Origin of the sequence: Peristeroidobacter soli (genome assembly GCF_004138485.1) — a bacterium.
Taxonomy (GTDB): domain Bacteria; phylum Pseudomonadota; class Gammaproteobacteria; order Steroidobacterales; family Steroidobacteraceae; genus Steroidobacter; species Steroidobacter soli.
In genome coordinates, this window is the sequence record NZ_RYEV01000003.1 from 855,297 (window position 1) to 970,639 (window position 115,343).

Below are 115,343 nucleotides of genomic sequence, written 5' to 3' on the forward strand. Positions count from 1 at the left end.
AGCCGCTGCGAGTGCATCCAGGGAATGAGTCAGATCCGGGGTGACGGAGGCGGGATGAGCCAGCAGCGCGACGCGCTTGCCTTGTAACTCACGACGCAGCGACGGCTCTTCGAGCAGCCGATCGATACCGAACTTCATGCTTCAATCTCCGGCCAGCCGCAGGGCAAAGCCATCGCGATGGTGAAAGTCGGGCTTGCCCGCCGGATGCGCGAGCGCCCAATAACAGATCCGGCCCTGATCGTTCTTCATGACCGCCGAAACGGCCAGCCGCAGCTCACGACCTTTGATCTCGCTGGCGGTCAGTCCGGGAATGGCGCCGAGATGAATGTCCACGTCGGCTTCGAGCCAGTCGCCATGACGGCGCACGATCACGCGCGGCGACGGCATCGGGTTGATCGGGGTCACGCCCTGGCGATAGTTCTCGAATCGATACACGGCCCACTGGCTCGAGGGCGAGAAGTTGAATTCGAAATAGCTGTCGCTGTCGGTGAAACCGATGAACGCTTCCAGGCAGGTGTGTTGCCACAGCAGGTCCTGGAACTTGCTGGCGGCCTGCGCGGGCAGCTGCAGGCGATCGATGTCGCCGCGAATCCGGTAGTCCAGCACCAGCAGATCGGTCGTGAGCGAGTCCACTTCGACGGTGATGTCGGTGACCACGTCGTCCGGCGTCGAGGGGTGGCACAGCAGGGCAGTGGGATTCATGCGGCTATTCTATGCCACTCCTCCACGTCGCGGGTGCCGGGGCCAGTTCGCGATTGCCGCAATGGGGGCTTACGGGCATCCTCCGCGCCATGCATTCACAACAGCAGCCGGCTGATGGGCAGGATGCCCGAATAGCGGGGACGCAGGGAGGCGCAGCACCGGCCGGGCAAGCAGCTGTCGACGACAAGGCACGCGTAGGCTGGGGATTCATCACGCTCCACGCGTTGGCCTACACAGGGACGTGGCTGGCGTTGCTGACGCCGGTGCTCGTGACCATTGCCTTGAAGGTGCGGCATCTCGCGCCGGAAACCGCCGCGTCGAGTTTGTCTCTGGTGCTCGGGCTGGGCGCGTTCTTCGCGCTGGTCGGCAATCCTTTGTTCGGTCGATTGAGCGATCGCACCACATCGCGTTTCGGCATGCGCCGGCCGTGGTTGATCGGCGGCGTGATTTGCGGCGCGCTGGCGCTGTTGTTGATTGCGACGGCACAGAGCATTGCGATGGTGCTCGTCGGTTGGTGTCTGGCGCAGCTCGCATTCAATGCGGTGCTGGCCGCCATCATCGCGGTCCTGCCCGATCAGGTTCCCGTCGCACAGCGCGGAACAGTCGCGGGCGTGATGGGTGTTTGTTTGCCGCTGGGACAGGTGAGCGGTACGTATCTGGTGCAGTCGGTGGCCACCTCGACGCTACATACATTCATGCTGCCGGCGTCGATCTGCGTCGTGCTCGTGCTGGTGTTCGCACTGACGTTGCGCGATCGGCATCTGGCGCCGGGCGAAGTCGAGTCGCTGGGCTGGCGCGATGTGATCGCGATCTATTGGGTGAATCCTCGCCACTATCCGGACTTCGGCTGGACCTGGCTGAGTCGTCTGTTCTTCGTGCTGGGCAGCGCGTTTCTCAACACGTATCAACCGTTTTATCTGATCGACAAGCTCGGTCATACCGAAGGGCAGCTGCCCACGCTCATCTTTCGAGGCATCCTGGCGCAGACCGTCGCCATCGTGGCGGTGAGCATTCTCGGCGGACGGCTGTCGGATGCGATCGGTCGTCGCAAGGTATTCGTGGCGATCGGTGGGGTGGTGTATGCAATGGGATTGTGGGTGATCGCGGTCGCGCCCGACTATCCGACGTTCCTGCTCGGCATGACCATCACCGGCATCGGTCACGGCATTTATTTCGCGGTCGATCTGGCATTGGTCACGGATGTGTTGCCGAATCGCTGGCGTGATGCCGCCAAGGATCTGGGCATCTTCAACGTCGCGAATGCTTTGCCTCAGGCGATCGCGCCCGCCGTCGCGCCGGTGATCCTTGCGCTTACAGGTGGGAATTACACGTGGTTGTTCGCGGTCGCCGGCGCGATCACGTTGCTGGCGTCGATCAGCATCCTGCCCGTCAAAAGCGTTCGCTGAGCGTTGCCCGTTGGCGGCTTGGTTCTCACATCGCGATCGCACGCCGGATCCGTTGGGTTTGCGGATGGTCCGGCCCGAGCTGCGATTCCATCGTGGCGAGTGACTGCTGGATCAGGTCCTTGCCTTCGGGCTTGCCGGCGGCGACTTGCGCTTCTCCCAGTCGGGCACGGGCTTCGGCGAGCTCCCAGCTCTGTTCCCACATGACTCGCTCGCGGAGCTTCACGGCTTCTTCGAGCACAGGCGCGGCCTCGGTGGCATGGCCGTTCTGGATCAGCAGTTCGCCTTGAGCGACCAATGCCTGGCCGAGCGCCAACTGCGCGGCGGGGCCGCCGGCGCGGAGTTTGGTGATTACGTCGGCGAGTTCGGCGGAGGCGGCAGCGAACGGCTGTTGTTTGGTAGCGAGGCGGGCCTTGGCCAGCCGCGCCCGCTGCGTGAATAGATGGTCGTCGCCAAACTGCTTGCGTGCCAGAGCCAGTGCTTCATCGGCAATCTGGTTTGCATCTTTCGGACGTCCGGCCGCTGCGTGTGCCTCGGCAAGAAACGTCCGATTCTGCACATGAAGCGCACTGCCGGTCGCGGTGAACTTCTCGGCCATGCGGGCCGCTTCTTCCAGAATGGGAATGGCCTGATCGGGCCGACCGAGCGCTGTCTGCAACGAACCGTACTGCCCCATCGAAGCAGCGACCGCCGCGGAATCGCCCGACAACGCCCGCTGACCCTCGAACGCGTGTTTCAATTCGCGCTCGGCATCCGCAACGCGGCCGACACGATACGACAGCGTGCCCACATTCGCTCGCATCACCAATGCGGGGACATCTTCACCGGTGCCGAGCGCATCGTGAATGGCGAGCGCCTTCCGATAGGCAGACGTCGCCTCCTGCAGTCGATTGGCATTCATCAGCGCGATGCCCAGCGAGTTATAGAGAATCGCCGTCTCGCTGTGATTCTCTCCGGAAAGCGCAACGCGCTCGGCGATCGCCTGCTCGTTGGTCGCGATGGAACCGGACAGATCGCCTCGAGCGCGCAGCACGCGTGCTTTGATGGTGAGCCATTCCAGATGTTGCTCGGCGTAGCGCTTGCGATCGGTGTTCCAGAATTGCTCAGCGGACTGAAGCAATTCATCGGCGCGCTGCAAATTGCCGCGCGCCAGTTCGGCGTGCGCCAGTTTCTGTTTCACGAGCGCGACGGTCTCGGGATTCGCCTCCGGGCCGGCTTGTTTCAAATAGCCTTCGAGCAGGGGCACCTGTCCGGCGACATCTTCGAGTGCGCCATACAAATCGGCGAGCGTCTCGACCACTTTGCCGGCGAGGTGAGGATCGTCGCGGTACTCCTGCAACACCCGCTCGGCGCTACGGTCGAGCATGGTCTTCGCTGTGGTGGTGCCGGAGCCGTCCGCAGTGACTGAGTTGCGAAACATGCGCGTCAAATACATGCGCACCGCTTCTTCACGCGCTGCGGCTCGACGAGCGATATCGCGTTCGACTGCAATACGCGCTGCCTGCTCGCGGGCCTCGCGAGCTTGCCAGAGCGCGACACTGGCGCCAGCGAGAATGGCGATGAGTACGGCGGCGGCCGCGGCGGTGCCCGCGCGATTGCGGCTGACGAATTTGCTGAAGCGGTACCACGCGCTGTCGGGCCGAGCCTGGATGGGACGACCGTGCAAGTGGTGGTCGATATCCAGGGCGAAGGCATCGGCACTCGCATAACGTTGGGTCGGAGCCTTCTTGAGCGCACGATTCAGAATCGCGTCGATATCGCCCCGCAAGCGGCGGCCGCGCTGATGATCCTGAGCGGTCTCGCTCGCGAGGGATGCGTCGACCTCGGTGATGGCGCGTTCGAGCTGCTGGCCGTTGCCGGTGTGTTTGGGTGAGTAGGGCAGTGCGCCGGTCAGCAATTGATAGCTCACGACCCCCAACGAATAAACGTCGGTGGCTGTGCTGATGGACTCGCTCTTGATCTGCTCGGGCGCTGCGTATTCAGGAGTGAAGGCGCGCACGGCGAATTGGGTTTGTTCGCCGGGCTGGTTTTCCAGGAGCTTGGCGACGCCGAAGTCCAGCAGTCGCACCGAGCCAGCGGCGGTCACGAGAATATTGCTGGGCTTGAGGTCGCGATGGACGACCAACCGCGCATGCGCGTGAGCGACAGCACGGGCCACTTGCAGAATCAGCTGCAGAATCTGTTCGACGCTGAGCGAATGCTCGGCGCAGTAGCGATCGATGGTTACGCCTTCCACATATTCCATCGCCATGAACGGCCGGCCGAGATCGTCGACGCCGGCGTCGTAGAGTCGCGCGATGTTGGGATGCTCGAGCGTCGCGAGAATGTCCCGCTCGCGGGACATGCGTTCGGCGAGCCCCCCGATCCAGGTGACGTGCGGCAGCTTGAGCGCGACGTTTCGTTTGAACGTGCCATCGGCGCGCTCGGCGAGCCACACACTGCCCATGCCACCACGGCCCAGTTCGCGAACCAGGCGATAAGCGCCGATGTGATTTCCTGGTGAGGGCGAGCTGAGCGGAGAAGTATTGATGCCGGTCAAGCTGGTGAACTGCGGCAGGTCGCGCAGGAATGCATCGCTGTCGCGGTTCGCATGCTTGGCGAGCAGTTCGCGAAGTGCGGGTTTGAGCCGTTCGTAATCTCCGCAGAGTGCATCGAGCCAGGGGTTGCGCTCGCCCGGTGGCAGGTCGAGTGCGGTATCGAGCAGCTCGAACATCTGTTTCCAGTCTTCGGGCCCGATGCGTTGCATGGCGCTACTGTGCCAGAGTCGTCGCCAGGAACAAGCGCGCCTTTTCCCAGTCGCGGGCCACGGATCGCACGCTGCGATCGAGGGCGTCGGCGACTTCTTCCTCGGTCATGCCGGCGAAGTAACGCATCTCCACGACCTTGACCAGTCGCGGATCGATCTTCGCCAGCTCCTGGAGCGCTTCGTGAATCTGCAAAACCTCTCGCTCGCGCGGATCTTCGATATGGGCGGCGGCTACGTCGATGTCGACATGAATCGCGTCACCGCCGCGGCGGTCGGCCGAACGACGACGCACGAAGTCCACGACGATGGACCGCATGACCTGCGCGGCGTAACCCATGAAATGACCGCGATCGTTGGCTTCGATGGCACCGGCTTTGAACAGGCGCAGATAGGATTCGTGGACCAGCGCGGTCGTGTCGAGCAGGGTGAACTGGCCGCTGCGGCGCAGCCTGGCGTGGGCCAGTTGACGAAGATCGTTATAAAGCAGATCGAACAGCTGCTCGACGGCGCCAGCATCGCCGCGCCGAGAGGCATCGAGCAGTAGAGTAACTTGTGACATGAACGTCAATCGGCCGCTGATGGGCAGAATTTAGCACACGGCGTTGTCGCTGCCGGTCCGCCGGCTGCTGGGCGGCCAAGCCTTCGTTACATAAACGCCGTCCCGCAGGCCACGCATGCCATGCATGTGCTCGCTGCGTTCAGGCATCAGGGGTCTATCGCACGCGGCTGTTCAGCTCTTCGCGGCCGCCTCAGCCTTGGCTTCGAGCGTCGACCAGCGTTCGAACTTCTCCGACATCTCGCGTTCCAGGTCTTCCGCCAGCTTGCGATCGGCCTTCAGCTGATCCGGGCCTTGCTTGTGATAATCGGCCGAGCTCATGCGCGCCGTCAGTTCCTGTTGCCGCTGTTCGATCGCTTCAATCTCCGCGGGCAGCTGTGCGAGCTCGCGCGTTTCCTTGTAGCTGAGCTTCACCGGTGCCGGCGCGCGAGCGGCCGGTTTGTTTTCTTGTTTGGGCTTGGACGAAGCAGCAGGCGACAGCGGTGCAGGGCGCTGTGCGAGCCAGTCGCTGTAACCGCCGACATATTCCTGCCATCGGCCGTTGCCTTGGGCGACCAGAGTCTGCGTGACCACGTTGTCGAGGAACGTTCGGTCGTGGCTCACCAGCAAGAGCGTGCCGGGATAGGTTTGCAAGGTATCTTCCAGCAGCTCCAGCGAATCGATGTCGAGGTCGTTGGTGGGCTCGTCCATCACCAGCACGTTCGCGGGCCGGGCGAACAGACGTGCCAGCAACAATCGATTGCGCTCGCCGCCGGACAGCGCTTTCACCGGCGAATTGGCCCGCTGCGAGGAGAACAGGAAATCGCCGAGATACGTCATCACGTGCTTGCGCTCGGTGCCGATCTCGACCCAGTCCGATCCCGGGCTGATGGTCTCGACGACGGATTTCTCCGGGTCGAGCTGTTCGCGCAATTGATCGAAGTACGCGACGGAAATATTGGTGCCGAGACGCACGTTGCCGCTGTCCGGCTCGAGCTTGCCGAGGATGAGCTTGATGAGCGTCGACTTGCCCGCGCCGTTCGGGCCGATCAGGCCGAGCCGGTCGCCGCGCATGATGCGCATGGAAAGATCGCGAACGATCGGGCGCTCGCCGAAGGACTTCTCGACATCGGTCAACTCAGCGACCAGCTTGCCGGAGCGCTCACCCGAGTCGAGCGAGAGTTTGACGCTGCCCATTTGCTCGCGGCGCGCGGCGCGCTGGTCGCGCAACGATTCGAGCCGGCGCACGCGACCTTCATTGCGGGTGCGGCGGGCTTCGACGCCTTTGCGAATCCAGACTTCTTCCTGGGCCCAGAACTTGTCGAACTTGCGATTCATCACTTCTTCGGCGGCGAGCTGCTCGCTCTTGCGCGTCTCGTACGCGGCGAAGTTGCCCGGATAGGAGCGCAGCAGGCCCCGGTCGAGTTCGATGATGCGGGTGACGACGCGATCCAGGAACGAGCGGTCGTGAGTGACGACGATGGACGCCGGTCCCTTGATCAGCAGTTCTTCCAGCGCGGTGATGCCGTCGATGTCCAGATGGTTGGTGGGCTCGTCGAGCAGCAGCAGGTCCGGTTCCAAAGCCAGTGCCAATGCCAGCGCCGCGCGCTTGCGCTCGCCGCCCGAGGTCGTTTCGGGGGCGCGCTCGGCGGCGACGCCGAGGCGCTGTAAGAATTCACTGAGGCGTGCTTCCAGGCGCCAGCGTTCGCGCTCGTCGTGGATATCTTCGAGCTGGCCGCGCAGGACCAGACTGTCACGCACGGTTTCGGCCGGCGGCAACAAGGGTTCCTGCTCGACCAGCACGACCTTGAGCCCGTCCAGCCGCGACACCTCGCCGTCATCCAAAGGCGCCAGGCCCGTGATGACTTTCAGTAACGAGGATTTGCCGGTGCCGTTGCGGCCGATCAGGCCGACGCGCTCGCGCTCGTCGATGGCGAAATTGGCCCTGTCCAGCAGGGGATGCAGGCCATAGGCGAGTTCGGCATTGCGCAGCGTGAGCAGGGGCATCGGCGGGTCGGGCGTGGGCGTCGGGGCCCGAATGATACCGGCGAAGCCAATTGCGGGGCTGGAAATCGTCGCCGCGGCCCTACAATAGGCGCATGCGTATCGCCAAACCGATGTTGATGATCACGACCCCGGTCGGCCTGGTCCTGGGCCTGTACGAGGGCTGGCGGCTGGCGGGCGGGTTGGTGTTCATCATGGCCGCGCTGATGCTGGTCATTGCCGCCGCTTTCGGGTCGGTGATCTACACGATCCGCAAAGAGCGGGCCGAGGAAGAACGGAAGAAGGCGGAGGCGGCGCAAGCGCCCGCGCCACCCGGGTCGTAGTTTTCTACTTCACGCGCCGTTCGATCACCAGACTCTGGATGGCGCGGCCGAAATAACCGCGCTCGTCGCCCAGCTTCGCGAACGCCAGGCCGGCGCCGTGATCGCCCAGCCAGGTCTGCGCATCCAGCAGAATCCATTCGCCCACCGGCATGCGGGCCAGACTGATGGTCAGGTCGGCGTTGATGAAGGTCCACTCCTTGAAGTCGAGCACCGACGAGACGCCGTTACAGAAGTCGCCGGTCATGGCGGCGCGCATCAGCGGCGTGATGGCCTCGCCTTCGATGATCTGTCGATGCGCTCTGAACCACAGCGCGCCGGGCCCCAACTCGCCAAACGAGCCGCGCACCGAACGTAACGTCACGCCCGCGGCGAACTGTTCATGCGAACTGAAACGAATTTTGGCATCGCGACCCTCCTCGGGGCCGGGCAGCGTCACGGGCTCGTCGATCACATGATCGGGCAGTTCCATGTCCGCCCGGCGAATCTTCAGCACCGTGGCGCGCACACACACCACACCCTCGTGCGACAAAGTCACATTGCACACCTGGATCTTGCGACCCTCGCGCTGCACGTCGATTTTGATTTCCAGCGGCGCGACCGGAATGGGGCGTAACAAGTCGAACGTCATGCGCGCGACGTGCATGGGCTCACGCATCGGCATGCGCTCGACGGCCCAGGCAATCAGCGAGGCGGGCGCGCCGCCGTGCTGCATGCCGGGATCCCAAGGGCCGGCGGAGCAGGGTTGGGCGTGTGCGATTGAACCTTCGATTCGGTAGACGTAACTCATAACGGCATCTGTCGGAGCGCGGCGGCGGTGGCCGCGTCGGCGGGGAAGAACGATTCCAGCGCCAATTCTGACAGAGTTACGTCGATCGGAGTGCCGAAGACGGTGGTGGTACTGATGAAACTCAGCACGCCCAGCGGAGTCGCCAGTCGCATCGGTACGACAAACGCGTTGGCGAGCTCGCCCTTGCCGCGAGTTGGATGCTCCGGCGCGGGATAGTCGGACAGTTCTTCCAACAAGGAGGTCAGCACCGGGTCGGCGGATACTTCGATCTGCCGGCGCAGGCGCGCGAAGATATGCGCACGCCATTGCCCGAGATTCACGATTCGTGGCGCCAGTCCCTCGGGATGCAGGCTCGCTCGCAGCACATTCATCGGTGGTGTCAGCAATTCCGCTTTGATGCCGCTCAACATCGGTGCGACGGCGCGATTGGCCGCGAGCAAAGTCCAATGTCGGTCGACCGCGATGGCCGGATAGGGCTCGTGACCCTTGAGCACCAATTCCATCGCGTCGCGCGCGGCCTGCAATGACGGGTCATCCAGTTTGCGCTCGGTGAACATGGGCGCGAACCCCGCTGCGATAAGTAAAGTATTGCGTTCCCGCAGCGGCACTTCGAGCAACTCGGAGAGCTTCAACAGCATCTCCCGGCTGGGGCGCGAGCGGCCGGTCTCCAGAAAGCTCAGATGTTTGGAAGAGATCTCGGCTTCGACGGCGAAGTCGAGCTGGCTCAGGCGCCGTCGCTGGCGCCATTCGCGCAGCAGGTCGCCGATGGGTCGGAGGGCGGTTGCGTTCATGGCAGGGACGATAGCTCAGGCCTCGGGCGAGGCTCCATTACCTGTCGGGTAATCGACCAGGCGCCGGCGCGCGGCCATGCTGGAGCCGTCGTAAACATGAGGAGTCGAGACATGAGCTACATCCAAACATCCACTTTCCTGCGTCGTGTACTGGTGCTGGATGCGGTCGGCTGCGCCGGCCTGGGAGTGCTGTTGGTTGCATTTGGCAACGGGTTGTCCGGTGTGCTGGGTCTGCCGGTCGAGTTGTTGCAGCAGGCGAGTGTCGTGTTATTGCCCTTTGCTTTGGTGCTGGCGTTGCTGAGCACGCGGGCCCGGTTGCCGCGAGCGGCGGTGTGGGCGGTGATCGTGGCCAATGCCATCTGGGCGATCGACAGCATCGTGCTGCTGTTCACCGGCTGGGTGCAGCCGAGCTTGCTGGGGCACCTGTTCGTAGCCGGGCAGGCCGCGTTCGTCGCGGTGGCGGTGGAGCTGGAATATATCGGCCTGCGCAAGTCGCCCGCGGCCACGCCCCTGCATGCTTGAACCCACGCTGAATGGGCGCGCTGAACGAAAGATGCATCTAACCGGCCCGTGGCTGCGATATGCTTCAAAGGTCGCAGCACGGGTGACGCTTTCGCATGAAACAACAACGAGTTTTCGCTGCCGCCCTTGCGGCGGTCGTGCTCGCCACGGCCGCCTCGATGCCTGCCGCGCAGGCCGCGCAACCCGGTTTCTATATCGGCGGCTTCTACGGCCAGAGCGACAAGGACAGCGACATCCAGGATTACCGCACGTACGCCGCCACCCGGATCTACCCGAGTCCGGTGGTCCAGCTCACCGTGGAACAGCTGACGGACTCGCTGGACACCAAGGATTCGGCGTTTGGCTTCTTCGCCGGCTATCGATTCAACACGCACTTCGCCGTCGAGGGCGGCTACATGGACCTGGGCAGCGTGAAATATCGGGGCAGGGCTCGCGGCAACATCACGGGCGTTCCCACCGATGCCACGCTCAACTTCGACAGCTCGAGCGCCGGGCTCAACGTGTCGGCGCTGGGCATCTGGCCGCTGAGCTATCGCTGGGAAGTCTATGGCCGCGCCGGCGCGCTGTTCTCCAGCAACGATTTCAGCATCTATTACGACGACGTCGAACAGAGCCCCAGGACCGACCGGTTCTCCGATAACGACGTGGATTTTTTCGCCGGCGTCGGCACCAGCTTCAACTTCCTCGAGATCTACGATGTGCGTCTGGAGTACCAGCACATCCTCGACGCGGGCGACAAGAATACGGACGAAGCCAACGCCAACGTGATCACGATCGGCATCACGGTGGTGTTCTGACGATCTCGATGGGTCGGTGCACGCCGATCTCCGCGCACAACTGCTCCGGATGACGTAGTCGCCAGATCGCCAGGTCCGCCCGCGATCCCACGGCAAGCGTGCCTCGATCCTGTGCCAGGCCCAAGGCCTTTGCGGCGTTGATGGTCACGCCCCGCAGCGCTTCTGCCGCCGTCAAACGAAACATCACGCATGCCATGTTCATCGCCGTCAGCAAGGATGCGATGGGTGACGTGCCGGGATTGCAGTCCGTCGAGACTGCCATGGGAATATTCAGTTCGCGCAGGCGCTCGATGGGCGGCGGTTTGGTCTCGCGCAAATAATAAAACGCGCCGGGCAGCAGTCCCGCGACGACGCCGCGCTCGGCCATGCGTTGCAAGGAGCGCTCGCTCGCATGTTCGAGATGATCGGCTGAGAGCGCGCCGTACTCGGCGGCGATCTCGCCGCCATTCGCGTCGCTCAATTGGTCCGCGTGCAAGCGTGCGGGCAACCCGAGCTCGCGCGCACGATCGAAGATGCGACGCGTCTGTTCCTGAGTGAACGCGATGCGCTCACAGAAAACATCGACCGCATCGGCGAGCTTCGCCGCGGCGACGGCCGGGAGCATGTCGTCGCACACATGGCGAACGTAGTCTTCCTGACGGCCCGCGAACTCCGGCGGCAAAGCATGCGCGCCGAGAAAGGTCTTGATCACGCTGAGGCCGGTGATCTCACCGATGCGCTGCGCGACCCGAAGCATCTTCAGCTCGTTGTCCAGATCCAGGCCATAGCCGGATTTGATTTCGAGCGTCGTGACGCCCTCGGCCGCGAGCGCCAGGGCGCGGGGCAGCGATTGATCGAGCAACTGATCTTCGCTGGCGGCGCGGGTGGCTTGCATCGTCGAGACGATGCCGCCGCCGGCGCGGGCAATCTCTTCATACGTGGCGCCCTGCAATCGGGCGGCGAACTCGTTGCTACGATCGCCGCCGTAAACCAGATGGGTGTGGCACTCGATCAGCCCGGGCGTGATCCACAGGCCGTCGGCCAGGGTGACGCTGGCGGCCGACCATTGCAGGGTGTCGAGTTGCTGGCGGGTGCCGATCCAGGCGATGCGGCCCTGCTTGATGGCGAGCGCGGCGTTTCGCACTTCGCCCAGCTCGTGCGGGCCGTGTCGGTCGTTGTATGCAGGCGCGCCCGGCATCGTGGCCAGGTTTGCACCCAACCACACCCGATCCCAGGCCGATGGACTCGCGGTCGACGCTTTCATGCCCTGCGAAGTCTTATACTCCTCGCATGTCCATGCAATCCCGCTATCGCTTCACCTGTGCGTGGCTGCCCGACGGTTGGCATCGCAATGTGGTGATCTCGGTCGACCCCGGCGGGGATATCGTCGATGTCGCCGCGGACGACACCGTCACGGCCGCCAGAATGATCAACGGCGCGGCGATCGCCGGCATGCCCAATATCCACAGTCACGCGTTTCAGCGCGCGATGGCCGGTCTGGTCGAGCAGCGCGGCGGCGAGGGCGACAGTTTCTGGACCTGGCGCGAGACCATGTACGACGTGGCCAGCCGCATTTCGCCGGAGTGTCTCAATGGCGTGGCGGCGCAGTTGTATGCAGACATGGTCAAGGCCGGTTACACCTCGGTGTGCGAGTTCCACTACCTGCACAGTCACGGCGAGGCGTCGAACCGTTCGCCCGAGCAGCGGCTGGCCATGAGTCAGGCGTTGATGGACGCGGCCACCACGGCTGGCATCGGGCTCACGCTGTTGCCGACGCTGTATCAAACATCCGACTTTGGTGGGGCACCGCCGAGCGAACGGCAGCGGCAGTTCTCCATGCAGACGCGCGAGTACCTGGATCTGCTCGACGCGCTCCGACAATCGTCGCAACGTTCGCCGCAGCTCGAAGTGGGCATGGCGTTGCACAGTCTACGCGCCGTGCCGCCCGAGTCGCTGCGAATGGTGCTCGACTCGCAGCGGGACGGGCAGCCGATTCACATCCACATCGCCGAGCAGGAACGCGAAGTGCAGGCGTGCCTGGAGCGCACCGGCAAACGGCCCGTCGAATGGTTGCTCGAGAATGCGCCGGTCGATCGCCATTGGTGCTTGATCCACGCGACGCATGCCACGGCTGAAGAGCTGCAAGGTGTCGCGAAGGCGGGCGCGGTGATCGGGTTGTGTCCCACCACCGAAGCAAACCTCGGCGACGGTATCTTCCCGATGGAAACATTGCTGGCGGCGGGCGGGGCGTTCGCCATCGGCTCGGACAGTCACATTTCGTTGTCGCCCATCGAGGAGTTGCGCTGGCTCGAATATCAGGCGCGGCTGGCCCGTCGCCAGCGTGGCGTGCTCACCGACGGCACGCTGTCCGGTGGCTCGCTGTTGTGGCAGAAGGCATGCATGGCCGGTGCGCGTGTTTCGGGCCGGCCGATCGGCGAGCTCGCGGCCGGCAGGCGGGCTGACGTTGTGGTGTTGGATATCAACTCGCCGTTGTTCGCGGCACGCAGCGACAGTTCGATCATCGATACGTTTGTTTTCTCCGGCACCAGCGAATCGGTGCGGGACGTCATGGTGGGCGGACGCTGGCTGGTTCAGGACCGCCGCCATTTCGCCGAGACGGCGGTATCCGCCGGCTACAGGCGCGCCCTGCAAAAGATGTTCAAGAAGGATCGAGTGTGACCATGAATGTTTATGACTTTCACCAGGGCTCGGTGCCGCTGCTGATCAGCATTCCGCATGCGGGCACCCATGTGCCGGAAGCGATCGCGCAACGCTTCACGCTGGCGGGCGGTCACCTGGCCGATACCGATTGGCACGTTCATCATCTTTATGACTTCGCGCGCGATCTGGGCGCGTCGATCCTGAAGGCGAACTACTCGCGCTACGTCGTGGACCTGAATCGCTCGCCGGATTCGTCGTCGCTGTACGTCGGCAAGCCAACCTCGCCGGTGTGCCCGCTGCTGACGTTCAATGACGAGCCCATTTACGCGCCGGGTCGCGAGGTCACCGCAACCGAAATCGATGCGCGGGTCGAGCAATACTGGCAGCCGTATCATCGGCGCCTGATCGAGGAGTTGCAGGTCATCCGTCAGCGCCATGGTCATGCGTTGCTTTGGGATGCGCATTCGATTGCGAGCGAAGTGCCCTCGTTGTTCATCGGTGTGTTGCCCGAATTCAACTTCGGCACGCGTGACGATGCGAGCTGTCCGCGCGCGGTCGCGGATCAGCTGCTCGATCTGGTGACAGCCGATGGCAAGTTCGGCGCCGTGCTGAACGGCCGCTTCAAGGGCGGTTACATCACGATGAAGTATGGTCGGCCGCAGGAAGGCGTGTATGCCGTGCAGCTGGAGCTGTCCCGACGCGTATACATGGATGAGGCTGCCGGTACCGGCTGGAATCCCGAGCGGGCGACATCAGCGCAGACCCTGATTTCCCAGCTGCTGACGCGCTTTCTGAAGGCGCGCGCCTAACAAGCGTTCGATTCGACGGCGATGGCCGAGGCCTGCACGGCCGCGATGACCTCGGCGGGCAGGAAGGGCTTGCCGATGAAACCCAGCGGCCGCAGCCCGGCGACCTTTTTACGCACCTCGTCGTCGATGTTTGCACTGATGAACAAACATCGAATGCCGTGCTCTTCATACAACTGATGCGCGACGTCGATGCCGCTCTCGCCGTGCGCCAGCCGAAGATCCATGATGGCGATGTTGGGAGGCTGACGCGCAGCCGCGGCCATCGCGCTGGGGCCGTCGTGCGCGACCTCGCTGACCCGGTGCCCCGCCTCTTCCACCAGGTCCTGCAGGTGAATGGCGATCAGCACCTGATCTTCGACGATCAGGACTTCGAGTCCCATGTCGCTGCGGGCTGCTGTGGGAGTGGGAATGTGATGTGAGCGGCGTAGCCGTCGGTGTGCTCGACGCTGAGTTGTCCGCTCAGTTGCCGCACCAGCATGCTGATGAGGCGGGTTCCCAATCCGGTGGAGGGCTTCGCGGCGCTGGCCGGGTCGCCGGCGACCAGGCCCGGGCCGTTGTCGGCGATGGTGAGTCGTGCCTGGCCGGGCTCGATCCGGCGCAGACTGACCTTGATGATGGCGGAGCGGTCGTTCGGTCGACCATGCTTCAAGGCGTTCATCACCAGCTCGTTGACGATCAGCGCCAGCGAGACCCCGTGCTCGGTCGGCAGTCGCATCGGCTCGATGGCGGGGCGCAGATCGGCATGTCGTTCGTCGCCGATGCCGGCGCGTGCCAGCTCGGCGCACAGGCCGCTGAGATAAGTCTGCATGTCGATGGTGAGCGGATCGGTGTCCTGATACAGGCGCTCGTGAATCGACGCAATGGCGGTGACGCGGGCGATGGCCTTGGCGAACAGTTCCTTCGCGCCGGCCTCGCGGAATTCGCCGCCTTGCAGGCTGAGCATGCTGAGCACCAGCTGCAGGCTGTTCTTCACGCGATGATTCACTTCACGCAGCAGCAGCTCACGTTCCGCGAGCGAACGGCGCAACTCGGCTTCGACTCGATGTAGACGCAGCAGCGCGCGAGCGACCGCTTCGAGTTCTTCGGGCTCCATCGGCTCGACCAGGAAACTGTCCGCGCCGGCCGAGAGTGAATTGACTCGATCGAGCACGGCGATGTTGGTGGCCGAGACCTGCAGTACCATGATGCCCGCGGTGTCCGGATCGGATTTCAGCTGTCGGCAAACATCGATGCCGCTCATGTCGGGCAGGTTCACATCCAGCACTACCAGCTGCGGCGAGGCGCTGCGCGCCAGTCGCAAGGCTTCCTTGCCGGTGCCGGCTTCGAGCACTTGAAAACCGGCGCGGTTGAGAATGCGCGTGGTCGCGTACCGGCCCGGCTCGTTGTCGTCGACGTTGAGGATGATCTCAGGCTTGGCTGGCATGATGAACTTCTCCCGGGCTGCTGGCGCGCCGGATCGCGGCCGCGACGGACTCGCGTGACAACTCGCTCTTCAACAACAGGCCGCTGGCGGCGGCGGCCTGTTCCTCGCCGATGTCGTCGGGTCGCTGCGAGGTGAACAGAATGACCGGAATGGGCCGGGTCTCCTCGATGGCCTTGAGCATCTTCAACACTTCCAGGCCGTGCACGTCGGGCATGGCCAGATCGAGGAAGATCAAGTCGGGGCGCGACTGGCGCGCGAGACGCAGCCCGTCGTAGCCGCCGTTCGCTTCGACCACTTCGAAGCTGCTGCTCGGCAGGAACTGGCGGAGCGCATAGCGCTCGATCTCGCTGTCATCGACGATCAATACCCGCTGCGCACTGCGTGTCACGGGCAGCTCGGGCGTTCCGATCGGTGTCGTTGCTGCCAGTCGTACTGGAATTGCCAGCGAGAACACCGAGCCTTTGCCCAGCTCGCTGGCAATGTCGATGCTGCCGCCGAGCAGACCCGCCAGCTTTTGCGACAGGGGCAGACCGAGGCCGGTGCCCTTGACGCTTTTCTGCAGCGGATTCTCGACCTGCGTGAATTCGTCGAAGATATGCCGATGATGGGTCGCGGCGATGCCGATACCGGTGTCAGCAACAGAGAACACGATCATGTCGGTGTCGGCTGCCAGTCTCGCCGTGACGCGCACCGAGCCGATCTCGGTGAACTTCAGCGCATTGGAAATGAGATTGCGCAGGATCTGCGAGACCTTGCCCTGATCGGTGTGCAGCTCGGGCAGCGCGCCGATCTCCTCGAAGCTGAGCGAGACCGTGTCCTTGATGCTGAGCGGCTTGAACATGCCACGCAGCGCGCCGAACAGATCGGTGACGTTGAACGACTCGACGCGCAGCTGCAATTTGCCGGACTCGACTTTGCGCAGGTCGAGCAGATCGTCGACCATGGTCGAGAGTTGTTCGGCGGCCTGACGGATGTAGGTGACTTGTTTCTCCTGCTCGGCGCTCAGCTCGCCGTCGAGCCGATGCAACAGGATTCTGGACAGCGCCAGGATGGAATTCACCGGCGTGCGGAATTCATGACTGACCGCCGACAGGAAGCGCGTCTTGGTTTCGTCGGCGAGACGCAGGTGCGCGGCGCGCTCTTCCAGCTCGGCATACAGCGCCATCACGCCCCGATTCGTGTCCTCGAGCTCCGCGTTGAGCCGCGCCAGTTCTTCCTTGCGCAGACGCAGTTCTTCCAGGCTGCGCAGCAGCTCGCGATTCTGCTGTTGCATCTCGGCGGTAGGATCGGCCGCGCCATAGGCGGACAGCTGATCCGCGATGGTCGCGACGCGCGTCGGCGTGAAGCTTTCGATCCGGCGCGGCAGAAACTTGCCGAGGGTAATGGTCGTGCCCCGGCCCTTGCCGGAATAAACGTCGAACGTATCCATCAAACGACGCGCGGCGACCAGGCCCAGCTTCAATTCGCCACTGCCCGAATCGGTGATCGCATCGTCCAGGTTGGCGATGCCCGGACCGTGATCGCTGATGATGACCTGTAGCAACGGAGTGGCCGGCATGCTGGCGCCATGCGGCGGAGCTTCGGTCACCATGAACTCGATGGTGCCGCCGCCGGCGTGGCGCATGGCGTTGCGCGCCAGCTCGGACACGGCCGTCGCGATGCGCACCTGATCCTGGGAATCGAAACCGAGCAGGGCACTGACCTGCCGCGCGCGCTGCCGGGCTGCGACGATGTCGCGGTCTTGCGCGAGATCCAGACGTAGCAAAGAGCGGTTCATGGGGGTGTGCGTCGAATGACAACAATCAGGGAATCGTCGCGACCGCGCCGGCAGTCCCGATATAACACGCCGGCGATCAATGCCGCGTGATGTTGTATCAGTCCCGGATAGCGGTCGGCTTGCCAGTTCGCGGTGAGGCCGTCGGAATGCAGTACCAGCACGGTGTCGGGCTGGCACGAGTATGTCAGTTCGCGGGGGCGGGAGATCACGTGACCGACGATGCCGTTGTCGGTGGCGATGCGCTTGGTCTCGGTGCCGTTGATCATCGCGGCCGCGACGTTACCGACGCCGAGGCTGGTGATCCGGCCCGCATCCCAATCGACTTCCAGCAATGTGACCGCGGCACCCCGGGTCGGGCGAAGACCGTCGTGCAGACTCTGCATGAGGCGCGACACAGGTCGATGTTTCTCCGCCTCGAAGATACGACACGCCTCGGTGGCGGCCTGTTCCGCGCCGAGGCCATGACCGAGGCCATCGATGCCGGCGACCAGGACTCCTTCGACGCGCTCGTGATGACACCAGCAATCGCCGCACGCGACCTCGCCCGGTTTCGGTACCACCAGCGCACCGATCTGCGTGGGGCTGGGCGGCGGTTCGCGTGAGTCGGGCCACAGCTGAGCCAGCACGGCGGTGCCTCGCCCGAGACGGGAATAAATCTCGAAGCGTTGTGACAGGCGTTCCATCGCGCCCAGGCCGGTGCCGGGACTGCCGCTGGTGGAATAACCGTCGCGCAGGCATCTGGAAACATCTTCCATGCCGGGGCCCTTGTCGAGGCCGAGCAGCTCCAGTCCGATGCGGTTGTCACGCGAGATCTTCTGCGCGATCAGCTCGCCGCCGCCGCCATGCTTCACCAGATTGGTGCCGATCTCGGTGGCGACCAGCGCGGCTCGGCCGGCATCCTCCACATCGAAACCCAAGCTGGCGGCAAGTGTGCCGATGCCGCGTCGGGCGGACGCGACGGCACTCGGATCGCCGATCGAAAACTGTTGCATTTATTTCCAACGAGTAATGGTCACGCGAGTGCCTACGCCGGGCTGCGACCAGATATCGAATTCGTGGGAAAGCTTCCGTGCTCCATTCAGTCCCAGACCCAGGCCGTTGCCAGTGGTGTAACCGTCGGTCAAGGCCAGATCGAGGTTGGTGATCCCCGGACCTCGGTCCTCGAAAGTGAGGCGCACTCCCGCGCGCTTCGGGCCCTGGTTCAGGCGCTCGATGCGGCATTCGCCGCCGCCGCCGTAAGTCAGCGTATTGCGCGCCAGTTCGCTCGCGGCAGTGATGACTTTGGTTTGATCGACCAGGCTGAAGCCGAGATCCATGGCGAGAGTGCGCACGGCTTGACGGACCTTGACCACGTCTTCGCCGGAACGCACGGGCAACGTGGTTGGTTCAATCGACATGGCTGCTTTCATCGCTCCGGTCGAGCACGTTGCGCAGCAAGGCCAGGCCGGCATCGACGTTCAGAGCGGTGCGGATGCCGGGCAGCGACAATCCGAGCTCGACCAGCGTGATGGCCACCGCGGGCTGCATGCCCACGACGACCGTCTGCGCATCCAAGATGCGGGACATCCCGGCGATGTTGCCCAGCATGCGGCCGATGAACGAGTCGACCATTTCCAATGCGGAAATGTCGATGAGCACGCCGCGCGCCTTGGTGGCGACGATCTTGTTGGTGAGATCGTCCTGCAAGGTCATCGCCAGCTCATCGTGCATGTCGACCTGGACGGTGACCAGCAGGCAATCGCCCAGACGCAGAATCGGGACGCGATCCACGGCGTTATCCTCGCGCAGCGGACGATGAAATGACGCTCAGACCGCGACGTTTCAACGCCAGGGCGAAGGCGTCGGACAGGCTGGCCTTGGTCGCGACCGCCGAGAGGTCGATGCCGAGGTGCACGATGGTCTGGGCGATCTGAGGACGGATGCCGCTGATGATGCAGTCCGCGCCCATCAGCTGCGCGGCCGACACGGTCTTGAGCAAGTGTTGAGCGACCAGCGTATCGACGGTCGGCACGCCGGTGATGTCGATGACCGCGATGCTCGAACCGGTGGCGACCAGTCGTTCCAGCAGGGTTTCCATCACGACCTGGGTGCGCTCGCTGTCCAGCGTGCCGATCAGCGGCAAGGCCAGGATGCCGGGCCACAGCTCGACCACCGGAGTGGACAGCTCGATCAGCTCCTCCTGTTGACGAGCGATCACCGATTCACGCGCCTGTTGATACACCTCGGTGGTGTACAGACCCATGGAGTCGAGCAGCAGGGTCGTTTCCCACGAGGCGTCGGCCAGCACCTCCGGCTCATCGAGCAGGTTGGCACGCAGGCGGGCGAAGATGGGCTGCTTCAGCGAGAACACGAACGTCGCCACCTGCGACGGTGAGAAACCCTGGGTGGCACGGCTGCGGGACAGCTCGGCGAGGAAATCGCGAATGTCGGCCCACTGCGCGCTGCGGGTGTCGAACTGCACGCCTTTCTGGATGTTGTTCACCAGCAGGGTCAGGAAGCGTTGCGATTCGTCGCGCAACTGCGATTCCTGTAAACGGCCGGCGCGCCACGTGCCCGCTTCCAATTGTAGTTTGACCCACTCGGTGAGAATTTCTTGTTGATACTGCTCGACCATGGCCGGCAGTCGACTTGCCAGTCGGTTCATCCGCGACTCCTGTTGGTGGCCTTCGGCGAAGACCAGGAACGTTAGGGGCTGTGAGGAATGGCTCGCTCAGGGAGCCTTTGAAGTGCAATCTCGAGGACGCAGGGGCGCCCCCCCGCTACCGACGCCCTGACGGTCCGTTACGCGCGACGGCGCAGGACGGTTCCCAGTTCTTTGAAATTTTTTCTAGAGCGCCCGGGCGGACGCTCAGGCGCTGGCGACTTTGAGCAGATCGGTCTCGACGTCGTTCAGGCCGAGCGGCCGGCCGTTGAGGAATTCGCGGCATTTACTGGCGGGCGCGGGCTCGGCGAACAGATAGCCTTGCGCGTACCGGCAGCCGAGCTTGCGAAGCATCTCCAGCTGCGACCAGCCTTCCACGCCCTCGGCGATCACCTTGATCTTCAGGTGCTGGGCCATCGCGATGATGGCGCCGACGATGGCGTGATCGTTGGAATCGGTGCCCAGATCGCGAATGAAGCTGCGATCGATCTTGAGGTAATCGACCCGCCAGCGCTTCAAATAGCTGAGCGAGGAATAGCCGGTGCCGAAGTCGTCGATGGCGACACGCACGCCGAGCGCACGCAGGTCGTTGATGGCGTCGACGCCGTCTTCACTGCCATTCGAGCCGTGACGCGACTCGACCTGATCGAACATCGCACCCTCGGTCAGCTCGATCTGGAGCATGGCCGGGCTGATGGAATTAACTTGTGTCAATTCAGCAATGCGCTGACGCAGGTCGCAACGTGACAACTGGCCCGGTGAGATGTTGATCGCCACCGGTACCAGCACTGAGTTGCCGGCCTTGCGCCACTGGACCATGTCGTCGATGACGCGCTGGATCACGAAGTCGCCGAGCCCGGCGATCAGCCCGGTCTCCTCGGCGACCGGAATGAACCGGGTCGGCGAGACATAGCCGTCGATCGGATGTTTCCAGCGCACCAGCGCTTCCAGCGTCACGACCCGGCGGGTCTCGATGTCGATCAGCGGCTGGTAGTGCACGTCGAGCTGGGTTTGCGATTCCAGCGCGGCGCGCAGGCTCGCTTCGATGGCGACGCGTTCCTTCAACTGCCGGTCCATGACCGGACTGAACACCTGGAAGTTGTTCCGGCCGCGATCCTTCGCTTGATACATCGCCGTGTCCGAATGGCGCAGGAGGGCTCCCACATCTTCGCCGTCGCGCGGGAACATGCTCACGCCGACGCTGGCCGTCGTGACGAGCGGCTTGCCATCGATTTCCAACGGCACCGCCAGTGCGCTGGTGATGCGTGATGCGGTTTCCTGAACCTGGTTGCTGCTGCGGACGATGTTGAGCACGACCACGAATTCGTCACCGCCCATGCGTACCACGATGTCCTCGTTGCGCACAGCGTCTTTGATTCTTTGCGAGACCGATTGCAGCAGCTTGTCGCCGGTTTCGTGACCGTGCGTGTCGTTGACGTGCTTGAAGCGGTCGAGGTCGATGAACAGCACGGCCAGCGCCGCTTTCTTGCGGCGGGCCTCTTCGATGGCTGCGGGCAGATGCGCCGAGAGGAACAGGCGATTGGGCAGGCCGGTCAGCTGATCGTGATGCGCGAGCCGATCGAGCCGCTGCTGTTTCTCCAGCAACTGCGCTTCGATCTTGCGGCGGACCATGCCGCCGTGCTCCACCTGCTCGATGAATTGCTGATGTCGCGACTCCGCTTCGACGACACGTACGTCCAGCTTACGGATGCGCAGTTGCAGGAAGATTGCCCAGGCGACGGCGCAGAGTGCGGTGATGGCACAAACGGCAAGGTAGAACATTGCGACAGGCGTTCAACTTCGACGCCGCAGTGTCGCGAAATGCCGTCATCGGCCGCCGGATGTGGCGCACACTTTTGGGCCGCCCGAGCCGGGGACGGCCAAAACTTCGACGCAGGACCGGTTTATGACTTAACAGTTGTTACGCGTGTTACGCAGCGGGCGCGGTGCGCAGCTGCAAATCGTTGGCGGCCTGACTGAAGGCGCGGATGAACATGGTGAAGGCGTACACCGCGCCGGACACGGTCTGAGTCTGATCGTCGGCGGCTTCGTGCGTCTCGAGCAGTTCCAGGAAGCTGCGCCACAGGCTGCTGCCTTCGCCCGGCTGGCCGTGACGCAGATAGGTCGAAGCGTTGCGAACGTTCTCGTCGTGGCTGGCCTGCACTTGATCCAGTTGCACACGCGCGCCGAGACGCGAACCTTCCAACACGTACAGGATGCCGAACACTTCCGAAGGCGTCGGCGCGGTACGGCGGAGGGCGAGCGGTTGCACATCGGAATGAAGGTTGTGCAGATCGGCAAGGATGGCTGCGCGACGCGACCGCTGCGGCCAGTCCGGCAACAGTTGTTCGACGCTCGCGTTCTCCAGCAGCTGTTCGATCGCGATCAGCGTCGCCGCGTTGGCCTGCAGGAAACGCCGGTAGTGCGTGACATCGGCCAGGTTGAATCCAGCCGCGATCCGGTCGAGATCACGGTGCAAATGATCGGTCGCGCCGCGTAGCGAATTGCGACGATTCAATTTGCGGCCGGCCGTCACTGGGCCGCCCGCGGGCGATTCTTCAATTTGCATGTCGAGCTTCAGTCCTGACCGTCGAGCACGCTACGAATGCGCGCTGCCAAGTCATCGAAAGCGAAAGGTTTGGTGATGAGTTCCACGCCCGGGTCGAGTCTTCCATGATGCACGATCACGTCGCGGGCATAGCCGGTCGCAAACAGCACCTTCAAGTGCGGATGGAGTACCACGGCCTGCTGTGCCAGTTGCTGGCCGTTCATGCCTCCCGGCAGCACTACGTCACTGAACAACAAGTCGATGTCGCCGGCGGGCGTCTGACGCAGTACGTTGAGTGCGTTGACGCCGTCGCGCGCTTCGAGCACATCGTAGCCAAGCTCCCGCACGGTCTCGACGGTAAAAGCGCGTACATCGGGATCGTCTTCTACCACCAGAATGGTCTCGCGCTCGGCGGCGAGCGACGATTCACATTGACTGTCGTCCTCGGGCACTTGCGCATCCGGTCGAGCGGCGGGCAGATAGATGCGAATCGAGGTGCCGGCGCCGTCCGTCGAGGCGATACGTACCTGTCCGCCCGACTGGCGCACGAATCCATAAACCTGTGATAACCCGAGGCCGGTACCCTGACCGACACTCTTGGTCGTGAAGAACGGCTCGAACGCCCGTGCCAGCACTTCGGGCGGCATGCCGGTGCCGGTATCGCGAACGTTGATGACGACGTATTCGCCCCGCGGCAGATTCTCCGCCGTGGTGTGCGGCGCGTTACGCGTGTCCAGATTGAATGTTTCTATGCTGAGCTTGCCGCCGTGGGGCATGGCGTCGCGCGCATTGACCGCCAGATTCAACAGCGCGATCTCGAGTTGATTGCCGTCGATCTCGACGTGCCGCAAGTCGGGCGCCATCGCGGTCTCGACCAGGATCAATTCACCGAGGGTCCGCTGCATCATCTCGGACATGCCGGCGACCAGCCGATTGACCGCGACCGGGCGCGGATTCAACGGCTGTTTGCGTGAGAAGGCGAGCAGATGCTGAGTGAGATTGGTCGCGCGCTGTGCGCCGGCCATCGCGTGATCCGCCGCCCGGCGCAAACGGTCCAGATTCGGCGGCAGCTTGCGTTGCAACGTTTCGATGTTACCGACCACGACCTGCAACAGATTGTTGAAGTCATGCGCCAGACCGCCGGTGAGCTGACCGACGGCTTCCATCTTTTGCGCCTGACGCAGGGCTTCCTGCGCTTCTTCCAGCTGAGCTTGCCCGGCCTTGTCTTCGGTGATGTCCCGACCGACCGCGTAGATGCAGCCGTGACCGAGCGCCGTCGACCATGAGACCCAGCGGGTCTCGCCGTCGCGGCACAGAAACCTGCATTCGAACGGGCGCTGATTTTCCAGCGCGGCTTGCGCCACGGACTGCCGGACTGCGGACGCGTCGTCGGGATGGGCGAACTTCGACAGATGCTCGCCGACCACTTCGCTGGTTCCATGGCCGAGCGAGGCTTGCCACGCGGGATTCACTTCGATGAGCGCGCCGACCGGCGTCATCACGGCCATCAGATCTTTAGACAATTGCCACAAGTGATCGCGCTCGGCGGTCTTGTGCGCGACGCGCAGAGTCAATGTTTGGTTCAGATCGTGGAGCGCGGTCTCGGCCTGCTTGCGCTCGGTGATATCGTTGACGATACCGATCAGGCGGGTGCAGCAGCCGCTGTCGTGGAACGAGCGACCCGAGAGTGAAACCCAGCGTTCCTGCGCGTCACCCGCCCGGACGATGCGAAACTCGGTGGCGATGTTGCTTGCGGTAGCGGCACGCAAGGTCTCGTTGAAGATCGATTCGATGCGCAGCCGATCGCCGCTGTGGCAGCTCTTGAGAAACGCTTCCCGATCGGGCACTGCCTGGGGCACGAGCCCGAACAGCTCGCGACAACGCGCGTCCACATCGAACGTGCCGGTGGCGGGATCGAATTCCCAGCGGCCGAGGCCCGCGGTTGCGATGGCAAGCTGCGCGCTGGTCTCGCTGATACGCAGCGCCTGTTCGGCCCGCACGCGGTCCTGACGTTCGCGCGCTTCAGCGACGGCGCGATCGACCGCCGCCGGCAGACGACTCAAGCCGCGCTTCATCACATAGTCAGTCGCGCCCCGGCGCAAGGCATTGATGGCGAACTCTTCGCCGACCACGCCGGACACGAAAATAAATGGCATCTCGGGGCAGCGCTCGCGCACGATGTCGAGTGCCGCGAGCCCATCGAAGTCGGGCAGGGAATAATCCGCGAGCACCACGTCGTAAGCGCCGCTGCCGATCTCGCGCATGAAGTCGTCGCGCGTGGCGACACGGCAGACCGTGCTCTCAGTCCCGGCTTTCGACAGGTGAGTGATGGCGAGCTCGGCATCGATCTCGCTGTCCTCGAGCAACAGAATGCGAGTCGGCGAGTACAGGCGGGAAGCGAGCTCGGCGGCCATGGCTATCTCTTCTCGATGCCGGACATGGCAGCCATGCGCGGCGGGGTTTCGTTCAGGACACCCCAGAACATGCCCAGATCCTGGATGGCTTCGAAGAAGGCATTGAAGTCCACCGGTTTGACCACGAACGCGTTGACGCCCAGCTCATAGCTGCGCACCAGATCGCTCTCCTCGCGCGAGGAGGTGAGCATGACGACCGGCACCGAGCGGGTAGCGACGTTCGACTTGATCTTGGCCAGCACTTCCAGGCCGTCGACCTTGGGCAGCTTCAGATCCAGCAGCACCACGGCCGGGTCGCCGGGCGGACGATCCTTGTACTGTCCGCGACAGTATAAGTAGTCGAGTGCTTCCGCGCCGTCGCGGGCCACGACGATGTCGTTGGCCAACTGGCACTTGGCCAGCGCGGCCAGAGTCAACTCGATATCTTTCAGGTTGTCTTCGACCAATAGGATGGGTCGCAGATCAGCCATCGACGCTTGCTCCTTTATGAGGTATGCCAAAGCGGAATTCCGCGCCTTCATCGACGGCACCGCGCGCTTCGATCCAGCCGCCGTGACGCTCGATGATCCGGTGGGTCAATGCCAGGCCAATGCCCGTACCGGCAAAATCCTCCATGCGATGCAGCCGCTGGAACACGCCGAACAGCTTGTGGGCATACGCCATGTCGAAGCCGACGCCATTGTCGCGCACTGTGTAAACGCACTCCGACGCAAGTTGTTCACCGCGGATCTCGACGATCGCGGGTGAGCGGTCCCGGCTGTACTTGAGCGCGTTGTCCACCAGGTTGTACAGCGCCTGGCGCAGCAGGGCGGCGTCGCCGGTCGTGGGCGGCAGCGGCTGGATGCGCCATTCGATCTGCCGGCCGCGCACGTCGGGTTCGACCGACCGGACGATCTCCTGCACGACTTTCTGCATGTCCACCGGCAACACCGACAGCGCCGTGCGACCGAGCTGCGAGAAGCTCAGCAGGTCGTCGACCAGTTGGCCGGCCGAGGCCGCGGCCTCATTGATGCTGTCCAGGTAATGCAGCGATTGCGCGCTCAGCGATTGCTCACGATCTCGCAGCAGCTGGGTGTAGCCGACGATGTGCCGGAACGGTGCGCGCAAGTCGTGACTGACGGAATAGGAGAACGACTCCAGTTCCCGGTTCGACCGCTGCAGCTGGCTGGTGAGCTCGGCGCGCTCCTCGGCACGGCGAAGCACGAAGTTGATGATGGCGCTCCGGAAATCCAGCGCGCCATCGATCTCAGCCTGCGACCACGGCAGGGCGCGGCCTTTGACCAGTTCTTTCCAGCTGGTGAACGAATTGCGCGGATGCAGTCGTTCATTCTCGATCTGCTTCGCTTCGCCCGGATCGCCGGCCCACAACACCGTGCGCTCGACTTCGGGGCGGAACCAGAAGATGTAACTGGGATGCAATTGTGAGATCGAGATTGCCAGCACCCCGCTCGCCACGTCGACGATGTCGGCAAACTCCGGCCACTGCTGTCCCAACCGGTCGGTGACGAAGGAGTCGGCGCCTTCACTCTGAAGTTTCTCCGTGAGCGCGCGCAGCCGGTCAGGCGCGGGCGTGACTCCGGCGGTAAACAGCAAATCGTCATGCAGGACCGCCGCGCCCGCCGCGCCGGCGATTTTCAGCCAGGTATTGGCGTGAGTGCCGAGGCCGCTTTGGAATGAATCGCTGGCCGCGATCTTGGTCAGCAGCTCACTTTCCACGCGCTTCAGATCGATACGTTTGGCGGCGTACGCGCCACGTTCACGCGCGCCGATATGCTGAGACAACACTTGGCCCAACAGATCGCACGCCGTTCGAGCCTGTGCGTTCACCCGACGGGGCGAGGCGTTGTGACAGGACACCAGGCCCCACAGTTTTCCATCCACCAGCACCGAGATGGACATCGACGCGAGCGTGCCCATGTTTCGCATGTATTGGAGATGCACCGGCGAGACGCTGCGCAGGGCGGCGAAACTCAAGTCCAGCGGCGCGCCGCCCGGATCGAGCGGCGGCTCGATCGGCACTGGTGTGTAGTTCGCATCGGGAATGACGCGCAGCCGGTTCAGGCGATACAGCTCGCGCGCCTGAGTTGGAATGTCCGACGCGGGAAAGCGCAGCCCGGCGTAGGAGGGCAGCACGCCGTCGCCATCCTCGGCCAGCACTTCGCCATTCCATTGCTCGTCGAAACGATAGATCAGAATTCGATTGAAGCCGCTGATCTGCCGGAACTCGCGCGCGGCGGCCGAGCACAGCTCGGCGATGTTTTCATGAACGGGCAGGTCTTCCATGAAGCGGCCGACGCGCGGGTAGTACGCTTCGAGCGTCTCGCCTTCGCTGGCGGGCGGTTGCTCGAATTCCAGAATGATTCCCTGCGCGGTCTGATGGCCGAGCACCTGCAGGCGCTGACCGTTGATGTCCAGGGTTCTTAGATAACTGCTGTCCGGATTGGCCAGCCAGGCGTTGATCTGGCGCTCGGCCGTTTCACCGACCAGCTCGCTCAGCGACAGGCCGAGCACGGCCGAGCTGCGGCCTGTGCCAAGCAACGCCCGTGCATTGGCGCTGGCTTGCACGATCCGCCGGCTGCTGGGATCTACAACCACAAGCGACCCGTGCGGCTGAATGCTGCCCGGAATCCGGATAGGTTCTTGCGCGCATAGGTCGAGGTTGAGATCGGATGTTGAGACCGCTGACACCATCCGCCGCTCGTCGAGCTTGATTTTCTGCGCGATCCAATGCGTGGCAGCGGAAAAAAGTTCCGATCCCTGGCGATGCCCGATTTCCTGCCGGTTATTTTCAGGCGGGGCGGCGAAATTGTAAAAACGGCGTGAGCGTGCCGACCTGGTTGTACAGAATCTGCGCTCGTGCGTTGGTGTTTTCTGTATGCCAGTAGACACGCGTGCTGCCTTTCTCATCGGCCGCTTTGTAAACAGCCTCGATCAGCGCGCGTCCGACATGACGACCACGGCCTTGCGGATCGACGAACAGGTCTTCGAGATAACAATAGCCGAGCGGCGACCAGGTCGAGAGATGGAAGTGATAATGAACGAAGCCGACCATGCGGCCGCCGTCATCCAGTCCGGCGAAGCCCCACAGCTCGCGACCTTCCATCAGCCGGCGCCAGGTGAGGTCGGTGGTGGATTGCGGCAGGGTCTGTTGATAGAACTGGAGGTAACCGGCCCACAACTCGCCCCAGCGGGCGCGATCGTCGGATTGCAGAGGCCGTACGCGAGCAGCTGACGTCATATCGATCCCCCTACTTCCATCATGGAATGGAAGTATACGGGACCGGTTCGCCGGCGATTATCCTCGGCGGCGGTTCTGCTCGTCGATTTCCTTTTCCGCGCTCAACCAGTCGTCGAGCTCGTTGCCCGGGCTGAAGCCGCGACGCTCGGCTCGCCAATAAGCGGCTTCAGCAATCCTCGCTTCGCGACTTTCGGAGAACGATGGAATGTCACGCTGTTCGAGTTTGCTCGCGGTGATCTGCACGTCGTGACCTTCACCAACCACGCCGTCGGCGGCGGGATTGTCGACGGCTTCGGCATCGGGCAGCTTCGGCTCCTCATTGGTCACAGTCGTCACCGGTGGCAAAGTGCGCGTCGATGCTTTCTTGGATCGCGGGGTCGTACCTGAGGAGCGGCTCGCCATGTGGATCTCCGATTGGCGGTTATGTTCAGTGCTCGATTCAAATTGTCCGCGGCCGCCAAAGTTCCGGAACCTGCATGGGTGAGGGGCGATGCGCTCATTCTTCCGACTACACCAAAGAAAACGGCGGTGACCCGAGAGTCACCGCCGCATTTCCTGCGATCACGAATCGGTCACCTATCAGTGACGAGCGCGACTCGCGTGGCCCCGCGCAGTCTTGGTGCGACTGCCGGCGCGAGCTTGCCGACTCTTCGCCGCTGATGTGCGCGTGGACTTCGAACGCGATGCGCGCTTGCGTGGCGTCGGTGCCTCTTCGGCTTCGATGCCCATCTGCTCCATCAGCTGCATCTTGCGTTGCGCGAGCTGGCTGCCGACTTCCTTCAGGTCGAGCTCGGTCTCCTTAAGCGCGGGGAACATCTCCTTCTCCTCTTCCTTGACGTGGTGCTTGATGTATTCGCTCAGCACCTTCACCAGCGGCTTGAATTCCGGATCCTCGGGCGTGCCGGCTTCGATCTTGGCGATCAGTTCCTTGGCGGAACCGTGCTCGATCTCGGCCTCGTACACTTTCTCGTCGTCTTCCTCGCCGAACGCTTCCTTGGCCTGCGGATAAAGAATCTCTTCCTCGATCTGCGCGTGCACCGTCAGCATCTGACAGATGCGTGTGGCGAGCTCGGACTGCTCGCTTTCGTCCGCGTCCTCGAACTCCTCGAACAACGCTTCCACTGCGCGATGATCTTGCTTGAGCAACGCGATCGCATCCCGCGGCGCGTCTGTTGAACGGGTCTGATGATTAGCTCGTGCCATTTGCTTGCTCCTATAAGCGGGCTCGCTGAAGCAATGACTTGCCAATCGGTGAAGTTCCTGAGCAGCAACCGTGAAAGCGGAGCAAGGACGGAAATCGCTCGCGAGCCCGCGAGCGATGTATCAAATGTTAGTTCTCCGGCAGCTCGGCGAGGCGCTCGAGCATGCGAGGGTCGCCCGCGACGTGCACTTTTTCGGCGGGCCCGAGCCACGCGAGTGCTTCGTTGAGCGTGGCCGCGTCGTGCACTTTCTGTTCGGCGGTGAGTCGATGCGGATCTGGATGGCCGCGCGATTCGGCGGGGCGTGGCAAGTTGCCCGTGATGTGCGCGTAACGAGCCTGACGATCGGTAGCCAGCAACCGCAACCCCTCGCGCGCCGGCTCCTTGGCTTGAGCGAGCAATTCGTCGCGACGCTTGATGACAGGCGGCGCCTGTTTCTCTTCCGGTGTGCGCAGCAGGCCCAGCGAATACATCACGCGACCGGCGAGCACGCTGCCGCTCATCTTCGACAACGGGATGGCCAGCAACAGACCGGCCAGCGTGGGCGTCAGCCAGGCCAGCAATGTAGGTGATATCAGATAAGCGACGATGCAGGTGAGTACGCCGATCACCACGTGCACCCAATGAATGCGCGCCGACTCGCTCCAGGCCGTCGAGTCGCTGCGTCGACGTTGTGCATTCCAACCGGAGTCGCGGCCGGTCAAGATTTCGATGACGTGCTGGGTCTGCACCAGCATCATGATGGGGGCGTACAGGGCGGACAGCAGGGTCTCGAACACCGTGCTGACGATGACGCCGAGGAAGCCGCCGCAGCCCTTGCGGATCTTGCTGTTGAACAACGACCGCAACATGCCCAGCACCTTGGGAATGAACAGCACGGCCATGGTGAAGACGAACAGCTGCATCATGCGGGGCGCGTCGAACTTCGGCCAGTCGGGGAACAGCTGGAAACTGCGGCTGAAATATTCGGGACGGATCAGGGTCGCCTGCAGGGTCAGCGCGAAGCCCACCATCAGCAGCAGCAGCCACAGCGGCGAGGACAGATAGCTCATGATGCCGATGAAGAAATGACCGCGGCTGATGGTCGACAGCCCGTCGGAGCCGATGATCTTGGAGTGCTGCAGGTTGCCCTGCGCCCAGCGGCGGTCGCGGACCGCCACGTCGATCAACGACGGCGGGCTTTCCTCCCACGAGCCGTCGAGGTCCGGCGCCATGCGAACTTTCCAGCCGGCCCGGCGCATCAACGCCGCTTCGACGAAGTCGTGCGACATCACGTGACCGCCGAACGGCTTGCGGCCCGGCAGCTGCGGCATGCCGCAGGCTTCGGCGAACGCCTGGACGCGAATGATGGCGTTGTGGCCCCAGTAGTTGCCTTCGTTGCCCGACCAGGTCGCGACACCGCGCGCGATGACGCCGCCGTACACGCGACCGGCGAACTGCTGGATGCGAGAAAACAGACTGTAATGACCTTGCAACATCGGCACGGTCTGCAGGATGCCGAGGTGCGCGTCGCCCTGCATGCGACGAACCAGCTCGACCAGCGTCTCCGCCGACATCAGGCTGTCGGCGTCCAGCACGATCATATAGTCGTAACGCCCGCCCCAGCGCTTGACGAACTCCTCGACGTTGCCGGCTTTGCGACCGGTGTTGTGCCAGCGGCGCCGATACCAGACCGGCATGACGTTGCGCAGCTCGCGCCGCAGCCGGTCGACGGCAATCGATTCATTGATCCACGGATCGACCTGCGTCGAGTCCGAGATGATCACGATCTCGAAGTGTTGCGCGGCCCCGGCTTGCGCCAGTGCCTCGGCCATCGCCTGCAGCGCCGAGGTCGTATGGGTCGGGTCCTCGTTATAGATGGGCATCAGCAGCGCGGTGCGCGAGCCGGCCAGGTTCGCCTGGGTCTTGGGAATATGGATGGGCACCAGCAGGCCGGCGATAGCCGACGCCGCTGAGAAGGCAATCCAGGCGAACGTGACGGTGAAAAAGAAAACCATCACGCCTTGCAGGATGGTCATCTTCGAGAATTCGACGATGCCCAGCATTTCGAACAGGGCGTAGCCGGTGAGCCCGAGCGTGCCAAGAATCACGATGGCGCGTGCAAATATTGCCCGGATCGGTGCCGGCCCGAGCGCCCGCACCACCTGCGGCGAGCGCCGCAAGTCCTGCACGGGCATATCGATCGGCCGTTCGAACGGCATGCCGCCGCGAACTACGTCGCGGCCTTCGGTGGGAGTCGTTGGAGATTTCAGCTGGCCGTCCATCGATAAAGCCAGGTTTCGGTAATGGGACGATTGGCGCGCAACAGCCGCAATCGCAATTCGACCAGATTGGCGCCGGCCGGATCCAGCTCGAAGCTGGCGCGGACGCCCTTGGTCAGCGGATTCTGTTGCAACGTCGGGTGCGACAGTTTGCCCGCTGAGGCGCCCACATCGAGCTTGAGGTCCTCGATGTTACGCCCGGCGCCGGCGAAGTCGATCACGAAGATCCGGCGCTTGCCGTCGATCGTCGGACCGCTGCGCGTGGCGGTGGCGCGCCCCAGCGAAGGGGTGATGCGCGGCGTGGCATTCCAGCGAACGCGATATGACGCATGCCATGGTTTGCCCGCTGGCAATACGTAGTGGGGACGGAAGAACGCCACGACGTTGTCGTTGGTCTCGTTCTCGGTCGGGATCTCCACCAGATCCACCGAGCCTTTGCCCCAGTCGGACGTCGGTTCGATCCAGGCACTCGGCCGCAGCTCGTATTTGGCTTCGAAGTCGCGATAGTCGCTGACCCGGCGGGAGCGCTGTATCAGACCGAATGCGCGCGGCGCTTCGGCGGTGAACGCCGACACTTGCAGCTCGGTCGGATTGCGCAACGGCCGCCACAGACGTTCGCCCGACGCAGTGACCACTTGCAGACCGTCGGAGTCATGCACTTCGTCGCGGAAGTCGTCGATGCGGGTGCGCTCGGATTCATCGAACAGAAACATTGATGTGAGTGGCGCTAGACCGATGTTGTCGAGGTCAACGCGCGGCACCAGCGTTACGTCCACGTCCATGACGGTTTCGGTGCCGGGCTGGATCGAGAACCGATAGGCGCCGGTGGTGGACGGGCTGTCGAGCAAGGCGTGCACGACGATACCGGAGGAATTTGCGCCCGGACGTTCAATCCAGAACTGGGTGAAGGCGGGAAACTCCTCGCCAGCCGGATGCGCCGTACGAATCGCCAGGCCGCGGGCCGACAGACCGTACTGGCCGCCACGAGGCACGGCGCGAAAATAGGAGGCGCCTTGGAACACCATGAATTCATCCCACACCGAGCGGGAATTGAGCAGCGTGCGCACGCGAAAGCCCGACAGCGGCAAGGTTTGATTGGCGAGCTGCTTCTCGACATGCGGCCCGAGCCAGAACAGGTCCGGCGTACCGGTCAGATCCCGGGCCATGCCGCTTTCGACTGCCGACACCTTCACCGGTGTTTGAAACAAAAAACCCGCCGGCAGCAGCTCCACCCGGAACGGCACCTGCTCGTTCCGCCACAGCGCCAGGTCCGGCCGGAACCGGATGTCGCGATATTGATCGTAGCTGAGCTGCTGAAGCGCCGGATTGCCTTCCAGCCGGCGCGGCACATACGCGGCCGCGGCGGTTCGTTTCGCCAGATCGACCACGGTGGCCGGTGTGAATTTATAGCTGGCGGTGCGCGTCGTGTCGGCCGCGGGCTTTACCGAAGCGGCGCCGGCCACGCACGAGAAAGTGATCGCGAGCATCAACAGCCAATAGCGGCGCATGACTTTCTGCGACGGCAGCAGCGGAGCTCGTGTGCGCGGGAGGGGCGGGACGCCGGGGCCCCGAGAATTTGCTGACTCGCCTGAATTCATCCGACTCGATCGTTCCTGGTTCAAAGGCCGCGGCGCGAGCAGCGTTCACATACGTTCATGTCTACGCGCTTCCCGATGCCACGGTTCCAGATTTCATCACTGTCGCGGAACCGCGTCGCTTCGCCGCGTATTAGACGCAGCGATGTTCGCTCGTGGCTTTACCACAACATCGACACTCTACCAGCCTACCCGTTCGTACCGCATTCTTATCGGAGACCAGCATGACCGACGCGTCGCGAGCCCCGGATCGTGGCCATTCCAACCATTGGGCATTAGTTCTGGCGGCGGGCGAAGGCAGCCGGTTGCGCGCGTTGACGACCCAGCCTTGCGGCACGCCGGTGCCCAAACAGTACTGCTCCCTGAGTGGTGGCCAGTCGCTGGTGGAAGACGCCGTGACGCGTGCCCGATCTTTGGTCGCGCCGGAGCGGATCTGCGCCATCGTTGCCCAACAGCACCATCGCTGGTGGTCGAACGTGCCGGCGCTCACCTCGCTGCCGCAGCCGAATCTGATCGTGCAGCCGAGCAATCGCGGCACGGCCATCGGCATCCTCTACTCGCTGATCCATATTTTAAGCCAGGACGCGGACGCGCAGGTGCTGTTGTTACCTTCGGATCACTACGTGGCCCAGGAATCCGTCCTGCAACGGTCGCTGGCGGCAGCCATGGAACATGTCTCGCGCTGTCCTGATCGACCGGTGCTGCTGGGACTGCACCCCGATGAGCCGGATAGCGAGCTGGGCTACATCGTGCCGGGCGCGGCCGACGAATTCGGTGGCCGGACTGTGGCGCGCTTCATGGAAAAACCCGAGCTGACTGTGGCAGCCCAGATCGTGCGCGCCGGCGGCCTGTGGAACACCTTTATTATTGCGGCGTCGGCCCGTGCGCTGCTGAATCTGTTCCTGCCGCGCTTCGCGCCGACCGTCATGGAGATGCAAGTCATCGTCGGCAGCGCGCTCCAGCATCGCTCGGCGGGCGGCTGGCCGGCCATCGTCGATATGTATACGCGTCTGCCGGACCTGGACTTCTCACGCGACCTGCTGGAAGGCCGTGAGTCGTCACTGTGCGTGCTGCCCGTGCCGGCGTGTGGCTGGAGCGATCTGGGCACGCCGCATCGAGTCGGCGAGACGGTGCGCAGGCTGACCGGCGAACGGGGCGCTTGGCAGGCCGATGTTTCCGGCTATATCAATCTCGCCGCCCGGCACGCGCACTTCGAGCGCTCCTTGTCCGGCGCAATGGTCTGATTTCAGTCCTGCGATCCGCAAGGAGGGCAGGCAGGCGCGCGAGGGAGCTGCTGTGAGCAAAGACATTTCGTGGCAGTTCGGCCCGCGGCTCGGCGTTGATGGGACCCTGTTCCGCTTTTGGGCGCCCGGTGCGCGACGGGTCGATCTGCTGATGGATGCCAGGGATGGCACGCCGTCGCGACAACAGTTTGCGGCGGCCGGCGACGGCTGGTTCGAAACATTGGCTCGCGGCTTCGGCGCGGGTGGCCGCTATCGATTGCGCATCGACGATGAGCTCGATGTGCCCGATCCCGCTTCCCGATTCCAGCCCGACGGGGTCACTGGCCCCGGCGAAGTTCTGGACCCCCATTCGTATCAGTGGCGTGACCTGCGTTGGCAGGGCCGGCCGTGGCACGAAGCCGTCCTGTACGAATTGCACGTGGGCACTTTCACACGCGAGGGCACCTACGCCGCCGCGATCGCGCGCCTGGACGACCTCGCCAAGGCCGGCATCACCGCCATCGAATTGTTGCCGCTGAATACTTTTCCCGGACGGCGCGGCTGGGGCTACGACGGCGTGTTGTTATATGCGCCGCAGCCGGGTTACGGTCGGCCGGAAGACTTGAAACGTTTCGTGCAGGCCGCGCACGAGCGGGGGCTGATGGTGTTGCTCGACGTGGTCTACAACCACTTCGGGCCGGAAGGCAATTATCTGCACCGTTATGCCGAGGATTTTTTCACTTCGGCGCAGCACACGCCGTGGGGCAGCGCCATCAATTTCTCACATCCCGTCGTGCGCCAGTTCTTCATCCAGAATGCGTTGTACTGGCTGAGCGAATATCGCTTTGACGGTCTGCGGGTCGACGCCGTGCATGCCATGTTCGATCAAGGCGACACTCATTTCATCGACGAGCTGGTGGATAGCGTGCAAAGCGGTCCTGGCAGCGAGCGCTATGTGCATGTCGTGTTGGAAAATCATCACAACGAGGCGCGGCGACTGGGGCGCAAAGGCCGCACCATGGTGGCGCAGTGGAATGACGATTTTCATCATCCGCTGCACGTGCTGATGACCGGCGAGCGCGATGGCTACTATCGCAATCATGCCGAGCGCACTCTCGAGCAGCTCGGTCGCGTGCTCGCCGAAGGCTTTGCTTATCAGGGCGAGGTTTATCAGACGGACGGTCACGCTCGCGGCGAGCGCAGCGCCTCGCTGCCGCCGACCGCATTCGTGAGCTTCATCCAGAATCACGACCAGATCGGCAATCGTGCCTTTGGTGAACGACTGACGCAGCTCGCGCCCCGCGAAAAACTGCGCGCCGGCCTGGCGGTTCTGTTGCTGGCTCCGCAGATCCCCATGCTGTTCATGGGCGAGGAATATGGCGCCGCCCAGCCGTTTCTGTACTTCTGCGATTATCAGGGTGACCTGGCGACAGCCATTCGCGACGGCCGGCGCAATGAGTTCGCCGCGTTCGGCGTGTTCGCGGATGAGCAGCGGCGCGAACAGATTCCCGATCCGAATGCCGAGGACACTTTCCTGACCAGTCAGCTCGACGCGGAAGACATTGCTCATGCGCCTCATCGCGAATGGCTGGCGTATACGCAGGAGCTGCTGAGTGTGCGTGCCGCGAAGTTGGTGCGGCTGATTCCCGAGATCGTTCCCGGGACCGCGCGCTACACAACCGACGATCACTTGCTCACGGTCACGTGGCCCATGAGTCGCGGTCGCGCGTTGGTGATGCAGGCGAACTTCGGTGACACGCCGAAGCCGGTGCCTCGTGCCACGAACCTCTGGTATTCCACCGCGGGTTCGTCCTTGCGTGATGAAGCGCTTGCCGGTTGGGAAGTCAGGGTGTCGCTGGGAGCGTCATGAACGCGCTGGTGGCCACCGGGCGGGGTGCGAGATTCAAAGTCCCTCGCGCCACCTATCGACTCCAGTTCAATCATCGGTTCACGTTCAACGACGCGGCCCGCATCGTTCCGTATCTCGCGCGGCTCGGCATCAGCCACGTTTACGCATCGCCGATTCTCAAGGCGCGTCCAGGCAGCATGCACGGCTATGACGTGGTCGATCACTCGCAGCTCAATCCGGAGCTGGGCACGCGTGAAGATTTCGACCGGTTCGTGCAGCAGCTGCACGAGCAGGGCCTGGGGTTGATCGTCGACATCGTGCCCAATCACCTGGGCGTGATGGGCAACGATAATGTCTGGTGGCTGGACGTGCTGGAGAACGGGCCGGCCGCGCGCTGCGCCTTTCACTTCGACATCGATTGGCGGCCAAACCGCGGCTCGATGCGCGATCGCATCCTCGTGCCGGTGCTGGGCGACTCCTATGGCGTGGTATTGGAGCGCGGTGAATTGCAGCTCGAGTTCGACGCGGCGGCCGGCAGCTTTTCGCTGCGTTATCACGATCATCGGTTGCCGATCGATCCGCGCGAGTATTCGAGAATCTTCTCGCAGCCGATCGCAGAAACATTGCTGCCGAAAGATGACGCGCATCGCGGCGACTTCGAGAGCCTGCTCACCAGTTTCAGCAATCTGCCGCCGCGCGCCGATACCTCGGCGGATGCGGTGGCCGTGCGTTATCGCGATAAGGAAGCCCACAAGCGACGCCTCGCGCGCTTGATCGAACGCAGCCCCGAGGTTCTGCGTCATATCAACGAGAGTGTGACCAGGATCAACGGTACGACGGCAGAGGCCGAGAGCTTCGATGCGCTCGACGCGCTGCTGGAGGCGCAGGCCTATCGTCTGTCGTACTGGCGCGTTGCCGTCGACGAGATCAATTACCGTCGGTTCTTCGATGTGAACGATCTGGCGGCGCTGCGCATGAACGAGCGCAGCGTTTTTGATGTGACTCATCGGCTGATTTTCGAGCTGATCGATGCCGGCAGTATCGACGGCCTGCGCATCGATCACTCCGACGGCCTGTACGATCCCGAAGAATATTTCCTGTGGCTGCAGGAACGCTTCGGCGGTGGGCCGGGGCAGCGGTCGTTGTATGTCGTGACCGAGAAGATCCTGGCCGCGCATGAGCGTCTGCCCGAGTCGTGGCTGGTTCATGGCACGACCGGCTATGACTACGCGGCGTTGCAGACGACCTGGCTGGTCAGCGGCGATGAAGAGTCGCGCATGACTCGACGCTATCGCGCCTTCACCGAGAATGAGGCGTCGTTCGAGACACTGGCGTATGAGAGCAAGCGATTGGTGATGCGTTCATCGCTGGCCGCCGAAGTCGAAGTGCTCGCGACCCAGCTGGATCGCATCGCTCATCTGGATCGCCACACGGCGGATTTCACGCGGGCGGCATTGCGCGAGGCGATTCGGGAAGTGATCGCCTGCTTTCCGGTGTATCGCACTTATATATCTCCGCGCGGCATCGGCGACGAGGATCGCCGGATCGTTCATTGGGCGACGGGCCTCGCGCGCCGGCGTAGTACCGGTGCCGAGTTGAGTGTGTTCGACTTTCTTCGCGATGTGTTGTTGGGCACGGCCGCGGACGGTCGCATGCCGTCGCATCGTCAGGCCATGCTGGAGTTCGCGATGAAGTTTCAGCAGGTCACTGCGCCCGTGACCGCCAAAGGCGTCGAGGACACGGCGTTCTATCGTTTCAATCGCCTGATCTGCTTGAATGAGGTCGGCGGCGATCCCAGTCGTTTCGGCGTGTCGTCGACGGCGTTGCATCAGGCCAATCTGGAGCGCGCCCGGCTGTGGCCGCACTCGATGCTGGCGACTTCGACTCACGACACCAAACGAAGCGAAGACGTGCGCGCCCGTATCGCCGTGCTGAGCGAGCTGCCGGATCTGTGGAAACAGCATCTGTCGCGCTGGTCTCAGCTGAATCGGAACAAGCGCCGTCAGCTCGACGATGCGCCGGCGCCGGATCGCGAAGACGAGTATCTGCTGTATCAGACGCTGGCCGGACTGTGGTCGCCGGGGTTGCCGACCGATCAACTGATCGAGCGCTTGCAGGCGTACATGATGAAGGCGGGGCGCGAGGCGAAGCGTTCGACGTCATGGATCAATCCGAATGCCGATTATGAAGCGGCGGTGAGCGATTTCATCGTGCAGCTGTTGAGCAATCCGGACCGCAACGCCTTTCTGCGCGACCTCGCATCGTTCGTCGTGCCGGTGACCTTCTTCGGGCGAATCAATTCGCTGGTGACGACGGTGTTGAAGATCACCTCGCCGGGGGTACCCGACTTCTATCAGGGCACCGAGCTGCCAACGTTCACGCTTGTCGATCCTGACAATCGCGCGCCCGTGGATTTCACCGCGGCGGCTGCGCAATTGGAGTCGGTCTCGAATGTTTCGGATGTGCGCGCGATGCTCGAGGACTCCGACGGCGCGCGGGCCAAGCTGTATGTAACGTCGAAGCTCTTACAGCTACGCGCCTCCGACGCGGCGCTGTTCGCCTTGGGCGCCTATCAGCCGTTGCAGGTGGAGGGGGAGAAGAAAGAGCACGTATTTGCTTTCGCGCGTACCCATGAAGGGCGCAGCTGCGTGGTCATCGTGCCGCGTTGGTCGGCCCGTCTGACGGCAGGCGAGACGCGTCTGCCTCTGGGGAATGTCTGGGGTGATACCAGAGTTCTGATCGGCGCAGCAGCAAATGCCGAACTGCGCGACGTGCTGACGGCTCAGGTGTCGCGAACAAGCGGTGACGACTCCGCGGTGCGTGTCGCGGATGTTTTATCTACATTCCCATTTGCAGTGCTGACTTCCGCGACAGCTCCTCACGGCACCTGACGCGCGCGTAACGCGCGGAGTCGGGCCAGAATAAAAATGGGGCGATCGGGTCTGTTTATATATACAGTCGCGAAGCGCCTGCGTATGCTCCGCTCACTCGCCTCGAGCCCAACCCACCGCGGAGGATCTCATGTCTGATACAGCCACGTTGTCCGAGCTGATCGAGCACGAGCGCGTCGAGCTCATGCAAATCCATGCCATGGTCCGATGTTTGAACGATGTCCTGCTATACGCGGACGATGATGATTCGCCCATGCACGCGGACGTGGCGCTGGTCATCGGGCGTCTGTTGAATGATTCGGTGGTACGCCTGGAGGGTGTCCGCGCGCGCGTCGCGCAGATGGAACAGGTGGTAATGCCGCCCAACCAAGTGCGCGACTGTCCGCAACTCGATGACGTGTTCCCATGGCGAACGACTCCTTCGGAACCTTGGCTGATGGTGCGCGATTGCTTGGATATTGCGCGCACAGGAGACACTTCATGCAAGCCGAGTTCGAGAAATTGGGTGAGCTGATCAAGGATATCCGCGTTGCCATGGTGACCACCGTGGGGCCGGATGGAACGTTGCACACGCGGCCGCTGGCTTCGTTGGCCTACGAGAACGACGGTCAGCTCTGGTTCTACACGGCCATCGATTCGGCGAAGGTCGATGAAGTCATGCACGATGTGCGCGCCAGCGTGGCGTTCGCGGATACAGGCAAGGATGCTTATGTTGCCGTGTCGGGCACGGCGGACATCGTCAACGATCGCCGCCGTATCCACGATTTGTGGACGGCATTCGCGAAGCCCTGGTTTCCCGACGGACCGGACTCGCCGAAACTGGCGCTGCTACGTGTGCATGCGGAGCGAGCCGAGTATTGGACGTCGCCCGGCAAGACGGCGTATTTATTCGGCGTCGCCAAGGCGGCAGTGACCGGCAAACGCACGCCCCTCGGCGATAATCGCAAGTTGACTATGTAACGTCAGCTGCGTTCCGGCTTGACGTGGCGGCTGAGCTCTGGAATTTGACCAAGTGCGCGGTGACCAGTTGGGTCACGGACCGGTCGTCCGCGGCAGGCGCCGCGCTTGCCTTTTACAGCGCCTTTTCGCTGGCCCCGCTGCTAATCATTCTGCTCAGTGTCGCTGGCTGGATCGTCGGGACGGAGGTCGCTTACGGCCAACTCAGAGATACGTTGACCCAACTGTTCGGGCACGCCACGGCGGGCGTCCTGCTGGAGGCGATGAAACAGTCCCAGGAGTCCGAAGGCATCGCCGCGGCCGCGATCAGCATCGTCAGTTTGATCGTGGGCGCGACGACGGTGTTCGCGGCGCTGGAGGAAGCGCTCGACACCATCTGGAACGCGCAGTCGCTCGCGCCCAAAGGCGTCTGGGGCTGGGTGAAAGTCCGGATCCTGTCGTTCGGCGTGATTCTGGCGGTGGGATTTCTGCTGCTGGTGTCCTTGTCGGTCACGTCCGCCCTTGCGTCGTTGCGCGTTCTCATCGCCGCCCGCTTCGCCGAGCTCGTCGTTCTGGCGGCAGTGCTCGATTTCGCGATCTCACTGACGCTGGTGGCGGGGCTGATCGCCCTGATCTACCGATATCTGCCATCGAAACGGTTGCCCTGGCGCCCCGTGCTGATCGGCGCGGTGGTGACGGCGCTGCTGTTTCATCTCGGTCGATGGATGATCGGGTTGTACCTCGCGAAGTCGACGCAGCCGTCGGCTTTCGGTGCGGCAGCATCGTTCGCCGCGATGCTGCTCTGGTTGTATTACTCCGCGCAGATCTTTCTGTTGGGCGCGGAGTTCACTGCTTGTGCCGGCGGTGTGAAGGAAAATGCGGTCAAGGCAGATCGCGCGTGATCGTTTCCTTGTCATCGAGGTTGATGTTGACGGCATTGCGGAACCGCAGGTCCTCATCGGTCGTGGGGTCTTCGTCATTGCCGTCACACGTGACTGCCAGGGTGTAATCACCCGCCGGCAGATAGCGCAGCGCGTAGAAGAAGGTGCCGCCGCTGGACGCGGTGAAGACGGGCGCGGTGGCGAACGGTTCGACGCCGGAGCCATCGATGTCGTCGGGAGTGACGTCCCGCCCTTGGAATAAATAAACCGCGCCGCGCGCCAGCGTGGTGCCGGTCGGGCAGGTGACGCTCACATTACCTTCGATGCGGCTCATCTCATTCGTGTCCACGGCGCGCAGCATCGGCGTGAGGTTGTACTCCCGATTATCCTCGTCGTAGCTGAGCGACTTGCGCAGATCGAGCAGGAGCGTGAACGAGTCGTTGCTGTTCGAGTTGTTGTCGATGCTGAAGCTCAACGGCGCGTAGTCGCCCTCGGCTATGTTCAACTGGTACTGCGTGCCGGCTGCGTTGGTGACGAAGGCATCGTCGGCATGGTCCGCGTCGAACAGCAGACGCACGCCGGTGTAGCTGCCGTCTCCGAGATCCTCGCTGGTGAACAGGCGGAGCACGCCGGTGTCGTCGGCGAGATTGATCAGGTCCAGTTGTTCGCTGCTGTTGAACTCCAGGGTCTTGGTGCCGCCGCCGCTGGTGGAGAACTCCACCCCGCGGATGTAAGCGACCACCTGGTCGATGTTCGGATCGGCCGGCAGCTCGGTGGCCAGGTCAGTGGTGACCTGGCCCTGACAGCCGGCGAGCAGAGCCAACACGCCCACAGCGCTCAGACGGATCAAGCCGCCGCGACCCAGGCTGAACCGCCACCAAGCTGAACGTTGCATAAAAGCCATGAAGCGCACCATCGAGTCCATTGTTCGCAAGCATCCCTGATTCTGATGCAGGAGTCCCGCTTTTGGTCACGGACGGACGCAACAAAGTTCCCGTCCCTGTCGTTCGCCCACAACGGCCACCGCCCAAGGTGATTGTGGCTTACCGAAGGTCCCTCGGCCAGGCGGCCCGGCTGCCCGAAAGGACACATCACAGCCAATGCACCCGCCAATACTCTGCGCCACGGACCTGTGGAGGCTGAGGAATCGTGGAACGGGGTGTCGTCGTCGGCGGGTTGATGATCTGCGGCAGTTTTCTGCTCGCGGCGATGCTCAACCGTTCCGCCATGGAAGAGCGGCCCGCCCCCGCCCCTGTGGTACCGATCGAAGCGGTCGTTCCGGTGGCGCCGCCCGCCGTTCAGCCCGCCGGTGCTGCCAGCATCGCCGACTGCGCCGATGTGAACACGCGCGCCGATGCGAATGAAGCGGCCGTTGCGGCCGAACCTCCCACTTCTGACCTTATGGTCAATGGGCGCGAAGCCTGTCCGCGCTGAGAATCGATTCGAGCCTTGCGCCTTCATCGGTTTGAAGCCGCGGCTGGCTGGATGCCACCGCATTAGCGCGCGATCCGTTCTCCTCCCGCTCGGACGCACGTCGCAGCCAGTCGCGGCTTCTCCTGACTTTGTTTGCTTCCTGCCCTCGAGGCCCTCCATCCTTGGAAGCCGCCAGTCAAAACAATTCGGCGAACGCGACCAGTCCCGCCAACTTTGCAGTTCGCGGCGGCAGTCGACGCTCGCGGCGACTGCCTCTCGCGCAATTGTTGTTCGTGGTGGCCAGCATCGTGTTGCTGGTGGCCGCGGGCTCCTATGTGTTTCGCTTCGTCAGCGCGACGGCATTTCATAAGGAGCGCGCCTTCCGGGTGCTGGACGAATTCGGCAGCCAGCTGGACAACCTGCAGCGCACGCTCGCCAATCAATTGCGATTGTTGCCGACGGAGCTGGTCAGTCAGCAATGCCTCCTGGAATTTGCCGGTCAGTCGCCGTCGAGCCGGTCATGCGGCGATCGACGTGACAGTTATCAGCGCCGCCTGGCGCTGCAGGGACCCAAGGTCGGCATCGCCAACGTCGACAAGAATCTGTTCGCTCGCGCCTGTGGCCAGACCAATCGTCATGGCATGACCTTGCAGATCCACGAGCCGGGCGTGCCTTTCACAGCCTTCTCGTGCGCCATCGAATTGCCGTCGCGTAGCGAGGGGCGGGTTCTCACCGCATCGTTCCAGGGCTCGGTGGGCGAGACGGTGGAATCGTTCGTCTCGCAGACGTTCTTCGATGAAGTGCTGGTCGCATTGGGCGATGGCACGGTCATCGCAACGGTGCCCCGTCAGGTCGAAGCGGCGTCGCCGACTCTGCCGTTGCATACGGTGAAGATGCGACGGCTGGGTGTGACAAACGTCGCCACACTATTGCGTTCCAGTGACACTGCCACTGATAACAAAGCCGCCACGCTGCCGACGCAACCGGACGTACTGACGACCACGATCGCGGGCGACAACTACCGCGCGTTCGTACGCGCCGTTCAGCCTCGTATTGGCATCTATCAGGAGCAGGAGGAGGGCAAGCCGGCGCTGCGTGAGGAACGGTTGTATCTGGTCGGCTTGCAGCGTGAGGACCTGCGCGCTGAACTGGCGAGCTCGATGGAGCCGGGCGGGCGCTTTCTGCTCACCATTCTGACCTTGCTGGCTTTCCTGGTCTGGCCGTTGGCGAATCTGCGCTCCAAATCGCCGGACGACACGATCGCGTGGAGTGAGGCGGTGGCGTGCCTCGCGTCGGTGGTGCTGATTCCGGCAGTGCTGGCCATCGCGGCGGTGTGGGTCTGGAGTTATCAAAGTCTGTTGTCGTGGGTCGATGCCGGAGCGTCCAGATATGCACAGCAGATCGACACGACGTTGAATCGTGAGCTGCAGGAAGGGCGCGTGCTGCTCGATCAGTATCGAGCGCTGTACCGGCCGTCGCGGCCCTCCGGTCCGGTCGCCATTCCGATCCGCTCGCAAGAGAATGGCTTTGTGACAGGTCGCGTCGGCGCTTGTAACAAGCAGCAGGATCGGACCTGTGTGATCGATGTTCCCAAGGATGGCGCCGGTGAGTGGCGCAGCTGGACGACGTTTTCCTCGGTGTTTGCGACTGACAGCCGCGGCATTCGCGAGGGCGATCGCTACACCGTGTACGACCCGCCGATGGTGAAGTCGGACGCGAGCTACGACAACCGCGAGTACTTCCGGGCGCTGCAGAGACACGAAGGCTGGGCGTTCTCGGACCCGGGCACCGGCAAGAAAGACTCCTTCGTCGCGCAACGTTTGTTCAGCGGCAGCGACGGCGCCCGAGTTCTGCAGATCGCCATGTCTCGGTCGGAAGGCGCCGAATGCAGCGACGGCTTCTGCGGCATCGTGACGGGCAGTGCCAGCTTTCATAGTTTGTCGGCGTCGGTGTCGCCGCCGTTGTTGAGCTTCGCGGTCATCGACCGAAACAACGGCTTGGTGCTGTTCCATAGCAATGACAGTCGCAGTCTGGCCGAAAATCTTTTCGTCGAGACCGAGCGCAATCCGGAGCTGCTGGCGCTGACGGAAGTGGGGCAGAGCGGGTTCTTCAGCGGTCACTATGTCGGCGCGGGACATCGTTTCTACCATTTGCCCATGAAGGACACGCCGTGGAGCGTGGTGGTCTTCTATTCGCTCAAGGAAGTGGGCGACTTGCCCTGGCATGCGGTGTTCACCGCGCTTGCCGCTTACACCGGCGCGCTGCTCGTGTTGTTCTCGGCTTCCGGGTTGCTCGTAGGGTTATGGGCGAAGCGGAGTCGCAAGAGCGTGCTGAGCATCGCCGCGGGCTTTTGGATGCGTGGCGGTTCGAGTTGCAGCTACGCGCGCTGGGGCGTTGCGTTATTCGGCGCAGGGCTTTGTTTGGTGACGATCTACGAGATCTGGGCTGATGGGCCGGTGAGCCTGATCACTCGAGTCATGTGGGTCTTGCTGGCGGTGGCGAGTGGCGCGGTCCTGTTACAGCATCGCTTTGGCGTTCACAGCGTGTGTATCACGTTGTGGCTGCTGCTGGTCTCGGCGCTACCGGCGGGATGGATGGCGCTGGGTTATCACGATGTCCAGGTGCAGGGGCTGCTGCGCGATGGCTTGCTGGGTGCCGCTCGCGATGTGCAAAAACGCAGTGCGGTCATCGCCAGCGATCTGCAGCGCTGGTTGTCGTCCAACGACGATCGGGAGAATGATTTCCCGCCGGTTGCGAAGCTGGCGAGGCCCTCCAATGTCATGCCCGTGCCGGGGTATGCATCGGGCAGCTGCAAAGGCGAGCCCGCCCGGGGCCAGGAGAATACCTGGGCACTCTGTGTTTTCGATGAGCCGCCGCTCGCCACGCTGATCACCCGGCGGGATCTGGATTTCTGGCGTCGTGAGACCTGGGATGCGTCGGTGCGGGCGCAGACTCAGCAGCGTCGTATCCGGTTGCTCGGGCGCATGAATGGTTGGAATCCGGTGTGTCATTCGAGGGACACAGCGGAGCAATGTGTGTTCCGCACGACCAACGGACAGAGCTTCACGATCCGCGCCGAGGCGGCGCCTGGGCGGGACACGGCGCATGATGACGACGATCGCCGCTTCGAAGGCGTCGCCGGCTCGCTCAGTAGCGTGCTTGCATTGCTGGCTGCGGTGTTCGTGACGTGGATGCTGTCGTTCTTCATCTCGCGTCGCCTGCTGGGAACCGGCCTGCACAAGGAACTCTGTCGAGCGACTGTGCCTGCGAGCGCGCATCACGGAGTGCTGTTCTATTCGCGGAAGATGTCCAGCGAGGAAGTGGACCGGCTGCTGACAGCGTTGCGGTCGGGCGAGGCGGAAGTCACTCGCATCAATGTCGCGGCGAAATCGTTTCATACCGCACTGACGCCTGACCGCGCCATCGAAGGTCGCGTGTTGCTGACGAATCTGGACATCGCGCTCGCCGATGCCGCTCGGCGACGGGACCTGCTGGATGTGCTGGAACGGCTGGTCGATGACTCACACGTGCAGCTATTGATTCTCTGCCGCCGCTCACCCATCGAGCAGCTCTATCATCCCGAGCGCTATCCAGAAGCCGGGCCACAGCATGCCTTGGCGGTGGAGGAATCGCTGCGCTGGGACAATGTGTTGCAGAAGTTCGAATGTCGGGACCTCGAGAACACGGATGTGCCACGTTCGCACCCGCATCTGGCGACGGTCGATCATCATCGGACCTGGAAGCTGTGCAGCCGGACCGAACGTTTGCTGTTATATGAATTGGCGCGGGGGCGACTGGCCAATCCGCGCAATACGACGGTGATCGAAGCGCTGCTGGCACGCGGACTGTTGCAGCTCGATCCCTGGCCGAAGATCGCGGATGAGAGCTTCGAGAAGTTCGTGCGCACCGCCGAGACCACCGAAGAAGTGGCGCAGTGGCAGGATGCGAACCAGGACGTCGGCAAGCGCTGGCGCTCGATTTTTACCGGCATTCTGCTGGCGGCGCTGTTGCTGGCGGTGCTGTGGTTCAGCTGGTCGGGCGGCGACAAGTTCAAAGTCGTGTATGCCATCCTGGCCGGTGCGGTCGCGTTCCTCAGTCAGATCGGTCAAGCCTTCAACTTCGTTCGCGGCGGCTCGGGAACGCGCGCCGGCGGCTGAGGCTGCTACCATTCGCCGCCTGTGCATGGTCGGGGCGGCGTGTGATCGGAACGAACCGGGCGTTGTTGGCTATATTGGCGCTGGCGCTTGCACCAGTGATGAGCGGATGCGAGCGCAAGCCCCCGGAACTGGCCCTCTCCGGGCCGGCCCAGGGAACGACGTACTCGATCAAAGTGGCGTCCGCACCCGACGGCATCGATGCCCACGCGTTGCGAGTCGCGACCGATCAGATCCTCGATAGCATCGATCGCAGCATGTCGGGCTATCGCGATGACTCGGAGATCTCCCGCTTCAATGCGTCGACCTCGACCGACTGGTTCGAGGTCTCCGGCGATCTCGCCAAGGTGGTCGATTTCGCGCTCCAGGTCAGCCGGGAATCGGGCGGCATGTTCGACATCACGGTCGGGCCGCTGGTCGCCGCGTGGGGTTTCGGCAAGGCGGGTGAGCCCATCGATCTGCCCGATGAAGCGCAGCTCGCCGAACTGCGCTCGCAGGTCGGGTATCAAAAGCTGGAGGCGCGCTTGAGTCCGCCCGCGCTTCGGAAGTCGGATGCCAGGGTGCGGGTCGATCTCAACGGCATCGCGCCGGGTTACACCGTCGATCTGATCGCCGAGCGCTTCCGGAGCATGCATCTGAACGATTTCATGATCGATCTGGGGGGCGAGGTGCGGGCGCAGGGCCGGAATGCCCGGGGGGAGCCCTGGCGAATCGCGGTGGAGCGCCCCATCGATGCGGAACCTGAGCCCTACGCCATCGTAGCCCTGGCGGATGCGTCGGTGACAACGTCGGGCGAGTATCGTCACTATTACGATCGTGACGGGCATCGCTATTCGCATACCATCGATCCGCGCACCGGCCGGCCAGTCGAACACACGCTCGCTTCGGTCGTCGTCATCGGCCCGACCACGATGCACGTCGACGCCTGGGCCAAGGTGTTCAACGTGCTCGGCACCGCAGCCGGGCGCAAGGTGGCGCTCGAGCGGGCGATGCCTGTGATGTTCATAGAAGCGCGCGGCACCGGGTTGTATTCGGTGACCACGCCCCAGTTCGATCCCTACGTGTCAGACAGGAAATAAATCATGAAGTGGATGATTCCGACCAGCCTGGCCATGACGGCGATGTTTGGCGCGACCAGCGCCGGCGCGCAGGTCTCTGGAGCACAGATCGATGCCGCCGCCGGTAAGGTGGAGGCCAAGGTCATCACCTGGCGACGGGATATTCATCAGCATCCCGAGCTGAGCAATCGCGAGACGCGCACGTCGAAGCTGGTCGCGGATCATTTGAAGAAGCTGGGCTTGCCGGTGCGCACGGGCATTGCCCGCACGGGTGTCACGGCGGTGTTGAAAGGCGGCAAGCCGGGGCCGGTGATTGCGTTACGCGCCGACATGGATGCTTTGCCGGTGTCGGAGCAGGTCGATGTGCCGTTCAAGTCGACGGTGACGACCGAATATCTGGGCAAGAAAGTCGGTGTCATGCACGCCTGCGGTCATGACTCGCATGTCGCGAATCTGATGGGCGTGGCCGAGATGCTGGCGGGCATGAAACAGGATCTGCCCGGCACGGTGCTGTTCATTTTCCAGCCGGCCGAAGAGGGCGCGCCTGAGGGTGAAGAAGGCGGCGCCGGGTTGATGATCAAAGAAGGCGTGTTCAACGAAGTGAAGCCCGAGGCCGTGTTTGGCCTGCATGTCACGTCGACCCTCAACACCGGCGTCATCGGTTATCGCTCCGGCCCGTTCATGGCGGCGTCGGATGCGTTCCGTATCGAAGTGCAGGGTCGGCAGTCGCACGGCTCGCGCCCATGGTCGGGCGTCGATCCGATCGTCGCGGCGTCGCAGATCGTCGTGGGACTGCAGACCATCGTCAGCCGTCAGATCGATATCACTCAGCTGCCGGCGGTCGTGACCATCGGCAAGTTCGACGGCGGCGTTCGTCACAACATCATCCCGGACAGCGTCGACATGCGCGGCACGCTGCGCACGTTCGACAAGGACATGCGCGCCGACATCATGAAGCGCATCGATAAGACGGCGACCAGCATTGCCGCGTCCAGTGGCGCACAGGCGAAGGTCACCTTCAGCCCGGGCAACAACCCCGTCGTCATGAACAATCCTCAGCTCACGCAGCGGGCGTTGCCGTCACTCAAGCGGGTTGCCGGTGACGACAAAGTTGTGACGCTGCCGTTGATCACCGGCTCGGAAGATTTCGCGTACTATGCGGACTTGATTCCCAGCCTGTTCTTCTACGTCGGCGTAACCCCTCCGGGCCAGGATGCGAACGCCGCGCCGAGCAATCATTCACCGTTGTTCTATATCGACGAACCCAGCATCGCATTCGCGACCCGCGCGCTGGCGTCAGTGGCCGTCGATTATTTGCAGGGGACGAAGTAATCGCGCCTAGCCCTGAACCGCAATAGCTCGTCGCAGCCCATCCAATGAGTGTTAACAGGCCCTAGCTCAGGCCCTCCAGCGCCACTTCCATCGTAGCGCCGATCCCTTCATGGATGACGAGATCGGCGAGCCGGTCCACCGGCGTCGGATCCCGATTGACGATGACCAGTTTCGCGCCGTTGTTTTTGGCGCGAACGGGAAAGTCGGCGGCGGGGAACACCGACAGCGACGAGCCCAGGACCAGAAACAAATCGCAGGCGAGGGTTTCTTCCTGGGCGCGGCGCATGGGCAGCTCGGGCATCTGCTGGCCGAAGGAAATGGTGGCGGTTTTGATGATGCCGCCGCAGCGCTTGCAGGGCGCGACGGTGTTGGTCTCCCGGAACTCACGTTCCAGTTCGTCGAGCTCGACGCGGGTGTGGCACTTGAGGCATTTCGCGTAAGTCGAGTTGCCGTGCAGTTCGATGACCTTTTCTTCCGGCACACCGGATGTCTGATGCAGGTTGTCGACGTTCTGGGTGACGACCACGCTCGCCCGGCCCGAGTGAATCAATTCCGCCACGGCTGCATGCCCACGATTCGGCCTCGCGCCGACCCAACCGTCGGCATTGCTGAAGCGACGGCGCCAGGCCTGGCGACGGGTATGTTCCGAGGCGACGAAGTCCTGATAGTAGATGGGCTGGATCTTGCTCCACACGCCGCCGGGGCTGCGGAAATCGGGAATACCGGATTCGGTGCTGATGCCGGCACCGCTGAAGACGAGGACGCGCCGGCTGGCGCGGAGCAGATCGTTGAGTTCGCTCATAAGTCAGCGGTGGACGGAGGACGACGGTTGAGAGGTGGGAGGAAGGGGTTCCTCTTTATACTCTCACGCGCCGCCCGTTCCGCCTACCGCCAACGCACCTGAGCAAGTTGTGCTTGCTCAGGCATATATAAACGGCTGAGCGCTGGGCTCCGTTCCGCGCGATCAGTTGTGAGCCAGCTGCAATTCGCCGTTGAGCACCGGAATTTGCGTGCCCGGATCGCGGTCCATACGCACGGTATCTTCCTTGTCGCCGAGCCGGTAGCGCACGTCATAGCCGACGATCTTTTCCTTGCTGTCGTACACGGTCTCACAACGCTTTTCCGTGGTTGTGTATGTGTTGCCGTTCTGCATGCGTTGCTGGACTTTGTTTCCAGCATAGCCGCCGGCCGCGGCACCAGCGGCGGTCGCGATCTTCTGGCCTCGGCCATCGCCGACCTGATTGCCCAGCACGCCACCCACCACCGCGCCGATCACGGTGCCAGCGATGCGCTTCTCGTCCTTCACGGGCGCCTGATGTGTAACGACGTGATCATTGCAAACTTCCCGCGGCGTGCGGGTCGTTTCCTTCACGGTGTCGACTTTCAGCACCTGGGCGAATTTGGGGCTGCGATCGAAGATATCCAGATTGGCAACTGCCGCACCGGCCGTCACGACCGCCGCACCGATCACCAGACCCGTCACCAACGACTTGTTCATGCAAAGCTCCTGTCAAGCCCGCGCCGACGATTACGCGCAGGGTGTAGGACAAAGATTAAACGAAATGGGCCCGGGGTCGGTTCCCGTCGCCAGACAGCGTCAGTGAGGCCCGCACAGCAAAAGAAAAAGGCGCCGGAAAGTCTTCGCGGCGCCCAGGAAAAGGGATGTCTCGAATTCGAATTCAGTTCGCGACGCGCGCCTCGCGCTGCTGCTGCATCTCGCTCTTGAGTGTCTTTTCCAGCCAGTCGTTCATGGTAATCATGGTGTTGTGCGCCGACTGCGCATGCATGCCGACGATCACGCCCGTCGTCTCATCGATCAACGGCGCGCCGGGAGAAATGTCGCGAGAATCCAGGTCGTGCGTGAAGCCGCCGGTGCTGGCATTCACGATACCGTTCGCGCGGCGCTCATACACCGTGCCGCGAGCCTTGCGCTTGATGCTGTCCGCGTCGATGTCGTTCTTGTAGCCGATCATCACCACGGAAGCGGCGGAGCCCGAGAAGCGGCCGAGCGGCATGGTGCGCTGGGCATAGCGCGACGGCTGGCTCAAACGCACGACCGCGAAGTCCTTGCTGACCTGGCCAGCGGCGCCGGCTTCATCCCACTGGGATTTCACATACGAAACCGGAATGCGTTCGCGCACCTGGCCGACCGAATCGATGCTGTTGTAAGTGCAGTCGGAAGGCTCGGCGCCGGTGGCGCTCTTCTGAAACATGTGAGCGACGGTGACGCCGATGTCGAATGCGCCGACCAGAAACGCCGTCGACGTGCGCTGCTTGCCGTCGACCATGCAGGAGATCACGCCGACCCCGCTGAACGACGCGTAATCCTTCGATGTCACTTCCGTCCGGCGCAAGGACTCGTGCTGATTGGACTGGTCGTGCGCGGTGGAAAAGCGGAAAAAATGCTGATTCTCGGCCGGCGACGACAGATCCGGCGCGCATTGGCTGCCTTTGCCGCACAGAGCCGCATCCGCGTGCGCGCGCTGATTGCCCATCAATGCCAGCGCCGCCAATGCACCCGTCACCAGAGCGAGTTTCGATGCGCCCTTCCGTGTGTTGCTGGCAGAGGGCAGAGAGGCAAGTTTCACGCGCATGGTCACCACCGTGGCTTGGTTGCTGGAGAAGGTCGCATGCCTCGGCGGGGTCAAGCTTTAGGGCGGGCCCTGAAGCACCTGATCGCCATGGCCTGTCCGTTGTCTGCGGACGGGGACAGTGATCCCTCAACTATCCTTGCGACCGAGCCTAGGGCGATGAGTTCGACGCAGGCGTGACGCGGCTCAAATTCCTGCGTCGGAAATTGAGAACTGTCCCAAAGAACGGCGACAAAAAAGGGCCGGGCGAAGGGCCCGGCCTGAGTGCTCGCCAACTGAACGGACCGAGTCTTACTGGCTCGTCAGACGGAAGGTGATGGCGACCTGAGTCCAGGCGCTGATCGGATTGGTGCCGTTGGTCGCGGCTACGAAGCGCCACTTACGGACTGCCTGCATCGCAGCTTCGTCGAGTCGCGCAAAGCCACTGCTGGTAGCGATCGCGACCTCTTTCGGACGACCCTTCTCATCGACCAGCACCTTCAAGCGCACCGTGCCTTCCTCACCCGCGCGTCGCGAAGCGGGCGGATAGGCCGGTTCGACCCGATTGCTCGTCTTGAGATCCTGCGCCGGCGCCGCCGCCGTGGTCGCGGCGATCGCATTCTCGGACGGCGCGGTGTTCTCCACCGGGGCCACCACAGGCTCGTCGAACTGAACCTCGGGCATCGGCGTCTCGGTCGGCATGGCCTGATCGATTTCCGGCTTCACAACAGGCGCCGGCGGCTCAGGCTCGGACTTGGTCTGCTCGGGAATGAATACGGCTTCGAGCGGCGCTGCGAATTGCGGCACCTTCACCACGCCCATGGTGGCGGCGAGACCGTAAATGATGAGGATGTGAATGCCGATAACGGCCATCGCCGGGCCGCCACGAGAAAGCAAGCTCTCGTTGCTCGGGGTATCGGGTGCGTACATTCTGACCTCCACTTTCTACACAGGCCTGGCCTGCGCTCCTGCTTATAAACGGGCGGAATGACGCAAAGGGTTCAACAATTTTGTGGCGGCACTGTCGCGAGTTGGCGGCAACCCGAAAAAGTTCCGTACACTTGGCGTCATGACCTCCCCAATTTCCAACACCGTGCGCGGCCTGCTCGCTGACAGCGAAAAGCGTCTGGCCGCCGCGCGCGAAGAAAATCCTGAAAGCTGGCGCGCGATTCTCGAGGAAGGGCGCGTCGCCGAGTCGTTGCCGCGAGTCTGGACGTGCAGCGAGTTCGTCGCGACCAGTTGCCTGCGTTCGCCGGCGCTGTTGGCCGATCTGATTAGTGACGGACATCTGTTTACGCGCGCGCCCGACGACTGGTTGGCGCAAGAAGCGGAAGCGCGCGTGCGCGGTGAGACAGAGGCCGATTTGATGGAAGCGCTGCGCCGCTTTCGCCGCCGACAGATGGTCCGGATCGCATGGCGCGATATCGCGGGCTGGGCAACGCTCGATGAAACCCTCCGCGATCTGTCCACGCTCGCCGATGTTTGTATCGATCTGGTCTACCGTCGCATGTACACCGCGCTGGTCACGAGGTACGGCACGCCGCGGGGCGCTGAGAGTGGCGAAGCGCAACCGCTGATGATTCTGGGCATGGGCAAACTCGGGGGCGGCGAGTTGAATTACTCGTCCGACATCGATCTGATCCTGCTGTATCCGGAGGACGGCGAGACCGACGGCGCGCGTCCCATCGACAACGCGGAGTTCTTTCTGCGTCTCGGCCAGAAGATCGTCCAGCAGTTGGCGACGCCGACGGTCGATGGTTTCGTGTTTCGAGTGGATCTGCGTTTGCGACCATTCGGCGATAGCGGCCGCCTGGCGCTGAGCTTCGCGTCATTCGAGCACTACCTGCAGCAGCACGGTCGCGACTGGGAACGTTACGCGTATGTCAAAGCACGCGCGCTGACGGCGACGGATCAGTTCCCCTCCCTTTATGACGAGGTGCTGCGGCCGTTTGTTTATCGTCGCTATCTCGACTTCAGCGTGTTCGAGTCGCTGCGTGACATGAAGGCGATGATTGCGCGCGAAGTCGAGCGGCGCGAGTTGAAGGACAACGTCAAGCTCGGTCCCGGCGGCATTCGCGAAATCGAATTCATCGTGCAGGCGTTCCAGCTGATCCGCGGCGGCAGCGATCGGCGGCTGCAAGGCAAGGAGCTGCGGTTGATCTTGCCGCAGCTGATCGGTCAGCGACTGCTGCGCGAAGATGCGGTTCGCGATCTGGAAGCTGCGTATGCCTACCTGCGCGTGCTGGAGAATCGGCTGCAACAGTGGAATGACGAGCAGACGCATCAGCTGCCTGAAGATCCCGTCGCTCGCGAGCGGCTGGCATTCTCGATGAATGTTGGCAGTTGGGATCAGCTGGCAGCTCAAACCAACGCGCATCGGCAACGGGTCGAACGGTCCTTCACGCAGACCGTGTTCGGTCCGCAGGAGCGCACCGATGGCATCGCTTCCGCCACATCCAGCTTCGATCTGGAAGCCGACGAAGACGAGCGGGCGCGAATGCTCGTCAGTTGTGGAGTCGCGGATCCCGCCCCGATCAATGTTCGGTTCGAAGAGCTGCGCGCAAGCACCTACTACCGTCGGCTCGATGAAACCGGGCGTCGTCGGTTGCGCGATCTGTTGGCGCGTATTCTGCCGATGCTCGCATCCGATGCCGCGCCGACCACGACGCTCGCCCGAATTCTGCGCATCTTCGAGATGATTGGTGGGCGGACCGTGTATCTGGCTTTGCTGACCGAGAATGCCGCCGCTCTGCGTCGTCTCGTTGAGCTGTGCGCGCGTAGTCAGTTCCTTGCGGATCAGATCGCCGCGCAGCCGCTGTTGTTGGACGAGTTGATCGATGAGCGCTTCATCGAAGAAGCGCCGTCGCGGGCGCAGTTCGCTGCCGATCTCGCATCGTCGCGCGGCCGCATGCAGCACGAAGATCCGGAGCGGCAGGTCGAGATTCTGCGCCAGTTCCAAAGCGCGGCGATGTTCCGCGTGGCCGTGGCCGACCTCACTGCCGGCTTGCCACTGATGAAGGTCAGCGATCGCTTGACCGATATCGCCGAGCTCATCGTGCAGGAAACGTTGTCGCTGGCGTGGGCGCAGATCACCGAGAAGCACGGTGTGCCTCGTTACGTCGACAAGAGCGGCGAATCGCACATGGCCCACATGATCGTGGTGGCTTACGGCAAGCTCGGCGGTCTGGAGCTGGGCTACGGCTCCGATCTGGATCTGGTGTTCCTGCACGACTCGATCGGCGAGTCGCAACGAACCGATGGCGAGCAGTCCGTCGAGAACACGGTGTTCTTCCAACGGCTCGGACAACGACTCGTGCACTTGTTGACCGTGCATTCGGCCTCCGGCCGGCTGTATGAGGTCGATACTCGTCTGCGACCGGGGGGCAACAAAGGCATGTTGGTGCAATCGTTGGCCGCGTTTCGCGAGTACGAATTCCAGGAAGCGTGGACCTGGGAGCATCAATCGTTACTGCGCGCCCGCGCGATCGCCGGCGATCCGCAGGTCTGTGAGCAGTTCGAGCAGGCGCGCATCGAGGTGCTTCGTAACGCGGTCCGCCGCGACGGCTTGAAGCACGAAGTGCGCAAGATGCGCGAGCGCATGCGGGAGAACCTGTCCAAGGCGCGGCCCGGGCAGATCGATCTGAAGCAGGATGCCGGCGGTGTCGCCGACCTGGAGTTCCTGGTGCAGTTCTGGATGCTCGAATGGGCGGACCGCTATCCGGAGATCGTCACGTTTTCGGACAACATCCGGCAGCTCGAAAGCCTGGGCTCGGGCAACCTGGTGCCTCAGTCACGCGTGGACTTCCTGGTCGACACCTATCGCAAGTACCGCCAGCGCATGCACCGGCTGGCCCTGGATGGGGTCAAGAACGTGGTCAGCGACTCGGAATTCGCAGCCGAACGTCGGGGCGTCGTGGAAGTTTGGCAAGAGGTCATGCGCGAGGCGGGCGATCTGCGATAATCCGCCTCCCGAAGAAGCTGCCGATGCCGTTATGACGACTGAACCTGCCGCCAAGCTGATCCAGCCCAACGCCCAGAACCAGTACACCGTGACCGCGGCCGACCTGCCCTTGTCGTGTCCGATGCCCGGCATGCACCTGTGGAACTCGCATCCCAAGGTGTTCCTGCCCATCGAGAAGACGGGCTGGGCCAAGTGTCCCTACTGCAGCGCTGAATACACGCTGAGCCGCTGAGTCCGAGCGGTAATACCTCACGCTCCGGCGTGAGTCGATTCGGTACCATCGCCGGATGACAAAAACACTGGACACGACGCCGGCGGCCGATGGCTTCCACATGCCGGCCGAATTCGAGGCCCACGACGGTTGCTGGATGCTCTGGCCGGAGCGGCCGAGCAACTGGCGGCTCGGCGCCAAGCCGGCCCAAAAGGCCTTTGCCGCCGTTGCCACCGCAATCGCCACTGGCGAACCCGTTACGGTCGGCGTCTCCCGCGGGCAGTACCTCCAGGCTCGTGCGATGCTTCCCGATGCGATCCGCGTCGTGGAGATGTCCAGCGACGACGCCTGGATGCGCGATGTCGGCCCGACCTTCGTGGTCAACAAACGGCGCGAGCTGCGCGGCGTGGACTGGGTGTTCAACGCCTGGGGCGGCATCAGCGGCGGTTTGTATTTCCCTTGGGATCAGGACGACCTGGTCGCCCGCAAGGTCTGCGAGCTCGAAGGCGCCGATCGATATCGCGCCCCGTTCGTACTGGAAGGCGGCGCCATCCATGTCGACGGCGAAGGCACGCTGATCACCACCGAAGAGTGTCTGCTCAGCCCGCATCGCAATCCGCATCTGGACAAGGGGCAGCTGGAAATCCTGCTGCACGAATACCTGGGTATCACCAGCGTCATCTGGCTGGGCAAAGGCGTCATCGACGATGAGACCACCGGGCACGTCGACAACCTGTGTTGTTTCGCGCGACCGGGCGAAGTGATTCTCACGTGGACCGACAACAAGCGCGATCCGCAGTATCAGGTGTCGCAGGATGCCTATGAGCGTCTGATGGAATCCCGGGATGCACAAGGTCGCAAGTTGAAAGTGCACAAGCTGATTCAACCGGGGCCGCTGAAACGCACGCATGCGGAATCTCTGGATGTCGATGTGGCGGATGCAGGCACGGCTTCGCGCAAGATCGGGGAACGGTTGGCGGGCTCGTACGTCAACTTCTACATGGGCAACTCCACCATCGTGATGCCGTTGCTGGATCCAAAGCAGGACGGTGCCGCTACGCGCACGTTGCAGAAGATTTTCCCGGAGCGCCGGATCATCGGCGTGCAAGCGCGCGAGATTTTGCTAGGCGGCGGCAACATTCATTGCATTACTCAGCAGGTGCCGGCGCGTAAGCCGGTGCGCGGTAACCCCCCGAAGAGGAAGTGAGCAATGCCGGCTCCACGCATCAGTAAGGCGGCCTTCCAACGAAACCTGCCGACACTGCGCGATGAGCTGCTCGACCTGCAACTCAAACTGCACACGGCGAAGTCGTGTGCGGTCGCCGTCATCATCGCCGGCACCCCTGCCGCGGGCCGCAGCGAAACCGTCAACGAGCTGCTCGAATGGCTCGATCCCAAACATATCGGCGTGCATGCGCTCGGTTCTCCGTCCGCCGAGGATCGCAAGTTTCCGGCGCTGTGGCGCTTCTGGCAGAAGCTGCCGGCGCGCGGACGGATGACGTTCTTTTTCGCCGGCTGGTACGGCGAATATCTCACCGGCGTCGTCAAGGACCGCAAGTCCAAGCAGCGCGACAAGCGTTCGGTCGAGCGGATTCTTCAGCTCGAGAAGATGCTGGTGCGCGACGGGGTCCGCGTCGTGAAGATTTATCTGCACACCGATCATGAGACTCAGCAGAAACGTCTCAAACAGCTGCGTGCCAGCAAACTCACGAGCTGGCGCGTCACCAAGGAAGATCGTTGGCAGGCGAAGCACTTCGATCAAGTGAATCGGGTGGTGCGCTCCTGCTTGAACGCAACCGACCACGAGGCCGCGCCGTGGCATCGGGTGGACGGCACCGATCAGGAATATCGTTTGCTGAGCGTCGGCAGGATTCTGCGCGACCAGATTGCGGCTGGCTTGCAGGCCGCGGAACAGAAGCGTCGCGACTGGCCCGCTACTAAACCGGGCAAAGTGAAGCCGCTGACAGTGCCGCCGACCCAGCACCCGCTCGATGACGATGAGTACGAACGGCAGCTCGAAACATTGCAGGGACGGTTGGCCCGGCTCGTGCGCAAGTCGCGCTTCTGCGAGCACGGCATGGTGCTGGCGTTCGAAGGCATGGACGCGGCGGGGAAGGGCGGCGCCATTCGCCGCATCACGCATGCGCTGGATGCGCGTCAGTATCAAGTTGTGCCGGTGTCGGCGCCGACGCCGGAGGAGTTGTCGTATCCCTATCTGTGGCGCTTCTGGCGTCACATTCCCGCGCTCGGCTCGATCACGATCTACGATCGCTCCTGGTACGGGCGCGTGCTGGTGGAGCGTGTGCGCGATCTCACCCCCGATGCGGATTGGAAACGCGCCTATGCCGAGATCGTCGAATTCGAACGGCAGCTGACGGAGCACGGCTTGTTGGTGGCGAAGTTCTGGCTGTCGGTCAGCAAGGATGAGCAACTGAAACGATTCAAGGCGCGCGATGACGACCCGTTGAAACGGTTCAAGGTGGATCGCGAAGATTGGGCGAACCGGCGCTACTACGATGCCTATCAAACCGCCGCTACCGAGATGATCCGCCGCACGGACGCGAAGGATGCGAAATGGCACGTCGTCGCGGCGGACGATAAGAAACAGGCGCGGTTGACGGTGCTGAAGGCGGTTTGCGAGACGCTCGAGCGCTGAGGGGTCTCGGCCGGCTGTCTCATCCTGGAGGGAGTTGTTCGGACTGTCAGCGAGGACTCCTCGGTGCTGAATCAGGACAGCGGCGCTTCGCAAGGTTCCGCGAGTCCTGCGCTGGCATTCAAAGCGATTGTCGAATTGTAGATCCAACGGCTCGCCACCGGCGATGTGGAATTACCACTCGCTGCGGGGATGCAATTGTCGGCGGAGATCTGCAAGGGAAGAGGACGGTGCTTGAGTATTTGTTGTCGCCAGTGCAGCGGGTGGTGTCGGAGGCGGCGTCGGAGCGGTAGATCAGGGAAATACTGGGCGTCACTATGAGATTCGTACTCCTGTTAGTAGCTACCTTGGCCTCGGGCGGCTGTGCTACAGGCGATCCATTGCCCGCAGCCTGCTTGCCAGAGCACGTTGCACCCGGCCTCAGTGTCGTTGACGGGGAGGAGCGTAGGGCGCTTCTCGACGAACTTTCTATCGCTATCGATGTGGCTTCGGTAACTAAATTCGACCGCAGAAACAGTAAGCAGTACGTTGCCCGATCCGCGGATAGAGCGATTGTTTGTGAACTCAGCACCTGCTTGCCCGCTTGGTGGAGATTCGAACGTGTCGATGGCACTTGGACATATCGAAGCCATGACCCGGCGATATGCCTCGTACGCTGAGCTTTCAGTCGGATCGAGCGGTTGCTTGCGAGCGTGGCTCGTGGTCTGCATGGTAAATGCATACATCGAAGCCATTGCGGCTTGGCAAATGCATGAATGAGCAATTGACGCAGGTAGAAGGTGCTTTGAGCTCCACTTATCAGAAGGTGTTGGCGCGGTTGGCAAGGCCTGATTGGCTGAGCATCTGGGCGGTCGGACACGGCGGCCTACGGCGGAGATCTGGCGTTGAGTTGACGAGGAGGGGGTGGGATCACCCGTCTTGGTGAACGCCCAACACGAAAACAACGTCTGGCGAATGCTCCACGGCGATGTCCTCGCTGACGCCGAGGTCGAGGCGCCAGCCGGACTCGAATAAATAGTCACCGCCGACGGTCAGCACGACGGCGTCGCTGAAGAAATCCAGATCACTGTCGTATGCCGCGGTGTGCGCGTCGAATTGCGCCTTGAACGACAGCCCGCGCCAGGTGCGCACGCTCACGCCGGCCATGCCGCTCCACACGACGCTGCGCTGTTGATCGGGGAGCAGATCGCCCTCGCCGAGATAGGTGACGCCTGCCTGTCCGAACATGGTCCAGCGGCTGTTGAGTGGTGAATGTCGGCCCGCCAGCACCAAGGAAACATCCGTTGCGCCGCTGCCGGTCAGTTTGTCCGCGTCGCCGGTGGGAAGTTTGATATCCAGCCAGGCAGTGAGCGTCGAGCTTGCTGCGGAGTGGAGTTCATAGCCGAGGGCGGCCTGAAGATCCCCGAGGCCACTGGACGACGATGTAATGTCCAGCTGTCGCGTCCCCGTGCGGGTGTAGGCGATGGCAATCTGATCGTCCGGCAACGCTGAGCGTGCGCCGTCCGGCAGGCCGAAGGTGTTGTGCCAGCTGTCGATGAAACTATCGAGAGTGCCGCCGCCGGTATAACGATAAGGAACCTGCAGCCGCCAGCCGACGCGATCCGTGAGTTTGCCTTCCAGGATGGCGCGAGCTTCGCGAGTTTCGGCGTCGACGAGCAGCGCCTCGTCGCCGTGCGATTGCATGATCGCGGTGCTGCCCCAGTACAGATCGAGGCCGCCGGAGAATTCGTCCGCGATGCGTGACGGCAGGGTCGTCGGTAGCCCAAAGCCTGCCAGCAGAGGGTTTTGATCTCGAACCACGAAAGGCGTGCCGGCGGCAGGCTCGTCAGCGGCGGCAGGGGGGATGCTGCCGGCGGAAGTCACCAGCAGCGCGCTGAGGATCGGTAGCCTCACGAGTCGTTAGAACCAGATCGACACGAACGCCTGAATCACGTTCGCGCCGAACTCGTACAACGGCTCGCTGCCAGCGGGCGCGTAGCCCGGGTCGGTGGGCAGCAACTTCGAGACGCGGGCGTCGCGGAAGTCGTCGTATTTGAACTCGATGCGGTCGTAGAACAGATTCACCGAGCCCTTCTTCACGAAGCGCCAGCCGGTCTGCGCGAACTCGTAGCTGGCGCCGATGCGGAAGGCCATGCTGTTGAACGTCGACAGCTCCTTGTCGCGCGCCATGAAGTTCTGCTGGTTCACGCGACCGAACAGATCGGAATAGAACTCGGCGTTGTCCTGCTGGTAGTAACGAACGCGAGCTTCCAGCGTCCATTGCTGTTTGATGGGATGGATATAGCCGAGCTCGAAGGTATCGGCCCGGATCCGCCAGGTGTCGGTGAAGAAACGATAGCCGCCGTAAACCACTGCGCGATACGGCAGGAAGTAACGGCCATTCAACGCCACCGCGTTGCTGGTCCGAGTGCGCGGATAGATTTCCTGCGCCAGGATGAAGCGGCGGTTGTCGTTCGGATCGATGTAGCGATACGAGCGATACGGATTGTTCAGGAAGCCTTCGTCCGTGATCACTTCGAGGTTCATCGCGGCGATGAACGACTTGGTCAGGATCTGCGACACGCCGACGCGATAGCTCCAGCGATCGATGTCCCGCTCGAAGCTGGGATCGGTGGAGTTGCGCACCTTATCGGCGCCGCGCGAAAAGCCCATGCTGATCGTGGTCAGGTCGCCGAACAGATCCTGGCTCAGGCCGAAGCTCGCGGTCTGGGCTTCGTAGTCGTTCTCTTCGCTGTTGGTGTAGCTGAGGTTGTACGTGGTCTTGCCGCGCAGGTACTCGAAGCCGAGCGAGTACTGATCTCGCTCTTCCTTGTACTGGCTGGCGCCGCTCACCTCGACGTCGATGGACGCACTGGTGATCATGTCCTGGTAGTAATTGGCGGTGACGGCGTACTTCTCCGCCATCTTCTTGCGTACCAGCACCGACGGACCTTGAATGGTCACGCCGCCGCCTTCGTAACGATGATAGAGCGCGTCGGCGCGATCGTCGGGCAGCACGCCGGCCGAGCTCACCAGCGGCAGCGCCAGCGCGGCGCCCGCCACCATCGACCAGAGAATGCGTGCTTTGTTACGGGCCAGGCTCATGCGAGTTCTCAGTTACAGCCGCAGCCACCGCCGCCGCCGCCGAGCGCGCCACGCGCGCCCTCACGAGCCTCGAACACGTGGTCCATGTAAGCAGAGGAGACGGGATTGGGATTCGCGGCCATGAGCGGATCGGCCAGCTGCTGACGCTCGTAAGGCTTCACCCACGGCTCGATGTTGCCGCAGGCGGAAAGGCCGGAGACCAGCGCCACGGCTGCCGCTACCTTGACCGCGATTCCTTTAATCACGTCAAACCCTCTCGAACTATCCAACCGACTGCCCAGTCCCAACCTCGTCAACTTCGCTCAACGGAGCATTTCAATCAGTTGCACGTCGGCCAGCTCAGGGAGGTCGAGTAATCGACGCTTCCCTATTCTTTCAGCAGGGCGCGGATCTGATTCAGATACTCGCTTTCGTCGCCGGGCTTGTAGCCCTTGTGCAGATAGCGGATGTTGCCCTTGCGATCGATGAACACCGTGCTCGGCATGGCGCTCACGTCGTACAGTTTGCTCACCTTGCTGTCGCGATCGAACAGCACCGGGAACGACACCGGCGTATCTTTCAACCAGCGTTCAGCATCCGCGGTGTTCGCTTCGACGTTCACGCCCACCATGGTGAAGCCGAGCGAACTGTAGCGCTTGTGCATCTGTTCGAGAAGCGGCATTTCCGTGCGGCACGGACCGCACCAGCTCGCCCAGAAATTCAACATCACCACTTTGCCCTTGAGCGACTCGAGCGACACGTTGTCGCCAGCTCGCGACGGCAGGGTGAACGTCGGCGCCACCGTGGTGCTCGCGCTCACCAGCGAGGAAACAACCAGCGCGCAGCACAGCCCAGCGGCGCGAATCCATTTGCTCATCGACATGAGAGACGACCCTCTATGCATGGAAACCCAGCAGGTATCGTCGCTCAGAAGAAAATCGACAATCCGAGATGTGCCTCTAGATTATTGACGATCTTCTTCTCGCCCAGCAGGTCGGTATCGAACACGTGATCGCGCACGTCGAAGTGCACGGCAATCCAGTCGGCCGGCAACACGCGATAGCCGAAGCCGCCGTTCACCGTGAAGCGATCGTCGCCCGCGAACGTAGTGCTGCCGATGCCGGCAATCAGATAAAACGCGGTGTTATAGGCGCGGTTCTTACCGATGAAGATTTCGCCCGGCAGCGCGTTCCAGCCCAGCGACAGGGCGTAGTAGGAATAGTCCCGATCGTCGTCGGACAGCAGATCGGCGGAGCCCGACAGATTCTCGTAGCTGGTGCGGCCGGCGCGTGACTGGCCGTACGTGCCTTCGATGAAGAAGTCTTCGGTGAGGTGATAGGCGAGGCGCGCGCCGTACACGACGTTGCTCTCGAAATCCTCGATGCTCAGGATGCCGACGTAGGCGCCCAGCTCGAAATCTTCCGTGTCGATGCGCGGACGCCTGATCTCGCGACGCTCGACTTGCGGATCGATGATGGGCTTCTGATCCGGCTCGCCGGTCACCGGCACGGAGCTTGCGGCCGGCGCGATGGCTTCAGGCTGGTCGTCGCCGCGCCCGCCGAGCATGGAGCAGCCCGGCAGCACCGTGACGGCGAGCAGGCTCAGAAAAAGAATGCGAAACCGAGATACTTCCATTCGTCCACTTCCTCGTTGTCGTTGCGGCTGGTGAACACGATGTTGTGTCGATATTCCGAGCGCAACATGAAACGACGGGTCAGGTAAAACTGCAGGCCGCCACCGACGTAGCCGATCTGATCGTCACGGTCGATGGAGTCCACCAGATTCGATTTGGGATCGGTGTAGATGATGCCGGTGCCGAGCGTGAAATAGGGCGACAGGCGCCATTCGGGCGCGAACACGTGCAGCAGGCCGACGGTGGCGCTGTAGCCGTTCGAGAACTCGCCCAGGATATGGTTGAACGTCAACTCGATGGACAGGTTGTCGCTGAACGCGTAACCGCCGAACACCGAGATGAGGCTGGCGCCCGCGAAGTCGCCGCCACTGATGCCGCCTTGCCAGCGGCGGCTCATGTAGTTTTCGCGCGCCGGTTCCTGCAGGTCGAGCGGCTCGCCGGTGGGCTCCAGCGTGGCGATCATCTGATCGCGCGACGCCCAGCCCACGACGCCCTGATCGGTGCGCAGCTCGAACCAGTCGGTACGGCGCTTGACCAGCACCACTTCACGACCGCGCTCGACCACATGGAAGATCGGATAGCCGCGCCCCGGGCCGGAGCGCAGCTCGATGAACGGATCCGCGATGAGGATCTTGTGACCCTCGTCCTTTTTGTCTTCAGCCCGAGCCTCTGATTGGACGCCCGCCGCGATGAACAGGACTAGCAACCACAGACAGCGAAGCGGCGTGAGCGACCGAGACATCAATTCTCCGGGGCGGTGAACGGGTCGTTGAAGTACTGCGCGCCGATGTCCAACCATTCGGACAGCAAGCGTAACTCACTTGGTGACATAAAGTCCCTATGGTCGACCGTGACCACGGTGCGGCCCTCCATTGTATTGAAGAAGCGCGCCGAGGCCGCCGCCCCGTTCGAGCTCATGGACGCCGGCACGTTACGGAAGGCCACGCAGGTAGTGACGTTGGTCACCGGGTCGGTCTGGAACTCCAGGCATTCATCTTCCAGCTGAGTCCCGTTCAAGATCTGGCCGCGGTCGCCGAACAGCAACTCCCGATAGGACTTGAACTGCAGCGGCTGCTCTTCGGAGGGGCCGTCGGTCAGGTCCAGATCGCCGGCCGGGACCTGGGCGGCATTGGCCGCGCTCACGGGCGAATGACAGCTGGTGCACTTGTGATTGATCGGCTGCATGGTCAGCGGATCCAGGTCGTTGCCCGGCACGCCGTCCACATCGACGAAGCGGTCCAGGCCCCACAACGGATGAATGTGGCGCTCGTAATGAATGGTGATGCGGCACAGGGTCGTCAGGTTGGAGCGGCACGAGGGCTGCACCGGTGCCACCGCGCCGGCCGGCAATGAATTCGCACAAGCGAAACGGGCCGTCGTATCGGCCGCATTCGTCAGCACGTTGTTGATGCCGGCGGCATAGCAGGCGTCGACCTGATTGGTCGCGGGCGCTGCCGGCAGCCAGTAATCCTTGAACGCCAGGTCGACGCTCATCGCACAGGCGCCGGCGCACATGACGCGGCTACGCGTCTCCGCCATGGTCTCGCCGACGATGTTGGCGAACAAAGCCGCATTGGTGCCGGGGAACGCGACGCCCGCGCTCGGTGCGCCGGGGTTCGCCGAATTCGTCATGCCCGGGCGGCCATGCGCCGTGGGCACCGTCGGATTGCCGTTGTGGCAGCCGTTACATGTCAGCTGTTCACCGGGCTGCAGTTGCAGCCAGTTGGTATGGCGGCCACCGATGGCGCCACCGAGACGGCGGCCGTTTGCGTCCAGCACGCTGATGGAGATCGCGACGTTGGCGGGCACTTTCACTTTCACCGAGCCGTCCGGTTCGACCGGTGCGTAACCCAGGATCTCGCGCATGCCGAGCGCACGGTTCGGGCCGAACGCGGTGTTCGAGAAATTGCGAGTGTCGTTGTCCGGAATGGACACGGCCTTCTCGACTCGCAGGAAGCGAGCGGGGCGCGTCGCATAACCGGCATTGGCGGGATTGCGGACCGTGGCGATGCCACCGGGCGCGGTATCGACGCCGTCGATGTCATACACGCTGCGAATGTTCAGCACGCCGACGCCTTCGTTCTGCAGCTGTTGGGGATAGTCGATGCCGGCGATTCGATCCGGAATGACAGTCGGCAACGCGCGCTGCGAGCCCGAGACCACTTCGGTGTAGATGAATCCTTCCTGCGGAACGACGATGGGCCGCTGGGTATTGTCGCGAACGTCGTAGGTGTAGATGCCATACAGCGGCGGCGCTTCCACCGCGTTCGGATTCTGCAAACGCTCGCTGGTGCAGGGGACGATACGAGCGTTCTCCACCAGGCGACACTGCGACCAGCTCACCAGCAGGCGACCCGTTCCGTCATACAACGGTTGGGCCGTGCGATAGCGACCGCCGGGCGAGGGGCCGGGAATCGTGCGCACGTCGGTCGGCAGCGCGCGCGTCTGCGCCGGGCCGGTCATGCCGATGTTCGAGGCCGAGGCGGCGCGAGTGTTGTCGACGTATGTATCGGTGTCGATGAGCAGCAGGTCGCCGCCTTCACCGGTGCCCTGAAAGGGGCGGACCAGCGACAGCGTGCGGCCGTCCTGCATGGGCTTGGCATTCAGGAACTGAATGGTGCTCAACGTCGTGGCCGGCGGCGGATTGGGCGTGCCGGTCTGATGGCTGTTCGCGCCATACAGCAGTTGCAGATCCGAGCCGTCGGGATTGATGGAGTACAGATCGAACTGGTTGTCATCGATGTGATGCTCCCAGCGCGTGAACACGACGCGGCCGTTCGGCAGCACCTCCGGATCCAGGTCGTGGCTCTGGTTGAACGAGATCTGATGGATGTTGGTGCCGTCCGCATTCATCACGTGCAGCACGAAGGCCGGCTCGTTGTCGTTCTCGTCCTGAGCGGCGAACTGCGGCTTGTTCTCATCGAGCAGGATGGCGCGCGAGGTCGCCTGGCGGGTCGAGCTGAACACGATGCGCCCGTCCGGCAGGTAGTGCGGCATGATGTCGTGGCCGGTCTCTTCCACGATGTCCGAAGTGATCACGCGACGCAGCTGGCGGCTCGCCACGTCGTATTCCCAGATGTTCCAGGTCGGCTGATCTTCCTCGTCGGCGTTTTCGATGAAGCGCGCGCGCATGGAGAAGACGACCTTGCTGCCGTCGTAGTTCACGGCCACGTCGCGGATGTCGCCGAGCCCCTGGGTCTGGGCCGAGGTGAGATTCACTTCCGGTGCGGAGGTCGAAGCACGGTCGCGCATGAACAGATCGGCCCCGATCTCGAAGCGCAGCAGCTCGCGTGCGTCGGCGTTGGCCAGCTCGTCGTCTTCCGGATCGGGCACCGGGCGCTTCACATAGAACACCGGGAAATCCAGCGTCACCGGATCCTGGCTCTGGCCGCTGCCGATGGTCACATCGGTGCCGCCGCTGCCGCCGTCGCAACCGCCCAGCAGGAACGCGATCGCGCTCATCAGCAGTACCGCTGCGCCTTTCTTGGGCACGGCGACCCGATTCGACGCGTCTGGCTGCGCCTGATGACTCATGGAAGCGTTACTCCGGGGTTCTCGCAATCGATTCACAACGTTGTCTGCCAGGGGTCCGCCAAGGTCATTCGAGTGTGGAGCGCTTCGTTTTCGGGGGCGCCATCTTCGACTCGACATATTTCGCGATCCGTTAAGCGAGTCACAAGCGGGCGCGATATTCCCTGAATCCATGCCGTGCCCCGCCTGACTTCGGGGCATTGCGTGAAGCGCCTCACATTCCGGTCGGGTCCGCGTCGGTTCAATGACGGGGACGACGACCGAAGCACGCATCGTGGCGGCGAGACTACACGCGCGCGCGAAGCCATCGACACTGTCTCCTGGGCGCGACGTATGGCGATTGAGACAGTTAACCAGCTGAAAAAGCGACCGTATAGTCCGCCGCAATGTCGGGGTACAACCGACCTTTGTATCGATACCGCGGGTGGGCCCTTAAGAGATCGCCGGAGTCTGCCGAGAGTAGATCGTCCGGCTGTGGGAATGAGCTGCATGAGCAACATGAAACGAACGAATGGAACGTCGCCGCTCGCCAAAGCAGCCGCGCTGGCGGTCGCTGTGGCTGCTTTGGCGTCGGGGCAACAGGCGAACGCCGGTCCTCGCGAGCAGGCCCATCGCATGTATCAGCGGCTCACGGGCACCGCGCCTTCGGAGCTGTTGCTCAACGATCTGGAAACGCAGGTCACCAACCGGGGACTCGCCGGCGCGGCCGCGTACATGATGGATCCGACGCTGGCGCACTCGAAGAACTTCTATACCGTCACGTTGAAGAACTTCGCGACGCCCTGGACCAATCGCGATCAATCGATCTTCGCGCCGCTCAACGATTACACCGCGACCGTCATCGGCCTGGTGAAGGACGATGAGGATTTCCGTACGGTGCTGTTCGATGACGTGGTCTATATCGGCAACGGCGCCGGCGTCCCGGCGTACTCGCCGACCAGCAACGCGCACTACGAAGCGCTGGAAAGTAACAACGTCGATCTGCGCGGCCTGACCCGCACGACGCAGTCCTCGCTGAACGGTCTGCCGCCGGCGGCGACCGCGGGCATCATCACTTCGCGCGCAGCTTCCGAAGCGTTCTTCATCGACGGCACCAATCGCGCGATGTTCCGTTTCACGCTGATCAATCACATGTGCCGGGACATGGAGCAGATCCATGACACTTCCCGTCCGCCCGATCGGATTCGTCAGGATGTGTCGCGCAGCCCCGGCGGCGACAGCAGCGTGTTCAACAACAACTGCATCGGCTGTCACTCGGTCATGGACTCGATGGCGCAGGCCTTCGCGTATTACGACTTCGACGAGACCGCGGGCCGCCTGGTGTACACCCAGGGCCAGGTGCAACCGAAGTACCTGATCAATTCGGACAACTTCAAGCCCGGCTATGTCACGCCCGACGATGCCTGGGAGAACCGGATGCGTCTGGACGGCAAGAACGACTTTCATGTGCTGGGCTGGGACCCGAACCTGCCGAATCGCGGCAACGGCGCGAAGAGCCTGGGACAGGAGTTCGCGTATAGCACCGCGTTCGCGGAGTGCCAGACCGAGAAAGTGTTCCGCAAGCTCTGCTTCCGCGGTCCCACGACCACTGAGCTCGCGTCAGGCGGCGTCGTCGACGGCATCGTCGCCACCTTCAAGAACAGCGGCGGCAGCCTGCGAAGCGTGTTCGCGCAGGTGGCTGCGCAGTGTGCTGGCCAGTGAGGCGCGGTGATCCCATGAGCATCAACAGCATCAAGAAACCCATGCGCGCTCACCAAATCAACATCGCTGCCCGAGTGGCCCGAGTCGCAGCGTTGGCTGCGCTCGGCGTACTGACACTCGCCGGTTGCAGCGGCGGCTCGAGCACCGAGCAGAATCCGGTCCCGGATCGTCCCACCGCGGGCGCCGACTATGTCGGCCCTGGCGCGGCGAATGACGATATCCAGGCCTTCCGTAACGAGTTCTGGACCAACATTCGCGGCGCCGATCGCTGCGGCGGCTGTCACAACGCCACGGGTCAATCGCCTTCGTTTGCTCGCTCGGACGATGTGAACCAGGCCTATCAGCAGGCCACCGGCATCGTGAATCGCGAGAATCCTTCACTGTCGACGCTGGTCACGAAAGTGGCCGGCGGCCACAACTGCTGGCGCGGCGATCCGGCCGCCTGCGCGAGCGATCTGACTCGTTGGATCACGGCGTGGGTCGGCGCGACGGGCTCCGGCGGCAAGCAGATCACATTGATCGAGCCGCAGCCGGTCGACGCGGCCGCTGGCAAGCGCCTGGATGCGAGCACGATTCCGACCGAGTTCAGGGGCGTCTACGACCTGCTCGATGAGCATTGCTCGGGCTGCCATCAGCCGGACTCCGCGACGGCGCAATCGCCGTTCTTCGCGGCCGGCGATCGCGCTTCGTTCAACCCGGCGGGCGCGGTGTTCCTGCAAGCCTATCAAGCGGCGATTCCGAAGATGAATCTGAACTCGCCGGAATTGTCCCGCTTCGTGGTGCGCCTGGGCCAGGAAAAGCACAACTGCTGGACCGCCGACTGCTCGGCGGACGCGCAGGTCATGCTTGCCCGCATTCGTACGCTGGCGAACGCGACGCCCGACCCGGTGCTCGATCCGTCGCTCATGCTCAGCAAGGCGCTGACGCTGTACGACGGCACGGTCGCGAGCGGCGGCAATCGCTATGAATCGAACATGATCGCTTTGTATGAATTCAAAACCGGCAGCGGCAACATCGCGTACGACACCAGCGGCGTCGCGCCCGCCGCCGATCTCGAGCTCTCGGTACCGGGCGTCGATTGGGTCGGCGGTTGGGGTATCAACATCCGCAGCGGCCGGGCCAAGACCTTCGGCGCGCCGAGCCGCAAGTTCAACGATCTGATCAAGGCGACGGGCGAGTACTCCATCGAAGCGTGGGTCGTGCCCGGTAACGTCACGCAGGAAGACGCGCGCATCGTCAGCTACTCCGGCAGCGCGACCGTGCGCAACTTTACGATGGGTCAGAACCTGTACAACTACGAGTTCGCCGCGCGCAGTTCCGAGACCGATGCGAACGGCATGCCGAAGCTGATCACCGATGACGACGCGGAACGTTTGCAGGCGTCGTTGCAGCACGTCGTCATGACGTTCGATCCGGTCAACGGTCGTCGCATCTATGTCAACGGCGAATTCACCGGCGACCTGGACAGCGCGGGCGGCGGAACGCTGGAAGCCTGGGACAATACTTTCGCGCTGTACCTCGGTAACGAAGCCAGCGGCGATCGCCAGTGGCAGGGCGTGCTGCGCCTGGTCGCTGTTTACAACCGCGCGCTGAACCTGCAGCAGATCAAGCAGAACTTCGAAGCGGGCGTCGGCCAGAAGTTCTTCCTGCTGTTCGGCGTGTCGCATATCGTCAATGTGCCGAAGTCGTACATCATGTTCGAAGTCACGCAGTACGACAGCTTCGGCTATCTGTTCACCAATCCGAAGTTCATCAGCCTGGATCCGACGGCGATGCCCGGCAACATCACTCTGGACAGCATGCGTATCGGCGTGAACGGCGCCGAAGCGCCGGTGGGTCAGGCGTATCGATTGTTGAATACGACCATCAACGATCAGCTGTACTCGGCCGCGACCGGTCAGCTGCTGTCCTCGGTGGGCACGATCATTCCGCTGGAGCAGGGGCCGGAATTCGACCAGTTCTTCCTGTGCTTCGACCAGCTGGGCTCCAGTCGGCATGTTTGCTCGGCGTACAGCCCGGGGCTGCAGCCGGCGAAGGTGGGCAGCTCGGGCACGTCCGACATCGGCGTGAAGCTGTTCGATGCCATCAACGCGAGCATGGCATCGATCACCGGCGTCGATCCCAACAACGCCGATATCAAGCGCTCATATAACAACGTGCGTCAGTCGTTGCCGGCGGTGCATGACCTGCAGGGTTATCTGTCCTCGCATCAGACCGCGGTGGCTCAGCTGGCCTTGCAGTACTGCAACGTGATGGTGAACACGCCGTCGTTGCGGACCGCCTTTTTCCCGGGCGTGGACTTCAGTGCGGATCTCACCCAGCCGGGCGGAGGCGGCAGAGTGCCGAACGCCAACGGCCAGGCGGTGCTCGACACCCTGTACTACAAGACCGTCGGCACGGCCACTTCGCAGTTGAACAACGACGCCAACGGATTCGATAGCGATATCGGTGGCCTGATGGGCACGCTGTGCTCCAGTCAGACCTGCACCGGACAGCGCACGGCGGATGTCGTCAAGGCTGCCTGCGGCGCCGCGCTCGGCAGCGCCACGACCCTGGTTGAGTAAGAGGCTCATCCCATGTTCATTATCAAGTCACAACGTAAACGCGCTCTCGGTCTGGACGAGCCTCTGAAACATGGCTCGCACAGGAGGCCGGTGACTCGCCGAGATTTTCTCGCGCAGGGTTTCACCACTGGCGCCGCTTCGGTGATGGTGCCGGCGGCTCTGAGCATGATGAATCCGCGTCAGGCGAAAGCAGAGCTTCACGACGATTTCGACAACATGCTGGATACCTGCGGTCTGACCGCGGGCGATCGTCGGATTCCATTCATCTGTTTCGATCTGGCCGGCGGCGCGAATATCGCGGGCTCGAACGTGCTGGTGGGACAGCAGGGCGGCCAGATGGATTTCCTGAGCACTCAGGGATATTCCAAGCTGGGCTTGCCCGGCAACATGCTGCCGAACAATGCGACCACCAATTTCGTCAACACGGAATTCGGCCTGGCATTTCATTCGGACAGCGCGTTCCTGCGCGGCATGCTCGAGAAAACCACGACGGCCACGCGAGCTCGAATCAACGGTGCCGTGATCGCCGCGCGTTCCGAGAACGACACGGGCAACAATCCTCACAATCCGATGTATGGGCTCGCCAAGTGGGGCGTCCGCTCGCGCTTGCTGACTCTGATCGGCTCGCAGAACTCCGAGTCCGGCGGCAACTCGATGAGCCCGGCCACGTTCGTGAACCCCGAGTTCCGCCCGACCAAGATCGATCGCGTCAGCGACGTGACGGGCCTGGTCGACACCGGCGACGTCGCCACCATCCTCAGCGCGCCCGACACCGTGCGGACGCTCGAGACCATGTACCGCATCACCGAGCGCAAGCTCGCCAACGTCAGCACCGGGCTGCCCAATGACGCTCAGGTCGAAGAGCGTTTCAAGTGCGCCTATCTGAAGAGCGCCGGCACGGTGGACATGTTCAGCAATCCCTCGACGTTGAATCCGTCGCTCGATACCGTCATTCAAGGACTGTTCGGCGCCGACTTCGGTGGCGACGGTGAGTTTCAGAAGACGGCTTCGGTGATGAAGCTGGTGCTCGAAGGCAACGCCGGCGCCGGTACCATCAGCATGGGCGGCTTCGACTATCACACGGGCGATCGTGCCACCGGCGAAGCGCGCGATCTGCGCGCGGGTCGTTGTATCGGTGCCTGCTTGGAATACGCGGCGGCGAAGAACAAGCCGCTGATGCTCTACGTCTTCAGCGACGGTTCGTTGTCCTCGAACGGCATGATCGACGACTCCGCCGGCGGTCGCGGCAAGGGTCAATGGACCGGCGACAATCAGCAGACGGCTGCGTCGTTCTTCCTGGTCTTCAGCCCCAACGGTCGTCCGACGCTCATCGGCGATGGCACTGCGGCTGCTCCGCGTCATCAACAACTCGGCTTTTACAGCGCCGGCGGCGACGTTGTCACGAGCAGCAGCCCGGCTGCCAACAACGTCAACCTGCTGGTGCAGACCGTGATCCTCAACTACATGGCGCTGCACGGCCAGAGCGGCGCGTTCAACGGCATCTTCGGCAACGCCCTCGGCACGGGCACGGCCCTCGATGGAATGACCGCTTTCAATCCCATCGTCAACGGTCCGGTGTAACTGATTTTTTCGCGCTGTCGATTGTCAGGCCCGGCTCTCGCCGGGCCTTTTTATTGGCGCGGGCCTTAGCACATTCCTCTTGCCGTGCGGCTTGCGTTTTCTGGCGCTTCGTCGAACTATCGCCTCCGAACGGCCGTTCGAGGCCCGGTACCTTCTCCATCGAGGACCAACTTATGAATGCCATGACTAACAACGACGTGATGAAGCATCGAATCACTGTCGATGAGTATTACCGCATGGCTGAAGTGGGCTTGCTCGCGCCGGACGCGCGAGTGGAATTGATCGATGGAGAGATCATTGATATGCCGCCCATGGGAAGCCGCCACGGCGGAACGGGAATGTTACTGATCCAGCGCTTCGTGAAAGCCGTTGGCGATGCCGCCATTGTTAGCAGCGGGTCGACGTTGATTCTCGGCGAATACAGTGCGCCTCAGCCCGATCTGATGTTGCTGCGGCCGCGCAATGATTTCTATCGTCGATCGAATCCAATACCTGACGACGTGCTGCTGGTGATCGAGACCAGCGACAGCACGCTACGTTACGACCGTGACGTCAAGGTGCCCTTGTACGCGCGGCACGGCGTTTCCAACTACTGGATCGTGAACCTCCGGAAACAGGAACTCCAGTGCTTCAGCAGTCCGCGCGGCGGTGAGTTTTCTGAGGTCGTGAATATTACAAATCCTGATCTTGTGCCCGTGAAGTCAGTCGGTGACGTCTCGGTCGATTTGACAGGCTTGTTCGAGTAACTCGTTCGCTCAGTTTGCGCAGTGAATTTTCAGGCCCGGCTCTCGCCGGGCCTTTTTCTGTGCGCGCGCTTTCCGCGCGTGCAGATGCGCGGGAATGCCGCGGAACGAAAAGCCCCTCCTACACCATTCCGGGCCGGATAGTTGTTGATTTTCTGGTCGAATCGCCAACACTAATCATCGATTCACGCCGTGGCGATGCTGATAAGGTCTGTCCAACATGGCTACCAACCCAGTGAGCAACAACAAGCACAGCCCGTACCGATTTTCGGTCGAGCAGTACTACCGCATGGCCGAAGTGGGTCTGCTCGCGCCGGATGCGCGGACGGAGCTGATCGAAGGAGAGATTTGCGATATGCCCCCGATAGGATGTCGGCACGCGGCCACGGTCTCATGGTTGCATCGGCAGTTGGTGAAGGCGGTCGGTGATCGAGCTGTAGTGTTCGAACAGTCGCCGCTGCGGCTGAGTCGTCACACCGAGCCTCAGCCCGATCTCATGTTGCTCCGTCCGCGTCGCGATCGTTATTGCGAAGCGCACCCGACCGCGCGTGACACGCTCCTGGTCATCGAGGTGAGCGACAGTACCTGGCTCTATGATCGGGAGGTCAAAATGCCGTTGTACGCCGCTTACGGAGTGCGTGAAGCGTGGCTGGTGGACGTCGGCGTAAAGACGTTGAACTGCTACGGCGCTCCGCACGGCGGCGCGTTCGTGGAGCAGGAGTTGATACAGCCGCCGCGGCCGCTAGTCGTGCCGTCGCTGGATATTCATATCGACCTGACGCGGCTGTTCAACTTCGGCGACTATTCCATCTCGTAACGGACTTCGACGAACAGCGTGCGGCCGCGGCCGGGGAAATAGCGATAGTTGCCGAAAGCGAAATCGGCGCGATCGGCATAGGCGCGGTCGGTGACATTGTTGAGGCGCAGGAGGGTCCGCCAGTGGTCGGTGACGTGCCAGCTGACGCGCAGGTTCAACAAGTCATGACCGGGATATTCGTTGGCATTGGCGGCGTCGACGAAGTACTTGCCGACCCCCACCCATTCCAGCTCCGCCGCTGCCGAAGGCACGAAGTTCCAATTCAGGCGAGCGGTGTTGATGTGACGAGGCGCGGTGTCGATGTCGCGGCCGGCGACGATGGTCTCGCCTTGCTCGATGACCCGGTTGAAATCGTAGGTGTGTTTCGCATAGGTGCCGGCGAGCGTCAGTGACAGCGTCTCGAGCGCCGCCCAGGAGAACTCATATTCGACGCCCTCGTGTTTGGTGCGCCCGTCGCTGACGTTGAAGCCGTTCGAGTCGCGAAAGATCACGTTGTCCTTGTCCATCGTGAACGCGGCGAGCGAATAGTTGAGCGGGCCGAAAAAGCCGCGTGCACCGAGCTCGATGCTGTCCAGGCGCTCTGAATCGAGATCCGCGACCGACTGCTGACGCTGCAATCGATACAGCTCGCTGGTGTCGGGCGCGCGATAGCCGCGAGTGGCGGTGACATACAACGTGTGATCGTCGGTGATCTCGTAGCTCAGGCCCAGCTTGGCAGTCACATTGTTGAAGTCGTCGCTGCGATCCGCGGGACGATTGAACAAGCAGCCGCCCGGGCAGGTCGCTCCGTTCTCGGCGGTGTTGCCGTCGATCATGCGGTTGTCATATTCGTAATCGACGTACTCGTAGCGAACGCCGCCCGTGGCCCGCCAGCGTTCGGCGAACGGTTGCTCGACTTGGCCGTAAATGGCGGCGACGCGGCTGTCGACCCGATAGTCGTAATGTTTGCCGGCGGGGCGAATGGCATTGGCGGCAGGCGCGCCGTCGGTGGCCGGGCCGGCTTGTGTTTCCTCGAGGAAACCCTGCGCAAACTCGATATCGATGCCGGTGAGGAAGCGCGTGTTGTTGAACGCGGTGAAATCCAGCGCGGTCAGCACGCCGACCGACTCCTGGCCGTTCTCCTCGAGCGGTTTGCCGATGAGGAAGTGCTGCAGGAAGTCCATGCGCGAATAGCGAGCATACGGACGCACGGCCAGATGCATGTTCTCGCTGAGCGGTTGCTCATAGCGACCCGTCAGGCGCACCGCGTAGGCATCGCGATATGCTTCCGGGTTGGGATTCGATCTGGCGATGGCTTCGTTGCGATAGGCATTGAAGCCTTGAATGAAACCGGCCGTTTCCTGATTCAAATTGGTGGCGGCGAGATCGAGTCCCATCTGCGCATCGCCGCGCCGGTGCGTGAGCCCGACATTCAACTTCTGTTCTTCGAGACCCGAGCTGTCGCGCCAGCCTCCGTCGTGCGAGGCGACGACGACACCGCCGATATCGGTCGCATCGCTCTTGTGGCTCAAGCCGAGCTTGCCGCGGTAGTACTCGTCCGGACCGGCTTCGAGCGCGACACTGCCGGCCGGCATTTCGCCGGGTTGAGCTGAAATCACATTGATCGCGCCGTGCATCGCGCCCGAGCCGTAAATCACACCGGCCGGTCCGCGCAGCACTTCGATCGAGCTGGCCTGTTCGCTGTTGACCTCGAACAACTCGTTGACGTTGCAAAAGCCGGTGGGGCGGATGGGCACGCTGTTTTCGAGAAACAGAAACGTGCCGCACGAGCCGGGGCCGCTCAGCACGGGCGAGCGGATCGCGGTAAGACTTTCCTCGCCGCTGTTGCGCTGGATCATCGTGCCTGGGGCGCGGTTCATGATCTCGCTGTGATGAGTCGAGCCGACGACGGTGACGTCATCGCCTTTCACGAGCGAAATGCTGCCGGCGAAGTCGCGCAGTTGTTCGGCTTCACGGGTGCCTGTAACGACGACTTCTTCCACGCGACCGTTGGTGCCGCGGTCAGCCGCTTGCACGGTGGTGATCAGGAGCGCCGTGCAACCGAGCAGGGCAGTGGAACCGAAGCGCGAAGCACGCATGATGTGAACCTGTACGTTTGAGTCGTCAGCGCGCCGGCGGCAACGCGAAGGCGACGACGTAATCGCCCTGCTTGGTCTTCAGCCCGCCATGCCCGCCGGCGGCAATCACTACAAATTGGCGCCCGCCGATCTCGTAGCTCATGGGCGTTGCCTGGCCCCCCGCGGGTAACCGGCCCTTCCACAGCTCCCGACCCGTCTGGATGTCGAACGCGCGCAGGTAATTGTCGGTGGCCGCGCCGATAAAGACCAGTCCGCCCGCCGTTACCATTGGCCCCCCCATATTTGGCATGCCAATGGTCCGCGACGGCACAAACCAGGGCGTGCGGTCGCGGGTCGAGCCAAGCACGACTTGCCAGAGGATGGCATTGCGCCGCAGATCGATGGCCGCCAGCGAGCCCCAGGGCGGGGCGGTGCAAGGCAGCCCGAGCGGCGATGCCAGCATTTCGCGGCGCATGCCATAGGGCGTGCCTGCCTGCTCAGCGAACTCGGAGTCGGGATAGTTCCCGGAGTCGCGCATGGCTTGCAGTTGGTCGCGCGGAACCAGAGTCGCAACCATGGGCACATGATTGACGGCGGCCAGGATGAGCTGGCGCTCATGGTCGAAGGCGAGGCTGCCCCAATTCACGCCACCAACGAAACTGGGCGAGAGAATGGTTCCCTGCAGACTGGGCGGCGTGAACAAGCCTTCCGAGCGATATTTGCTGATGAGATCGCGACACCTGGCGCGATCGATCACGGTCAGGCCCCAGGCATCCTGCGCAGTCACGGCGGCGTGCGAGACCAGCGTGGGAGTCGCAGGAAACGGTTGCGTCGGCGACGCGAGCTCGCCGGGCACGGTGGAGGCAGGCACTGGACGCTCGACGATTTCGAACACGGGCTCGCCGGTCTCGCGATCGAACACGAACAGCAGACCGGTCTTGGTGGCTTGCACGACTGCAGGGATGGATTTGCCGTCGCGGTCGAAGTCGATGAGCATGGGCTGCGCGGCGAGGTCGTAGTCCCACAGGTCGTGATGGATGAGCTGTCGATGCCAGACCAACTCGCCCGTCTCGGCGCGCAACGCGACCAGCGAGTTCGCGAAGTTGTTCAAGCCGGGGCGCTCGCCACCGAAAAAATCCGGGCTGGCCGAGCCTGTCGGCACGAAGATCAAGCCGCGACCCGCATCGACCGACAGCATCGACCAGGCATTCGCGCCACCCGTGCGTCGAGCGGATTCCTCGGTCCAGCCAAGTGCCGTCGCTGCTTCGTTGGTATTGGGAATGGGATCCCATGACCAGCGCTGCACGCCGGTGCGGGCATCGAAGGCACGCACCATGCCTCGTTCCAGCTCGACCCCTCGATTGTCACCAATCGCCGAGCCCGTGATGATCAGGTCGCGATACACCGCCGGTGGCGACGTGACTAAATATTCACCTCGCTCGGTCGGTCTTGCGCCGGCAGCGAGATCGACACTGCCGTTGCTGCCGAAGTCCATGCACGGCCCGCCGTCGCGAGCGTCGAGCGCGATCAGCCGCGCGTCCAGCGTGCCGATGAAAATGCGCTGGGCGCAACGAGCGGTGGCGTCGGCCGACTCATCGGTCCACCACGAAACGCCGCGGGAAGTGGCTTCGGAATAACGTACATGGCGCGGCGTCTTCGGATCGTGGCGCCAGCGAAATCTACCGGTGGCGGCATCGAGCGCGATCACGATGTTGGTCGGCGTGCTCAGATACAGCATGTCGTCGACCAGGATCGGCGTCGCTTCGAACGACATTTTGTCGGCGCGCAGGAAGCCCACACCGAGCTCGCCGGTGCGATAGGTCCAGGCGATTTCCAGCTGATCGACGTTGTCCGAGGTGATTTGCCGTGACGCTGCGTGACGAGTACCGCCGGCATCGCCGCCGTAGGACTGCCATTGAGCGTCGTCATCGTTGAGCCGCCGGTGCGGAGGCGCGGCCCACGCCTGACCGGCGATCGAGGCGATCCATAGCAGCGTGGCCAACCGGCGACAGGCAAATGTCATGCAAAAAGCCTAGCGATCAAGGTTCGGCGTCACAAGCTCTGTCTTATAATTTCGACGATGAAGGCCCACTCCGCATGCCGCGCGCGACGTTTCCCAGCGTCGTCGTTTGCGATGTTCATCGCGCTGGTCCTCGGCGCGTCGTCGATGTCGCCCGTCCTGGCCGCGACCACCGAGCAGGCACGACCGCGTGTCGGTCTGGTACTTAGTGGCGGCGGCGCGCGGGGCGCGGCCCACGTCGGTGTGCTCAAAGTGCTCGACGAATTGCGCATCCCCGTCGACGCCATCGCCGGTACCAGCATGGGTGCGGTGGTCGGCGGTTTGTATGCGTCGGGCATGCCGGTCGCGGATATCGAAAAACTGCTGAGCTCGGTGAATTGGGAAGACGCGTTCAAGGACCGTCCACCGCGCGAGGAACTGGGGTTCCGTCGCAAGCAGGACGATCGCGAATTCCTGGTGCGTTATGCGCTCGGTGTGACCGACAAAGGTTTCGTGTTGCCGCGGGGCCTGGTTCAAGGCCAGAAGCTGGAGCAGGTGTTGCGAAGCGCGTCGCTGCCGGTCGCGGCCGTTCAGCACTTCGATCGCCTGCCCATTCCGTTTCGCGCGGTCGCCACGGATCTGGAGACTGGCGAAGCGGTGATCATGGATTCCGGCGATCTGGTCACGGCGATGCGAGCCAGCATGTCGGCGCCGGGTGTGTTCGCGCCGGTCGAACGCGATGGCAAATTGCTGGTCGATGGCGGGATTACCGAAAACCTGCCGGTTGCCATTGCCCGCGCGATGAAAGTCGACGTGCTGATCGTCGTCGATGTGAGTTTTCCCTTGTACGCCAGCGAGGAATTGACCTCGCCCATCGAAGTCACCAATCAGGCGTTTGCGATTCTGATTCGTGCGCGGACGCGTGAGCAGCGCGCGTTGCTCGGGCCGAGTGACATCGTGATCGAGCCGCCGCTGGGCCGGTTCGCCTCGGCGGAATTTGCTCGTGTGCCGCAGGCATTGCGCGCTGGCGAGATCGGAGCGCGAGAGCAGACGGCAGCGTTGCAGAAGCTCGCGTTGAGCCCGGACGACTATGTGACTTATCTGGCCACCCGCAATCCACGGGACGCCAGTCTGCCGACCATTCAATTCGTGCGAGCCGATCCGCGCTCGATGGAATACGACGCCCTGGTGAAGGCGACCATGAACGATCTGGTCGGCAAGTCCATGAATGCCGATCAAGTACGCAGCAAGCTGTCGTCGCTGTATGCGCTGGATCGCTTCGAGTCCATCGATTACAACTTGATCGAAGAGGACGGGCGCACCGGGCTGGAGCTGGACTTGAAACGCAAGAGCTGGGGGCCGAATTACGTGCGCTTCGGCTTGAACCTGGAAGACAATTTCGAGGGCACCAGCCGTTACAACGCGGCCATGCGTTTCATCGCCACCGAGCTGAATCCGCTCGGCGCCGAATGGCTCACCGACATTCAGATCGGCGACAACCCCAAGGTCTTCACCGAGCTGTATCAGCCGCTGTCGCTGGCGAGCCGTTACTTCATCGCGCCCAGTATCGATTTCGAGGAGCGCAGCGTTTACCAGCTCGGCGCCGATCGCAAGGACCTGCTGGCGGAGTATCGCGTGCGGACCTTGCAAGGCGGCCTGGACATCGGGCGTGAGATATCGAACTGGGGCGAGGTCCGGTTCGGCATGCGACGGGGCACGGGGCGTTCGCGCCTGCTGATCGGCGACCCGACGCTGCCCGCCGCCGAGTTCGATCGCGGCGGTTATTTCGCGCGCTTCTCCTACGACCGACTCGACAGCATTTTCTTCCCGCGTCATGGCCAGCAGTTCGAGTTCCAGTGGCGGGGCGAGCGCGAGAGCATCGGCTCGGAAGAAAACCTGAATGCGTTCGAGACCTCGTGGCTGGTGGCGCGCTCGTTCGACCGGCACACCCTGATCTTGTGGCTGGAGGGCGGGACCACGGCCGACGCCGAGCTGGCGCGACCGGAAAACTTCTACTCGCTGGGGGGCTTCCTGAACCTGTCCGGTCTGCCGCCCGGCTATCTGGCCGGGCCTCACTATGGGATCGGCCGACTCATTTATCAGCGGCGGGTGGGGCGGGGCGGCGAGGGAGTGCTCAACTTCCCGGCCTATGCGGGCCTGTCGTTCGAGGCGGGCAACACCTGGCTGGACAGCGCCGACGCCGGCTTCGGGGACTTGCGGAAGAACTTCAGCGTGTTCTTCGGCGTGGACTCCCCGCTCGGGCCCGTCTATCTGGCGACGGGCTACGACGCCGAGGAACACCAGAAGGCGTTCTATCTGTTCCTCGGCCGCACCTTCTAAGGATCCGTCGAGTCGAAAGCGGCCAAGGCCCTTTCGACTCGGAGTTAACGGTCGACCTTCTCGAACTCGAGCGTCGGCCGGTCGCCTGGGCGGAAATACACATAGCGGCCGCTCATTTCCTTGAGCATGCGATCGCGCTCATCGCGCGTGGCGTACCAGTGCTCGCGGGTCCAATCGCCGCCGACCAGGTTCTTGAAGGGATCGGTGGAGCGCAGTTTCACTCGGATACCGAACTGGCAGTCGCGCGGCACGGGGCGCGCAAGATTGTGCTCGTGAGCGATGGGCATGGGGGCGTTGAGACAGCGTCTAGGATTTGGACAAGTTCTAAGCGGGCGCGATTTTACCCGGAGCGCCCTGCCACCTACCAGCCGCAATGATCCGGAGCGCGCTGTGAATTCTTTTTAATCACGGTGTCTCCCCGGCGGTGGTCCACTCGTCTTTAGGGTGGAGGCCGCTGAAATGCGCCAAGTCCGTGGCGTACCTGCAACTTTCAGTGGCAAGGGTGAGCAACCGATCCTGCGATCCGAGAGCCGATCATGCGCGACGCTGTCTCATTCATTGCGTAATTCATCCCGGGCCTGACTGAAGTTAGGGGACCGCTGCAACCTTTCGCCGCATGCCGCAATCAGATCATCGTAAAGCGCTTGTAGCCAGCGCGAAATGGCGCGGAAATGGTGACAACTCAGCCGATTTCCAGGATGTGTCAGCTTTTAGGGTGGAGTCTGCCGCGTACGTCGCGAGGGCGGGGGCGAACTCCAGAGAGGCCGGTGTTGCGGCCGGTGTTGACTGCTAAGCAACGGGGAGGGGTAACGGGATGATTCTCCGTCGAACCCATGAGATGGTGAGTGGTGATCTGAGTGCGGCGTTGGCGCGACAGCCCAGCTCCGAAAATACCGTGGTGAGCCTGCACACGCAGGTCGCCGATTACACGCTGGACGGTGAGCGCTTCGCGCTGCTGAGCGCGTGGGGCGGACGGCAGGAAGTCACGCTGGACAACCGGCGCATCGCCGTCGATGACGACACCTGGTTGCCGATCCCTGCGGGACCGGCCACGGTCCGGATTCGTGGCGCCGAGCCGGTGAACGTGTTGACCGTACTGTTCCGTAAAGGCATGCCCGAAGAAGTGCTCGGCTCGATGCTGACTGCCGAAGACCGGCTGCTGGATGAGGGTGAGGTGCAGGCGTCGGCGACGCTGCCTTTCATTCCCCACCTGCAGACGCACGATCGCGGTGTGACGCCGGTGCTGCTGTTCATTCGTCGTCATTGCGAGATGGGCTTGAACGATCCGCTGTGGTTCGAAGAACAGTTCGCGTTCCTGCTCGAGCGCATGCTGTCCCGGCATCGGGACGTGTTGCAGCGGGCCCGGGGTGTGCCGGTGCGTCGCGCGGCCACGCGTCGCGAGATTCTGCGCCGGGTATCGCTGGCGACCGATTTCATTCATTCCAACTTCGACAAGCCGTTGATGCTGGGTGACATGGCTCGCGCCGCGTTCCTGTCGCGCCATCACTTCCTGCGGCTGTTCAAGCACATCCACGACGTGACGCCGCACGAGTACTTGCAGCGTAAGCGCACGACGGTGGCTGGACGGCTGCTGCGTGGAAGCGAGCTGGCGGTGGAAGACATCGTGAAGGTGGTCGGCTTCGACTCCCGCTCGACGTTGTTCCGCGCGCTGCGACGTTTCCATGGCGTGACGCCGCGTGAATGCCGTCGCGCTGCCGACTCGCTGACCTTCATGGGTGGCATGGGAGCAGCGGCTGCGTGATTTTGAGTCCTTGAAGCTCCAGCAGGGGGACCTGCTGGAGCTTTTTTTTTTGGGGCCCGGGTCAGTCGATCACGCGAACGATGATCTTGCCGCGCGCCCGGCCGGTCTCGCTCAGCGCCAACGCTTCGACCGCTCGATCCAGCGGAAACACAGCCTCCACGTGCATCTTCAGTGCGCCACTGTCGAACAGCTGGCCGAGCTTTGTCAGTTCCTCGCCAGGCTGTTCACGCGTAGCCGTGCTCGGCGTGGGGCAGTGGAGTTTGCGTTCGCTGCATGCTTGCGCTGGCGGCATGCCGACGATCGTCAGCAACGTGCCGCCCTCGCGTAGTACTGCGGGCGATCGCTGCAATGTTTCGCCACCGACAGTATCGAGCACCACGTCCATATTCTTTGCCGCGTCTTCGAAACGAGTGGTGCGGTAATCGATGACTTCATCGGCACCGATCGATTTCAGATAGTCGTGATTGCGCCCCGATGCGGTGGCAATCACATGCGCGCCACGCCAGTGAGCGAGCTGCACGGCCGTGCTGCCGACGCCACCCGCGCCGCCATGAATCAGAACGCGCTGACCTTTCTGGATGTCGCCGTTGGTAATGAGCGTGCGCCAGGCGGCGAGTGAAGCGGTCGGGATGCCGGCGGCTTCCTCGAATGTGAGTTTGTCCGGCTTGCGTGCGACGTTTCTGGCTGGGGCGATTACATATTCCGCGAGCGTGCCGCCGCTCGTTACCGCGACGACGCTGTCGCCGACTTTCCAGCCGGTGACGCCAGGGCCGATTGCGTCGATGGTTCCCGCCACATCGCGGCCCGGGATGTATGGAAGCGTCACGCCGTAGTTTCGTTGCATCTTGCCGGTGCGGATCTTCCAATCAATTGGATTGATGCCCGCGGCGTGAGTGCGGATGCGAACCTCGCCGGTCGCCGGCGTGGGGACAGCCACCTCGCCGAGCTTCATGACCTCGGCGCCTCCGTAGCCTGTCATGAGCAGCGCGCGCATTTGCGAGGGCGCGGCTGTGGCCAGCGAAGAAAACAGGCTCGCAAACAAGGTCAGCACGACGGTCCATTGCATGGTGGCGTTTGTTTCCTGTGAGACGGAACGTTACAAGCCTACTCCATCGCCGCATACGCCTGCGTCCAGAAATCAGTAAAGACTCTGGGTGGCTCGGGCGAGTCCATCATTCGCTGAGTCAGCAGGATTCCAATCAGCCCCTCGGCGGGATCCACATAGGCGGACGTCCCGGTGCCGCCATCCCAACCGAAGCGGCCCGGCTTCCGATAGATCTCCTCGCGATGAATGCAGACGCCCAATCCCAGACCCCAGCTCGAGGCTGTGCCGAAGAAGAGCTCAGCGCCTTCGCGCTGCTGCGGCGTGAGTTGATCTGAGGTCATCAGCTCGACGCTGGCGCGCGACAGGATTTGCTCGCGGCCGAGGCGGCCTTGGTTGAGCATCATTCGAGTGAAAGCAAAGTAATCATCGACAGTCGAGACCAGGCCACCCGCGCCGGATTCGAAGGGCGGCGACGGCGCCCATGAGCTTTCCGGGCCCGACGGATCGTAGACGTCCAGTTTGTTGGCCGCGTGATTGAACGCGTAACAGGTCGGCATGCGATGGAATTCGCTGGCGGGCACGTTGAACGCCGTGTCTTTCATGCCGAGCGGTTCGAAGATGCGTTCGCGCAGGAATGTGCCGAAGGATTTTCCAGAGACGCGTTCGACCAGAATGCCGAGCACGTCGCCGCTGGTGTTGTACAGCCATCTCTCGCCGGGGTGCGCCATGAGCGGCAGCGAGCCGAGGCGCTGGATCCATTCATTCGTGGTCGGCGCTTTCGCGGGGCGCGGCGGCCCGTCGCCGCCGAGTCGATACTCACGGATGTATCTCTGAATGGGATAGGTGTCCGGCATGGCCATCACGCTGCCGAAGCCCATTCGATAGGACAGCACGTCGCGAACGGTGATGGAGCGGCGTGCGGGTACGGTGTCGTCCACTTCGGATGCGATGGACTTCAGTACGCGCCGGTTCGCCAGTTCCGGCAGCCAGGGTTCGATCGAATCGTCCAGGCGCAGCTTGCACTCTTCGATCAGGATCATGGTGGCGACCGCGGCCACGGGCTTCGTAATCGACGCGATCCGGAAAATCGCATCCCGCGACAGGCGCTCGTTGCGGTCGGCGTGGAGGTTGCCGAGCACGTCCACATGAACGTCGTCATGGCGGCTGACCAAGGCCACGATGCCTGGAATGTGGCCGCGCTCGACGTGCCCGGTCAGCACCTGATGCATGCGGTCGAGCCGCGATTTGACAAGGCCTTTGTGGGTCATGAATCCATCTCCCCAGGGTGGGCTTTCGAGTCAAGGACGCACCAGGCCGCGCGGTTCCGACAAGCTTGTTTTGGCGGTCCCGGGCCGCATCTATACCGCTCCCCAAAACCCATGCAACATAGCGCTATTCCGCTGCCCCGAGGTGCGTATGTACTCGTTCCGCAAGAAAGCCGTCCTGCCAGACGCAGCCGACATCCTCCCTGGCCGCGCCACCGCCTTACGTGTGCCCGAAAAGCACTTCGTGAACGGCAACCGCATCGTGCCGCCGTTCCCGGCCGGGTTGAAACTGGCGCTGTTCGGCCTCGGCTGCTTCTGGGGCGCCGAGCGCAAGTTCTGGCAGATCCCCGGCGTCTACAGCACGTCCGTCGGCTACGCCGCCGGCGTCACGCCGAACCCGACCTATGAAGAAGTGTGCTCCGGCTACACCGCGCACAATGAAGTCGTCCGCGTCGTCTACGACCCGAGCAAGGTCAGCTATGAAACATTGCTGAAGACCTTCTGGGAGTCACACGACCCGACGCAGGGAATGAGACAGGGCAATGACGTCGGCACGCAGTATCGGTCCGGCATCTATGTCTACGACGCTGAGCAGAAGGCGGCGGCGCAGCAGACTCTGGCGGCCTATCAGGAGCGGTTGAGCAAGGCCGGGCACGGCACGATTACGACGGAGATTCTGGACGCGCCGGAGTTTTATTATGCGGAGGATTATCACCAGCAGTACCTGGCGAAGAATCCGAACGGGTATTGCGGCATTGGAGGATGCGGGGTTTCGTTTGAGCTTCCGGAAGAAGCATAGGAGATCTGCATGGCAATGCAGTGAGACTGCGGAGGGACTGGGTGATCGCGACCGAATCCGTCAGCGGTTAGTCGCGGTCATCTTGAGTGCTCCGGGCGCGGCGCTTTTCACACGGCTGACTTGTGAGAAGGCCTGCGCGGTGTCCAACGTTCGAGCTTGATCATGAGGATGGCAAGCAGGCCAATGGCTGCTTCGACAGCCACGACCATGGACAGCTTGGTGACGAAGGAAATGTTGGCGGGATGAAAGACGGTGGTAACGAACACGAGGGCGCTGCCCACACCGAAGAAGCGTTTGCCGATAGTGCGCTCGCTATTGCCGTCGAGAATGCGCAGAACAATTCTTGTCCAGTGATCGCCGCCAGATGGATCCGTGGATTTTCTGGTCACGTGCGGAGGTCCTCGGGAGACAGTCCAAGACTGTTCCACGTCTCGACGGCAGCATCGTTCTGGCGCTGGCGTAGCTCGTTGATTTGTTCTTGCAGCTGCGCCTGATGTTCGAACAACAGATGTAAGTGCTGCTGCTGTTCCCGGGTCGGGATGATCACTGGAAGTTGCCCGAGATCCGCGAGGGAGATATTTGGAATGGTGGTGCCAGTCACCGCCGACTGCAGCAGCGATTGAAACAGAGGCGAGCGCAAATACATCAGTAAGGCGATCGGTCTTTCGATGGGAGATGTCTGGCGCAGGCGCAGGATGACGAATGCCTGCGACGGAACGGTGGTCGTCTCCGGCGTGGCTACAGCGCTCGGCCCGATCACTCCCTTGACAGCCAGCAGCAAATCTCCTCGATTCAGGATCTGCCGGGCGTTACGACGTAAGCTCTTCGCGTCGACGTAGCGCATGCGCGCGCCGCGTGTGACAAAGCCGTGAATGGGAAGTTCGGCGGGGTTCATTTCACCGACCTCGATACCGTCGTCGTCACTCGGCGAGGGCAGCGCCTGCGGCTTGATTATCTCGACTAGCTCACCCAGCGGCATGCGAGGCCGACTCCCCGCGGCTTTATCCAGTGCTTCTTGCGCCTGCGTACTGACATATTTGCGCACTGTCAGGTCGTAATCTCGACTGGCGATTTCGGCGCTCGAAACCTTACGGCTCAGTGGTGAGGTTGGCTGCTGGATATTTGCAAGCAGCTGCGATTGATTTACGAAGCGACGCGGCGTCGTGCGCTGCTTGCCCGGGTCCTTGCCAACGTATGGATCGCCGGTGCAGAAAACGGTGTGGTTGTCGCTTTGTTTCTTATCCAATAAGAGTAATGCAAACGGAACATAGTTTGGTTCCAGTAGTCCCGCTGGGAACGAGATGACGGCTTTCAGCCTGCTGCTCTCAACCAGCGCCCGGCGCAGTTCCGCCTCTGGCCCACGAGAAAATAGCAGGCGCGCGGAAACGAGCACGATCGCGACACCGGTCGTGTGTCGCAGAACGTGTTCCACATAGAGAGCTTCATCAGTCGCTGCTCCCAGGGCGCTGCGCGCTGCGTAGCGCGCTTCATGATCGGCCTCGATGCGGCCGAGTCGGGTAGGGATGGCAATCGTAGGAGTCGTTCGGTCTAACGGCGATTCGTAAGGCTGCTCGAAAGGGTGTCGCTCTTGCACCTGCGCCTGTACGTCTCTCAAGAGGGCGCAGATCAATGTCAGCGTCGCTTGATTCGGAGACACCAACTTGGGCGCCACTCCCCGCCGAGTCGCGGCAACGGCGACGGCTTCCGACGACGCGCCGAGGAATGTCACGACGTCTGTTTTTTGTACAGACCGAGCTATTCGTAGAATCAGATCCGAGAGCTCGGGACTTAGCACCTGCGTTTGACGATGGAGCGGAATCCAGACGCGTGCAAGCTCATCGGCGAACCAAGCGGCGCCAAGATGATCTAGAGTGTCGACCACGCGATGGCTCAGTTCTCTGAGGTCCTGGTCTCGTAACTCATTGAGAACGGCAACTCGCGTACTAAAGAGCTTGCTGACGTTATCACCCGTCGCAACCGCTAACGCTCGAAAGCACTCCTGAGCATGCCTGACACCTCTTAGTGGGGCGCTCCGATCGACAGACTCCCCTCCGGGCTGATGTAGGCGCGACAGGTGGCGCCACACCGCGATCTGCCCAATGAGCTGGAGCCCTTCTTGCGGGGACAGGCGCGATTTCACCGACTCAAGGAGATGGTTGATCCTTGAAGACGGGATGGCGGCAGGTTGAGAAGTTTGGCGTCTCATGTAGGAGCGAAAGATGCTCCTATGGGCTTTTCTTGTCAATCACGGCGTGACTAGTGATGAGGCACGCCGTGATTGAGCTGTCGGGCACTAAGGGGCGCAGTGTTCAGGGATCGGCAATTTGGCGGGGCGACTTGGGCTGCCCCATCTGTTTGGCGCCTTCTTGACCAAGGCATATGTCGCGCATATGCTAAGTCGCGTCCTAAGGTTCGAGGTCGAGGATGAAGCGTCCCCCTTCTCACAAACGCACCAAAGTGGCAGCGCGAGTCGCCGTGCCGAAGTCGGCCGCGGGAATTGCCACGAAGCGCGCGTCGATATTCCGTAACGGGAGCAATCAAGCTGTCCGGTTACCACAGGAGTTGAAATTCCCGGAGAACGTAAAGGAAGTGCGTATTCGAAAGCAGGGCGATGCGCTGGTGCTTTCGCCAGTGAGGCCAGACTGGTCGTCCTTCTTCGCGCTTCAGACTGAGGTACCCGAAGATTTCCTGGCGGACCGTCGCGATCTGTCGCCGCAGTCGCGTGAGCCCCTATGACGGGGTTCATGCTGGATACGGATATTTCCAGCTACATCATCCGGCGTCGTCCAGCGGCGTTGGCTGAAAAATTCCAGAAGCATGCTGACACCTTGTGCGTGTCGGTCATGACGGCGGCGGAGTTACGGTTTGGCGCTGAAAAGGCAGGTCGCCCCCAGCTCATCGAAGTGGTGGAAGGATTTCTGGAGCGCCTTGCTATTCTCGATTGGACAGGCGCTGTCACTACTCACTACGCCCGAATTCGCTCTGCCCTGGAGCAGGCTGGCAAACCGATCGGCAATATGGATCTGCTTATCGCAGCCCATGCGGTTTCACAACGCATGACTCTGGTTACGAACAATCTCAGGCACTTTGCGCATGTGCCGGGTCTCAAGTCCGAGGTGTGGGGCTAGGTTCTGAGTATTGAGGGACGTAGCGCGCCGCATTGGTTACCTTCCAAAGTAGTTGGACGTCGACCAATAGAAAATTACGTCCAGCGGTACCTTGCCAAAAATCCTCAAGGCTATTGTGGCATCGGCGGATGCGGAGTCACGCTCGATATTTGAGCGGCCAATAGGGTTGTGAACCAGTGAGAGCGGAGCCTGGTCACAACGGCTTTCCCTCCCGGATCCGTTTCAGGTAATGCCGGAAGTTCAACGGCATCGTCGCTTGCAAGTGACGCGCACGCAGAGACAAATGCCTCGCCGAAGGCGGCGCGCCACCCGCCGCCAGTGCGTATAACAAAGCGTTATCGGCGCCCGTAACCTGCGTCAGCAGAGTTCGGGTGCCGAAGATCGCCTTCGCGCATTGTAGATGATCGGTATAGCGCTGCCGTTTCCCGTGCAGGTTCATGATCGCGACCCCCTTGGGGGCGAGCAGGCGAGAGACGAAGTCGAAGAACGTCGGGGTCGCGAGTGACGGCGTCACTCCGTTCTGATCGAACGCATCGATGAGAACGGCGTTCGCCGGTCGCTCGCACTGTGAAACATAGCGGGCGCCGTCGTCATGCACGACGCGAAAGCGGTGATCGTTCGGCGGTACCAAGAACGCATCACGCATGGCGATGACCCGCTCATCCACTTCGACGACGGTGATGCGTGCGTTCGGTAGGTATCGATAGCAGAACTTCGCCATCGAACCGCCTCCCAAGCCGATGAGCAATACATGTTCGGGGTCGGGATCGAAAAGCAGGAACGACATCATCTGGCGAGTGTAGGGCGCGACGAGCGCATAAGGATCGTCGATTCGCATGCGACTCTGCAGCGCATCGCCTGAGAATCGCAGCAGCCGCTCCGATGTCGTTTCGATGATGGCTGGAGCGTCGATGACGGCCGGCATATCGGTTGTGGCCGCAGATGCCGTCAAAGGAATCTCTCGATGCGCGTGGGGGCGTCGATATGGCACCCGCAACTTACGCGCAGTCGAGCGCAGCCCCAACTCCTGGCACGTGATGGCCAGATACTCTCGTACCACCGCCCCCGCGGCGCCTCTCGCCTGTTCCAGACTTCAACTCCCTCCCGCGACCGGGAAATTCGAACGACCCATCGGGGCTGCCCCCGGTCTTTCCCGACGACTCTACTGTAGTCGCGGTCATGCTGCGATGTCTTCCTGTCTCGTGGGATGAGCTCTTGAAGTCGGCACAGTCCCGGCTGACGGATGGGTTCTCTAACAGCGGCCTGGACCTCCTGGAGCGGCCAGTTGGGGATCGCCCTGTCGATCACTCGGCCCATTTGTTCCGCGCGGATGTTGCGCGGAAGGGTGCCGCGCTCGACCTGGTGCTGCTGAGAAATCGGCTCCTGGCGATGGAGTTGGTGAAGCCATCCGATTTGCACTCCGTGCCGGCCTGGATTTTTGAACCGCCAACTTCCAAAGTCTCTGCGGATACACTGGCGGCAAGGCTGGATTGGACTGCTGGTGAAGCGACTGAGCTGGTTGAGGTCGGCTGCAATATTGGTCGCCAGAAAACCAATGAGACTCTGTTTTGTAGTGTGGAATGATGGCAGCTCATATTCCCGCAGGTTGAATCCTGCCGCCGAGTGAGTACCTTGGGCGGCAATATGGAATCGAACAACTCAGGCCCCGGCGACCTTCCCGTGTCGCCCAAAGACGGCCAGATCGACTTTTCGAAGTACTCGACCGAACAGCTGCAGGATCTGCGGCACACGATCGATGGACGGTCGCATCCCCAGAATCTGCGCAACCTCCTGACGGAATTGTCGAAACGCGAGGCCGCCGGTCCCGAGTCCGTCACATTCCGCGACCTGCACGAGTTCGCCGTCCGCTTTACGCCTGGCGACGGCATCGTGGGCTGGGTACAGGGCGTGCTGTCCCGCTCGACTCTGTACGGCAGCGGCGTCATCCGGTTCGAAGGCGCGGATCTGGCGCTGGTCGGCTGGCAAAGAAACTGGATGGGCGTTGCGCTGGAAACCGAGCTGCGCGCGAGCATGGCCGATGTCAGTCAGGTGGAGATGGACGAAGTTTCGGTGAGCTTCGATGCGCGATTTCAGAGCGGTCGTCGACGACGCATCCGCTGCTTGCTCGACGATGCAACGGCGAGGCAGGTCATTTTCGACAAGCTGCCCGCGACGAGGGTCTCCGCCCTGAGTGAGTCAGCTGCCGAATGGCGTGAGTTCAACCGTGAGCTGAACAGGATGACGCCGCATGCCTTTGTCACGGGCAGCCTGATCCTGCTGAATCTCGCGGTGTTCGTTGCACTGTTGTTTGCTGGATCGGGGTTCTGGACCGCGAGCCTGGAGCTGCTGACCCAGTGGGGCGCGAACACAACCCAGCTCACCACGGCGGGGCAGAGCTGGCGATTGATATCGGCGCTGTTCCTGCACGGCGGATTCGTTCATCTGTTGCTGAACATGTGGACCCTGTGGGGCATCGGCCGGTTGGCCGAGCGTCTGTATGGCAACGCGTTGTTCGCCGTGATTTATGCGGGCGCGGGCATCGTTGCGAGTCTCAGCAGCATTGCGTGGCATCCATTTGTTCTCAGCGTCGGCGCGTCTGGGGCGATCTTCGGTGTCCTCGGCGCCTGTCTCGCGTTCTTCCTGCGCAGTCGCACGCACATTCCTCGCAGCATCGTCTGGAGGCACGGGATCGCAACGGCGCTCTTCATTGGCTTCAATCTCATCAGCGGGTTCATGAGCCAGGGGATCGATAACGCGGCCCACGTCGGCGGCCTCGTGAGCGGCTTCGTTCTCGGTTTTCTACTGGCTCGTCCCCTGCAAGACGATGAACGTATCGCGCTGAAGCCGTTGCGAGTTGCGACGGCAGTGGGTTTCGTAGCGCTCGCCGTTGGAAGCGGTTTCTGGCAGATGCACGTCATGGCCACGAATCGCCCCGCGTCGACCCAGTACTGGGCGACGCACATGTGGTTTCTCGAGGGTCAAACAAAGGCTCTCCAGAAGCAGGCGGAACTGCAGGTCGCCGCAGCCTCGGGCACGATCAGCTCGAGCGGGTTCGCCGCGCGATTCGAGCCCGAAGTGTTCGTTTTCTGGCGCGACGCTTACGAACGCCTGAAGGCGGAGCCGGAGGCACAAGACCTCGCAGTGAAGGATTTCGCGGCCTACGTGATGGAGTTCGCGCGTCGCCGGCATGAATGGGCGTCGGCAATGCTGAACGCTGCCAAGACCGAGACTCGCGCGAGCATGAGCGACGCGATGTATTACTTGCGCTCCGCGGATCAGGCAGCGGCGAGATTGAACAGGCTCGAGCTTCGAGCGGTCAGCGATCCGTCGCATGCGTTGTCGCAGAGTCGTTTCGTCAGGGCACTTCGTAACCTTCCTGCTCGATTCACGTGGAAGTGCGTGAGCGATGATGTCGGTTCGATCAAGGGCAAGATAACCGATGGGCTTGCGGCACGACACGCGGCGGGCTGCGATGCGCAGCGCGCCTTTGAGACCGAAGATTTCGCATCCCTCGAAGCCATGCTGCATCCGGAAGAAGGCGAGCTGGTGAGCTTCGACGACGGCAGCAGCCGGGTGGAGGGCGCGATGGCCGGACTGGACACGCTCTTAGAGCCAGCCAGCGCACCTGGCCCGACGCTTTCGCTGCTTGCGAAGTGGCGGCGGCAGTTTCCACTCTCGGACGGACCGGACCTGATCGAAGCGGTGTTGTTCCGGAGTTGGGCCTGGCAGGCGCGCGGACACGGCTATGCCAAGGAGGTGTCGCCGCAAGCATGGGCCGAGTACGCACAGCGAATCGAAATGGCCGATGCCGCCTTGAGCGATGCGGCCGACAAATCACGCCGGAGCCCGGCGTACTATCCGCTCGCGATTTCACTGGGCGTCGATCAGTCGAAGAACCGCAAGGATCTGCAGCGGCTCGTCGATAACAGCCTGGAGGATTTTCCGGACTACTACCCGCCGCATCGAGCGATGGTTCGAGCGTTGTTGCCGAAGTGGGGCGGCTCATACGTCAAGATCGACGATTACGTCGAGCATGTTCAAAGCAAAGTGCCCGTCGCGCGGCAGCGAGAGATGTACGCGAGGCTGTATAGCACCTTGGCGGCGCTTTCAGAGGAAGACGTCGATCTGTTCATAGAAACGATCGCGAAGTGGCCGAAAGTGAAAGAGGGTTACCAAGACATGCTGGATCGCTATCCGGACAGCGACTGGCTGCGAAATCTCTATGCGGGGATGGCGTGTCGCGCCCGGGATGCCGAGACATACGACGCACTCTTGTCCGAGCTCGGAGATCGGGTGCTTCCGGAGGCGTGGACAGGCAAGTACTCCATCGAAGTGTGCAACGAGCGTGTGAAGTCCGGTCCCGAGGTCACGCAGGTGGAGTCTGGCGTGTGAGTTGGTGCGCTGGCGATAGCAGAGACTCGCTTCGCCGAAGATGTGCCGAACGTGACCGGGCCCCCGATACAAAATGTTGGAAGGCAGTGTCCGATCAACCTTTGAGCCTGTTTCACCCAGGCGCCGTCGCTTCGTCGCGCCCGGTCATGACCTGCGATGCACACGGGAAACCGCAGGTTGCTGCCGCCGACACTGAGAACTTCGCTGCGTGAGTGCAGGACTTCGCGTCCTGGGGCGAATGGGACGACAAGGGGAACGCTGCGAGTCACGATCGTTCGAGCGGTAGCGCGTTACTGACAGGCCTTGCCGTGATCAGGGTGATAACCCTTGGCCTTTGCCTCCGACTCGGACATGTAACTTCCGGAGGAAGTCTTCCCGTACCACTTGTCGCCTTGGCAGTGATACGTCTTGGTGCTGGAGTTGGCCCAGACCTGTCCAGGACCGCCGCCGCCGGCGACTTTAGTGTGGGCTGTCGAGGAGGAGGGAGTGGTCACGGCGCCCGCGGTTCCCCACCATTCCTTCACACCCAGATGGCCGGTGCAGGCGCCTTTCTTCGTCGCGCCCGAGTAGTACGTGCCGTCCTGGCAGAGACCCGTGCTTCCCGCGGGTGCATTGGACGGCGGCGCGGCGAGTGCGAAGCTGGTTGCAAGAACAGAGCTGCAGATCACGCACAAGAAAAATGAGTTACTCATGTTGAGTCCCTCGTTGGCAGGAGTGCAAAGTTTGCGCGTCTGTATAGACAAGTACAATGAGCCGATCCGGAGTGGGTGCCCCACTACGCAGTGTAAGTGGAATAATACGGGTAGAATAAAAATCAAATGACCAAATTCTTGCGTCGCCACGCCCGGCTGCTGTTCTCCACCGCCGTGGCGGTCGTTCTGTTCTTTCTGCTGCCGGCTCATTGGGAAGCGATCACTCGCATACTGGTGAGCTGGAATGTCGGTGTGCTGATGTTCCTGCTGCTGGCGTTCTGGTTGATGACCGGCTTGAGCGCCAAGCAGATCAGTGACCGATACCAGGAGGAGGATGAGACGGCACCGGGAATCCTGATCATCAGCATCGTCGCGGCCATCCTGGCCATGGCCTCGATCGTGGAGTTTCTTTCGATGCTCGATCAGGTCAGCGAGGCGGAAAAGTCCCTGCACGTCGCACTGGCCGCGCTGTCCGTGTTCGATGCATGGATGCTCATTCCAACGATGTTCACTCTGCATTACGCCGATATGTTCTACAGCGCCGCACCCGACGCCCGGCCGCTGTGTTTTCCCGAGACGCAAAAGCCGGCTTTCTGGGACTTCGTGTACTTCTCGTTCACGATCGCCGCGGCCTGCCAGACGGCGGATGTCTCGACCAGGCCGGGTGCGATCCGCAAGGTGGTCATCGCGCAGAGCGTGCTGTCGTTCTTCTTCAATGTCGCCATCCTGGGCTTCGCCATCAATGTCACAGCCGGGCTGATTGGCAATCACTAGCAACGAAGGAAGACGACGTGGCAACTGAGATCGAACGCAAGTTTCTGGTTCGCGGCGAGGCGTGGCGGCAGCAGGCGCCGCTCGAGATCCGCCAGGGATATTTGAATCGCGACAAGCAGCGCACGGTGCGGGTTCGCATCAGCGGTGCGCGTGCTTATCTCACCGTGAAGGGGATGGCCAAGGGGCTGGCGAGGCCGGAGTTCGAATATGAGATTCCAGTCGCGGACGCCGAGCAGATGTTGTCCCTGTGCGATGGCCCGTTGCTGGAGAAACGGCGTCACGTGACCACGCACGCCGGCAGGAGGTGGGAGGTGGATGAGTTCCTCGGTGAGAACGCCGGGCTGATCGTGGCGGAAGTCGAGCTCGAAGACGAACATCAGGTCTTCCAGCGACCTGACTGGCTGGACACCGAAGTTACGGACGATCCGCGATATTTGAATTCCAATCTCGGCGTGCATCCGTACGCCCGCTGGTGAAGGCCCGACGCCGGCGAGACCTATTACATCCAGGGCTCGATCTCGATGGGCTTCCTGGCCGGTCGTCCGAACCTGTCGCTCTCCGATGAAGCGACCTTCAATTCCATGAAAGCAACGCTGAAGGATTCCGGAGCGCCCAAAGCAGGGAAGTGACATCCCAGCCCCACCGCCGGGACCCTCGGCGGTGGGGCCGCCCGATGGATGAAGGGGCTGTCGAAAAGCGTGTAAAAGTCATGGAAATGGTGTAGTTGTGGCGGTCCGTCGGCTGAATGGAGCAGGTGGGTCATGAAAGCGCGTCCGCAACCGAAGCAGAGCCCGCAGGAACCTCGACTGTTTCTCCGCATCAGGCATCCCACGATGGATCCTCGGGAAATTACGCGCGCGCTGGCGATAGAACCGATCCAGACGATTGCAGCGGGGGCGGTGACGGAGAGCGGGGTGCACCGGCTGCACAGCGAGTCCTACTGGATCGCTCAGTTACCCATTGCATCGATGAGCGAGCTGGTCGAGGGCTATCGCGCCGGCGGGTTGAGCGCTGCTCCAGCGCTGCCGTCGAACAAGGAAGAGCTGTTCGCGTTGGTCGGCGCGACCGAATGGGATGCCCGCATTCTGCTGCGGATCAAGGAGCTGCGGCTGGATGCCAATCAGAAGTTCCTGCAACAGCTGATCATCGAAGGCGGTTCGATCGCGTTGCTGGTGGATCGCGGTGAACAGCGCTTTCCATTCGTGATCAAGCGCGCCCTGCCGAAGCTCGCGCAGCTCGGCATCGAGCTCGAGATCGACTGAGGGATCAGTCCTTCTGCTTGCTGAGTCGTACCGCTTCGTCGAGCGCACGTTCTCGGCGCGCGTCCTGGCCTTGCGCGTAAGGAAGTTGGAACGGCACGTCGATGTCAGGTTGAACGCCCTGGCCCTCGATGCGCGCGCCGTCGTCCATGCGCACGTCTTTGGTGGCCAGATATAACAGGCTGGCATCCGCCTCGTTCGCGAAAATCGTTCCCGCCATCACCGCGCCGGCAGTGCGCGCGCCCACGATCGAGCCGACGCGTCCGCGCTTGAACGCGTAGGCCATCAACTCCTTGCCACTGGTGCTGCGGTTGTCGGTTAGCAGTACCACTGGCTTTGCCCAGCAGGAGCCGAGAGTGTTCTGTGCGCCCGACCGGGATATCGCGGTCCACGCCAGGCAGCGCCGAGTGAATATATTCAAGTTCGACGGCGAGGCGCCGCCCAATCCGTCACGAACGTCCAGGACCAGCGCATCGGCGTCTTTGAGTGCGCCGAAGAGCAGGGCGCCTTCCAGAATGTCCTGATACTGCTGTCCGGCGTATGACCATGCATGGATGTAACCGATGTTTCTTCCATCACGCGCGACGACCTGAGTGCTGGCTGCCATCGCATCGACAAACATCGTGCTGCCATCGAGCATGGCCGGAACCACGGTCAAGGTCCTGCTGGCGCCCGGGGTGCGCTCCACCACGACGATGACGGATTGCCCCGCCTTCCCTTGGAACGAACGGATCGGATGAAAAGGTGCGCCGTCGACGGAAACCAGCCTGTCGCCGAGTTGAATTCCCGCCTTGTGCGCGGGCAGGCCGTCGTGCACGCCTCTCACGAATTGCTGCCCGTTCACGGTCTGAGTGAATATTCCGATGCCGGCGTAACTGGCCTTGCCGTCGGTCAGGGCGCTGGCGGTCGCTTTCGCCAGCCACGGGTTCATGGGCAGGAACAGGCCCAGCAGGTGGTAATACTCCGGCGTGTCTGGTGTATAGAAAGCGGTGTGCGATGTATGCAGCTCGGCGAGCATCTCGTTGATGACGACAGCGCGCTGCTCTCGCGTGGTGGCGCGGCTCGCGCGGTCGCGATATTTGGTCTGCATCGCGTTCCAATCGACGCCGTTGAACGTGTCGGTGTAGAAGTTCTGGTTCACCGTCTGCCAGACCCAGTCGAAGGCGCCGCTGCCGTTGTCGGCTGATGCCATGCCCGGCGACAGCCAGGCGAGGGAGGAGGCGACCAGGGCGACGGCAATTCGGTTCATCGACTGCACCTTCCGCTTCAATGCGAGGGGTCGATGATCGCGCTCCACTGCGCGTGGCTGCAACTCCTGTCCACCCCTCTGGGCTCTTTCCCTTCCGGCCCGCTTGTGTCAGCCTCCGCGCATAACAACGAACCGCAGATCCTCACCGACTCGATGGACGCCGAACCAGTTGCCAACCGCCGGCCTTTGACGTCGCGTTCGACGGGCTGGGCGCGTTTTCTCACCGACCTGCTGATCCGCACCGGAGTCTCGCCCAACGCCATCTCGGTGATCAGCGTGGGATTCGCGGCCGCCGGCGCTGCGTTGCTGATTCTGCGGCCGGGCGCGGCCAGCCTGCTGGTGCTGGCGTTATGCGTGCAACTTCGTTTGTTGTGCAATTTGCTCGACGGCATGGTGGCTATCGAGGGCAAGCGGCAGTCGCCGACCGGTGCGCTGTTCAATGAAGTGCCGGACCGTCTCGCGGACTCGCTGTTCATCGTCGCTTTGGGATATGCGGTAGGCGAGCCGGCGCTCGGCTGGTTTGGCGCGCTGGCGGCGGCGATCACTGCATACATTCGAGTCCTGGGCGGATCGCTGGGGTTGGCGCAGGATTTCCGCGGGCCCATGGCGAAGCCTCACCGAATGGCCGTGCTCACCGTCGCATGCGTGTTGGGCGTGGTGGAAGGATGGATCTGGCACACGCAGTGGGCGTTGCTGCTGGCGGCATGGATTATTGCGGTGGGCTCAGTCATTACCTGTATCACACGATTGGTCGCCATCGCGCGGCAACTGCGGGCGCGGTAGTCGAGCATGCGTCCTTCGAGCTTTCTATTGACCGGCGCGGCGAAACTTCTCGTGGGCGCCTTCCCGCGGTGGATGGGCTGCGCGCCCGAGCCAACGCAGCGGATCTATTTCGCGAATCACACCAGTCACATCGACACCGTCGCTATCTGGGCCGCGTTGCCGATCCGGCTTCGGAACACCACGCATCCCGTGGCCGCGAAAGATTACTGGGGCGGTGGCATTCGCAGCTATATCGCGACGAAGATGCTGCGTGCCGTGTTGATCGATCGCTCTCGTTCGGATCCGAATGCCAACCCGCTGGCACCGCTGATCGAAATGCTGAAGCTCGGTGAATCGTTGATCATCTTCCCAGAAGGGACGCGCGGCTCATCGGCGGTGCCGGGGCAGTTCAAGAGCGGGCTGTATCACCTGGCAACCCAGTTCCCGAATGCGCAGCTGGTGCCGGTCTATCTGGAGAACCTGCATCGGTCCCTGCCGAAGGGCGCCGTGCTGCCGATCCCGATGACGTGCACGGTGCGTTTCGGCGCGCCCATGGCACTGGCGGCTGAAGAAACCAAGGAAGCTTTCCTGGAGCGTGCGCGAGCCGAGGTCATCAAACTCGCTGGCAACGTCAAGGCGTGACACGATGACTCTGCGCGAGAAGATGTTCTGGGTGTTTGGTGGCGTGATCGCGCTGCTGGCGATCGCTTCGGTGGCGGGTGCCATTCTCGGCAAGCGCGCCCGATCCGATAGCGGACGTGCAACCGTCGACAATCTGAAGGCCCGCGTCAACGCATGGTGGGTGATGATCGCGGTGCTCGCGGTCACGTTCGCGCTGGGCGAGACGGCGACGCTGGTCGTATTTGCGTTTGTCTCTTTCTTCGCGCTCCGCGAATTCATCACGCTCACGCCGACGCGGCCCGGCGACTACTTGCCGCTGCTGCTCGCGTTCTTTGTGATTCTGCCAGTTCAGTATCTGCTGATCGGCCACGACCAGTACGGCACGTTCGCCATCTTCATTCCGGTGTATGGGTTTCTGTTGCTCCCGGCAGTGGCGACTTTTGCCGGCGACACGCACGAATTCCTGGAGCGATCGGCGAAGCTGCAGTGGGCCACGATGATCACCATCTACTGCATCAGCTATGCGCCGGCGCTCCTGTTATTGAACATTCCCGGCTACCAGGGCTCGAATGCCCTGTTGCTGCTTTATCTGCTGCTGATCGTGCAGCTCAGCGACGTTCTGCAATACGTGTTCGGCAAGTTGTTCGGCAAAACCAAGCTGGCACCCCTCGTCAGCCCGTCGAAGACGGTGGAAGGACTGGTCGGCGGCGGTCTGACCACGACGCTGATCGGTGGCGCGCTGTACTGGATCACGCCGTTCACGTGGCTGCAGGCGACCGCGATCTCGTTCGTCATCGTGGTCGCAGGTGTGCTGGGCGGGCTGACGCTGTCAGCGATGAAGCGCGGTCTCGGCGCCAAGGATTGGGGCGTGATGATCGAAGGCCACGGCGGCATGCTCGATCGCATGGATTCCGTGAGCTTCGCCGCGCCGATGTTCTTTCACATCGTGCGTTTCTTCTTCACTTGACCCGATACAGCTGGTCGCGATACAGCCACGCCGGCATCAGCACGTTCGCCAGCGCGTTGCGCGCCATCTCCGGATCCTGGGTCGTCGTGGGTTGCAGCGACCTGGCACGTCGATCGTACGTGAAGTATCGAACGGCGCCGTCGGGTACCAGGACCGTGACTCGATTGTCCTGCAGCCAGGCGAAGTTCTGATCGAACTGCATCATCGCGCGGGGTGCCGGCAGGGGCTGCCGATTGCCGAACTCGGCGAGCGTCCGGGTGAGATCGCGGCCTGGAAACGGATGCTCGCTATCGACACCCATCAGCGACAACAGCGTCGGCGCGAGATCGATCTGGCTGACCGTGGATTCGATTCGGCGCGGCTGGATATCGGCGCCGAGAATCACGCCCGGTATGTGAAACTTGTTGACCGGCACCAGCTCGTCGCCATACACGCGCGTGTCGTGGTCCGCCACGACCATGACCAGCGTGTCCTGCCAATATTTGCTGGCGCGCGCCTGTTGCAAGAATCCGCCGAGCGCATGGTCGGCATATTTGACGGCGTTGTGTACGGTCTGTTTGGGCTGCTCGTGCAATTGGATGCGGCCGTCCGGGAATTCGAACGGGGTGTGATTGCTCGACGAGAACACCAGCAGAAAGTAGGGCTGCCGCGACTCGTGCAGCACCTGTAGTCGCTCGTGCGCCTTGTCGAACAGATCCTCATCCGATGCGCCCCAGCTGCCGACGAACTTGGGCGCGACAATATCGTTGCGATCGACGACGTCGTGAAAGCCGTTGCCGAGGAAGAAGCCGCGCATATTGTCGAAGTGCGACTCGCCGCCATAGACGAACTCATTGCGATAACCGGCCCGGCGCAACACCGATGCCAGGGTCGAGAAGTCGCGTTGTGACTTGTTGAGCTTGACGACACTGAGCGCCGGCGTGGGCGGGAATCCGGCCACGACAGCTTCGATGCCTCGCACGGAACGAGTGCCGGTCGCGTAGAGTTGGTCGAACCAGATGCCTCGATCCGCCAGCCCGCTGAGATGAGGCGTGATCGGCAGGCCGCCGAGCTGCTCCACGAAACCCGCGCCCAGGCTTTCTTCCAGCACGATGACCAGATTGAGCGGCCGCTCGCGACGCACGCTGGCGATTTGTTTGTGTAACGTCGGGAACTGGTCGGATGTGAAATCGCCCAGGCCCACGGCCATGCCGCTGCGAACGCGCGCCATGATTTCCTGCGCCGGCATCTCTCCGTAAATTTCGCTTTGAGCTTCGTTCTTCAGTCCCCAGGCCGCGGAGAGCACCGAGTAGGCCGAGTTGGTCACCAGGCTATTGACCATGGCGTCGTCGCAGAAGGCGAAGCTCGCGAGATTGGCAGGCCGGTGTTGAAAGCTGGAACGGATCATCACGAACAGCACGATCACCACGATGGGCCACACCAGCATGACGCTGCGGCCGGTCCAGCGATCGCTGCGGTCCCGGTATTTGTTGAAGTGCCGAAAGGTCAGCCAGCCCGCCGCTGTGAGGCCCACGGCTACCAGCGCCAGCGTGCCGCGATAACCTGTCCACAACATGGCCGAGACTTCCCGCGGATACACCAGGTATTCGATAAACAAACGATTCGGGCGGCTGTCGTATTCATACAGGAACTGCGGGGTCGCGAATTCCAGCAACAGAATCACGATCAGGCTGAAGCTCAGCCAGACACTCGCGACGCGCGCCCACCAGTTCACGCGGTTCATTGCCAGCATCAATGGCAGCAGCACGACGATGGGCGCGGCGAAGAGGCCCAGCGTGATCAGGTCACTGCGCAGTCCTTGCAGCAGCATGTGCCACAGGGAATCTGTCACATCGACCCGTTGCCACTGCCAGGCGATCAGCACCGCTCTGGATAGAGCGAGCGACGCCGCGCCGATCAACAGGAAGCCCAGCACGCACGAGTAAGGTCCGAGGCGACCGATGGGCCACCGCATGGAGCGCAACGTGGCGATCGCGAGCGCGACCCGCGGCTGGACGAGGGTTGTCATTGTTCTTGTTCCGCCCTGACGCGTTGGCCGCGCGTTTTGATGGAATCCCGAAGTGCTGGTCGTCAGCGATCTGTAGTCGCTTCGTCAGGCACGATACTCTGTTGCCGGTAGCGATTGATGCTCCGCGTCACAAAATCAGGGAAACGCTCAAGGCTGGTTGAACGCGTCGCAGAGGTGCATTCTTTGGTAATGAATCGAGACAGATGGCAGCGATTGATGGCGGCGTTGGCGTTGCCAGAATCCAACGAAACATTCGAACAGCTGCTAGATGCCTACTCGCAGAAGCATCGGCATTACCACACCGGTGCGCACATCGAGCATTGCCTGCGGGAACTCGACTCAGCTCCCGGTCTTGCACAGGAGCCGGCGGAGGTCGAGCTGGCGCTGTGGTTTCATGACGTCGTCTACGATCCCTACTCCTCGGACAACGAAGCGACGAGCGCCGACCTGGCCTGTGCGCTGTTAAACAGGCATGGCGTTGGCGCCGAGCGGGTGGAGCGCGTATGCGCTCACATCATGGCCACACGCCACGAGGCGCCGGCCGCACTCGATGATTCCAAGCTGCTCGTGGATGTCGATCTGTCGATCCTCGGCGTCGACGAGGCCGCTTACGCGACGTTCGAAAAGAATGTTCGTGAGGAATATCGCTGGGTCCCGGGCCCGCTGTTCCGGCGCAAGCGTGCCGAGATTTTGGAGTCGTTCCTGGCGCGCCCCAGTCTGTACAGCACGGTGCCTTTTCGCACGAGGTACGAAGCTCCGGCACGGCGGAATCTGAGAGCTGCGATCACAGCCCTGCGCGGCGAATGACCTTGATCAACGGCCGACCTCCGCCGGCCGTTGACCACTTCGCTCACTGCTGAGCGACTTTCCGCAGCGAAATCTCCAGACTCGGCGACGGTGCCAGCCGGATCTGCATGTCGCGGATGACGATCCGGTGCATGGCGGAAATCACATATTCGATGAAGAAGCGCGGAATCAAACGAGCGGCGCCGTGCAGTTGATAGCGCGTCAGCATGTGGACGGAGCAAGTGCCGTCATCGTGGGCTTCGATCTGGATCGTGCCGCCTTTCAGCGGGATGCTGGTTGCGTAGCGGATCGACTGTTCGATGATGTCGAAATCGATGCTCTGGCCGGCGTCGATGTGACGGATCTTTTTGGTGAGATAACCGCCGTCGCTGTACATGCAGCGGGAGACGTCGCCCACCGCTCGATAGGCGCCGCTGGTTCGCTGTGGGACCGGCAGGACTGTGCGCAGGAGCAGCGAGGGTTGAATCGCGATGTGTTCGTAGAAGCAGACTTTTTCCCAGGCGCGCTGCGCGTTGCAGGTAAGGTCGCCGGAAGTGCAGACGAAGTGACGTTGGTTGCTCATGATGGACCTCGAGTGGCAAAAGGTTATTGGCGGAGAGAAGCGGGGCTCGGCGCGATGGCACTGAACAGCGCCATGCAGCCGACGAGCTCGACGTTGCAATCGATGAAGCGGGTGGCCAGCGCGTGATGCAGGTCTTCGAGCCGGTCGTGAGTGTTGTCGATCACCCGCAGTCGATTCAGTAGCGGATGAACCAGTCGCCGGCTGGCGCTCTGCGAGACGCCGTCGTAAACCAGGGTGTAGCCGAAGATCTTCGTGCCCAGGCGGGTGAGTGGGGCGATGTTGTCGAAGACGCGGCTCTTGAGCGTCAGGTCGCCGGCCAGGCAATGGAGGATGCCGGGCAGGGCTACTGAGTCGAACGGGCCGCCGGGAATCCCATCCACCGGGCTCAGCACGTCGCGCAGATAGGTGCTCGGTCGATAGCGCGACAGCCGTCGGGCCGTGTGCTCGAGGCAGTTCGGCTGCAGGTCGATCAGCGCGAGTCTGGGATTGGCGGACGGCAATCCGCAGCGGTCCAGAAAGAAGCCGGTGCCCACGCCGATGTCGGCGTGATTGGACGTAACGTGGTCCCGGTAGTGATCGATGAGGATGTCCGGATCGCAGCCCCAGACGCGCGGGGCGACCAGATTCACGATCAACGGGTCGTACACATGCAAGCCGAGCTTGCTGTAGGCCTTGATCGAATGCCTCGGGGGCGAGTGAGTAGCCAGCATGTCTCGGGTGCGAATGGCGTGGCGAACGTGACCACGACCCGAGAATTGCCGACCCGTCGCGAGTCAGCTTCCGGAAAGATCAGTGCGGATCAAAAAGTTTTCGTAGAGTTGCGATTCAAGGACTTAGCGACTTCCAGAAAGATCATGGAGGAGTCTGGGACTGGCTGCGGCGGAAATCGCCGGGCGATTGGCCGGTGGTTTCCTTGAAGGCGGCATAGAAGGCGGACTGGGAACGGAAGCCGGTGTCCATGCTGATCGAGAGGATGGAGCGGCTGGGCGCCGAAATGAGTAAAGCCTTGGCGGCGTTCACTCGACACTCCCGGACATAACGGGAGAAGCCGATGCCGAGCCGGGTGTTGATGAGCTCCGACAGCTGATGTCCCGACAGACCGACCGCCTCGGCCAGCGAGGCGAGGCTCAGGCTTTCGTTCTGATACAGCTTGCCGTCGGCCATCAGCCGATTGAGTTTCGCCAGGCTGCTGTCCACGTCGACCTCGCGCAGGGTCGACGCGCCGTATTTGACGCGCGCCGCTTCTGTCAAATCGCCGATCAGGTTGGGATTGCCGACCAGCGCCACCAGCATGATGGCCACGCCCAGCGCGACGGCGTTGTTGTAGAAGTAATAGAAGTAGTCGTGATCGATGTACGGAATCGCGAACCCGAGCCCGAGCACGACGATGGCCAGCACGGACATGACGCTGAAGTACAGGAACTCGAAGCGGAACTGTTTACGCCGGTCCCGCAGACCGTAGACCAGATTGCCCAGCCACACCGAATAGCCGGCGCCGAAGGCGAACAGAATGGGCAGCGCAATGTTCTGCGGCAACAGAAACAGCAGCGGGATGGGAAGGAAATGAACCAGCTGTAACGGCCGAAACGTTTCGGTCGGCAGAATGGCCCAGCGTCCGAAGGAATAGAACGCCGGCGGCGCTACGAACAGAGCCAGCTGGTAATAGAAGTGCTGGAGCGGCTCGCGACCGCCCGTGAAGTACACGAGATGACCGATCTCGATGGTCGTCAGTGCGGCCACCAGTGCCGCGCACGAGCCGACGGAATAAATCGATTTGCCCGGAACATCGATGAGCACCGCATACGCCAGCAGCAGGAGCACGGCGCTGATGGCCGCGAACCCGGCGATGGCGATGTTGGCGAGATCGAAAACGGCAGGCTCGCTCACCAAACCTCACATCGATCGGCCGCCTTGCGCACCATCGGCGCATCGGCCTTGCATTGAAACGCCTGCTGAAACTCCGGCAGGTTCGACAGCGGCCCGATCACACGGTACTTGGCGATGGGATGCGGATCTCCCTGCACCATGGAACGGGCGAACTCCGGCCGGATCTCGTCGCCGCGGAACTGACCCCACGCGATGAAGAACTGTTGTTCGGGAGTGAAGCCATCGATTGTCGGCAGCGGCGCCTTGCCGCGCCGGGAAATCTCCAACGCGCGATAAGCGATCCGCGCGCCGGCCAGGTCGCCGATGCTCTCGCCGAGCACCAGCTTGCCGTTGTGATGGATGCCGGGCTCGATGAAATAGCCGTCGAACTGTTTCACCACACACGCCGTGCGCGTTTGGAACGCTTTGAGGTCGGCGTCGCTCCACCAGTTCTTCAGTCGACCTTGCGCATCGTACTGCGCGCCTTGGTCGTCGAAGCCGTGGCTGATCTCGTGGCCGATCACTACACCGATCGCGCCGTAGTTGACCGCGTCGCTCACTGCCAGGTTGAACGCAGGCGGTTGCAGGATGCCGGCGGGGAAGACGATTTCGTTCAACAGCGGATTGTAGTAAGCATCCGAAGTCGGCGTGGTGATGCCCCAGCGGTCGCGATCCAGCGGTTTGCCGATGGTCGACCAGTTGTCGCGCACGTTGAATTGGCGCCCGGCGACCACGTTGTGCCAATAGCTGTCGCGGCTGATGGGCACGGCGCTGTAATCGAGCCACTTGTCCGGGTAGCCGACCTTGGGATTGAACGTCGAGAGTTTTTCGAGCGCGCGCTTCCTGGTGGCGGGGCTCATCCACTGCAGGCCCTCGATGGTTTCGCCCATCGCCAGGCGCAGATTCTTCACCATGTCCTGCACGCGCGCTTTCGCCTGCGGCGGGAAATACTTCTCGACGTAGCTCTTGCCGACGGCTTCACCCAGTTGCGCATCGGCCGATTCTGCGCATTGCTTCCAGCGCGGCTTCATTTCCTTTGCGCCTTGCAGGTAGGCCGAGTTGAACGCGAAATCCTCCTGCACGAACGGCTTGGACAGTGACGGCGCCGCCGAGTGCAGCAGGTGCCAGCTCAGATACGTTTTCCAATCGGCGAGCGAGGTCGCTTTGAGCTGCCGATCGACTTCCTTCATGAACTCCGGTTCGGCCACATTGAGCTCGCCGGTCGGCAGCTTGCTGGTCGCGTAATACTGCTGCCAACCGAAATTCGGCGTGAGCTGTTGCAACTGAGCGAAGGTCATCTTGTGATCGGTGGACGTCGGATCGCGCAGTGCCACGTTGTCCAGCGAATGCTGAGCCAGGGACGTTTCGATCCGCATGACGGTTTGCGCGGCGGCCCTGGCGTCGCCGGTTGTGTAACCGGCCAGCTCGAATATTTTCCGTACGTGGTCGAGATATCTGGCTCGGGCTTCCTTGAAGCGGGCTTCCGTCTTGAAGTAATAGTCGCGATCGGGAAGGCCCAGGCCCGACGCGTCCACCTGCACGATGACCTCGTTCGGATCGCGATCGTCGGATAAACCATAGACGTTGAATGGCACGCTGACATTCATGGCGTGCAAGCGCTGGATTTCACGCTGCAGCCCGTCGTGGTCGCGAACGTTGGCGATTTCCGTCAGCTGTGGCTCGAGTGGCTCGACACCGAGGCGATCGATGCGAGCTTCGTCCATGCAGCTTGCATAGAAATCGCCGGTCAGCTGATCGATGCTGCCTTTCTGAGACCGGGTGGCTGCGGCCGCTTCGAGAATGATCTTGAGCTGATCTTTGTTTGCTTCGCCCGCGGCCCAGCGTCGGCTCCAGCGAGGCATCGACGCGGGAATGGGGTTCTGCGCACGCCAGGTTCCGTTGGCGTACGCGAAGAAGTCATTGCAGGGTTCGACCTTGCGGTCGAGGTCGCCGACCTGAACCCCTTGCTGCCCGCCGTCGGCGGCGCAAGCTGCGCCGGCGACCAACGAAAGGAGCGCAATTGCCGAGAACTTCATGCTGTCCGTCCCTGACGAAACCACAGCTGGAAGCGTACGTCACGCTCCCTTCTCAAACAATTGCGTTCGTTGCTGCGGAATTACGGGCGACCGGTGATCGGCGGCTTCTCTTCCTGCTCGAAGATGGCCTTGTACACAACGCCGGCCAGCGCCGCGCCGATGATTGGCATCACCCAGAACAGCCACAGCTGACTCAGCGCCCAATCGCCCACGAACAGCGCCGGGCCGGTGCTGCGCGCCGGGTTCACCGACGTGTTGGTGACCGGGATGCTGATGAGATGGATGAGTGTCAGCGCCAGGCCAATGGCGATGCCGGCGAACCCGACCGGTGCGCGCCGATGGGTCGCGCCGAGAATCACGATCAGGAACATGAAGGTCATCACGATCTCGCTGACCGCGCTGGCCATCATCGAGTAGCCGCCGGGTGAATGTTCGCCGTAGCCGTTGCTGGCGAAGCCGCCCGCGAGGCTGAAATCCGCTTTGCCGGATGCGATGATGTAGAGCACTCCCGCGCCGACGATCGCGCCCGCCACCTGGGCCACGATGTATGAAACAACCTGCCCGGCCGGGAACCTGCCGCCGGCCCACAGACCGACCGTGACCGCGGGATTGAAATGGCCGCCCGAGACCGGGCCCAGTGAGTAGGCGGCGGTGAGCACGGTCAGGCCGAAGGCGAGCGAAACGCCGGCCAGCCCGATACCCAACTCCGGAAAGGCCGCGGCCAGGACGGCGCTACCGCAACCGCCGAGCACGAGCCAGAAAGTGCCGACGAACTCGGCTGTGAGCTTGGCAAACATGCGAGGTGACTCCAGATTGTTACGATTATTTTCGGGGCCGTCGAAAACCGCCAGCAGGCTCGCGCGTACATCGCGACGCCAGCCGCGGGGCGGGCAACGTTCACGAGGATAGTCTACTGAGCTTTCAGCTTGGCTACGATATCTCGAATTTCATCCGGCGTATGTTCGCCTGCGAGCGGTGTGCCTGGCATGAGGTACTTACCCATATCCAGGCCGCCGATCAGTACGGGCTCGTAGCCGACGTCACGGATCAGTCGGGACGCCAGGGCGATGGCTGCGGCGTCGTCGCTGGCAATGGGCATTCCAACCTTGCCGGGTGTGTCGATGGCGGTGCCCATGCGCGCGGCGCCGATTGCGTTGAATGCGCGAACGATGCGCGCGCCCGGGAGCAACTTCGCCGAGGTGACGCCGGCGCCTTTTTCCCGGGCTTCGGTGGCGATGTCGCCGTCACGGGCGGGGAAGGGATTGCATGCATCGATCACGACCTTGCCTTTGAGTGCGGCGCCGAGGCTCTGGCCCAGGTCCGGCAGCGCTCCATAGGGAACGGCGATCAACACGGCATCGCCGAAAGCGAGCGCTTCGGCCGGCGTGCCGGCGCGAGCTTTCCCGCCGAGCTCGGCGGCGAATGCCTTGTCGCTCTCGAGATTGCGGGAGGAGAACATCACTTCGTGTCCGCTCCTGATCCAGCTGCGGCCGAGGGCGCTGCCGACTTTGCCGGAGCCGATGATGCCGATGGGAGCGCTCGTCGCGGTGGCCGCCAGGGCCGGGAAGTTTCTCGTTCCCAACAGAACGGCGCTGGCGGTTGCGAGCTTGATGAATTGCCGTCGATCTTTCATGACAGGCTCCTGGTTGGCGCGCGTTGCCGAAACACCATCCTAGCGCTGTCACTGGAGTGCCGGAAGACTAGCGCGGCGGTGGGTCCTCGGGATGCGGTTGAATTCCCGCCCATGTGTGCAGGTAATAGCTGGCGACTCGCAGCACGTCGATTGCGATCACCTGATCGATGGGCGGCACGCGCGACTGATCAGCGATCTGCTCCAGCTGCGGGATGAATGTTGTTCCGTCATGGCCCTGGAGAGTTCGGACCGCTTCCATCCAGGCCGAGAAGTCGAGAGAGATGTTCGCACCGGCGTCCGAGCGAGCCGGATCGTCGGGTATCAGCGTGCTCCTGGCGCGCACGGCCGCTGCAATATCGTCACCTTTTTGCCTGACGGTCAGTGCCAACTCAACGGGGGGGGCGGGGAAGTGCGGGAATGCGCGCAGCGTCTCCCGAGCGAGGTCGCGATCGGCACCGAGGATTGCATTCGTCATTTCCTGCTCGAAGTCAGGTCTGCCGCGAATCGCGGCGGCTGCTTCTCGCTGGCGTTCCTCTGCAATACCGTAGCGAGTGAAACGTAACCAGGCCGAGAGTGGCGCATCCTGCGCCAGCGCCCGATAGTCGGCGTCCAGCTGGGCTTGCTCTTCGTTTTCCAGTTCCTCGCGGGTGGGCACGGGAGCGGGTGGCGGCTCTTTCTGTATGCGATAACGGATCTGAAATCCGGCGTCCGCCGCGCTCGATGACTGGATCCAGTCGGTCCATGCCTGGTCCTGCTCGCCCGGCTTCGAGCCAAACGCGAGCGGGAACCGTATTTCCTGGCCTTTGCCGAACCGCGCACTCAGTTGCTTTTCCCGTGCACTGGTGTCCAATGTGAGTGTCGCGGGAATGATGAGCTGGCCATGCTCGGTTCTGGTTTGATCCAATTGCAGCGCGCTCCAGCCCTTGGAGTCGCCGCTCGGCATTTGCATGATCGTGACATAGGCATCCGAAGGATATTCGAGTGGCGGCATCGCAAAGCCGGCCGGCGCGCGCAGCTCGATGATCAGTTCCAGTCGATGTCCGTCCCATTTGGGCGGCAGATCGGCGAACAGCCAGGTCAGAGTCAGCGCGACTGATCCAGCGACCGCGATGATCGCGCTTGCTCGCCCCCACGCCTGCAGTATCGACGGCTCGGGGCTGAGCCGTGCGTAGATCAATCCGAAGATGACGCCGCAGACAAAAACGAGCAACGCAACGCCAACGGTGAAGAAACCCGCCGCGCCTTCTCGGGATGGGATGCGATACCACTCGACCGCCAGCAGGGCGATCGCGAATGCCACGATGAATCCCACCAGGCCGCAGAGCAATCCGACACCGATCGACGCCGGCCAATTCATACCGATCCTTTTTGTTAGAACTACAGCTATAGCACGGCCGGGGCGGCGCTTGCACGGGCAGGGGTGCGGGGCCGGGCCCGCTATCGTATTCTTGCAGGCCAGCCCACGCCCTCGTGGGTGCTTTTCGAGTCAAGGTGTGTTCGAGCGATGAAAGAACTCTGGCCGTCGTGGGGCCGGGAATGGCTGGGCGAGATCGTTCCTGTTTTCCAGGTGTTGTTGATTCTGCTGGTCGCGTTGCTGTTGCAGCGGCTGGCGCGGCGAGTGATACGTCGGCTGGGCGAGCACAATGTGCCGCCCGAGATTCTCACTATCGGCCGCCGGCTCTCGGGCTTCTTGATTTACGGTGCGGCGCTGCTGCTCATTCTGGAGCGAGTGGGAGTGTCCGCTTCGGTGCTGTGGGCGGCGCTCACTGGCTTCGCTGCCGTGGCCGCGGTGGCGTTCTTCGCCGTGTGGAGCGTGCTCTCCAATATTTTCTGCTCGGTGCTGATCTTCACGACCCGTCCGTTCCGGCTCTACGATCGCATCGAGGTGCTGGAGAACGGTGAGAAGGCGGGTTTGAAGGGACGCGTGGTCGATATCAACTTGATCTATACCACGCTGCAGGAAGAGGGCACCGCCGAGGGCGAGCCCGGCCCGACGCTGCAGATTCCCAATAGCCTGTTCTTCCAGCGCGCCGTGCGGCGCTTCCGGCCGGGCGGTTGATGCGGCTCACCGTCCCGCGCGCCCGCGTTGTTTCTCTTCGTACATCAACGCGGCGGCCTGGGCCAGAATTTCTTCCACCGAGAAGCCCGAACCTCTGAAACAAACGCGTGGGGCTTCCGCGATCTCGGCGATGGCGCCGGCCTGGCGAGTCGCGGCCGGTACGTACTAACCACGGTGCGTGCCGTTGATCGTGCATCGGCCACGGCCATTGCAACTAGACACACTGCAACGAATCTCCGATGATCCGACCGCACGTGGTCGATGCTTCGACAACGTGGACGGCAATAGCGAGTGTCACGATGAAGCGGCAGGAAGATCGCGCCGGCGCCAGCTCGACCCTCTCGGGCGGCGCGATGGGCGATGCGATCAACGCAAAAGACTGGACCGGCCATGCGCTGGGGACGATCGAGAAATGGCCGCTGAGTTTGCGAACCGCACTCGGCATTTGTCTCGGCTTCCCGGCACCCTCCTGCATCGTGTGGGGCGAGCGACGCTCGCAGCTTTATAACGACGCCTATTCCCAGGTGTCCGGCATTCGTCATGCCGACGCGCTCGGCGTGGACTTTGCTCACACCTGGGTGCACGCATGGTCCGCGATGCATGCTTGTTTCGAGCGTGCCGCTCGTGGCGAGCCGGCGCGGCTGGAGAGCCAGCAGGTGTCGTTCGAGCGCGACGGCGGCAGCGAGCCGGCGGCTGTGATGTTCTCATTCGTTCCAGTCGCCGATGACTCGGGCGGTATCGGTGGCGTATTGGTCACGTTGCTGGAGTCGGGGTCGGCGGAGCTGCGCGATGAATTGAGGCGAAGCAAGGCCGCTCTCGAGCAGCACGGACATGTGATCTCGCATGATTTCCGGGCGCCGCTGCGAATGCTCGAACAGATGTCGAAGATTCTGGTGGCCGATCATGCCGAGCATTTGCCGCCTCGCGCGACCAACCTTCTGAATCACGTTGCCAGCGGCGCGTCCAAGCTGGCGTCGCGGGCCGAAGTGCTGACGCGCTTCGATGTGCTCAGCGAGCATCCGCTGCATCGGCAGCAGGTCGATGTCACTGCGATGACCGGCAAGATCATCGCGGAGCTGAGTGCCGCGGCGCCGGATCGTCAGGTCGAGGTCGTCGTCGAAGAACTGCCCGAGGTACAGGCGGATTTCGAATTGTTACGTCTGGTGTGGCACAACTTGCTGGCGAACGCATTCAAATTCACGCGTCCGGTCGCGCAACCACGCATCGCCGTGAGCGGCAAGCGACAAGGCCATCACATCGTTTATTCCATCAAGGACAATGGCGTCGGTTTCGATCCGAAGTACGCACGCCGCCTGTTTGGATTGTTTCAGCGCATGCACACCGAGGATGAGTTCGAGGGATTGGGCATGGGCCTGGCCGTGGCCAGGCGTCTCGTCGAACGGCATGGCGGCACGATCTGGGCCGAGGCCGAGAAGGGGCAGGGCGCGGAGTTTCGTTTCACTCTCCCCGCATGATGGTGCCATGAGCGCGCATATTCTGATCATCGAAGACAATGAAATGAGCCTCGCGCTCGCCGAGTATCTGCTGCGTCAGGCGGGCTACACGGTCAGCAGCGCGACCGACGGTCGCAGTGGCGTGCACCGGGCATTGCAGAACGATGTGCACCTGATTCTTTGCGATCTGGATCTGCCGGTGATGGAAGGATCGCAAGTGGTGCAGGCACTGCGGGCGAACGGCGAATGGCGCAAGGTGCCCGTGCTCGCGTTTACCGCGGCGTCGATGAACGATGCGCAACGGCGGGCACTCGACGCCGACTTCGATGGGTGCGTTGCCAAGCCTGTCGATCCAACTGTTTTCGCCGCCAGCATCGATCCATTCCTGGCGCCCGAGCTGCGCGCTTCTCAAGGATAGAGTCACGTGAGTTCCACCGTTCATCCACCGGTCTTGCAGCGGCTGCGTCACTTGCTGGTGGCGTTGCTGTTGATGTTGCCGGGCGCCGCCGGCGCGCAGGACGCGGCACTCAATGTCGAAGTCATCGTCAGTCCGTCGCTGGCGAGAATGAAACTGGATCGCGACCTGCTGCGGGCGGTATTCACGATGCGCGTACGCGAATGGCCCGACGGCTCGCCGATCCGGGTGTTCGTGTTGCCCGATGACAATCCGCTCAGCGATCAGTTCTATCGGGAGCGACTCGGCATGTATTCCTATGTGTTGCGCCGGGCCTGGGATCGCATGGTCTTTACCGGTACCGGCTTTGCTCCGACCGTGGTGCGCTCGGAGGACGAGATGATGGAGCGGGTGCGTGCGACGCCCGGTGCGATCGGTTTCGTGCGCAAGCGCGAATCGTCATCGCAGAATCGTTTCGCGCCGCCCAGATGGCAAACCCTGCGGTTGATGACGAGCGCCGCCCCATGAGCAAGCAGGGTTTCGACGTGCGAGTGGCAGTTGCGCTGGCCGCGATTTTTTTCAGCGGCGCGGCGGGCGCGATCGACTATCAGGTCCACGGCTATGCCGCGCAAGGCTTTGTGCTCAGTCAGCACAATGATTTCTTTGGCGACAGCACCGATGGCAGCTTCAATTATTACGAGGCGGGCATCAATGCGGCCGTACAAGTGCAGCCGAATCTGTCGTTCGCGGTCCAGGCGGCGATTCGCGATGCCGGCATCAGCGACGATGGCTCGCCTCGTCTGGACTACGCGGTCGCGGACTATCGCGTGCTTTCGGATGCAACCGTTCAAGCGGGGTTCCGTGCCGGCAAAGTGAAGAACGCCGTGGGGTTCTACAACGAAACTCGTGACGTGGTCTTCACGCGGCCGAGCATCCTGCTGCCCTCGGTCTACAACGACAATCAAAACCAACGCAGCCTGGTTTTCACGTCACCCGGCGCGCAGATCTACGGCGGCAAGGTCGCCGGACAGCACGAGCTGACGTTCACTGGCACCATCAACGCCGAGCGGGACGTGCGCGAGAGCGATGAGCGGTTGCTGGTCATCCTGCCCATGCCGTTCGACCTGCGCATCGGCAACTCCTGGAACGTCCAGCTCATGGACTCGATCGACGGCGGCCGCTGGCAATTCGCCTATAGCTATTTCACCGGGCAGCTGCGCTTGAGCACCCCTCCGGAGTTCGCTTTGGCCGGACGCCTGGATGTGGATGCGCATGTTTTCTCGGCTCGCTACAACGCCGAGCGAGTGATTGTCACCGCCGAGTATGTGCTGACCGGCAACGACAATCGGCTGACACTGGGTGGCGCGCCGTATTTCCATTCCCGACTGGCCGCCGACAGCGGCTATTTGCAAGCGGAATATCGTGTGAGTTCCAAGTGGACCGCGCTGGCGCGCATCGACGGCACCTATCGCGATCGTCACGATCGCAGTGGCAGGGAGTTCGCGGCTGCCAATCCCGGCGTCGATCGCGGCACGCAGTTCGCCGAGGATTTCACCGTCGGCGTCAGTTGGCGACCCGATGAGCATTGGGGAGCATGGGCCGAGCATCATTGGATCAACGGTACGACGGCGCTGCAGTCGCTGGAGAATCCGCCGCCGGTGCGCCACCAACGCTGGTCCATGCTCATGCTGATGGTGGGCTACAAATTCTGAGCGGCATGAACCCAATGGCTCCGCCGCCTGCCACTGAAGCGTCCGGCCGCATGCGGCCGCGTTTGAGCTTGATGTGGAAAGCGTTGCTGCTGTTGATCATCCTGCTCGGCACGACTTATCCCTACCTCGGCTATCTCGGCTACAACAGCCTGCAGGAGCAGAACGAGCGCAACCGTCAGGAGGAAATGAATCGCTTCGGCATGTCGCTGGACGCGCTGCTCGAACGCTCCGGCGATGAGCTGACGCGTCTGGCCACCAACATGGCGGCGGTGACGAGCACGACTCAGTTGCAGTCGAGCGATCTGGTCGATCTGTCGCCGACCGTAGGTGCGCTGTCCGCGTTGACTCGCATCGAGTACTACACCGCGGAGGGCCAGCCGATTGCGCGGTGGACCAGCAGCGTCGGCGCTACGCTGCCTTTGAACATCGATGATGTCTTGCGCGATCTGCGATCCAATCATCGGCCGATGACCCGGCTGACTTGCGTGCGCGAATGTGTGTTGCATGCCTTCGTGCCGGCGTTCGATCGCGACGGGCGAGAGATCGCGATAATCGTGAGTCAGCTCGCCGCGGATCAGTTGCAAGGATTTCGGCGGGTCGCGGGCGCGGATGTGGCGTTGATGGAATCCGGCGATACCTCCAGTGATCAATCTTTGCCGCAGTTGTGGGGGCGGCACGTGCGCGTGCTCACCAACGCGCCCACGCTGGTGCCGGTCCTGAGCGAATTGAATTTTGAACGATCGCCGCCGCCTCTCAATGTTCGGGTGGCGAAACTCGCCGGCGAGCGCAGTTATCTGTTGCAAATACATACATTGCCGCCGCGCTTGGTGGGTAAGGATGGTGGGCCCGAGGCTTTGTTCATCGTCGACGACACGGCCGCGCAGGCACGCATTCTCGCTGACACGCGGAAAATGACGCTGGCGATCGCCGTCGGCCTCACTTTTTCATCGTTGGCGTTGCTGTTGGTCGCGTGGCCGGTGCTGCGCCGATTGGTTCGTGTGACGCGAGCGCTGCCCGTGGTCGCCGAGCAGAGGTTTGCGGAGGCGCGTGGCTTGTTGGGCGCGGACCGGATGGATTCGCGTTTCTCCGACGAGGTCGATGTGTTGCGCCATACGGCGGGGCTGCTGGCCACCAGGCTCGAACGACTGAATCAAGCCGAGTCTGCGAGCGCGGCGAAGTCGAGCTTCCTCGCGACCATGAGTCACGAGATTCGCACGCCTCTCAATGCCATCATCGGCGCGACCAGTCTGCTCAAGGACACCAAGCTGGACGAACGGCAGCGCGAATATGTCGAGATGGCGCGCTTGAGCAGCGGCGTGCTGCTCGACTTGATCAACGACATTCTGGACTTCTCCAAGATCGAAGCGGGCCGGCTGGATCTGGAGCAGCAGGCCTTCAATCTGCGGGTGTGTGTCGAGGAGTCGCTGGATCTGCTGGCCAATCGGGCGCAGGAGAAGGGGCTGGAGCTGGCTTACAACTACGATCCGCAGCTGCCGAACTATTTCATCGGCGACACGGCGCGCATCCGCCAGATTCTGGTCAACTTGCTGTCGAATGCAGTGAAGTTCACCGCGCATGGCGAAGTGGTCGTCGAGATCTCCGGCGTGCGTGAGAAGAACGAGCGATACACAGTGCGGCTCGCGATCCGGGACACCGGCATCGGCATTCCGCCGGAGCGTCATCATCGATTGTTCGAAGTGTTCAGTCAGGTCGACGTGTCCACGACTCGGGTGTATGGCGGCACGGGCCTGGGGCTCGCGATCTGTAAACGTCTGGCCGAA

The 115,343-nt window shown here is 62.6% G+C and carries 100 protein-coding genes and 1 pseudogene (2 of these 101 cut by a window edge); 46 read left to right on the forward strand and 55 right to left on the reverse strand.

Annotated features, from left to right (window positions below):
* Nucleotides 1-138, reverse strand: partial view of an exo-beta-N-acetylmuramidase NamZ family protein gene (locus EKO19_RS12560; RefSeq protein ID WP_129776745.1) — the 5' portion only. 1,065 nt of this gene lie to the left of the window's left edge; 138 of the gene's 1,203 nt are visible here — the first part of the coding sequence; its start codon is at nt 136-138; its stop codon lies off the left edge, out of view.
* Between the two features lie 3 nt (nt 139-141).
* Nucleotides 142-702, reverse strand: a complete 561-nt coding sequence (locus EKO19_RS12565; RefSeq protein WP_129776746.1) for a DOMON-like domain-containing protein — start codon at nt 700-702, stop codon at nt 142-144.
* 89 nt (nt 703-791) lie between these two features.
* Here EKO19_RS12565 and EKO19_RS12570 point away from each other — a divergent pair, with 89 nt between their 5' ends.
* Nucleotides 792-2,108 (forward strand): MFS transporter, encoded by a 1,317-nt coding sequence (locus tag EKO19_RS12570; RefSeq protein ID WP_129776747.1) that lies wholly within the window; start codon nt 792-794, stop codon nt 2,106-2,108.
* A gap of 25 nt (nt 2,109-2,133) precedes the next feature.
* Here the strand turns inward: EKO19_RS12570 and EKO19_RS12575 are convergent, their stop codons facing one another.
* From EKO19_RS12575 to EKO19_RS12585, 3 genes are all read right to left on the reverse strand, one after another.
* Nucleotides 2,134-4,851, reverse strand: coding sequence for a serine/threonine-protein kinase (locus tag EKO19_RS12575; RefSeq protein ID WP_129776748.1), 2,718 nt, complete (start codon nt 4,849-4,851; stop codon nt 2,134-2,136).
* Between the two features lie 4 nt (nt 4,852-4,855).
* Complete coding sequence (locus EKO19_RS12580; RefSeq protein WP_129776749.1) at nt 4,856-5,410, reverse strand: ECF-type sigma factor; 555 nt, start codon at nt 5,408-5,410, stop codon at nt 4,856-4,858.
* A gap of 171 nt (nt 5,411-5,581) precedes the next feature.
* The gene (locus tag EKO19_RS12585; protein WP_129776750.1) at nt 5,582-7,393 is read right to left on the reverse strand and encodes an ATP-binding cassette domain-containing protein; all 1,812 of its coding nucleotides are present in this window, start codon (nt 7,391-7,393) and stop codon (nt 5,582-5,584) included.
* A gap of 92 nt (nt 7,394-7,485) precedes the next feature.
* On the opposite strand from EKO19_RS12585, the gene EKO19_RS12590 reads away from it, so the two are divergent.
* On the forward strand, nt 7,486-7,713 hold the full coding sequence (locus EKO19_RS12590; RefSeq protein WP_129776751.1) for a hypothetical protein: 228 nt from the start codon (nt 7,486-7,488) through the stop codon (nt 7,711-7,713).
* A gap of 4 nt (nt 7,714-7,717) precedes the next feature.
* On the opposite strand, the gene EKO19_RS12595 is transcribed toward EKO19_RS12590, so the two are convergent.
* Entirely contained in the window at nt 7,718-8,500 is a 783-nt protein-coding gene (locus EKO19_RS12595) for a thioesterase family protein (protein ID WP_129776752.1), read from the reverse strand.
* Nucleotides 8,497-9,291 (reverse strand): helix-turn-helix domain-containing protein, encoded by a 795-nt coding sequence (locus EKO19_RS12600; RefSeq protein WP_129776753.1) that lies wholly within the window; start codon nt 9,289-9,291, stop codon nt 8,497-8,499. The genes EKO19_RS12595 and EKO19_RS12600 overlap by 4 nt, the downstream gene beginning before the upstream one ends.
* Before the next feature lie 111 nt (nt 9,292-9,402).
* Between EKO19_RS12600 and EKO19_RS12605 the strand changes: the two genes are divergently transcribed.
* Both EKO19_RS12605 and EKO19_RS12610 read left to right on the forward strand, forming a co-directional pair.
* Nucleotides 9,403-9,813, forward strand: coding sequence for a hypothetical protein (locus tag EKO19_RS12605; RefSeq protein ID WP_129776754.1), 411 nt, complete (start codon nt 9,403-9,405; stop codon nt 9,811-9,813).
* 95 nt (nt 9,814-9,908) lie between these two features.
* The gene (locus EKO19_RS12610; protein WP_129776755.1) at nt 9,909-10,610 is read left to right on the forward strand and encodes an outer membrane beta-barrel protein; all 702 of its coding nucleotides are present in this window, start codon (nt 9,909-9,911) and stop codon (nt 10,608-10,610) included.
* Here EKO19_RS12610 and hutI read toward each other — a convergent pair.
* Complete coding sequence (gene hutI, locus EKO19_RS12615; protein ID WP_129776756.1) at nt 10,594-11,853, reverse strand: imidazolonepropionase; 1,260 nt, start codon at nt 11,851-11,853, stop codon at nt 10,594-10,596. The two genes, EKO19_RS12610 and hutI, sit on opposite strands and share 17 nt — an antisense overlap.
* 26 nt (nt 11,854-11,879) lie before the next feature.
* Between hutI and EKO19_RS12620 the strand changes: the two genes are divergently transcribed.
* Both EKO19_RS12620 and hutG read left to right on the forward strand, forming a co-directional pair.
* Nucleotides 11,880-13,268 (forward strand): formimidoylglutamate deiminase, encoded by a 1,389-nt coding sequence (locus EKO19_RS12620; protein WP_217705295.1) that lies wholly within the window; start codon nt 11,880-11,882, stop codon nt 13,266-13,268.
* A gap of 2 nt (nt 13,269-13,270) precedes the next feature.
* Nucleotides 13,271-14,059: an N-formylglutamate deformylase gene (hutG, locus tag EKO19_RS12625; RefSeq protein WP_129777387.1), complete on the forward strand. Its 789-nt coding sequence runs from the start codon at nt 13,271-13,273 to the stop codon at nt 14,057-14,059.
* Here hutG and EKO19_RS12630 read toward each other — a convergent pair.
* The 17 genes from EKO19_RS12630 to EKO19_RS12710 all read right to left on the reverse strand — a co-directional run bounded on the left by EKO19_RS12630 (nt 14,056) and on the right by EKO19_RS12710 (nt 33,068).
* A complete protein-coding gene (locus EKO19_RS12630) occupies nt 14,056-14,439 on the reverse strand; it encodes a response regulator (RefSeq protein ID WP_129776757.1) in 384 nt (127 codons plus the stop codon). The genes hutG and EKO19_RS12630 overlap by 4 nt on opposite strands.
* Entirely contained in the window at nt 14,421-15,482 is a 1,062-nt protein-coding gene (locus EKO19_RS12635) for a histidine kinase dimerization/phosphoacceptor domain -containing protein (protein ID WP_129776758.1), read from the reverse strand. Before EKO19_RS12635 ends, EKO19_RS12630 begins: the two co-directional genes overlap by 19 nt.
* Nucleotides 15,466-17,259 (reverse strand): ATP-binding protein, encoded by a 1,794-nt coding sequence (locus tag EKO19_RS12640; RefSeq protein ID WP_129776759.1) that lies wholly within the window; start codon nt 17,257-17,259, stop codon nt 15,466-15,468. The genes EKO19_RS12635 and EKO19_RS12640 overlap by 17 nt, the downstream gene beginning before the upstream one ends.
* Nucleotides 17,256-18,251: an ATP-binding SpoIIE family protein phosphatase gene (locus tag EKO19_RS12645; RefSeq protein ID WP_129776760.1), complete on the reverse strand. Its 996-nt coding sequence runs from the start codon at nt 18,249-18,251 to the stop codon at nt 17,256-17,258. Before EKO19_RS12645 ends, EKO19_RS12640 begins: the two co-directional genes overlap by 4 nt.
* Nucleotides 18,252-18,656, reverse strand: coding sequence for an anti-sigma regulatory factor (locus EKO19_RS12650; RefSeq protein ID WP_129776761.1), 405 nt, complete (start codon nt 18,654-18,656; stop codon nt 18,252-18,254).
* Nucleotides 18,646-19,029, reverse strand: coding sequence for an STAS domain-containing protein (locus EKO19_RS12655; RefSeq protein ID WP_129776762.1), 384 nt, complete (start codon nt 19,027-19,029; stop codon nt 18,646-18,648). Before EKO19_RS12655 ends, EKO19_RS12650 begins: the two co-directional genes overlap by 11 nt.
* A 4-nt stretch (nt 19,030-19,033) precedes the next feature.
* Nucleotides 19,034-19,903 (reverse strand): STAS domain-containing protein, encoded by an 870-nt coding sequence (locus EKO19_RS12660; protein WP_129776763.1) that lies wholly within the window; start codon nt 19,901-19,903, stop codon nt 19,034-19,036.
* Nucleotides 19,904-20,107: 204 nt separating this feature from the next.
* Entirely contained in the window at nt 20,108-21,682 is a 1,575-nt protein-coding gene (locus tag EKO19_RS39485; RefSeq protein ID WP_129776764.1) for a putative bifunctional diguanylate cyclase/phosphodiesterase, read from the reverse strand.
* 148 nt (nt 21,683-21,830) lie between these two features.
* Nucleotides 21,831-22,469 carry a biliverdin-producing heme oxygenase gene (locus EKO19_RS12670; protein WP_129776765.1) on the reverse strand — a complete coding sequence of 213 codons (639 nt, stop codon included), beginning with the start codon at nt 22,467-22,469 and terminating at the stop codon, nt 21,831-21,833.
* A gap of 8 nt (nt 22,470-22,477) precedes the next feature.
* On the reverse strand, nt 22,478-24,862 hold the full coding sequence (locus EKO19_RS12675; protein ID WP_129776766.1) for a hybrid sensor histidine kinase/response regulator: 2,385 nt from the start codon (nt 24,860-24,862) through the stop codon (nt 22,478-22,480).
* 2 nt (nt 24,863-24,864) lie between these two features.
* The gene (locus EKO19_RS12680; protein WP_129776767.1) at nt 24,865-25,332 is read right to left on the reverse strand and encodes a response regulator; all 468 of its coding nucleotides are present in this window, start codon (nt 25,330-25,332) and stop codon (nt 24,865-24,867) included.
* Nucleotides 25,325-27,553 carry an ATP-binding protein gene (locus tag EKO19_RS12685; protein WP_129776768.1) on the reverse strand — a complete coding sequence of 743 codons (2,229 nt, stop codon included), beginning with the start codon at nt 27,551-27,553 and terminating at the stop codon, nt 25,325-25,327. Before EKO19_RS12685 ends, EKO19_RS12680 begins: the two co-directional genes overlap by 8 nt.
* A gap of 97 nt (nt 27,554-27,650) precedes the next feature.
* Nucleotides 27,651-28,100 (reverse strand): GNAT family N-acetyltransferase, encoded by a 450-nt coding sequence (locus tag EKO19_RS12690; protein WP_129776769.1) that lies wholly within the window; start codon nt 28,098-28,100, stop codon nt 27,651-27,653.
* A gap of 57 nt (nt 28,101-28,157) precedes the next feature.
* Nucleotides 28,158-28,502: a DUF2934 domain-containing protein gene (locus EKO19_RS12695; RefSeq protein ID WP_129776770.1), complete on the reverse strand. Its 345-nt coding sequence runs from the start codon at nt 28,500-28,502 to the stop codon at nt 28,158-28,160.
* Between the two features lie 177 nt (nt 28,503-28,679).
* Entirely contained in the window at nt 28,680-29,303 is a 624-nt protein-coding gene (locus tag EKO19_RS12700; RefSeq protein WP_129776771.1) for a hemerythrin domain-containing protein, read from the reverse strand.
* A 127-nt stretch (nt 29,304-29,430) separates the two neighbouring features.
* Nucleotides 29,431-31,563, reverse strand: coding sequence for a glucans biosynthesis glucosyltransferase MdoH (mdoH, locus tag EKO19_RS12705; RefSeq protein WP_129776772.1), 2,133 nt, complete (start codon nt 31,561-31,563; stop codon nt 29,431-29,433).
* A complete protein-coding gene (locus EKO19_RS12710; RefSeq protein WP_157995234.1) occupies nt 31,548-33,068 on the reverse strand; it encodes an OpgD/OpgG family glucan biosynthesis protein in 1,521 nt (506 codons plus the stop codon). The genes mdoH and EKO19_RS12710 overlap by 16 nt, the downstream gene beginning before the upstream one ends.
* Nucleotides 33,069-33,379: 311 nt before the next feature.
* Between EKO19_RS12710 and EKO19_RS12715 the strand changes: the two genes are divergently transcribed.
* The 6 genes from EKO19_RS12715 to EKO19_RS12740 all read left to right on the forward strand — a co-directional run bounded on the left by EKO19_RS12715 (nt 33,380) and on the right by EKO19_RS12740 (nt 40,956).
* Nucleotides 33,380-34,399 carry a sugar phosphate nucleotidyltransferase gene (locus tag EKO19_RS12715; protein ID WP_129776774.1) on the forward strand — a complete coding sequence of 340 codons (1,020 nt, stop codon included), beginning with the start codon at nt 33,380-33,382 and terminating at the stop codon, nt 34,397-34,399.
* A 52-nt stretch (nt 34,400-34,451) separates the two neighbouring features.
* The gene (gene treZ, locus EKO19_RS12720; RefSeq protein ID WP_217705299.1) at nt 34,452-36,248 is read left to right on the forward strand and encodes a malto-oligosyltrehalose trehalohydrolase; all 1,797 of its coding nucleotides are present in this window, start codon (nt 34,452-34,454) and stop codon (nt 36,246-36,248) included.
* Nucleotides 36,245-39,118 carry a malto-oligosyltrehalose synthase gene (gene treY / locus EKO19_RS12725; protein ID WP_129776776.1) on the forward strand — a complete coding sequence of 958 codons (2,874 nt, stop codon included), beginning with the start codon at nt 36,245-36,247 and terminating at the stop codon, nt 39,116-39,118. Before treZ ends, treY begins: the two co-directional genes overlap by 4 nt.
* Before the next feature lie 148 nt (nt 39,119-39,266).
* Nucleotides 39,267-39,632, forward strand: a complete 366-nt coding sequence (locus tag EKO19_RS12730; RefSeq protein WP_129776777.1) for a hypothetical protein — start codon at nt 39,267-39,269, stop codon at nt 39,630-39,632.
* Entirely contained in the window at nt 39,599-40,078 is a 480-nt protein-coding gene (locus EKO19_RS12735) for a pyridoxamine 5'-phosphate oxidase family protein (RefSeq protein WP_129776778.1), read from the forward strand. The genes EKO19_RS12730 and EKO19_RS12735 overlap by 34 nt, the downstream gene beginning before the upstream one ends.
* A gap of 59 nt (nt 40,079-40,137) precedes the next feature.
* Nucleotides 40,138-40,956 (forward strand): YihY/virulence factor BrkB family protein, encoded by an 819-nt coding sequence (locus tag EKO19_RS12740; protein ID WP_157995235.1) that lies wholly within the window; start codon nt 40,138-40,140, stop codon nt 40,954-40,956.
* On the opposite strand, the gene EKO19_RS12745 is transcribed toward EKO19_RS12740, so the two are convergent.
* Complete coding sequence (locus tag EKO19_RS12745; RefSeq protein WP_157995236.1) at nt 40,937-41,830, reverse strand: DUF4382 domain-containing protein; 894 nt, start codon at nt 41,828-41,830, stop codon at nt 40,937-40,939. The genes EKO19_RS12740 and EKO19_RS12745 overlap by 20 nt on opposite strands.
* A 254-nt stretch (nt 41,831-42,084) precedes the next feature.
* On the opposite strand from EKO19_RS12745, the gene EKO19_RS12750 reads away from it, so the two are divergent.
* The 4 genes from EKO19_RS12750 (at nt 42,085) to EKO19_RS12765 (ending at nt 48,892) form a co-directional block, all read left to right on the forward strand.
* Entirely contained in the window at nt 42,085-42,369 is a 285-nt protein-coding gene (locus EKO19_RS12750) for a hypothetical protein (RefSeq protein ID WP_129776781.1), read from the forward strand.
* A 161-nt stretch (nt 42,370-42,530) separates the two neighbouring features.
* Complete coding sequence (locus EKO19_RS12755; protein ID WP_129776782.1) at nt 42,531-46,505, forward strand: cache domain-containing protein; 3,975 nt, start codon at nt 42,531-42,533, stop codon at nt 46,503-46,505.
* A 62-nt stretch (nt 46,506-46,567) separates the two neighbouring features.
* On the forward strand, nt 46,568-47,581 hold the full coding sequence (locus EKO19_RS12760; RefSeq protein WP_129776783.1) for an FAD:protein FMN transferase: 1,014 nt from the start codon (nt 46,568-46,570) through the stop codon (nt 47,579-47,581).
* Nucleotides 47,582-47,593: 12 nt separating this feature from the next.
* Nucleotides 47,594-48,892: an amidohydrolase gene (locus EKO19_RS12765; protein WP_129777388.1), complete on the forward strand. Its 1,299-nt coding sequence runs from the start codon at nt 47,594-47,596 to the stop codon at nt 48,890-48,892.
* Nucleotides 48,893-48,953: 61 nt separating this feature from the next.
* On the opposite strand, the gene EKO19_RS12770 is transcribed toward EKO19_RS12765, so the two are convergent.
* The 4 genes from EKO19_RS12770 to EKO19_RS12785 all read right to left on the reverse strand — a co-directional run bounded on the left by EKO19_RS12770 (nt 48,954) and on the right by EKO19_RS12785 (nt 52,392).
* Entirely contained in the window at nt 48,954-49,694 is a 741-nt protein-coding gene (locus EKO19_RS12770) for an SIR2 family NAD-dependent protein deacylase (protein ID WP_129776784.1), read from the reverse strand.
* Between the two features lie 162 nt (nt 49,695-49,856).
* Nucleotides 49,857-50,390 carry a glycine zipper 2TM domain-containing protein gene (locus tag EKO19_RS12775; RefSeq protein WP_129776785.1) on the reverse strand — a complete coding sequence of 178 codons (534 nt, stop codon included), beginning with the start codon at nt 50,388-50,390 and terminating at the stop codon, nt 49,857-49,859.
* A gap of 181 nt (nt 50,391-50,571) precedes the next feature.
* Nucleotides 50,572-51,486: a serine protease family protein gene (locus tag EKO19_RS12780; protein ID WP_129776786.1), complete on the reverse strand. Its 915-nt coding sequence runs from the start codon at nt 51,484-51,486 to the stop codon at nt 50,572-50,574.
* A gap of 288 nt (nt 51,487-51,774) precedes the next feature.
* A complete protein-coding gene (locus EKO19_RS12785; protein WP_129776787.1) occupies nt 51,775-52,392 on the reverse strand; it encodes an energy transducer TonB in 618 nt (205 codons plus the stop codon).
* Nucleotides 52,393-52,531: 139 nt separating this feature from the next.
* On the opposite strand from EKO19_RS12785, the gene glnE reads away from it, so the two are divergent.
* From glnE to pap, 4 genes are read left to right on the forward strand one after another with little or no spacing between them, the layout of a single operon-like run.
* Nucleotides 52,532-55,423 carry a bifunctional [glutamate--ammonia ligase]-adenylyl-L-tyrosine phosphorylase/[glutamate--ammonia-ligase] adenylyltransferase gene (gene glnE, locus EKO19_RS12790; protein WP_129776788.1) on the forward strand — a complete coding sequence of 964 codons (2,892 nt, stop codon included), beginning with the start codon at nt 52,532-52,534 and terminating at the stop codon, nt 55,421-55,423.
* A 31-nt stretch (nt 55,424-55,454) separates the two neighbouring features.
* A complete protein-coding gene (locus tag EKO19_RS12795) occupies nt 55,455-55,655 on the forward strand; it encodes a zinc-finger domain-containing protein (RefSeq protein WP_116809467.1) in 201 nt (66 codons plus the stop codon).
* Nucleotides 55,656-55,710: 55 nt separating this feature from the next.
* On the forward strand, nt 55,711-56,841 hold the full coding sequence (gene aguA, locus EKO19_RS12800; protein ID WP_129776789.1) for an agmatine deiminase: 1,131 nt from the start codon (nt 55,711-55,713) through the stop codon (nt 56,839-56,841).
* A 3-nt stretch (nt 56,842-56,844) separates the two neighbouring features.
* Nucleotides 56,845-58,290: a polyphosphate:AMP phosphotransferase gene (gene pap, locus EKO19_RS12805; RefSeq protein WP_129776790.1), complete on the forward strand. Its 1,446-nt coding sequence runs from the start codon at nt 56,845-56,847 to the stop codon at nt 58,288-58,290.
* Between the two features lie 906 nt (nt 58,291-59,196).
* Here the strand turns inward: pap and EKO19_RS12810 are convergent.
* The 7 genes from EKO19_RS12810 to EKO19_RS12840 all read right to left on the reverse strand — a co-directional run bounded on the left by EKO19_RS12810 (nt 59,197) and on the right by EKO19_RS12840 (nt 66,517).
* Nucleotides 59,197-60,180 carry a DUF3187 family protein gene (locus EKO19_RS12810; protein WP_129776791.1) on the reverse strand — a complete coding sequence of 328 codons (984 nt, stop codon included), beginning with the start codon at nt 60,178-60,180 and terminating at the stop codon, nt 59,197-59,199.
* Between the two features lie 6 nt (nt 60,181-60,186).
* A complete protein-coding gene (locus EKO19_RS12815) occupies nt 60,187-61,371 on the reverse strand; it encodes a DUF3570 domain-containing protein (protein ID WP_217705300.1) in 1,185 nt (394 codons plus the stop codon).
* Nucleotides 61,372-61,379: 8 nt separating this feature from the next.
* Nucleotides 61,380-61,604 carry a DUF4266 domain-containing protein gene (locus EKO19_RS12820; RefSeq protein WP_407676649.1) on the reverse strand — a complete coding sequence of 75 codons (225 nt, stop codon included), beginning with the start codon at nt 61,602-61,604 and terminating at the stop codon, nt 61,380-61,382.
* A gap of 134 nt (nt 61,605-61,738) precedes the next feature.
* Complete coding sequence (locus tag EKO19_RS12825; RefSeq protein WP_129776793.1) at nt 61,739-62,233, reverse strand: TlpA family protein disulfide reductase; 495 nt, start codon at nt 62,231-62,233, stop codon at nt 61,739-61,741.
* Nucleotides 62,234-62,277: 44 nt separating this feature from the next.
* Nucleotides 62,278-62,985 (reverse strand): outer membrane beta-barrel domain-containing protein, encoded by a 708-nt coding sequence (locus EKO19_RS12830; RefSeq protein ID WP_217705301.1) that lies wholly within the window; start codon nt 62,983-62,985, stop codon nt 62,278-62,280.
* Nucleotides 62,952-63,725 (reverse strand): outer membrane beta-barrel protein, encoded by a 774-nt coding sequence (locus EKO19_RS12835; RefSeq protein ID WP_129776794.1) that lies wholly within the window; start codon nt 63,723-63,725, stop codon nt 62,952-62,954. Before EKO19_RS12835 ends, EKO19_RS12830 begins: the two co-directional genes overlap by 34 nt.
* Nucleotides 63,725-66,517 (reverse strand): HzsA-related protein, encoded by a 2,793-nt coding sequence (locus EKO19_RS12840; protein WP_129776795.1) that lies wholly within the window; start codon nt 66,515-66,517, stop codon nt 63,725-63,727. The genes EKO19_RS12835 and EKO19_RS12840 overlap by 1 nt, the downstream gene beginning before the upstream one ends.
* A gap of 486 nt (nt 66,518-67,003) precedes the next feature.
* Between EKO19_RS12840 and EKO19_RS12845 the strand changes: the two genes are divergently transcribed.
* From EKO19_RS12845 to EKO19_RS12865, 5 genes are all read left to right on the forward strand, one after another.
* Nucleotides 67,004-68,215 carry a hypothetical protein gene (locus EKO19_RS12845; protein WP_129776796.1) on the forward strand — a complete coding sequence of 404 codons (1,212 nt, stop codon included), beginning with the start codon at nt 67,004-67,006 and terminating at the stop codon, nt 68,213-68,215.
* Nucleotides 68,216-68,229: 14 nt separating this feature from the next.
* Nucleotides 68,230-70,779 (forward strand): LamG domain-containing protein, encoded by a 2,550-nt coding sequence (locus tag EKO19_RS12850; RefSeq protein ID WP_217705302.1) that lies wholly within the window; start codon nt 68,230-68,232, stop codon nt 70,777-70,779.
* 12 nt (nt 70,780-70,791) lie between these two features.
* Entirely contained in the window at nt 70,792-72,360 is a 1,569-nt protein-coding gene (locus EKO19_RS12855) for a general secretion pathway protein GspF (RefSeq protein ID WP_129776797.1), read from the forward strand.
* Nucleotides 72,361-72,533: 173 nt separating this feature from the next.
* Nucleotides 72,534-73,106, forward strand: coding sequence for a Uma2 family endonuclease (locus tag EKO19_RS12860; RefSeq protein WP_129776798.1), 573 nt, complete (start codon nt 72,534-72,536; stop codon nt 73,104-73,106).
* Nucleotides 73,107-73,323: 217 nt separating this feature from the next.
* Nucleotides 73,324-73,920 carry a Uma2 family endonuclease gene (locus EKO19_RS12865; protein ID WP_129776799.1) on the forward strand — a complete coding sequence of 199 codons (597 nt, stop codon included), beginning with the start codon at nt 73,324-73,326 and terminating at the stop codon, nt 73,918-73,920.
* On the opposite strand, the gene EKO19_RS12870 is transcribed toward EKO19_RS12865, so the two are convergent.
* Entirely contained in the window at nt 73,905-75,998 is a 2,094-nt protein-coding gene (locus EKO19_RS12870; protein WP_129776800.1) for a TonB-dependent receptor, read from the reverse strand. The two genes, EKO19_RS12865 and EKO19_RS12870, sit on opposite strands and share 16 nt — an antisense overlap.
* A 25-nt stretch (nt 75,999-76,023) precedes the next feature.
* Nucleotides 76,024-78,000, reverse strand: a complete 1,977-nt coding sequence (locus EKO19_RS12875) for a pyrroloquinoline quinone-dependent dehydrogenase (protein WP_129776801.1) — start codon at nt 77,998-78,000, stop codon at nt 76,024-76,026.
* A gap of 57 nt (nt 78,001-78,057) precedes the next feature.
* On the opposite strand from EKO19_RS12875, the gene EKO19_RS12880 reads away from it, so the two are divergent.
* Complete coding sequence (locus EKO19_RS12880; protein ID WP_129776802.1) at nt 78,058-80,316, forward strand: patatin-like phospholipase family protein; 2,259 nt, start codon at nt 78,058-78,060, stop codon at nt 80,314-80,316.
* Between the two features lie 44 nt (nt 80,317-80,360).
* On the opposite strand, the gene EKO19_RS12885 is transcribed toward EKO19_RS12880, so the two are convergent.
* Complete coding sequence (locus tag EKO19_RS12885; protein ID WP_129776803.1) at nt 80,361-80,603, reverse strand: hypothetical protein; 243 nt, start codon at nt 80,601-80,603, stop codon at nt 80,361-80,363.
* A 527-nt stretch (nt 80,604-81,130) separates the two neighbouring features.
* Between EKO19_RS12885 and EKO19_RS12890 the strand changes: the two genes are divergently transcribed.
* Complete coding sequence (locus EKO19_RS12890) at nt 81,131-82,078, forward strand: helix-turn-helix domain-containing protein (protein WP_129776804.1); 948 nt, start codon at nt 81,131-81,133, stop codon at nt 82,076-82,078.
* A gap of 61 nt (nt 82,079-82,139) precedes the next feature.
* Here the strand turns inward: EKO19_RS12890 and EKO19_RS12895 are convergent, their stop codons facing one another.
* Both EKO19_RS12895 and EKO19_RS12900 read right to left on the reverse strand, forming a co-directional pair.
* Nucleotides 82,140-83,144, reverse strand: coding sequence for an NADP-dependent oxidoreductase (locus EKO19_RS12895; RefSeq protein ID WP_129776805.1), 1,005 nt, complete (start codon nt 83,142-83,144; stop codon nt 82,140-82,142).
* A gap of 38 nt (nt 83,145-83,182) precedes the next feature.
* The gene (locus tag EKO19_RS12900) at nt 83,183-84,391 is read right to left on the reverse strand and encodes a serine hydrolase domain-containing protein (protein ID WP_129776806.1); all 1,209 of its coding nucleotides are present in this window, start codon (nt 84,389-84,391) and stop codon (nt 83,183-83,185) included.
* 148 nt (nt 84,392-84,539) lie between these two features.
* Between EKO19_RS12900 and msrA the strand changes: the two genes are divergently transcribed.
* The gene (gene msrA / locus EKO19_RS12905) at nt 84,540-85,187 is read left to right on the forward strand and encodes a peptide-methionine (S)-S-oxide reductase MsrA (protein WP_217705304.1); all 648 of its coding nucleotides are present in this window, start codon (nt 84,540-84,542) and stop codon (nt 85,185-85,187) included.
* A 107-nt stretch (nt 85,188-85,294) separates the two neighbouring features.
* Here the strand turns inward: msrA and EKO19_RS12910 are convergent, their stop codons facing one another.
* Together EKO19_RS12910 and EKO19_RS12915 are read right to left on the reverse strand one after the other, a co-directional pair.
* The gene (locus EKO19_RS12910; protein ID WP_129776807.1) at nt 85,295-85,576 is read right to left on the reverse strand and encodes a hypothetical protein; all 282 of its coding nucleotides are present in this window, start codon (nt 85,574-85,576) and stop codon (nt 85,295-85,297) included.
* Nucleotides 85,573-87,069, reverse strand: coding sequence for an N-6 DNA methylase (locus tag EKO19_RS12915; protein WP_175597040.1), 1,497 nt, complete (start codon nt 87,067-87,069; stop codon nt 85,573-85,575). The genes EKO19_RS12910 and EKO19_RS12915 overlap by 4 nt, the downstream gene beginning before the upstream one ends.
* Nucleotides 87,070-87,611: 542 nt before the next feature.
* On the opposite strand from EKO19_RS12915, the gene vapB reads away from it, so the two are divergent.
* The 3 genes and pseudogenes from vapB to EKO19_RS39825 all read left to right on the forward strand — a co-directional run.
* Nucleotides 87,612-87,923 (forward strand): type II toxin-antitoxin system VapB family antitoxin, encoded by a 312-nt coding sequence (vapB, locus tag EKO19_RS12920; protein WP_129776809.1) that lies wholly within the window; start codon nt 87,612-87,614, stop codon nt 87,921-87,923.
* Nucleotides 87,920-88,315, forward strand: a complete 396-nt coding sequence (locus EKO19_RS12925; RefSeq protein WP_129776810.1) for a type II toxin-antitoxin system VapC family toxin — start codon at nt 87,920-87,922, stop codon at nt 88,313-88,315. The genes vapB and EKO19_RS12925 overlap by 4 nt, the downstream gene beginning before the upstream one ends.
* Before the next feature lie 69 nt (nt 88,316-88,384).
* Nucleotides 88,385-88,468, forward strand: a pseudogene (locus EKO19_RS39825) (peptide-methionine (S)-S-oxide reductase MsrA); the annotation flags it as partial.
* Between the two features lie 40 nt (nt 88,469-88,508).
* Here the strand turns inward: EKO19_RS39825 and EKO19_RS12935 are convergent.
* A complete protein-coding gene (locus EKO19_RS12935; RefSeq protein WP_129776811.1) occupies nt 88,509-89,267 on the reverse strand; it encodes a fused MFS/spermidine synthase in 759 nt (252 codons plus the stop codon).
* Nucleotides 89,268-89,530: 263 nt separating this feature from the next.
* Here EKO19_RS12935 and EKO19_RS12940 point away from each other — a divergent pair, with 263 nt between their 5' ends.
* Nucleotides 89,531-89,899 (forward strand): hypothetical protein, encoded by a 369-nt coding sequence (locus EKO19_RS12940; RefSeq protein WP_129776812.1) that lies wholly within the window; start codon nt 89,531-89,533, stop codon nt 89,897-89,899.
* 96 nt (nt 89,900-89,995) lie between these two features.
* A complete protein-coding gene (locus EKO19_RS12945) occupies nt 89,996-92,707 on the forward strand; it encodes a rhomboid family intramembrane serine protease (protein ID WP_175597042.1) in 2,712 nt (903 codons plus the stop codon).
* Nucleotides 92,708-92,997: 290 nt separating this feature from the next.
* Here the strand turns inward: EKO19_RS12945 and EKO19_RS12950 are convergent, their stop codons facing one another.
* Entirely contained in the window at nt 92,998-93,399 is a 402-nt protein-coding gene (locus EKO19_RS12950) for a DUF3761 domain-containing protein (protein ID WP_129776814.1), read from the reverse strand.
* Between the two features lie 126 nt (nt 93,400-93,525).
* Here EKO19_RS12950 and EKO19_RS12955 point away from each other — a divergent pair, with 126 nt between their 5' ends.
* The 3 genes from EKO19_RS12955 (at nt 93,526) to EKO19_RS12965 (ending at nt 95,435) form a co-directional block, all read left to right on the forward strand.
* Nucleotides 93,526-94,173, forward strand: coding sequence for a DUF1345 domain-containing protein (locus EKO19_RS12955; RefSeq protein ID WP_129776815.1), 648 nt, complete (start codon nt 93,526-93,528; stop codon nt 94,171-94,173).
* A 17-nt stretch (nt 94,174-94,190) separates the two neighbouring features.
* Nucleotides 94,191-94,649, forward strand: coding sequence for a CYTH domain-containing protein (locus EKO19_RS12960; protein WP_129776816.1), 459 nt, complete (start codon nt 94,191-94,193; stop codon nt 94,647-94,649).
* Nucleotides 94,650-95,006: 357 nt separating this feature from the next.
* Nucleotides 95,007-95,435 carry a hypothetical protein gene (locus EKO19_RS12965; protein WP_129776817.1) on the forward strand — a complete coding sequence of 143 codons (429 nt, stop codon included), beginning with the start codon at nt 95,007-95,009 and terminating at the stop codon, nt 95,433-95,435.
* A 4-nt stretch (nt 95,436-95,439) separates the two neighbouring features.
* Here the strand turns inward: EKO19_RS12965 and EKO19_RS12970 are convergent, their stop codons facing one another.
* Nucleotides 95,440-96,681 carry a S41 family peptidase gene (locus EKO19_RS12970; RefSeq protein ID WP_217705305.1) on the reverse strand — a complete coding sequence of 414 codons (1,242 nt, stop codon included), beginning with the start codon at nt 96,679-96,681 and terminating at the stop codon, nt 95,440-95,442.
* Between the two features lie 153 nt (nt 96,682-96,834).
* Here EKO19_RS12970 and EKO19_RS12975 point away from each other — a divergent pair, with 153 nt between their 5' ends.
* Genes EKO19_RS12975 through EKO19_RS12985 form a run of 3 tightly spaced genes read left to right on the forward strand, consistent with a single transcriptional unit; the run spans nt 96,835 to nt 99,031 of the window.
* A complete protein-coding gene (locus EKO19_RS12975) occupies nt 96,835-97,464 on the forward strand; it encodes a CDP-alcohol phosphatidyltransferase family protein (protein WP_129776819.1) in 630 nt (209 codons plus the stop codon).
* A gap of 6 nt (nt 97,465-97,470) precedes the next feature.
* Nucleotides 97,471-98,085, forward strand: coding sequence for a lysophospholipid acyltransferase family protein (locus tag EKO19_RS12980; protein WP_129776820.1), 615 nt, complete (start codon nt 97,471-97,473; stop codon nt 98,083-98,085).
* A gap of 4 nt (nt 98,086-98,089) precedes the next feature.
* The gene (locus tag EKO19_RS12985) at nt 98,090-99,031 is read left to right on the forward strand and encodes a phosphatidate cytidylyltransferase (RefSeq protein ID WP_129776821.1); all 942 of its coding nucleotides are present in this window, start codon (nt 98,090-98,092) and stop codon (nt 99,029-99,031) included.
* Here the strand turns inward: EKO19_RS12985 and EKO19_RS12990 are convergent.
* Nucleotides 99,024-101,039, reverse strand: a complete 2,016-nt coding sequence (locus EKO19_RS12990) for an LTA synthase family protein (protein WP_217705306.1) — start codon at nt 101,037-101,039, stop codon at nt 99,024-99,026. The genes EKO19_RS12985 and EKO19_RS12990 overlap by 8 nt on opposite strands.
* Before the next feature lie 189 nt (nt 101,040-101,228).
* On the opposite strand from EKO19_RS12990, the gene EKO19_RS12995 reads away from it, so the two are divergent.
* Entirely contained in the window at nt 101,229-101,846 is a 618-nt protein-coding gene (locus EKO19_RS12995; RefSeq protein ID WP_129776822.1) for an HD domain-containing protein, read from the forward strand.
* A 43-nt stretch (nt 101,847-101,889) separates the two neighbouring features.
* On the opposite strand, the gene EKO19_RS13000 is transcribed toward EKO19_RS12995, so the two are convergent.
* The 7 genes from EKO19_RS13000 to EKO19_RS13030 all read right to left on the reverse strand — a co-directional run bounded on the left by EKO19_RS13000 (nt 101,890) and on the right by EKO19_RS13030 (nt 109,300).
* Nucleotides 101,890-102,408, reverse strand: a complete 519-nt coding sequence (locus EKO19_RS13000; protein WP_129776823.1) for a hypothetical protein — start codon at nt 102,406-102,408, stop codon at nt 101,890-101,892.
* 23 nt (nt 102,409-102,431) lie between these two features.
* The gene (locus EKO19_RS13005) at nt 102,432-103,118 is read right to left on the reverse strand and encodes a class I SAM-dependent methyltransferase (protein WP_129776824.1); all 687 of its coding nucleotides are present in this window, start codon (nt 103,116-103,118) and stop codon (nt 102,432-102,434) included.
* 142 nt (nt 103,119-103,260) lie between these two features.
* The gene (locus EKO19_RS13010; protein WP_129776825.1) at nt 103,261-104,295 is read right to left on the reverse strand and encodes an AraC family transcriptional regulator; all 1,035 of its coding nucleotides are present in this window, start codon (nt 104,293-104,295) and stop codon (nt 103,261-103,263) included.
* Complete coding sequence (locus tag EKO19_RS13015; RefSeq protein WP_129776826.1) at nt 104,292-106,310, reverse strand: M13 family metallopeptidase; 2,019 nt, start codon at nt 106,308-106,310, stop codon at nt 104,292-104,294. Before EKO19_RS13015 ends, EKO19_RS13010 begins: the two co-directional genes overlap by 4 nt.
* A gap of 80 nt (nt 106,311-106,390) precedes the next feature.
* Nucleotides 106,391-107,107, reverse strand: a complete 717-nt coding sequence (gene aqpZ, locus EKO19_RS13020) for an aquaporin Z (protein ID WP_129776827.1) — start codon at nt 107,105-107,107, stop codon at nt 106,391-106,393.
* 113 nt (nt 107,108-107,220) lie between these two features.
* Entirely contained in the window at nt 107,221-107,943 is a 723-nt protein-coding gene (locus EKO19_RS13025; RefSeq protein WP_129776828.1) for an NADPH-dependent F420 reductase, read from the reverse strand.
* Between the two features lie 67 nt (nt 107,944-108,010).
* The gene (locus tag EKO19_RS13030) at nt 108,011-109,300 is read right to left on the reverse strand and encodes an ABC-2 transporter permease (RefSeq protein WP_129776829.1); all 1,290 of its coding nucleotides are present in this window, start codon (nt 109,298-109,300) and stop codon (nt 108,011-108,013) included.
* 147 nt (nt 109,301-109,447) lie between these two features.
* On the opposite strand from EKO19_RS13030, the gene EKO19_RS13035 reads away from it, so the two are divergent.
* The 6 genes from EKO19_RS13035 to EKO19_RS13060 form a co-directional block, all read left to right on the forward strand.
* Nucleotides 109,448-110,002, forward strand: a complete 555-nt coding sequence (locus EKO19_RS13035; protein WP_129776830.1) for a mechanosensitive ion channel family protein — start codon at nt 109,448-109,450, stop codon at nt 110,000-110,002.
* Nucleotides 110,003-110,241: 239 nt separating this feature from the next.
* Nucleotides 110,242-111,477 (forward strand): sensor histidine kinase, encoded by a 1,236-nt coding sequence (locus EKO19_RS13040; RefSeq protein WP_129776831.1) that lies wholly within the window; start codon nt 110,242-110,244, stop codon nt 111,475-111,477.
* Between the two features lie 7 nt (nt 111,478-111,484).
* A complete protein-coding gene (locus EKO19_RS13045; RefSeq protein ID WP_157995238.1) occupies nt 111,485-111,874 on the forward strand; it encodes a response regulator in 390 nt (129 codons plus the stop codon).
* A 6-nt stretch (nt 111,875-111,880) separates the two neighbouring features.
* Nucleotides 111,881-112,378 carry a type 2 periplasmic-binding domain-containing protein gene (locus tag EKO19_RS13050; protein ID WP_175597043.1) on the forward strand — a complete coding sequence of 166 codons (498 nt, stop codon included), beginning with the start codon at nt 111,881-111,883 and terminating at the stop codon, nt 112,376-112,378.
* The gene (locus tag EKO19_RS13055) at nt 112,375-113,562 is read left to right on the forward strand and encodes a TonB-dependent receptor (RefSeq protein ID WP_129776833.1); all 1,188 of its coding nucleotides are present in this window, start codon (nt 112,375-112,377) and stop codon (nt 113,560-113,562) included. The genes EKO19_RS13050 and EKO19_RS13055 overlap by 4 nt, the downstream gene beginning before the upstream one ends.
* Before the next feature lie 14 nt (nt 113,563-113,576).
* A protein-coding gene (locus EKO19_RS13060; RefSeq protein ID WP_175597044.1) for a hybrid sensor histidine kinase/response regulator crosses the window boundary here: on the forward strand, nt 113,577-115,343 show its 5' portion. It continues 1,320 nt past the right edge of the window; only the first 1,767 of its 3,087 coding nucleotides appear in the window; it begins with the start codon at nt 113,577-113,579; the stop codon falls past the right edge of the window.

Excerpts from the sequence above, each read along its gene's own strand:
- EKO19_RS12565 (WP_129776746.1), bottom strand. The coding sequence starts at position 702 with ATGAATCCCACTGCCCTGCTGTGCCACCCCTCGACGCCGGACGACGTG.
- EKO19_RS12570 (WP_129776747.1), top strand. The coding sequence starts at position 792 with ATGCATTCACAACAGCAGCCGGCTGATGGGCAGGATGCCCGAATAGCG.
- EKO19_RS12575 (WP_129776748.1), bottom strand. The coding sequence starts at position 4,851 with ATGCAACGCATCGGGCCCGAAGACTGGAAACAGATGTTCGAGCTGCTC.
- EKO19_RS12580 (WP_129776749.1), bottom strand. The coding sequence starts at position 5,410 with ATGTCACAAGTTACTCTACTGCTCGATGCCTCTCGGCGCGGCGATGCT.
- EKO19_RS12585 (WP_129776750.1), bottom strand. The coding sequence starts at position 7,393 with ATGCCCCTGCTCACGCTGCGCAATGCCGAACTCGCCTATGGCCTGCAT.
- EKO19_RS12590 (WP_129776751.1), top strand. The coding sequence starts at position 7,486 with ATGCGTATCGCCAAACCGATGTTGATGATCACGACCCCGGTCGGCCTG.
- EKO19_RS12595 (WP_129776752.1), bottom strand. The coding sequence starts at position 8,500 with ATGAGTTACGTCTACCGAATCGAAGGTTCAATCGCACACGCCCAACCC.
- EKO19_RS12600 (WP_129776753.1), bottom strand. The coding sequence starts at position 9,291 with ATGAACGCAACCGCCCTCCGACCCATCGGCGACCTGCTGCGCGAATGG.
- EKO19_RS12605 (WP_129776754.1), top strand. The coding sequence starts at position 9,403 with ATGAGCTACATCCAAACATCCACTTTCCTGCGTCGTGTACTGGTGCTG.
- EKO19_RS12610 (WP_129776755.1), top strand. The coding sequence starts at position 9,909 with ATGAAACAACAACGAGTTTTCGCTGCCGCCCTTGCGGCGGTCGTGCTC.
- hutI (WP_129776756.1), bottom strand. The coding sequence starts at position 11,853 with ATGAAAGCGTCGACCGCGAGTCCATCGGCCTGGGATCGGGTGTGGTTG.
- EKO19_RS12620 (WP_217705295.1), top strand. The coding sequence starts at position 11,880 with ATGTCCATGCAATCCCGCTATCGCTTCACCTGTGCGTGGCTGCCCGAC.
- hutG (WP_129777387.1), top strand. The coding sequence starts at position 13,271 with ATGAATGTTTATGACTTTCACCAGGGCTCGGTGCCGCTGCTGATCAGC.
- EKO19_RS12630 (WP_129776757.1), bottom strand. The coding sequence starts at position 14,439 with ATGGGACTCGAAGTCCTGATCGTCGAAGATCAGGTGCTGATCGCCATT.
- EKO19_RS12635 (WP_129776758.1), bottom strand. The coding sequence starts at position 15,482 with ATGCCAGCCAAGCCTGAGATCATCCTCAACGTCGACGACAACGAGCCG.
- EKO19_RS12640 (WP_129776759.1), bottom strand. The coding sequence starts at position 17,259 with ATGAACCGCTCTTTGCTACGTCTGGATCTCGCGCAAGACCGCGACATC.
- EKO19_RS12645 (WP_129776760.1), bottom strand. The coding sequence starts at position 18,251 with ATGCAACAGTTTTCGATCGGCGATCCGAGTGCCGTCGCGTCCGCCCGA.
- EKO19_RS12650 (WP_129776761.1), bottom strand. The coding sequence starts at position 18,656 with ATGTCGATTGAACCAACCACGTTGCCCGTGCGTTCCGGCGAAGACGTG.
- EKO19_RS12660 (WP_129776763.1), bottom strand. The coding sequence starts at position 19,903 with ATGAACCGACTGGCAAGTCGACTGCCGGCCATGGTCGAGCAGTATCAA.
- EKO19_RS39485 (WP_129776764.1), bottom strand. The coding sequence starts at position 21,682 with ATGTTCTACCTTGCCGTTTGTGCCATCACCGCACTCTGCGCCGTCGCC.
- EKO19_RS12670 (WP_129776765.1), bottom strand. The coding sequence starts at position 22,469 with ATGCAAATTGAAGAATCGCCCGCGGGCGGCCCAGTGACGGCCGGCCGC.
- EKO19_RS12675 (WP_129776766.1), bottom strand. The coding sequence starts at position 24,862 with ATGGCCGCCGAGCTCGCTTCCCGCCTGTACTCGCCGACTCGCATTCTG.
- EKO19_RS12680 (WP_129776767.1), bottom strand. The coding sequence starts at position 25,332 with ATGGCTGATCTGCGACCCATCCTATTGGTCGAAGACAACCTGAAAGAT.
- EKO19_RS12685 (WP_129776768.1), bottom strand. The coding sequence starts at position 27,553 with ATGGTGTCAGCGGTCTCAACATCCGATCTCAACCTCGACCTATGCGCG.
- EKO19_RS12690 (WP_129776769.1), bottom strand. The coding sequence starts at position 28,100 with ATGACGTCAGCTGCTCGCGTACGGCCTCTGCAATCCGACGATCGCGCC.
- EKO19_RS12695 (WP_129776770.1), bottom strand. The coding sequence starts at position 28,502 with ATGGCGAGCCGCTCCTCAGGTACGACCCCGCGATCCAAGAAAGCATCG.
- EKO19_RS12700 (WP_129776771.1), bottom strand. The coding sequence starts at position 29,303 with ATGGCACGAGCTAATCATCAGACCCGTTCAACAGACGCGCCGCGGGAT.
- mdoH (WP_129776772.1), bottom strand. The coding sequence starts at position 31,563 with ATGGACGGCCAGCTGAAATCTCCAACGACTCCCACCGAAGGCCGCGAC.
- EKO19_RS12710 (WP_157995234.1), bottom strand. The coding sequence starts at position 33,068 with ATGCGCCGCTATTGGCTGTTGATGCTCGCGATCACTTTCTCGTGCGTG.
- EKO19_RS12715 (WP_129776774.1), top strand. The coding sequence starts at position 33,380 with ATGACCGACGCGTCGCGAGCCCCGGATCGTGGCCATTCCAACCATTGG.
- treY (WP_129776776.1), top strand. The coding sequence starts at position 36,245 with ATGAACGCGCTGGTGGCCACCGGGCGGGGTGCGAGATTCAAAGTCCCT.
- EKO19_RS12735 (WP_129776778.1), top strand. The coding sequence starts at position 39,599 with ATGCAAGCCGAGTTCGAGAAATTGGGTGAGCTGATCAAGGATATCCGC.
- EKO19_RS12745 (WP_157995236.1), bottom strand. The coding sequence starts at position 41,830 with ATGCAACGTTCAGCTTGGTGGCGGTTCAGCCTGGGTCGCGGCGGCTTG.
- EKO19_RS12765 (WP_129777388.1), top strand. The coding sequence starts at position 47,594 with ATGATTCCGACCAGCCTGGCCATGACGGCGATGTTTGGCGCGACCAGC.
- EKO19_RS12770 (WP_129776784.1), bottom strand. The coding sequence starts at position 49,694 with ATGAGCGAACTCAACGATCTGCTCCGCGCCAGCCGGCGCGTCCTCGTC.
- EKO19_RS12775 (WP_129776785.1), bottom strand. The coding sequence starts at position 50,390 with ATGAACAAGTCGTTGGTGACGGGTCTGGTGATCGGTGCGGCGGTCGTG.
- EKO19_RS12780 (WP_129776786.1), bottom strand. The coding sequence starts at position 51,486 with ATGCGCGTGAAACTTGCCTCTCTGCCCTCTGCCAGCAACACACGGAAG.
- EKO19_RS12785 (WP_129776787.1), bottom strand. The coding sequence starts at position 52,392 with ATGTACGCACCCGATACCCCGAGCAACGAGAGCTTGCTTTCTCGTGGC.
- glnE (WP_129776788.1), top strand. The coding sequence starts at position 52,532 with ATGACCTCCCCAATTTCCAACACCGTGCGCGGCCTGCTCGCTGACAGC.
- EKO19_RS12795 (WP_116809467.1), top strand. The coding sequence starts at position 55,455 with ATGACGACTGAACCTGCCGCCAAGCTGATCCAGCCCAACGCCCAGAAC.
- aguA (WP_129776789.1), top strand. The coding sequence starts at position 55,711 with ATGACAAAAACACTGGACACGACGCCGGCGGCCGATGGCTTCCACATG.
- pap (WP_129776790.1), top strand. The coding sequence starts at position 56,845 with ATGCCGGCTCCACGCATCAGTAAGGCGGCCTTCCAACGAAACCTGCCG.
- EKO19_RS12815 (WP_217705300.1), bottom strand. The coding sequence starts at position 61,371 with ATGAGCCTGGCCCGTAACAAAGCACGCATTCTCTGGTCGATGGTGGCG.
- EKO19_RS12825 (WP_129776793.1), bottom strand. The coding sequence starts at position 62,233 with ATGTCGATGAGCAAATGGATTCGCGCCGCTGGGCTGTGCTGCGCGCTG.
- EKO19_RS12830 (WP_217705301.1), bottom strand. The coding sequence starts at position 62,985 with ATGGAAGTATCTCGGTTTCGCATTCTTTTTCTGAGCCTGCTCGCCGTC.
- EKO19_RS12835 (WP_129776794.1), bottom strand. The coding sequence starts at position 63,725 with ATGTCTCGGTCGCTCACGCCGCTTCGCTGTCTGTGGTTGCTAGTCCTG.
- EKO19_RS12840 (WP_129776795.1), bottom strand. The coding sequence starts at position 66,517 with ATGAGTCATCAGGCGCAGCCAGACGCGTCGAATCGGGTCGCCGTGCCC.
- EKO19_RS12845 (WP_129776796.1), top strand. The coding sequence starts at position 67,004 with ATGAGCAACATGAAACGAACGAATGGAACGTCGCCGCTCGCCAAAGCA.
- EKO19_RS12850 (WP_217705302.1), top strand. The coding sequence starts at position 68,230 with ATGAGCATCAACAGCATCAAGAAACCCATGCGCGCTCACCAAATCAAC.
- EKO19_RS12855 (WP_129776797.1), top strand. The coding sequence starts at position 70,792 with ATGTTCATTATCAAGTCACAACGTAAACGCGCTCTCGGTCTGGACGAG.
- EKO19_RS12860 (WP_129776798.1), top strand. The coding sequence starts at position 72,534 with ATGAATGCCATGACTAACAACGACGTGATGAAGCATCGAATCACTGTC.
- EKO19_RS12865 (WP_129776799.1), top strand. The coding sequence starts at position 73,324 with ATGGCTACCAACCCAGTGAGCAACAACAAGCACAGCCCGTACCGATTT.
- EKO19_RS12870 (WP_129776800.1), bottom strand. The coding sequence starts at position 75,998 with ATGCGTGCTTCGCGCTTCGGTTCCACTGCCCTGCTCGGTTGCACGGCG.
- EKO19_RS12875 (WP_129776801.1), bottom strand. The coding sequence starts at position 78,000 with ATGACATTTGCCTGTCGCCGGTTGGCCACGCTGCTATGGATCGCCTCG.
- EKO19_RS12880 (WP_129776802.1), top strand. The coding sequence starts at position 78,058 with ATGAAGGCCCACTCCGCATGCCGCGCGCGACGTTTCCCAGCGTCGTCG.
- EKO19_RS12885 (WP_129776803.1), bottom strand. The coding sequence starts at position 80,603 with ATGCCCATCGCTCACGAGCACAATCTTGCGCGCCCCGTGCCGCGCGAC.
- EKO19_RS12890 (WP_129776804.1), top strand. The coding sequence starts at position 81,131 with ATGATTCTCCGTCGAACCCATGAGATGGTGAGTGGTGATCTGAGTGCG.
- EKO19_RS12895 (WP_129776805.1), bottom strand. The coding sequence starts at position 83,144 with ATGCAATGGACCGTCGTGCTGACCTTGTTTGCGAGCCTGTTTTCTTCG.
- EKO19_RS12900 (WP_129776806.1), bottom strand. The coding sequence starts at position 84,391 with ATGACCCACAAAGGCCTTGTCAAATCGCGGCTCGACCGCATGCATCAG.
- msrA (WP_217705304.1), top strand. The coding sequence starts at position 84,540 with ATGTACTCGTTCCGCAAGAAAGCCGTCCTGCCAGACGCAGCCGACATC.
- vapB (WP_129776809.1), top strand. The coding sequence starts at position 87,612 with ATGAAGCGTCCCCCTTCTCACAAACGCACCAAAGTGGCAGCGCGAGTC.
- EKO19_RS12925 (WP_129776810.1), top strand. The coding sequence starts at position 87,920 with ATGACGGGGTTCATGCTGGATACGGATATTTCCAGCTACATCATCCGG.
- EKO19_RS12950 (WP_129776814.1), bottom strand. The coding sequence starts at position 93,399 with ATGAGTAACTCATTTTTCTTGTGCGTGATCTGCAGCTCTGTTCTTGCA.
- EKO19_RS12955 (WP_129776815.1), top strand. The coding sequence starts at position 93,526 with ATGACCAAATTCTTGCGTCGCCACGCCCGGCTGCTGTTCTCCACCGCC.
- EKO19_RS12965 (WP_129776817.1), top strand. The coding sequence starts at position 95,007 with ATGGATCCTCGGGAAATTACGCGCGCGCTGGCGATAGAACCGATCCAG.
- EKO19_RS12970 (WP_217705305.1), bottom strand. The coding sequence starts at position 96,681 with ATGAACCGAATTGCCGTCGCCCTGGTCGCCTCCTCCCTCGCCTGGCTG.
- EKO19_RS12975 (WP_129776819.1), top strand. The coding sequence starts at position 96,835 with ATGGACGCCGAACCAGTTGCCAACCGCCGGCCTTTGACGTCGCGTTCG.
- EKO19_RS12980 (WP_129776820.1), top strand. The coding sequence starts at position 97,471 with ATGCGTCCTTCGAGCTTTCTATTGACCGGCGCGGCGAAACTTCTCGTG.
- EKO19_RS12985 (WP_129776821.1), top strand. The coding sequence starts at position 98,090 with ATGACTCTGCGCGAGAAGATGTTCTGGGTGTTTGGTGGCGTGATCGCG.
- EKO19_RS12990 (WP_217705306.1), bottom strand. The coding sequence starts at position 101,039 with ATGACAACCCTCGTCCAGCCGCGGGTCGCGCTCGCGATCGCCACGTTG.
- EKO19_RS12995 (WP_129776822.1), top strand. The coding sequence starts at position 101,229 with ATGAATCGAGACAGATGGCAGCGATTGATGGCGGCGTTGGCGTTGCCA.
- EKO19_RS13000 (WP_129776823.1), bottom strand. The coding sequence starts at position 102,408 with ATGAGCAACCAACGTCACTTCGTCTGCACTTCCGGCGACCTTACCTGC.
- EKO19_RS13005 (WP_129776824.1), bottom strand. The coding sequence starts at position 103,118 with ATGCTGGCTACTCACTCGCCCCCGAGGCATTCGATCAAGGCCTACAGC.
- EKO19_RS13015 (WP_129776826.1), bottom strand. The coding sequence starts at position 106,310 with ATGAAGTTCTCGGCAATTGCGCTCCTTTCGTTGGTCGCCGGCGCAGCT.
- aqpZ (WP_129776827.1), bottom strand. The coding sequence starts at position 107,107 with ATGTTTGCCAAGCTCACAGCCGAGTTCGTCGGCACTTTCTGGCTCGTG.
- EKO19_RS13025 (WP_129776828.1), bottom strand. The coding sequence starts at position 107,943 with ATGAAAGATCGACGGCAATTCATCAAGCTCGCAACCGCCAGCGCCGTT.
- EKO19_RS13030 (WP_129776829.1), bottom strand. The coding sequence starts at position 109,300 with ATGAATTGGCCGGCGTCGATCGGTGTCGGATTGCTCTGCGGCCTGGTG.
- EKO19_RS13035 (WP_129776830.1), top strand. The coding sequence starts at position 109,448 with ATGAAAGAACTCTGGCCGTCGTGGGGCCGGGAATGGCTGGGCGAGATC.
- EKO19_RS13040 (WP_129776831.1), top strand. The coding sequence starts at position 110,242 with ATGATCCGACCGCACGTGGTCGATGCTTCGACAACGTGGACGGCAATA.
- EKO19_RS13045 (WP_157995238.1), top strand. The coding sequence starts at position 111,485 with ATGAGCGCGCATATTCTGATCATCGAAGACAATGAAATGAGCCTCGCG.
- EKO19_RS13055 (WP_129776833.1), top strand. The coding sequence starts at position 112,375 with ATGAGCAAGCAGGGTTTCGACGTGCGAGTGGCAGTTGCGCTGGCCGCG.